The organism is Flavobacterium sp. WC2416 (assembly GCF_041200095.1).
Taxonomy (GTDB): Bacteria; Bacteroidota; Bacteroidia; order Flavobacteriales; family Flavobacteriaceae; genus Flavobacterium.
Genome location: NZ_CP165626.1, coordinates 2,652,887 through 2,768,229, shown reverse-complemented (window position 1 = coordinate 2,768,229; position 115,343 = coordinate 2,652,887). Strand labels below are relative to the sequence as shown.

The 115,343-nt window shown below is 31.7% G+C and carries 94 protein-coding genes (1 of these 94 cut by a window edge); 28 read left to right on the top strand and 66 right to left on the bottom strand.

Going from position 1 to position 115,343, the window contains the following annotated elements:
• Positions 1-142 precede the first annotated feature (142 nt).
• From AB3G39_RS11740 to tsaD, 4 genes are all read right to left on the bottom strand, one after another.
• The gene (locus AB3G39_RS11740; protein ID WP_369769388.1) at positions 143-1,093 is read right to left on the bottom strand and encodes a zinc metalloprotease; all 951 of its coding nucleotides are present in this window, start codon (positions 1,091-1,093) and stop codon (positions 143-145) included.
• A 525-nt stretch (positions 1,094-1,618) separates the two neighbouring features.
• On the bottom strand, positions 1,619-2,257 hold the full coding sequence (locus AB3G39_RS11735) for a DUF4159 domain-containing protein (protein WP_369769386.1): 639 nt from the start codon (positions 2,255-2,257) through the stop codon (positions 1,619-1,621).
• 15 nt (positions 2,258-2,272) lie between these two features.
• Positions 2,273-2,980, bottom strand: coding sequence for a 16S rRNA (uracil(1498)-N(3))-methyltransferase (locus AB3G39_RS11730; protein ID WP_369769385.1), 708 nt, complete (start codon positions 2,978-2,980; stop codon positions 2,273-2,275).
• Between the two features lie 3 nt (positions 2,981-2,983).
• Positions 2,984-4,006, bottom strand: a complete 1,023-nt coding sequence (gene tsaD, locus AB3G39_RS11725; RefSeq protein ID WP_369769384.1) for a tRNA (adenosine(37)-N6)-threonylcarbamoyltransferase complex transferase subunit TsaD — start codon at positions 4,004-4,006, stop codon at positions 2,984-2,986.
• A 185-nt stretch (positions 4,007-4,191) separates the two neighbouring features.
• Between tsaD and AB3G39_RS11720 the strand changes: the two genes are divergently transcribed.
• The 5 genes from AB3G39_RS11720 (at position 4,192) to AB3G39_RS11700 (ending at position 12,484) form a co-directional block, all read left to right on the top strand.
• Complete coding sequence (locus tag AB3G39_RS11720) at positions 4,192-8,643, top strand: translocation/assembly module TamB domain-containing protein (RefSeq protein ID WP_369769383.1); 4,452 nt, start codon at positions 4,192-4,194, stop codon at positions 8,641-8,643.
• Between the two features lie 402 nt (positions 8,644-9,045).
• The gene (gene pfkA, locus AB3G39_RS11715) at positions 9,046-10,032 is read left to right on the top strand and encodes a 6-phosphofructokinase (protein ID WP_367752579.1); all 987 of its coding nucleotides are present in this window, start codon (positions 9,046-9,048) and stop codon (positions 10,030-10,032) included.
• 74 nt (positions 10,033-10,106) lie between these two features.
• The gene (gap, locus tag AB3G39_RS11710) at positions 10,107-11,111 is read left to right on the top strand and encodes a type I glyceraldehyde-3-phosphate dehydrogenase (protein WP_367769269.1); all 1,005 of its coding nucleotides are present in this window, start codon (positions 10,107-10,109) and stop codon (positions 11,109-11,111) included.
• Between the two features lie 134 nt (positions 11,112-11,245).
• Positions 11,246-12,097, top strand: coding sequence for an N-acetylglucosamine kinase (locus AB3G39_RS11705; RefSeq protein WP_369765244.1), 852 nt, complete (start codon positions 11,246-11,248; stop codon positions 12,095-12,097).
• Between the two features lie 12 nt (positions 12,098-12,109).
• Positions 12,110-12,484 (top strand): methylglyoxal synthase, encoded by a 375-nt coding sequence (locus tag AB3G39_RS11700; protein ID WP_369765243.1) that lies wholly within the window; start codon positions 12,110-12,112, stop codon positions 12,482-12,484.
• Between the two features lie 151 nt (positions 12,485-12,635).
• Here AB3G39_RS11700 and AB3G39_RS11695 read toward each other — a convergent pair whose 3' ends face one another.
• Together AB3G39_RS11695 and AB3G39_RS11690 are read right to left on the bottom strand one after the other, a co-directional pair.
• Complete coding sequence (locus AB3G39_RS11695) at positions 12,636-13,016, bottom strand: RidA family protein (protein ID WP_369765242.1); 381 nt, start codon at positions 13,014-13,016, stop codon at positions 12,636-12,638.
• A 116-nt stretch (positions 13,017-13,132) separates the two neighbouring features.
• Complete coding sequence (locus AB3G39_RS11690) at positions 13,133-15,883, bottom strand: putative LPS assembly protein LptD (protein ID WP_369765241.1); 2,751 nt, start codon at positions 15,881-15,883, stop codon at positions 13,133-13,135.
• 100 nt (positions 15,884-15,983) lie between these two features.
• Between AB3G39_RS11690 and AB3G39_RS11685 the strand changes: the two genes are divergently transcribed.
• From AB3G39_RS11685 to AB3G39_RS11650, 8 genes are all read left to right on the top strand, one after another.
• The gene (locus AB3G39_RS11685) at positions 15,984-17,129 is read left to right on the top strand and encodes an N-acetylmuramoyl-L-alanine amidase (protein ID WP_369765240.1); all 1,146 of its coding nucleotides are present in this window, start codon (positions 15,984-15,986) and stop codon (positions 17,127-17,129) included.
• A gap of 48 nt (positions 17,130-17,177) precedes the next feature.
• Positions 17,178-18,137, top strand: a complete 960-nt coding sequence (locus AB3G39_RS11680) for an MlaD family protein (RefSeq protein ID WP_369753611.1) — start codon at positions 17,178-17,180, stop codon at positions 18,135-18,137.
• Between the two features lie 11 nt (positions 18,138-18,148).
• Complete coding sequence (locus AB3G39_RS11675; protein ID WP_369765239.1) at positions 18,149-19,486, top strand: 4Fe-4S dicluster domain-containing protein; 1,338 nt, start codon at positions 18,149-18,151, stop codon at positions 19,484-19,486.
• An 87-nt stretch (positions 19,487-19,573) separates the two neighbouring features.
• Positions 19,574-20,365, top strand: coding sequence for a (Fe-S)-binding protein (locus AB3G39_RS11670; protein WP_367752597.1), 792 nt, complete (start codon positions 19,574-19,576; stop codon positions 20,363-20,365).
• Positions 20,366-20,538: 173 nt separating this feature from the next.
• On the top strand, positions 20,539-21,021 hold the full coding sequence (locus tag AB3G39_RS11665) for an ABC transporter ATPase (protein ID WP_367769291.1): 483 nt from the start codon (positions 20,539-20,541) through the stop codon (positions 21,019-21,021).
• A gap of 15 nt (positions 21,022-21,036) precedes the next feature.
• Complete coding sequence (locus AB3G39_RS11660; RefSeq protein ID WP_369765238.1) at positions 21,037-24,030, top strand: glycoside hydrolase family 3 N-terminal domain-containing protein; 2,994 nt, start codon at positions 21,037-21,039, stop codon at positions 24,028-24,030.
• A 111-nt stretch (positions 24,031-24,141) separates the two neighbouring features.
• Entirely contained in the window at positions 24,142-25,311 is a 1,170-nt protein-coding gene (bshA, locus tag AB3G39_RS11655; protein WP_369753612.1) for an N-acetyl-alpha-D-glucosaminyl L-malate synthase BshA, read from the top strand.
• A 23-nt stretch (positions 25,312-25,334) separates the two neighbouring features.
• Positions 25,335-25,763 carry a protease complex subunit PrcB family protein gene (locus tag AB3G39_RS11650; protein ID WP_367752605.1) on the top strand — a complete coding sequence of 143 codons (429 nt, stop codon included), beginning with the start codon at positions 25,335-25,337 and terminating at the stop codon, positions 25,761-25,763.
• 50 nt (positions 25,764-25,813) lie between these two features.
• On the opposite strand, the gene AB3G39_RS11645 is transcribed toward AB3G39_RS11650, so the two are convergent.
• A complete protein-coding gene (locus tag AB3G39_RS11645) occupies positions 25,814-26,317 on the bottom strand; it encodes a hypothetical protein (protein WP_367752607.1) in 504 nt (167 codons plus the stop codon).
• A 187-nt stretch (positions 26,318-26,504) separates the two neighbouring features.
• A complete protein-coding gene (locus tag AB3G39_RS11640; RefSeq protein WP_367769301.1) occupies positions 26,505-27,329 on the bottom strand; it encodes a UDP-2,3-diacylglucosamine diphosphatase in 825 nt (274 codons plus the stop codon).
• Between the two features lie 183 nt (positions 27,330-27,512).
• Between AB3G39_RS11640 and aroC the strand changes: the two genes are divergently transcribed.
• From aroC to AB3G39_RS11625, 3 genes are all read left to right on the top strand, one after another.
• On the top strand, positions 27,513-28,571 hold the full coding sequence (gene aroC, locus AB3G39_RS11635) for a chorismate synthase (protein ID WP_367752611.1): 1,059 nt from the start codon (positions 27,513-27,515) through the stop codon (positions 28,569-28,571).
• A gap of 104 nt (positions 28,572-28,675) precedes the next feature.
• Positions 28,676-29,962, top strand: a complete 1,287-nt coding sequence (locus tag AB3G39_RS11630; RefSeq protein ID WP_367752613.1) for a dicarboxylate/amino acid:cation symporter — start codon at positions 28,676-28,678, stop codon at positions 29,960-29,962.
• A 205-nt stretch (positions 29,963-30,167) separates the two neighbouring features.
• A complete protein-coding gene (locus tag AB3G39_RS11625) occupies positions 30,168-32,381 on the top strand; it encodes a response regulator (RefSeq protein ID WP_369765237.1) in 2,214 nt (737 codons plus the stop codon).
• Between the two features lie 70 nt (positions 32,382-32,451).
• On the opposite strand, the gene AB3G39_RS11620 is transcribed toward AB3G39_RS11625, so the two are convergent.
• The 3 genes from AB3G39_RS11620 to AB3G39_RS11610 form a co-directional block, all read right to left on the bottom strand.
• Complete coding sequence (locus AB3G39_RS11620) at positions 32,452-32,928, bottom strand: Hsp20/alpha crystallin family protein (protein WP_369765236.1); 477 nt, start codon at positions 32,926-32,928, stop codon at positions 32,452-32,454.
• A 170-nt stretch (positions 32,929-33,098) separates the two neighbouring features.
• Positions 33,099-34,358 (bottom strand): DEAD/DEAH box helicase, encoded by a 1,260-nt coding sequence (locus AB3G39_RS11615; RefSeq protein ID WP_367769313.1) that lies wholly within the window; start codon positions 34,356-34,358, stop codon positions 33,099-33,101.
• A gap of 121 nt (positions 34,359-34,479) precedes the next feature.
• Positions 34,480-35,508, bottom strand: a complete 1,029-nt coding sequence (locus AB3G39_RS11610; RefSeq protein ID WP_367769316.1) for a formimidoylglutamase — start codon at positions 35,506-35,508, stop codon at positions 34,480-34,482.
• Between the two features lie 93 nt (positions 35,509-35,601).
• Here AB3G39_RS11610 and AB3G39_RS11605 point away from each other — a divergent pair, with 93 nt between their 5' ends.
• Complete coding sequence (locus AB3G39_RS11605) at positions 35,602-36,486, top strand: hypothetical protein (protein WP_367752623.1); 885 nt, start codon at positions 35,602-35,604, stop codon at positions 36,484-36,486.
• A 299-nt stretch (positions 36,487-36,785) separates the two neighbouring features.
• On the opposite strand, the gene AB3G39_RS11600 is transcribed toward AB3G39_RS11605, so the two are convergent.
• From AB3G39_RS11600 to AB3G39_RS11575, 6 genes are all read right to left on the bottom strand, one after another.
• Positions 36,786-38,090 carry an ammonium transporter gene (locus tag AB3G39_RS11600; RefSeq protein ID WP_367769319.1) on the bottom strand — a complete coding sequence of 435 codons (1,305 nt, stop codon included), beginning with the start codon at positions 38,088-38,090 and terminating at the stop codon, positions 36,786-36,788.
• 309 nt (positions 38,091-38,399) lie between these two features.
• The gene (locus tag AB3G39_RS11595; RefSeq protein WP_369769382.1) at positions 38,400-39,473 is read right to left on the bottom strand and encodes an alanine/ornithine racemase family PLP-dependent enzyme; all 1,074 of its coding nucleotides are present in this window, start codon (positions 39,471-39,473) and stop codon (positions 38,400-38,402) included.
• Positions 39,473-40,591: an alanine racemase gene (gene alr, locus AB3G39_RS11590; RefSeq protein WP_369769381.1), complete on the bottom strand. Its 1,119-nt coding sequence runs from the start codon at positions 40,589-40,591 to the stop codon at positions 39,473-39,475. Before alr ends, AB3G39_RS11595 begins: the two co-directional genes overlap by 1 nt.
• Positions 40,581-41,732 (bottom strand): amidohydrolase, encoded by a 1,152-nt coding sequence (locus AB3G39_RS11585; protein ID WP_369765233.1) that lies wholly within the window; start codon positions 41,730-41,732, stop codon positions 40,581-40,583. Before AB3G39_RS11585 ends, alr begins: the two co-directional genes overlap by 11 nt.
• A gap of 6 nt (positions 41,733-41,738) precedes the next feature.
• Complete coding sequence (locus AB3G39_RS11580; protein ID WP_367769331.1) at positions 41,739-42,173, bottom strand: GNAT family N-acetyltransferase; 435 nt, start codon at positions 42,171-42,173, stop codon at positions 41,739-41,741.
• Positions 42,154-43,623, bottom strand: coding sequence for a sodium:solute symporter (locus tag AB3G39_RS11575; RefSeq protein ID WP_367769334.1), 1,470 nt, complete (start codon positions 43,621-43,623; stop codon positions 42,154-42,156). Before AB3G39_RS11575 ends, AB3G39_RS11580 begins: the two co-directional genes overlap by 20 nt.
• Positions 43,624-44,061: 438 nt before the next feature.
• Here AB3G39_RS11575 and AB3G39_RS11570 point away from each other — a divergent pair, with 438 nt between their 5' ends.
• The 3 genes from AB3G39_RS11570 (at position 44,062) to AB3G39_RS11560 (ending at position 48,040) form a co-directional block, all read left to right on the top strand.
• Entirely contained in the window at positions 44,062-45,597 is a 1,536-nt protein-coding gene (locus AB3G39_RS11570) for a YifB family Mg chelatase-like AAA ATPase (protein WP_369765232.1), read from the top strand.
• A gap of 224 nt (positions 45,598-45,821) precedes the next feature.
• Positions 45,822-46,520 (top strand): pseudouridine synthase, encoded by a 699-nt coding sequence (locus tag AB3G39_RS11565; protein WP_369765231.1) that lies wholly within the window; start codon positions 45,822-45,824, stop codon positions 46,518-46,520.
• Between the two features lie 518 nt (positions 46,521-47,038).
• Positions 47,039-48,040 carry an IS110 family transposase gene (locus tag AB3G39_RS11560; RefSeq protein WP_369765230.1) on the top strand — a complete coding sequence of 334 codons (1,002 nt, stop codon included), beginning with the start codon at positions 47,039-47,041 and terminating at the stop codon, positions 48,038-48,040.
• A gap of 334 nt (positions 48,041-48,374) precedes the next feature.
• Here the strand turns inward: AB3G39_RS11560 and AB3G39_RS11555 are convergent, their stop codons facing one another.
• The 12 genes from AB3G39_RS11555 to AB3G39_RS11500 all read right to left on the bottom strand — a co-directional run bounded on the left by AB3G39_RS11555 (position 48,375) and on the right by AB3G39_RS11500 (position 64,852).
• Positions 48,375-49,664 (bottom strand): DEAD/DEAH box helicase, encoded by a 1,290-nt coding sequence (locus AB3G39_RS11555; RefSeq protein WP_369769379.1) that lies wholly within the window; start codon positions 49,662-49,664, stop codon positions 48,375-48,377.
• Positions 49,665-49,878: 214 nt separating this feature from the next.
• A complete protein-coding gene (locus AB3G39_RS11550; protein ID WP_367769344.1) occupies positions 49,879-50,244 on the bottom strand; it encodes a hypothetical protein in 366 nt (121 codons plus the stop codon).
• 204 nt (positions 50,245-50,448) lie between these two features.
• Positions 50,449-51,309, bottom strand: a complete 861-nt coding sequence (locus AB3G39_RS11545; protein ID WP_367769347.1) for a neutral zinc metallopeptidase — start codon at positions 51,307-51,309, stop codon at positions 50,449-50,451.
• 43 nt (positions 51,310-51,352) lie between these two features.
• The gene (locus tag AB3G39_RS11540) at positions 51,353-54,832 is read right to left on the bottom strand and encodes a PAS domain S-box protein (RefSeq protein WP_369766282.1); all 3,480 of its coding nucleotides are present in this window, start codon (positions 54,830-54,832) and stop codon (positions 51,353-51,355) included.
• A 691-nt stretch (positions 54,833-55,523) separates the two neighbouring features.
• Positions 55,524-56,306 (bottom strand): hypothetical protein, encoded by a 783-nt coding sequence (locus AB3G39_RS11535; protein ID WP_369769378.1) that lies wholly within the window; start codon positions 56,304-56,306, stop codon positions 55,524-55,526.
• Between the two features lie 37 nt (positions 56,307-56,343).
• Complete coding sequence (locus tag AB3G39_RS11530; protein WP_369769377.1) at positions 56,344-57,081, bottom strand: nitroreductase family protein; 738 nt, start codon at positions 57,079-57,081, stop codon at positions 56,344-56,346.
• The gene (locus AB3G39_RS11525) at positions 57,072-58,400 is read right to left on the bottom strand and encodes an aldehyde dehydrogenase (protein WP_369769376.1); all 1,329 of its coding nucleotides are present in this window, start codon (positions 58,398-58,400) and stop codon (positions 57,072-57,074) included. Before AB3G39_RS11525 ends, AB3G39_RS11530 begins: the two co-directional genes overlap by 10 nt.
• A 72-nt stretch (positions 58,401-58,472) precedes the next feature.
• Positions 58,473-59,162 (bottom strand): RluA family pseudouridine synthase, encoded by a 690-nt coding sequence (locus AB3G39_RS11520; RefSeq protein WP_369769375.1) that lies wholly within the window; start codon positions 59,160-59,162, stop codon positions 58,473-58,475.
• 17 nt (positions 59,163-59,179) lie between these two features.
• Positions 59,180-60,598, bottom strand: a complete 1,419-nt coding sequence (locus AB3G39_RS11515) for an ArnT family glycosyltransferase (RefSeq protein ID WP_369769374.1) — start codon at positions 60,596-60,598, stop codon at positions 59,180-59,182.
• A gap of 16 nt (positions 60,599-60,614) precedes the next feature.
• Positions 60,615-61,373: a glycosyltransferase gene (locus AB3G39_RS11510; RefSeq protein WP_369753627.1), complete on the bottom strand. Its 759-nt coding sequence runs from the start codon at positions 61,371-61,373 to the stop codon at positions 60,615-60,617.
• 60 nt (positions 61,374-61,433) lie between these two features.
• On the bottom strand, positions 61,434-62,252 hold the full coding sequence (panB, locus tag AB3G39_RS11505) for a 3-methyl-2-oxobutanoate hydroxymethyltransferase (protein WP_367752660.1): 819 nt from the start codon (positions 62,250-62,252) through the stop codon (positions 61,434-61,436).
• A gap of 134 nt (positions 62,253-62,386) precedes the next feature.
• Positions 62,387-64,852, bottom strand: a complete 2,466-nt coding sequence (locus AB3G39_RS11500; protein ID WP_369769372.1) for a glycoside hydrolase family 3 N-terminal domain-containing protein — start codon at positions 64,850-64,852, stop codon at positions 62,387-62,389.
• A 157-nt stretch (positions 64,853-65,009) separates the two neighbouring features.
• Here AB3G39_RS11500 and AB3G39_RS11495 point away from each other — a divergent pair, with 157 nt between their 5' ends.
• Positions 65,010-65,756 carry an NUDIX domain-containing protein gene (locus tag AB3G39_RS11495; RefSeq protein WP_369769371.1) on the top strand — a complete coding sequence of 249 codons (747 nt, stop codon included), beginning with the start codon at positions 65,010-65,012 and terminating at the stop codon, positions 65,754-65,756.
• A gap of 101 nt (positions 65,757-65,857) precedes the next feature.
• Here AB3G39_RS11495 and AB3G39_RS11490 read toward each other — a convergent pair whose 3' ends face one another.
• The 7 genes from AB3G39_RS11490 to AB3G39_RS11460 form a co-directional block, all read right to left on the bottom strand.
• Positions 65,858-66,325 carry a hypothetical protein gene (locus AB3G39_RS11490; protein ID WP_367769376.1) on the bottom strand — a complete coding sequence of 156 codons (468 nt, stop codon included), beginning with the start codon at positions 66,323-66,325 and terminating at the stop codon, positions 65,858-65,860.
• Between the two features lie 214 nt (positions 66,326-66,539).
• Complete coding sequence (locus AB3G39_RS11485; RefSeq protein WP_367769379.1) at positions 66,540-66,896, bottom strand: type II toxin-antitoxin system HigA family antitoxin; 357 nt, start codon at positions 66,894-66,896, stop codon at positions 66,540-66,542.
• Positions 66,897-66,901: 5 nt separating this feature from the next.
• Complete coding sequence (locus tag AB3G39_RS11480) at positions 66,902-67,195, bottom strand: type II toxin-antitoxin system HigB family toxin (protein ID WP_369753629.1); 294 nt, start codon at positions 67,193-67,195, stop codon at positions 66,902-66,904.
• A 289-nt stretch (positions 67,196-67,484) separates the two neighbouring features.
• Positions 67,485-68,360, bottom strand: a complete 876-nt coding sequence (locus AB3G39_RS11475) for a hypothetical protein (protein ID WP_369769370.1) — start codon at positions 68,358-68,360, stop codon at positions 67,485-67,487.
• Between the two features lie 381 nt (positions 68,361-68,741).
• Complete coding sequence (locus AB3G39_RS11470) at positions 68,742-68,924, bottom strand: hypothetical protein (RefSeq protein ID WP_369769369.1); 183 nt, start codon at positions 68,922-68,924, stop codon at positions 68,742-68,744.
• 184 nt (positions 68,925-69,108) lie between these two features.
• The gene (locus tag AB3G39_RS11465; protein WP_369769368.1) at positions 69,109-69,642 is read right to left on the bottom strand and encodes a hypothetical protein; all 534 of its coding nucleotides are present in this window, start codon (positions 69,640-69,642) and stop codon (positions 69,109-69,111) included.
• A 2-nt stretch (positions 69,643-69,644) separates the two neighbouring features.
• Positions 69,645-70,502 carry a hypothetical protein gene (locus tag AB3G39_RS11460; protein WP_369769367.1) on the bottom strand — a complete coding sequence of 286 codons (858 nt, stop codon included), beginning with the start codon at positions 70,500-70,502 and terminating at the stop codon, positions 69,645-69,647.
• Positions 70,503-71,241: 739 nt separating this feature from the next.
• Here AB3G39_RS11460 and AB3G39_RS11455 point away from each other — a divergent pair.
• Positions 71,242-71,466, top strand: a complete 225-nt coding sequence (locus AB3G39_RS11455; protein WP_369769366.1) for a hypothetical protein — start codon at positions 71,242-71,244, stop codon at positions 71,464-71,466.
• A 252-nt stretch (positions 71,467-71,718) separates the two neighbouring features.
• Here AB3G39_RS11455 and AB3G39_RS11450 read toward each other — a convergent pair whose 3' ends face one another.
• The 7 genes from AB3G39_RS11450 to AB3G39_RS11420 all read right to left on the bottom strand — a co-directional run bounded on the left by AB3G39_RS11450 (position 71,719) and on the right by AB3G39_RS11420 (position 77,936).
• A complete protein-coding gene (locus AB3G39_RS11450) occupies positions 71,719-72,243 on the bottom strand; it encodes a hypothetical protein (RefSeq protein ID WP_369769365.1) in 525 nt (174 codons plus the stop codon).
• Entirely contained in the window at positions 72,224-73,114 is an 891-nt protein-coding gene (locus AB3G39_RS11445; RefSeq protein ID WP_369769364.1) for a hypothetical protein, read from the bottom strand. The genes AB3G39_RS11450 and AB3G39_RS11445 overlap by 20 nt, the downstream gene beginning before the upstream one ends.
• Positions 73,115-73,280: 166 nt before the next feature.
• Positions 73,281-74,189, bottom strand: coding sequence for a signal peptidase I (gene lepB, locus AB3G39_RS11440; RefSeq protein WP_369769363.1), 909 nt, complete (start codon positions 74,187-74,189; stop codon positions 73,281-73,283).
• Positions 74,190-74,374: 185 nt separating this feature from the next.
• Positions 74,375-74,986 carry a hypothetical protein gene (locus AB3G39_RS11435; protein WP_369769362.1) on the bottom strand — a complete coding sequence of 204 codons (612 nt, stop codon included), beginning with the start codon at positions 74,984-74,986 and terminating at the stop codon, positions 74,375-74,377.
• A 155-nt stretch (positions 74,987-75,141) separates the two neighbouring features.
• Positions 75,142-75,534, bottom strand: a complete 393-nt coding sequence (locus tag AB3G39_RS11430; protein ID WP_369769360.1) for a hypothetical protein — start codon at positions 75,532-75,534, stop codon at positions 75,142-75,144.
• Between the two features lie 750 nt (positions 75,535-76,284).
• Positions 76,285-77,214: a hypothetical protein gene (locus AB3G39_RS11425; RefSeq protein WP_369769359.1), complete on the bottom strand. Its 930-nt coding sequence runs from the start codon at positions 77,212-77,214 to the stop codon at positions 76,285-76,287.
• Between the two features lie 185 nt (positions 77,215-77,399).
• Positions 77,400-77,936 carry a hypothetical protein gene (locus AB3G39_RS11420; protein WP_369769358.1) on the bottom strand — a complete coding sequence of 179 codons (537 nt, stop codon included), beginning with the start codon at positions 77,934-77,936 and terminating at the stop codon, positions 77,400-77,402.
• Between the two features lie 222 nt (positions 77,937-78,158).
• Here AB3G39_RS11420 and AB3G39_RS11415 point away from each other — a divergent pair, with 222 nt between their 5' ends.
• Positions 78,159-78,551, top strand: a complete 393-nt coding sequence (locus AB3G39_RS11415) for a DUF1541 domain-containing protein (protein ID WP_369769357.1) — start codon at positions 78,159-78,161, stop codon at positions 78,549-78,551.
• A 210-nt stretch (positions 78,552-78,761) separates the two neighbouring features.
• Here AB3G39_RS11415 and AB3G39_RS11410 read toward each other — a convergent pair whose 3' ends face one another.
• From AB3G39_RS11410 to AB3G39_RS11300, 23 genes are all read right to left on the bottom strand, one after another.
• On the bottom strand, positions 78,762-80,516 hold the full coding sequence (locus AB3G39_RS11410) for a tyrosine-type recombinase/integrase (RefSeq protein ID WP_369753649.1): 1,755 nt from the start codon (positions 80,514-80,516) through the stop codon (positions 78,762-78,764).
• A gap of 547 nt (positions 80,517-81,063) precedes the next feature.
• Positions 81,064-82,491, bottom strand: a complete 1,428-nt coding sequence (locus AB3G39_RS11405; RefSeq protein ID WP_369765196.1) for an L-serine ammonia-lyase — start codon at positions 82,489-82,491, stop codon at positions 81,064-81,066.
• Positions 82,492-82,666: 175 nt separating this feature from the next.
• Positions 82,667-84,982: a BamA/TamA family outer membrane protein gene (locus tag AB3G39_RS11400; RefSeq protein WP_369765195.1), complete on the bottom strand. Its 2,316-nt coding sequence runs from the start codon at positions 84,980-84,982 to the stop codon at positions 82,667-82,669.
• Positions 84,982-89,946, bottom strand: coding sequence for a translocation/assembly module TamB domain-containing protein (locus AB3G39_RS11395; RefSeq protein ID WP_369765194.1), 4,965 nt, complete (start codon positions 89,944-89,946; stop codon positions 84,982-84,984). The genes AB3G39_RS11400 and AB3G39_RS11395 overlap by 1 nt, the downstream gene beginning before the upstream one ends.
• A gap of 166 nt (positions 89,947-90,112) precedes the next feature.
• On the bottom strand, positions 90,113-91,795 hold the full coding sequence (locus AB3G39_RS11390; protein WP_369765193.1) for a Na/Pi cotransporter family protein: 1,683 nt from the start codon (positions 91,793-91,795) through the stop codon (positions 90,113-90,115).
• 102 nt (positions 91,796-91,897) lie between these two features.
• Positions 91,898-92,272, bottom strand: a complete 375-nt coding sequence (locus tag AB3G39_RS11385; RefSeq protein ID WP_369753655.1) for a group 1 truncated hemoglobin — start codon at positions 92,270-92,272, stop codon at positions 91,898-91,900.
• A gap of 301 nt (positions 92,273-92,573) precedes the next feature.
• A complete protein-coding gene (locus AB3G39_RS11380; protein ID WP_369765192.1) occupies positions 92,574-92,873 on the bottom strand; it encodes an HPF/RaiA family ribosome-associated protein in 300 nt (99 codons plus the stop codon).
• Between the two features lie 273 nt (positions 92,874-93,146).
• Entirely contained in the window at positions 93,147-93,941 is a 795-nt protein-coding gene (locus tag AB3G39_RS11375) for an NIPSNAP family protein (RefSeq protein ID WP_369765191.1), read from the bottom strand.
• A 64-nt stretch (positions 93,942-94,005) separates the two neighbouring features.
• Positions 94,006-94,695: an aspartate/glutamate racemase family protein gene (locus AB3G39_RS11370; protein WP_367769451.1), complete on the bottom strand. Its 690-nt coding sequence runs from the start codon at positions 94,693-94,695 to the stop codon at positions 94,006-94,008.
• Positions 94,696-94,815: 120 nt separating this feature from the next.
• Positions 94,816-95,373: a hypothetical protein gene (locus AB3G39_RS11365; RefSeq protein ID WP_369765190.1), complete on the bottom strand. Its 558-nt coding sequence runs from the start codon at positions 95,371-95,373 to the stop codon at positions 94,816-94,818.
• Between the two features lie 81 nt (positions 95,374-95,454).
• The gene (locus tag AB3G39_RS11360) at positions 95,455-96,375 is read right to left on the bottom strand and encodes a helix-turn-helix domain-containing protein (protein ID WP_369765189.1); all 921 of its coding nucleotides are present in this window, start codon (positions 96,373-96,375) and stop codon (positions 95,455-95,457) included.
• 68 nt (positions 96,376-96,443) lie between these two features.
• Positions 96,444-97,463: an aldo/keto reductase gene (locus tag AB3G39_RS11355; RefSeq protein WP_369765188.1), complete on the bottom strand. Its 1,020-nt coding sequence runs from the start codon at positions 97,461-97,463 to the stop codon at positions 96,444-96,446.
• A gap of 126 nt (positions 97,464-97,589) precedes the next feature.
• Entirely contained in the window at positions 97,590-98,027 is a 438-nt protein-coding gene (locus tag AB3G39_RS11350) for an acyl-CoA thioesterase (RefSeq protein ID WP_369765187.1), read from the bottom strand.
• A gap of 88 nt (positions 98,028-98,115) precedes the next feature.
• A complete protein-coding gene (locus AB3G39_RS11345) occupies positions 98,116-98,487 on the bottom strand; it encodes a glyoxalase (RefSeq protein ID WP_369766281.1) in 372 nt (123 codons plus the stop codon).
• Between the two features lie 28 nt (positions 98,488-98,515).
• Positions 98,516-99,985, bottom strand: coding sequence for a serine hydrolase (locus tag AB3G39_RS11340; protein ID WP_369765186.1), 1,470 nt, complete (start codon positions 99,983-99,985; stop codon positions 98,516-98,518).
• A gap of 62 nt (positions 99,986-100,047) precedes the next feature.
• Complete coding sequence (locus tag AB3G39_RS11335; RefSeq protein WP_367769464.1) at positions 100,048-100,437, bottom strand: DUF1398 domain-containing protein; 390 nt, start codon at positions 100,435-100,437, stop codon at positions 100,048-100,050.
• 216 nt (positions 100,438-100,653) lie between these two features.
• Positions 100,654-101,154 (bottom strand): hypothetical protein, encoded by a 501-nt coding sequence (locus AB3G39_RS11330; RefSeq protein WP_367769467.1) that lies wholly within the window; start codon positions 101,152-101,154, stop codon positions 100,654-100,656.
• A gap of 233 nt (positions 101,155-101,387) precedes the next feature.
• Positions 101,388-102,986, bottom strand: a complete 1,599-nt coding sequence (locus AB3G39_RS11325) for a hypothetical protein (RefSeq protein WP_367769470.1) — start codon at positions 102,984-102,986, stop codon at positions 101,388-101,390.
• Positions 102,987-103,585: 599 nt separating this feature from the next.
• Positions 103,586-104,323: a hypothetical protein gene (locus AB3G39_RS11320; RefSeq protein ID WP_369753664.1), complete on the bottom strand. Its 738-nt coding sequence runs from the start codon at positions 104,321-104,323 to the stop codon at positions 103,586-103,588.
• A gap of 278 nt (positions 104,324-104,601) precedes the next feature.
• Complete coding sequence (locus AB3G39_RS11315; protein ID WP_369765185.1) at positions 104,602-105,504, bottom strand: GyrI-like domain-containing protein; 903 nt, start codon at positions 105,502-105,504, stop codon at positions 104,602-104,604.
• A complete protein-coding gene (locus AB3G39_RS11310) occupies positions 105,501-106,190 on the bottom strand; it encodes a DUF2461 domain-containing protein (protein WP_369765184.1) in 690 nt (229 codons plus the stop codon). Before AB3G39_RS11310 ends, AB3G39_RS11315 begins: the two co-directional genes overlap by 4 nt.
• 7 nt (positions 106,191-106,197) lie before the next feature.
• Positions 106,198-107,154 carry a hypothetical protein gene (locus AB3G39_RS11305; RefSeq protein ID WP_369753668.1) on the bottom strand — a complete coding sequence of 319 codons (957 nt, stop codon included), beginning with the start codon at positions 107,152-107,154 and terminating at the stop codon, positions 106,198-106,200.
• Positions 107,155-107,334: 180 nt separating this feature from the next.
• Positions 107,335-107,841, bottom strand: coding sequence for a hypothetical protein (locus AB3G39_RS11300; protein ID WP_369765183.1), 507 nt, complete (start codon positions 107,839-107,841; stop codon positions 107,335-107,337).
• 433 nt (positions 107,842-108,274) lie between these two features.
• Between AB3G39_RS11300 and dnaK the strand changes: the two genes are divergently transcribed.
• The 5 genes from dnaK to AB3G39_RS11275 all read left to right on the top strand — a co-directional run.
• Positions 108,275-110,158: a molecular chaperone DnaK gene (gene dnaK / locus AB3G39_RS11295; protein WP_369765182.1), complete on the top strand. Its 1,884-nt coding sequence runs from the start codon at positions 108,275-108,277 to the stop codon at positions 110,156-110,158.
• Positions 110,159-110,397: 239 nt separating this feature from the next.
• Positions 110,398-111,468: a magnesium/cobalt transporter CorA gene (corA, locus tag AB3G39_RS11290; protein WP_367769488.1), complete on the top strand. Its 1,071-nt coding sequence runs from the start codon at positions 110,398-110,400 to the stop codon at positions 111,466-111,468.
• 163 nt (positions 111,469-111,631) lie between these two features.
• Positions 111,632-113,725 carry a phosphate acetyltransferase gene (pta, locus tag AB3G39_RS11285; RefSeq protein WP_367769491.1) on the top strand — a complete coding sequence of 698 codons (2,094 nt, stop codon included), beginning with the start codon at positions 111,632-111,634 and terminating at the stop codon, positions 113,723-113,725.
• A gap of 84 nt (positions 113,726-113,809) precedes the next feature.
• The gene (locus AB3G39_RS11280; RefSeq protein WP_369753674.1) at positions 113,810-114,994 is read left to right on the top strand and encodes an acetate/propionate family kinase; all 1,185 of its coding nucleotides are present in this window, start codon (positions 113,810-113,812) and stop codon (positions 114,992-114,994) included.
• Between the two features lie 101 nt (positions 114,995-115,095).
• Positions 115,096-115,343, top strand: partial view of a LuxR C-terminal-related transcriptional regulator gene (locus AB3G39_RS11275; protein WP_369769356.1) — the 5' portion only. The gene runs 2,497 nt beyond the window's last position; only the first 248 of its 2,745 coding nucleotides appear in the window; the start codon lies at positions 115,096-115,098; its stop codon lies off the right edge, out of view.

Sequence of the window (115,343 nt, the reverse complement as noted above, 5' to 3'; positions counted from 1 at the left end):
TTTAATGAACTTCTGATTTTCTCTAAAGTTACTTTCTTATACATTTTTAATTTAGTAATAGTATTCTTAAATCTTTTATTTTAAATTTTCCCAAAAAAAACTCGCTAACAAGTAGCGAGTTTAATTTGGGAATGGTTAAAATCTAGATTCCAAAACCAGCTCTTGCTCCTCCAGAAACAAATAAAGCTGTCATTCTTGATTTTTGACCGTTTGTAAACATGTACATACCTCTATCATCAGTGTAATCCATGTAATTCATTGTCATTTCATTGTGAGCAGGTAAACAAGTACTTACGTAAGGGTATGTTGGTACGCCAAAGTTTGAAGTTTTGTGAACAGGTGTATCAGCAACTAAGTCATTACCACAAGATGCATCACCCCAAATATGTCTTAAGTTCATCCAGTGACCAACTTCATGACTAGCTGTTCTTCCTAAGTTATAAGGATAACTAGCAGCGCTTGATAATCCAAAATAATTAGAATCAATAACAACTCCATCAGTAGCACTTGATCCACCTGGGAATTGTGCATATCCTAGAATGCCTCCACCAATAGTACAAGCCCACATATTAAGTGTATTTGCTGGTGATGTAGGGTCTAATCCTCCTTTTTTTGTGCTTTTCATTGCATCTCTTGTACCCCAAGAGGTTTTCGTAGTTGATTTTCTTTTGATTTGAACTAATTCAAATGTAATACCAACATTTGCCGCAACTCCTGCAAACTCAGCTGGAGTACTACTGAAGTCAGCATTAGTTGCTGTATAATCTTCATTTAAGACATCAATTTGTGATTGTATTTGTGCATCTGAAATATTCTCAGCAGCTGTTCTGTATAATACATTTACAACAACTGGAATTACAATTTTGCCATTAACTAGACGGTTGGTTAACATCGTTTTTTGAGTAAAAGCCTCAATTTGATTCATTCTTAAAACTAATGTAGGGTCAGCTTTTAATTGTTCAGCAAGTACATCTTGAGAAGCACATGCTCTTTTTGTCATTGCATTTGTTGCCGCAACAGTTGATTCTGTTTGGTCATTTTGGCAAGAAAATAGCATTAAGAATGCCATTGCGGATAAAATTACTTTTTTCATAATAATAATAGGTTTTGTTATAAAAAATTGATTTAGGTTAATAATACCGCAATTCTATAACAAAATTATTAAATAAAAAAATTTTTTTTTAAAAAAAATTAACAAGAAATTAAGAGTGCTTATTTGACGGGCTTTTTTGAATAAAATACTATAAATATAAAATATATTTATAAGTTTAATCTTACTAATTACAAAGTAAAAATGCCCTTAGTCGGTTTTATTGAACACTTTGTCTGTTATGAATCTTTATTTTAAGGTAAGTACTCAAACATATTAATCAACAATTCCTTTTATTTTTATGAAAAGCATCTATTTATTTTCGTTTTAATAATGTAACTTTTTAAGGAATTCAGTTAATTTTTATCTAAAAAAGAAACTTTAATAATGAGTACTTATTTTTAAATATCAAAAGAATTGTTTCATTAGATATTTAAAATAATTTTAGAAAAAAATATTTTCTATTGTAAAAGTGTTCTAGTTTTAAATGTAATTCTCTTTTTTAGAGATTTATGCAGTATGTAATTATCAATTATTGAAAATATAATTGATAATGTTGGCCCCCATTTTTAATGCTTTTTCTCGTACAGAAATCGGATCATTGTGGACTTCTGGATCTTCCCATCCATCTCCTAAATCACATTCATAAGTATAAAGTAAAACAAGTTTATTATCTATGAAAATGCCAAAAGCTTGAGGGCGTTTGCCATCATGTTCATGAATTTTAGGTAATCCAGTGGTAAACAAAAATGGTTTTTGAAAAATGGCATGAGTAGAGGGAATTTCAATTAATTCGTTATTTGGAAATATTTTTTTTATTTCTTTTCTGATATATCGATCCATTCCATAATTATCATCAATATGGAGAAACCCTCCTGCGCTTAAATATTTTTTAAGATTACTAACTTCAGCATCATTAAAAACGACATTTCCATGGCCAGTCATATGAAGGAAAGGATAGGAGAAAATAGTAGGACTTCCAGGCTCAACTGTTGCAGGTTTTGGATTTATTTTTGTGTTGATATTAGCATTACAATATTTAATTAAATTAGGTAGAGATGTGGGATTTGCATACCAATCACCACCGCCATTGTATTTAACTAATGCGATTTCTTGAGAAAATGACGAAATAGAGATTAACAGTAAAACTGAATATATTTTTTTCATAGATTCTTTGAAAATTTAATCTTCATTAAAGAATGCAACACTATGACAAGCCACAATAGCAGCTGTTTCGGTTCTTAATCGAGTAGTTCCTAAGGTAACGGGAATAAACTCACTGGCTATTGCTAATGCAATTTCTTTTTCGGAAAAATCACCTTCAGGTCCTATTAGTATAGTAAGGTTTTCATTTGGCTTTAATACCGATTTCAATGATTTTTTATCTGTTTCTTCACAGTGCGCTATCAATTGTAATCCTTTATTTTTTTGTTTAACAAATTCTTTAAAAGTGATGGCGTTATTTAATTTTGGGAGATGTAGTTCATTTGATTGTTTCATCGCTGCCAAAATAATTTTCTCAAATCGTTCTTGATTAATTACTTTTCGTTCCGAGTGATCACAAATAATTGGAGTTATTTCTTGAACACCAATTTCAGTTGCTTTTTCTAGAAACCATTCATAACGATCGTTCATTTTTGTAGGAGCTACAGCTAAATGTAAATACACTTTTGAAGGTGCTTTTTTTGTAGCTGATATTATTTTAACAGTACATTTGTTATCAGAAGCTAATGTGATTTCTGTTTCAAATAAATCCCCTAAACCATTTGTAACATACAAAATATCAGTGTCTTTTTTTCGTAAAACTTTTATGATATGTTTGCTTTCTTCCTTATCAAAAGAGAAGTTTTCAGTAGTTGCGTCAATATTTGGATTGTAAAATAATTGCATAATTTAAAATTGTATTCGTGCTTTTGAAACTACAGATGAAGTTTCGAATTTTTGTGATAAAAACTTTTGATAACCTACAATTCCAATCATTGCAGCATTATCGGTTGTGTATTCAAATTTAGGAATAAAGGTTTTCCAACCGTATTTTTGTTCGGCTTCTTTCAAAGTATTTCTAATTCCAGAATTGGCCGAAACGCCACCACCAATTGCAATTTGTTTTATTCCGGTTTCTTTTACGGCTAATTTTAGTTTATCCATCAAAATTTCAATGATGGTATATTGTATGGAGGCACAAATATCATTCAGATTTTCGGATATAAAATCAGGGTTTTCTAATTTTCTCTTTTGAATAAAATATAAAATTGCTGTTTTCAATCCAGAAAAGCTAAAATCGAGTCCTGGGACTTTTGGTTTTGTAAAAGCAAATGCTTTAGGATTTCCTAATTGAGCATATTTATCAACTAATGGACCTCCTGGATATGGAAGGCCTAGTATTTTTGCACTCTTATCAAAAGCTTCTCCAACAGCATCGTCAGTTGTTTCACCAATAATTTCCATATCAAAGAAATCATTGACTTTTACGATTTGTGTATGTCCGCCACTAATTGTTAAGGCTAAAAAAGGGAAACTTGGTTTATCGTAGTTTTCTTCTGCTATAAAATGTGCCAAAATATGAGCATGCATATGGTTTACTGCAACTAAAGGAATGTTTAATGCCAATGCCATAGATTTGGCAAATGAGCTACCCACAAGCAGCGATCCCATTAACCCAGGACCCTGAGTGAATGCAATTGCTGAAAGTTGTTCTTTTTTAATATTTGCTTTTTGCAGTGCGGCATCAATTACAGGCACTATATTTTGTTGATGAGCACGTGAAGCCAATTCAGGAACTACACCACCATATTGGGTATGAATCAACTGATTTGCTACAACATTTGACAGTACTTTGTCGTTATGTAATACGGCAGCTGCTGTGTCGTCACAGGAGCTTTCGATAGCAAGAATAAAAACCTCGGAATTTTGCATAAAAAGGCACAAATTTTGGATTATATTTGACAAACCGATTTTATTTTTTTTATTTTTACGGCGCAGCCAAAATTAAAGAATTTTTATTAAAGGTGCCGCTCTTTCCTAGGGCAAAATAATTATTTAGAAAAAATATAATAACAAAAGGTATCAAAAAATTCATTAAAATAATTTTCCGCATAATTTTGGGACTAATCCTATTGCTATTAGTGCTTGGTATTGCTCTTTCTTTACCTTTTGTCCAAACTAAAATAGCACAACATTTTACCAATTCGATAAATAAGGATTATGGAACCCATATTGCTATTGATGAAGTTAGAATTTCTGTATTTGGAGGTGTAAAATTCAAAAACGTTATTATTCTTGACCATCATAAAGATACTTTGATTTTTTCGAAAATTGTTAACACAAATATTCTTGAAGGTAAAAAAATATTAGATGGAGATTTAATTTTTGATGATATCCGTTTGGATGGATTGTTATTTAATCTAAAAACGTATAAAAACGAAAAAGAAAGTAATATTGATAAATTCATCAATGCTTTTAATACAGGAAAACCTTCCGGTAAACATTTTTTGCTAAAAGCAAATAGTGCCTATATTACAGATGGGCACTTTATCTTAACAGATGAAAATAAAAATACGCCCAAACAACTTAATTTTACTAGACTAAACACAACTTTAAGTGATTTTTTATTATATGGTCCAGCTGTTAAAACAATAATTAATAAAATGTCATTTTTAGATCATCGAGGTCTATATGTCGCCAACTTAAGTTCTAAGTTTAGTTATACCAAAAAAAATATAAAATTAGAACAGCTAAAAATTGAAACAAAAGAGTCAAAAATTGATGCTGATGTTTATCTAAATTATAAAATTGAAGATTTTGCAAGTTTTACAGATAAAGTTCAGTTTGATGTAAAAATTAATTCATCTAAGTTAGGAACCAATGATCTTAGAATTTTTTATGATGAGCTGGGTAAAAACCAATTTTTTAATATTAAAGCCAATATAAAAGGTCCTTTAAATAATTTAAAGATTACTAGTTTGAATCTTATTGATTCTAACAAAACAAAAATGCTTGGATCAATTAACTTTAAAAATATTTTTGGAGCAGAAGATCAGAAGTTTTTAATGGATGCAAATTTTACTTCTTTTTCAAGTAGTTATGATAACTTAGTCACTATACTTCCTAATTTTTTAGGAAAGAAACTTCCAGTTGAAGTTAAGAAATTAGGTAGATTTTCTCTTGTTGGAACGACTCAATTAACTAGTACAGAGATTGATGCCGATTTTTCATTGGATTCTGATTTAGGGAAATTGGAATCTGTCTTGAGTATGACTCGAATTGATTTTATTGATAAAGCTTCCTATGCTGGTAAAGTGATCTTAGACGATTTTAATGTTGGGGAGTTACTCGAACGTAAAGATCTTGGTAAAATAAGCATGAATATTGATGTTGATGGAGTAGGTTTTACTGAAAAATATTTAAATACTTCCCTCAAAGGTGATATAACAAAAATTGATTTTAATAATTATACCTATACGAATGTTGTAGTAAATGGTAATTTTAAAGCTCCAAATTACAAAGGCCAAATTTCTGTAAATGACCCCAATTTAAGCATGAATTTTGATGGTTTATTGGATTTAAGTAAAAAAGACAATAAGTATGATTTTCATATAAATGTTGAAAATGCGGACTTACATAAATTAAAACTGGTAAAGGATTCAGTTTCTGTTTTTAAAGGGGATGTCATTGTTCAAGTAACAGGAAATACAATTGAAAACCTTCAAGGGAATGTATATATAAAAAAAACATCGTATCAGAATGTCAAAGACACTTATGTTTTTAATGACTTTAATATTTATTCTAGTTTTGATAATGAAAGAATTCGTACCATAACGGTTAATTCACCAGATATTGTAGAAGGACAAATTATTGGTAAATTTCAATTTAGTCAATTAGGGAATTTAGTTAAGAATTCTTTAGGAAGTTTGTATACAAATTTTAAACCCAATAAGGTAAATAAAGGACAATTTCTAAAGTTCAATTTTACTATATATAATAAAATCATAGAAATATTTTATCCTGAAATTGCAATCGCTGCGAATACAATTGTAAAAGGGAATATTAAGTCGGATATTCAAGAGTTCAAGCTCAACTTTAACTCACCACAAATTGTAGCATCTAATAATATTTTTGATAACATCAGAGTTGCAATAGATAATAAAAACCCATTATATAATGCTTATATAGAATTAGATAGTATTAAAACGAAATATTATAAAATTCGTGATTTTAGTTTGATCAATGTTACTATGAAGGACACGTTGTACTTTCGTTCTGAATTCAAAGGAGGTAGTAAAGGAGAGGATTATTTCAATCTGAATTTATATCATACAATTAATGAGAATAATGATAATGTTGTTGGTATTAGTAAATCAGAGATGAAATTTAAAGATTATCTATGGTATTTAAATGAAAAAGATGCTCCTAACAATCAGATCGTTTTTGACAAATCCTTTAAGAATTTTAATATTGATGATATTATATTATCTCATGAAAATCAGGCCATTTCCCTCAAAGGTAAAATTAAGGACAATACAAATAAGGATTTAAAACTTAGTTTTAAGGATGTTGATTTGTTTAAAATTACACCTGAAAATGATAAATTTATTTTTAACGGAAATATAAATGGAGAAGTTGATTTTAAGCAAAATAATGCTATTTATAAACCTACTGCTTCATTGGTAATTGATCATTTAAATATAAATAAAACGGATTTAGGTGTTTTTAATTTTGACATTGAGGGAGATCAGAATTTAGAAAAATTTTCTATCAATTCCTTTTTAGAAAATGAAAATTTAGAGTCTTTTAATGCTTATGGAAATTTTGAAATAATAAATAAGGAAACAGTTCTTGATTTAAAATTAAAATTTGACCAATTCAATTTGGGCGTTTTAAGTTCGATAGGTGGGGAGGTAATGACAAATATTAGAGGGTTAATATCAGGAAATGTTTCTATTGGAGGAAACTTGACTAAGCCTAAGATAAACGGTCGTCTTTATGCCGATAATACAGGAATGACAATTCCTTATTTGAATGTGGATTATGTATTGGATGATAGGTCAATAATTGATTTGGTAGATGAGAAATTCTTGTTTAGAAATAATACTATTACGGATTCCAAATTTGATACAAAAGGGACTTTGAATGGTAGTATTGAACACAATAATTTTGCTGATTGGAAACTGGATTTGGCAGTTAATACAAAGAGATTACTAGTTTTAGATACAAAAGATAGGGAAGACGCAGCTTATTATGGTACTGCATTTATTGACGGTGATGCTACTATAAAAGGGCCAACGAATGGATTATTTATAAAAGTAAATGCAAAATCGGAAAAAGGGACTGCGGTTAAAATACCCATTAATGATGCAGAAAGCGTAAGTGATAATAATTTTGTTCATTTTTTGACTGCCAAAGAGAAATATAATATTGAAAGAGGTATTGTCGATTATGGTAGAAAATACAAAGGGTTAGAGTTAGAGTTTGATTTGGATATTACGCCCGATGCGGAAGTTGAAGTGATATTAGATAGGAATTCTGGTCATGGAATGAAAGGGAAAGGATATGGATCGTTATTGTTTAAGATAAATACTTTGGGGAAATTTAATATGTGGGGAGATTTCCAGCCCTATGAAGGAAGTTATAATTTTAAATACGGAGGATTAATTGATAAGAAATTTGATGTCAAAAAAGGAGGCTCTATTTCGTGGGAAGGAAATCCAATGAAAGCACAATTAAATTTAGAAGCTGTCTATAAAACAATTGCAAATCCTGCTGTGTTATTAGAAAATTCCTCTTTTAACAGGAAAGTACCTGTAGAGGTTATCATTGGTATTAGAGGAGATTTAGCTAGTCCTGAACCTGATTTTAATATCGAATTCCCTACGGTTAGTAATGTATTAAAATCCGAGATACAATATAAATTGAATGATAAAGATGTGAGGCAAACGCAGGCATTATACCTATTATCTTCTGGTGGATTTTTAAGTCCTGAAGGAGTTAATCAATCTGATTTTTCAGGAAGTTTATTTGAAACAGCATCCAGTTTGTTAGGTGGAATTATAAAATCTGAGAATGAAAAATTTAAAGTTGGACTTAATTACATTTCTGCTGACAAAAGAATTGGTAGAGAGACTGACGGTCGTTTTGTAGCGACAATTTCCTCAAAAATTAATGAAAGAATTACTATAAACGGAAAAGTAGGGGTACCATTTGGAGGAATTAACGAATCTGCTATTGTTGGGGATTTAGAAGTTCAATATAGAGTAAATGAAGATGGAACGCTTAATTTACGCCTCTTTAATAGAGAGAATGATATTAATTACATAGGACAGGGGATTGGCTATACTCAAGGTTTAGGGGTTTCTTATGAAGTAGATTTTGATACTTTTAAAGAGTTAGTGAACAAGATATTTAAGAATCATAAATTAGGAACTACAAATTCTTCAAATGATGTTTATCAAGACTCAAACTTGGCGCCAGAATATATTAATTTTTCTAAGCCGAAGGAATCTAAAAAAGAAGAGCTAAATAAAAATCAAGACGCAATCATTCCAGAGGAAGATTAATTTTTTTAGTTTGTAAACAGTAGTTGATTTTTATAAAAGTCTCTTTGTGATGTCTTTTTCCTTTTTATTAATTTTGAAAATTAATAACACTTCCTTTTAAATATTTTTAAGATTGTATAGCCACAATTGAATTTTATAAAAATTTGGTAAAATTCTAACTAATTTTAATAATTCAGATGTTTGCTTTTATATTCTTTAAAATAGCGAGAAGTGCTTTTTTATGGTTAATTATCAAATAATAATTGAAAAATTTAACTTTTGTTGAAAAAAAACGGTTTTTTTTTGTTTTTTTGAAAACTTATTAACGAAAACGTTTGAATTTAGAGCACTTAACTAATTTAATATAAACATAACGCTTTAAGTGCTTTATGTTTGCTAATTTTACACTTTAATACTTAAATAATGCCAAAAACAATAAAAAAAATAGGGGTTTTAACTTCGGGTGGTGATTCACCTGGAATGAATGCTGCTATTCGATCAGTAGTTCGAACTTGCGCTTATCATAACATTGAATGTATAGGGATTTATAGAGGATATCAAGGAATGATTGAAGGAGACTTCAAAGAAATGGGTCCTCGTTCTGTAAATAATATCGTAAATAAAGGAGGGACGGTATTGAAATCAGCTCGTTCTCTTGAATTTAGAACACCAGAAGGAAGAAAAAAAGCACACGATCATCTTGTAAAAGCAGGGATTGATGCTTTAGTAGTAATTGGGGGAGATGGAACTTTTACAGGTGGCTTACTATTCAACACTGAATTTGATTTTCCAGTAATGGGAATTCCAGGAACCATTGATAATGACATATTTGGAACAAGTCATACCTTAGGTTACGATACTGCCTTAAACACTGTTGTAGATGTAATTGATAAAATTAGAGATACAGCTAGCTCACATAACAGATTATTTTTCGTAGAAGTTATGGGTAGAGATGCAGGTCATATTGCATTGAATGCTGGAATTGGTGCTGGTGCCGAAGAAATTCTTATTCCTGAAGAAGATTTAGGTTTGGATCGATTATTAGATTCTCTACAAAAAAGTAAAGCTTCTGGAAAATCATCGAGTATCGTTGTGATTGCCGAAGGGGATAAAATTGGTAAAAACGTTTTTGAATTAAAGGACTACGTTGAAGCAAATTTACCTGAGTATGATGTTAGAGTTTCTGTTTTAGGACATATGCAACGTGGTGGTTCACCATCTTGTTTTGACAGAGTTTTAGCAAGTAGATTAGGAGTGAAAGCTGTAGAATCATTGTTAGAAGGAAAATCGAATTATATGGTAGGGTTGCAAAATGACAAAGTAAATCTTACTCCATTAGAGCAAGCTATAAAAGGAAAATCAGAAATTGATAGAGAGTTATTAAGAGTTTCTGATATCATGTCAACTTAGAGTTATAAAATGGAACTGTGTAACTACAGCATCTGTTTTTTTTAAATGAATAATAAACAATAAATAATAAAGAAATGTCAAAAGTAAAATTAGGAATAAACGGTTTTGGTAGAATTGGAAGAATTGTTTTTAGAGAATCTTTCAATAGAGACAATGTAGAAGTAGTAGCAATAAATGATTTATTAGATGTAGATCACTTAGCTTACTTATTAAAATACGATTCAGTTCACGGACGTTTTAATGGAACAGTTGAAGTAAAAGAAGGAAAACTTTTTGTAAACGGAAAAAACATTCGTATTACTGCTGAAAGAAATCCTGCTGACTTGAAATGGAATGAAGTTGATGTTGATGTAGTTGCTGAATGTACTGGTTTCTTTACTACTGTTGAAACTGCAAATGAGCACATTAAAGGTGGAGCAAAAAAAGTAATTATTTCAGCTCCTTCGGCTGATGCACCTATGTTTGTAATGGGAGTTAATCATACTGAAGCTAAAGCTTCTGATTTGATTGTTTCTAATGCATCTTGTACTACTAACTGTTTAGCTCCATTAGCTAAAGTTATTAATGATAATTTTGGAATTGTTGAAGCTTTAATGACTACAGTTCATGCTACAACTTCAACTCAAATGACAACTGATGGTCCTTCTAGAAAAGACTGGAGAGGTGGACGTGCTGCATCATGTAACATCATTCCTTCTTCTACAGGAGCTGCTAAAGCAGTAGGTAAAGTTATTCCTGAATTGAATGGAAAATTAACTGGTATGGCTTTCCGTGTTCCTACTACAGATGTTTCTGCAGTAGATTTAACAGTAAAAGTGGCTAAAGAGACTTCTTACGAAGAAATCATGGCTGTGTTGAAAAATGCTTCTGAAACTACTATGAAAGGTGTTTTAGGATTTACTGAAGACTTAGTTGTTTCACAAGATTTCGTTGGTGATTCTAGAACTTCTATCATTGATGCTAATGCTGGAATTGGATTAAACTCTACTTTCTTCAAAATCATTTCTTGGTATGATAACGAATATGGTTATTCAAGTAAATTGATTGATTTATCTGTACATATTTCTGGATTGAAATAATCTTTTACATATTTATAAATCCCGTTATTGTATTTTAACGGGATTTTTATTTTTTATTCTTATATTGTATCGGTTTATAGTAAATCAATTTTATATTAAACCAAGAGCAAAACCAAAACCCAAAAACTAAAAAAATGAGATTAATTGTTGATAGTGGATCTACGAAAGCCGATTGGATTGCGATAGATGATGATGGAAAAATATTATTTACTACACAAACTTTAGGATTAAATCCTGAAATACTTGAAAATGATGAAATTATTGAGCGATTAAACGATCGTTTTGATATTTTGCAAAACAAAAAAAACGCAACTCATTTATTCTTTTATGGAGCTGGTTGTGGAACTGATAGAATGAAATTGACTTTGTCTCAAGCTTTTCAAAGTTATTTTCCAAATGCTATTATTACAGTTGAAGAAGATACTTATGCCGCTGTATATGCCACTACTCCAAAAAATCAAAAAGCAATTGTTGCTATTCTAGGTACTGGATCAAACTGTAGTTATTTTGATGGTAAAGAATTGCATCAAAAGGTACAGTCATTGGGTTATATTGTCATGGATGATTGTAGTGGAAATGTTTTTGGTAAAGAATTAATCAGAAAATATTACTTTAATAAAATGCCAAAGGAATTAGCAGAAGCATTTGAAAAAGAATACAATGTAGATCCTGACTTTATCAAAAGTAAATTATATAAAGAAGCAAATCCAAATGCCTATTTAGCCACTTTTGCTAAGTTTTTAATTCAGCATAAAGACAACGAATTATGTAAAAAAATTATCATGAAAGGGATGAAATCTTTTGTGAAAAATTACATAAAACAATATGAAAATTGTAAAGAGGTTCCTGTTCATTTTGTTGGGTCAATTGCTTTTTATTTAAAAGAAGAATTGCAACAAACATTTGAGAAATATGAATTACAACTAGGTAATGTACTTAGAAGACCAATCGATGGACTGATTGCTTATCATATTGCAAATAAATAAAGAAGGCTATCAATGGAAATTGCAGTTATTGCCCATGATGGAAAAAAAGTGGATATGGTTCAGTTTTTGAATAAAAATATCAACATTTTAAAAAATGAAAAAATTAAGCTTATAGCGACTGGAACAACTGGTGGCAAAGCGGAGAATGCAGGATTTAAAGTAAAAAAGATGCTTTCAGGACCTATGGGAGGTGATGCTCAAATTGCAGCAAGAGTTGCTGAAGGTAAAACTAAATTAGTTTTATTTTTTAAAGATCCATTAGCAAGCCATGCTCATGAAGTTGATATCAATATGTTGCTTCGTGTTTGTGATGTGCACAATGTACCAATTGCAACAAATGAAGCATCTGCACAGTTGTTGTTAAATGCAATTACAATGAAATTATAGAATTGTTCTTAATAAAATAGATATGCTTATTAAACCGTTTCTTCTGAAATGGTTTTTTTATTTATAAGAATTTATGTTTTGAATAGAAATAAAAATGTCCCGACTTAAAATAGGCGGGACATTTTTATAGTTATCACTAATATTTTCTAAACTATAGAATAGCTATCATTGAAATTTCAACATTTACATTTTTAGGTAAACAAGCCACTTGAACCGTTTCACGAGCTGGCGCAGTTTTTTCATTAAAATAAGTTCCATAGACTGAATTTATTTTAGCAAAATCATTCATATCCATAATAAATATAGTCGTTTTTACTACATTTTCAAATGTCATTCCTGCTTCGTCAAGAACCGCTTTCATATTTTCCATGACTTGCTGTGTTTCTATTTGGATATTCTCTGTATTTAACTCACCCGTTTTTGAATCAATAGCTATTTGTCCAGAAGTATATAGTGTGTTTCCTTTTAATACGGCTTGATTGTATGGTCCAATTGGAGCCGGAGCTTTATCTGTAAAAATTATTTTTTTCATAATATATTGTTCTTAATGATTATTTTTTTGAATTAAAGCTTCGGTTGGAAGATAATTATTATTCGTATTTAATAGGAATATTAATTCTCAAGCGTTCATTTGCCTTCTTTCTTAATCTAACGGTTGATAGTGCTTCGTTTATTCCATTTAATATCACTTAAAACACCAGATTTTATACCTATAAAAAATCCCCAGTTCGCATTAGTCCCAAAAGGAGTCCAGTTGAAATCCATTCTCCAGCTTAGTAAATCTCGTTCAAATCTTAGTTGTGTAAAGGTAACTCCATTTTGAACAAAATCATATCCAGTTGATATTCCCGCTTTCCATTTTGGTGTCAAGTCGGCATTTGCTGAAATCATAATAGAGTTTCCAATGATTTGCTTTTCTCTATTGTTATTTCCATAGGTTAAGGAGTAGGCAAAAGTCATGTCCCAAGGTAATTTGGATCTAAAAAATTCAGATATTTTATCATCGCCTTCTTCTTCACTGCCGTCAAATTGACTTTTAGTATTGTCATTTACAATGGTGTTTTTTCCAAAAAGATCATCTTCTCGGCCACCATTTCTTTCGCTTTGGGTATTTTTATCTTTCTTAGTTTTGTCTTTTTCTTTACTTGAAATCGAATAATTTAATGTCATATTGGCACTAGTCATTCTAAATAAACTTCCTCCATTGTTAATGTTAAAAGTGTTTATTCTTGTTCCTGAATTATTAATGGCATAGGGGTCTAAAGTGGTACCAAAATTAACATTCATTTTATTATTTAAAAGCTGGGTTCCACCACTTAATCTAAAAGGAGCTAATGCTAGTGTATTGACTCCGTCAGCATCAAGATTGTAACTTGTTGAGATGTTTAAATTGTTAAGTAGCATCACTTTCTTTGCTTCTACCTTGGTACTGTCTTTATCGGTCACTTTTGCTTCAAAAGTATTGCTCAAATCAAAACCTAGTATATTTGAATTACTTAAACCTGGAGACCCAAAAATACCTCCTTCAAATCGAGTGTACTGTTTTGTAATTGTTCCAGTAGCATCAGAGGCATAGGTATCATAATATTTTTCAAAACTAGGGGTATATGCATAAGAAACTGAGGGTCTCATGACATGTCTAATCGATTGTATCTTTTTATCTTTACCAAAGTTAAAAGTTCCATAAATTGTAGTTCCTACGCTGGATGAAAAAGAATAGGTTCTATACGCATCAAAGCCATTCACAATTTTATCAACCACTTTACTTTGGTCTGAATCATAGCTGCGGCTAATTGTTTTTGCATACCATACTTCTTCGTAGTTTAATGAAGTGGAAGCGCTAAAATATTTAAACAGTTTAAAATTGGTGCTTAAAGGAATGCTGTGTTGTACTCCCATTTTTGCATCTTTAAACATTTGAGGTTTAAAAAACAGTGAATCTGTTGTTGTAATACTATTTCGACCATTCAAGTTATATTGCAAATTGATGTTCTTAAAAAAACCTTTTTTTACTCCATCTTTCCCCACAAAAGGATAAATACGATCTACACTAAGTTGAAGTGTAGGTAGTGTCATGTTTATAACTTCAGTCTGTGTATTTTGAGAATGAGTTGCTGATAGTGACATTCTTACCTGTGGGACAGAATTAAATGTTTTAGAATACGAAACAGATGAACTTAAAGTGTTGTTAAGATTAGATCCAATATTAGCTTGATTAATAGATTGTTGAAAATATTTGCTGCTTCCAAGATTGACAGAAGCTGAAAAACTGGAGTTAGGATTTGCTTTTGAATCTCTTGAATGTGACCATTGTATATTATAGATCTTTTGTTTAGCATAATCTGGATAGCCTCTTTCGCTAGAGATTAAGTTTTCATACCTAAAATTTAGATTTCCTCGGTAACTATATCGTTTTGCATAGGAGGACTCAAATCGCAAACCGTAACTTCCATTGGTGTAATAATCACCCAATACTGTTAAATCATAATTATCACTTAGTGCAAAATAATAGCCTCCATTTTGTAATGAAAAACCTCTAGTATTGGAGTCATTGTAACTGGGTAATATCAATCCAGAAATATTCGTTTCTTTGCTCATTGGAAAATAAGCAAATGGTAATGCGATGGGAGTAGGTACATTAGCGATTACCATATTAGTTAAACCAGTTATTACTTTTTTTCCAGGGATAAATTTTACTTTATTTGTTTGAAAATAATATTCAGGATTATCTACATCTTTTGAAGTGGTAAACCGAGCGCCTTTTAAAAAATAGACAGAATCATTTTCTTTTTTAGTTATCGAGGCTTTTATTTTAAACTCACCTTGGTCGGATCTGGAGTTCCATATTAAGGCTTTTTTAGTTTTGAAATTAAAACGAATAGAATCAGGCTCTACCTCATTAGCCCCTTGTTTAAAATGAGGGTATTGCGTGTACTTTCCCGTTGAATCTTTAATTCTTCCGGCATAGACTTCATTTTTTTCATAATCCATAATAATTATACCCGAGGTTAATTCGACATCTTGATAGTATAATTCGGCTTTATCATATAAAGTTATTAGTTTTTTCTTTTGGTCAATTTTGGCATATTTTTCAGCCTTATATTTTACTTTTCCGTCAAGAAATGCTTTTTTTGGTTTTAAAGTGTCAATTCTAATTAAAGTGTCAGTCTCTTTTTTTTGTTCTAAAAGAGTTTGATTCGATTTTGTACTAACAGAAGAGGACGTATCTACTTGCTTCTTAGCAGGTATAGCGCTCGTTTTTTTTGAAATATCTTGCGAATACAGATGATTGCATCCGATTGTAAGGAAAAATGATAATAAAACGATATTAAATAAGTTTGTCTGCAAAGGTTTTAATGCTATTTTTGTAAAATTATGGCCTGTTTTTTGAAGTGTCAAACTTACAGATTATTTTTTGTCAAAAATAATCAAATAAAAAAAATTATAACCGTAGTCTTTCATATAAATTAACTTTAGATTTATGCATATATTTTATAAGATGAAAATCATTATTCCTTTTTTACTATTTATAGTCACTTTTACAGGCTATGGCCAATCAAACATTTTTAAAGTAACCCTAGATGCCGGACATGGAGATCATGATTTTGGTGCCGTTTATAATGGGCATGTTGAAAAAAATATTGCTTTAGCGGTAGTACTGAAAGTTGGGAAGTTATTAGAAGCTAATTCAAAGGTGGATGTAACGTACACTAGAAAGACTGATGTTTTTATAGATTTGGTTGAAAGAGCCAATATCGCTAATAGAGCTGATGCTAATATTTTTGTTTCTATTCATTGTAATGCCAATAGAAATACTGCAGCAGATGGTACAGAGACCTATGTAATGGGTATGAATAAAATCGCATCTAATTTAGAGGCGGCTAAGAAGGAAAACTCGGTTATTACTTTAGAGAAGGATTATAAACGAAAATATGAAGGATTTGATCCAAATTCTCCCGAAACAATGATTGGAATGACCTTAATGCAAGAAGAGTATTTAGATAATAGTATTACTCTTGCAAGTAAAATTGAAGAAGCATTTGGTGGTTTAGGAAAAAGAATTAGAGGTGGTGGTGTAAAGCAAGCTCCTTTTATGGTTCTTCATAAAGCGTATATGCCAAGAGTGTTAATAGAGATGGGATTTATCTCTAATTTTACTGAAGGAAATTTATTAGATTCAGAGGATGGTCAAAATGAAATTGCCAAAGCTATTGCAAGTGCAATTATGAGTTATAAAAATGAGTATTATGGCAATGGTTCAACTGAAACCTATGAAGCAAGACCATCACAAAGGAGCATCGATAAGCCAGCTAAGGACACTGCTACTCCCGTTAAAACTAAAGTTGTTTTAGAATCTGTGGAGTTAAAAAAAACTGCCTCCAGCCGAAATAATGAAATTCTTTTTAAAGTTCAAATTTCAGCAAGTAGTAGAAAATTAGATTTGGAACCTAGAAATTTTAGAGGATTAAAAAATATATCTTTAGACTATGAAAATAGAGTTTATAAATACATGTACGGTGAAACGTCTGATTATAATGAATCTAAAAGTTTATTAGAAGAAGCTAAAGCAAAGGGTTATGAATCGGCTTTTTTAATAGCATTTAAAAATGGTGAAAAAATCAGCATTCAAGAAGCTATTAAATAACTATAAGTTCGAATTTTTTATATTAAATTTGTACAAAATACTTACATTTTGAAATTAACAAGAGAAATCAAGACAGCAATTTTAGTAATTGCTTCAATATTATTATTTATTTGGGGTTATAGTTTCTTAAAAGGGAGAGATCTTTTTACGAGTTATAAAACATTATATGTCGAATACCAATCAGTAGAAGGGTTAGCTAAATCAGCTCCAGTCACCTTAAATGGTTTAGTAATTGGTAAAGTGAACAGCATTACGATAAATGAAAATACAGGAAACTTATTAGTAGAATTACAAATCAAATCGGATTTTCCTATTTCTAAATCCAGTGTTGCTTCTATCTATGAACCAGGGTTAATTGCGGGCAAACAAATAGCAATTGAACCTAATTTTAAGGATAAGACCATTGCTCTTTCTGGTGAAAAGTTAACAGGGAATATTAAACTTGGACTTACTGATAAAGTAAGTGACCAGCTGGTCCCTCTCCAGGATAAATTAGAAAAAATAATGGATAATGCTGATAAGCTAATCAGTGGTGTCAATAACGTTTTAGATAAAAAAGCCCAAGATGATTTAAAGATTAGTTTAGCTGAATTAAGCAAAACAATGGAGCAATTTCATAAAGCATCTATCAGCATGAATGCCATCTTAGATGATAATAAAACTCAAATAAAAGGAGTTGTTACCAATTTCAATAAAATTTCGGGAGATTTTTCTAAAATATCAGATTCATTGAATAAAGCTGATTTAGGAAAAACGGTTAAAAACCTTAATGCGACATTAGCAAAAGTGGATGGTATTATGGACGGAATAAAATCTGGAAAAGGGACAATGGGTAAATTAGTAACCGATGATGCTTTGTATTCTAATTTAGCAAAAACATCTAAAGAGTTAGAGCTATTGCTACAAGATGTTAGACTTTATCCTACTAGGTATGTAAATGTTTCTCTTTTTGGGAAGAAGAACAAGCCTTATAAGGCTCCAGTTGCAGATACAATTTCAAAAAAATAAAACAACTATTTATGAGTTATTTAGACAATATATTATTTGCTATTGTTTTGATTATCGGTTTTGGTTATTTTTTTAATAATATTAAAAAAATAATTAGGAACATTAATCTTGGTATTGATGTAGATAGAAAAGATAATCCTAGCTCTCGTTGGAAAAACATGGCAATGATAGCTCTTGGTCAATCTAAAATGGTCAAAAGACCCATTGCTGGTGCGCTTCATATTGTTGTTTATTTGGGATTCATAATAATCAATATTGAGCTTGTAGAAATAATTATTGACGGTTTATTTGGTACTCATAGAATATTTGCCTTTTTAGGAACTGCTTATAATGTTTTAATTGGTTCTTTTGAAATATTGGCATTTTTGGTTTTGGTTGCAGTTACTGTTTTTTGGATCAGAAGAAACATTGTGAGATTAAAACGATTCATGAATCCTGAAATGAAAGGATTTCCAAAAAGTGATGCAAATTACATCCTCTATTTCGAAATGGTATTGATGACCTTATTCCTTTTGATGAATGCTTCTGATCTGCATTTGCAAAATGTACCAGGAGGTTTCTCTCATTTTATTCAAGCGGGTTCGTTTCCAATAAGTCAATTCATTGAGCCTTTGTTTAATGGTGTGTCAAATGAATTTGTGATGTTGTTGACTGAAATATTCTGGTGGCTACATATAGTAGGTATTTTAGTATTTATGAACTATTTGTATTTTTCAAAACACTTACACATACTATTAGCTTTCCCAAACACCTATTTTGCAAATTTAAAACCATTGGGACAATTTGATAATTTAGAAGCAGTTACTACAGAAGTAAAAATGATGATGGATCCTAATGCTGATCCATTTGCAGCAGCGCCAGCTCCAGTAGAAGGAGAATTGCCAGCTAAATTTGGAGCAAGCGATATTCAGGATTTAAACTGGGTACAATTGTTAAACGCCTATACCTGTACAGAATGTGGCCGTTGTACATCATCTTGTCCAGCAAATCAAACAGGGAAGAAATTATCTCCTCGTAAGATCATGATGGATACTAGAGATAGAATGGAAGAAGTAGGTAAAAATATTGATGCAAACAAAGGTGTTTTTATTCCGGATAATAAAACATTATTAAACGATTATATTACACCTGAGGAATTGTGGGCTTGTACATCTTGTAATGCATGTGTTGAAGAATGTCCAGTTAATATAAGTCCTCTTTCGATTATTATGGATATGCGTCGTTATTTAGTTATGGAGCAAAGTGCAGCACCAATGCCACTAAATGCAATGATGACAAATATTGAAAATAATGGGGCACCATGGCAGTTTAATCAACAAGATAGATTGAATTGGAAAAATGAAGATTAATATTTTAAGGTACTTTGTTAATAGCTTTTACTACTTTAAAATTATAAGATAACCGGTTAGTTTGAAAACTGAATAAAATAACACAAAATGTCAGAAAATTTAATAGTGCCAACTATGGCAGAGATGCTTGCTCAAGGAAAACAGCCAGAAGTGTTGTTTTGGGTAGGTTGCGCAGGAAGTTTTGATGATAGAGCAAAAAAAATTACTAAAGCATTTGTTCGAATTTTAAATCGTGCTAATGTACCTTTTGCTGTACTTGGTACAGAAGAAAGTTGCACAGGAGATCCTGCAAAAAGAGCAGGAAATGAATTTTTGTTTCAAATGCAGGCCATGATGAACATTGAAGTTTTGAATGGATATGAGGCAAAGAAAATAGTGACCGCCTGTCCGCATTGTTTTAATACTTTGAAAAATGAATACCCTGAATTAGGAGGTAAATACGAAGTAATTCACCATACTGAGTTTTTAAAATCATTATTAGATACTGGTAGACTGACTATTGAAGGAGGACAGTTTAAAGGAAAGAAAATTACTTTTCATGACCCGTGTTATTTAGGAAGAGCAAATAATGTGTATGAAGCTCCAAGAGATTTAATTTCAAAATTGGATGCTGAATTAGTTGAAATGAAACGTTCAAAAGTAAATGGACTTTGTTGTGGTGCTGGTGGTGCTCAAATGTTTAAAGATGCTGAACCTGGTAATAAGGAAGTAAATGTTTTAAGAACTGAAGATGCATTGGAAGTGCAACCAAACATTATTGCTACTGGATGTCCTTTTTGTAATACAATGATGACTGATGGTATTAAAAACAAAGAAAAAGAAGCTGATGTTAAAGTAATGGACATAGCGGAATTAATTGCAAATGCGCAAGATCTATAAGAGAGCGTCATCATTATTAGTTTGTAGTTTTATTTTATTCTAGTTTAATACTATGAATTCCAAACTAGATTAGCTGTTTGCAAAAATGCTTTTTAATAATATTAATTATACTATAAAACGAGATTAGTTTTCATTCAGAAATCTAAAATCGTTTTTCTAAAATCATAAATCATATGTACGTACCATTTGAAAATTTACCCGAAGAATCCAGAATTTGGATTTACCAATCGAATAGAAAATTTTCGGATGCCGAGTTTTCCGAAATCGAAGTTGCTTTAAATACTTTTCTTGAAGGTTGGGCAGCTCATGGAACTAGTTTAGAATCTTCGTACCAATTAAAATACAATAGATTTATTATTATTGCTGTGAATCAGGATGTTCAGGCGGCAACAGGATGTTCAATCGATTCATCAGTTGAATTTATTCAAAGTTTGGAGCAAAAATATTCAGTAGATTTATTGGATAAAATGAATGTTACTTTTAAACTAGGAGAACATATTGCTCATAAGCCATTAATAGATTTCAAAAAAATGGTTAAAGATAAAGCTGTTACTGAAAACACTATTGTTTTTAATAATTTAGTGAACAATATCGAGGAATATAATGAATCATGGGAGGTTCCAGCTTTAGACAGTTGGCACAGTCGATTTTTCTAAAATAAAAATACTTTAATGAAAAATATAGGCATCAGAAATTCTTTTCTTTATGTCTTATTTTTTTTTGTAGCCAGTTGTATTGGTACAAAAAATAATAAGCCGAAAGTCGTTTTTTCTCATATTCCAACAGAGGTTAGTGATTTTAAAATTGATAAATCCAAAGAAGAGACTTCCCTTTTTAAGTTGTCTCGTGATGGGAATAAATGGGTTGACAGTATATATAGCGGACTCTCATTTGATGAAAAATTAGGGCAGTTATTTATGGTAGCGGCATATTCAAATAAAGATGCTGCTCATGAAAATGCGATTGATAAACTAATTACAGAAAACAAAATTGGAGGATTAATATTCTTTCAAGGCGGTCCTGTTCGTCAAGCAAAATTGACCAATCGGTATCAGTCTAAATCCAAAACACCTTTATTTATAGGAAATGATGCGGAGTGGGGTTTAAGTATGCGACTGGATTCTACCTATAGTTATCCTTATAATATGACTTTGGGTGCTGTTCAGGATATTAAGTTGATTGAAAAAATGGGTGAACAAATTGGGGATCAAAGTAAAAGATTGGGACTTCAGTTCAACTTTGCTCCAGTACTTGACATCAATACCAATCCCAATAATCCTATTATTGGATTTCGTTCTTTTGGAGAAGATAAATACAATGTCACCGAAAGAGCTATTGCACTCATGAAAGGGTTTCAAAGTAAAGGAATATTTGCAACAGGAAAACATTTTCCAGGTCATGGTGATACGGAAACAGATTCTCATAAAGGGTTACCTACTGTGAATTTTTCAAAAGAAAGACTCGAAATCATGGAGTTTTGGCCTTATAAAAAAGCTTTTGAAGAAGGATTGTCTTCTGTTATGGTGGCACATCTAAATGTTCCAAGTTTAGAATCAAGACCCAATTATCCATCTTCGATTTCCTATAATGTTGTAACTAATGTTCTTCAAAAAGAATTAGGATTTAAAGGTCTAATTTTTACTGATGCACTGAATATGAAAGCAGTGAGCAATTATAAAAAGCCAGGTGAAGTGGATTTAGATGCTTTTTTGGCTGGAAATGATATTTTATTATTTCCTGAAGATGGTCCAGTGGCTTTAGAAACATTAAAAAAAGCGTATCAGGATTCTTTGTTTACCGCAGAAAGATTGGATTTCTCGGTTAAGAAAATTTTAAAATTTAAATATTTGGCAGGCTTGAATTCATATAAGCCTATTGAGATTTCAAATTTGTACCAAGATCTTAATTCGTCAAAAAATGATGCATTGCAATATGAATTGTATGAAAATGCAATTACAGTTTTAAAAAATGAAACATCTATTTTGCCTATTAAGAATTTAGAAAATCAAAAGATTGCGTATGTAAAAATGGGTGATGCTACAAACAGTACTTTTGTTTCAACATTAAAAAAATATACAGAGGTTACTGAGATTACGGATACCAACATAGATAGTTTGCAATCTAAATTAAAACAGTTTAATACCGTAATTATAGGATATCATAAATCGGATGCTGCTTTTAAGAACCATGATTTTAAACCATCGGAATTAGTAAAATTGGCTTCATTGGCCAAAAATAATAATGTAATTCTGGATGTTTTTGCATCTCCATATTCATTAATTCCTGTGACCGATTTTAATGATTTTAAAGGGATTATAGTTTCCTATCAAAACAGTGCAATTGCACAAGAAGTTTCGGCTGAATTGATTTTTGGTGCCATAAGCGCTAAAGGAAAATTGCCAGTTTCAATTTCTAATAGTTTTAATGCCAATTTTGGTTTAACTACTGAAAAATTAAATGTATTAGGTTTCACTGCTCCTGAAAACGTGGGAATGAACCCTTTAGTTTTAGCAAAAATTGACAACCTAGCACGCAAAGCAATAAATGGTAAAATGACGCCTGGATTACAGATTTTGGTGGCTAGAAAAGGGAAAGTAATTTATCAAAAATCATTTGGAAGTCCAACCTATGATTCTGCTGTAAAAGTTACTAATTCAGATGTTTACGATGTGGCTTCATTGACCAAAATACTATCTACATTGCCCAATGTGATGGTACAATACGATCAGCAGAAGATAAACATGGAAACTAGATTGGATTCGATGTTGCCTATTTTTAAAAACTCAAATAAAGCTGATATTCATTTTAAAGAGTTATTATCCCATTATGCTAGATTGCAACCTTGGATTCCTTTTTATAAGGCTACAATTGATAAAAATGGAAATCCATTGGATAAATATTACAAGAAAGTTCAGGAACCTAATTTTGCTGTAAAAATTGCTGACAGCCTGTTTTTAAGATCGGATTATAATGATACGATTATGAAATTGATTGTTGACAGTAAATTATTACCCCAAAAAAAATACAAATACAGTGATTTTACGTTTATGATTTTGAAGGAATATTTGGAAAAAGCAACAGGAAAAAAATTAGATGTTCTAAGTACGGAGAATTTTTATAAACCACTGGGTACTAATAATACGATGTACAATCCGCTTGGAAAAATCAATAAAAATAGAATAATACCAACAGAAATTGATACGTATTTCCGTCATCAAATAATCCAAGGTTATGTTCATGATATGGGAGCAGCTATGGAAGGTGGCGTTGGAGGCCATGCTGGTATTTTTTCAAATAGTATGGATGTTGCCAAAATAATGCAGTTGTACCTTCAAAAAGGGAATTATGGCAATCATCAATATTTTTCTGAAAAGACATTTAATGACTTTAACACCTGCTATTTTTGTTCTGAAGGGAATAGGAGGGGAGTAGGGTTTGATAAACCACAACTAGGAACTAGCGGTCCAACTTGTGGTTGTGCTTCGATGACTAGTTTTGGACATACAGGATTTACGGGAACAATGGCTTGGGCTGATCCCGAAACTGATATTGTTTATATCTTTTTATCGAATAGGACATTTCCAGCTGAATCAGCCAATAAATTATCAAAAGAAAATATACGCGAAGACATTCAAGAATTAATATATCAGGCTATTGAAAATTGATTATTATAATTAAATTATTTTTTATTAATTAGGAATCATTAGTAGCATTTTTTGATTAAAAACAGAATGGCATCGCAATTTTCCTTAAATTCGTTTTATTAAAATATACCCATGAAAATTGCAATAGTTTGTTATCCTACATTTGGAGGAAGTGGCGTTGTAGCTACAGAGTTAGGCCTTGAATTAGCTAGACTAGGACATGAAATCCATTTTATTACTTATAGTCAACCAGTACGTTTGGCATTATTGAATCCCAATGTTCATTATCACGAAGTGAATGTACCGGAATATCCTTTATTTCATTATCAACCCTATGAATTGGCTTTATCTAGTAAGCTAGTTGACATGGTGAAACTACATAAAATTGAAATATTGCACGTGCATTATGCCATTCCACATGCTTATGCAGGATATATGGCTAAACAAATGCTTAAGGACGAAGGTATTGAGATCCCTATGGTGACTACGCTTCATGGAACTGATATTACTTTAGTAGGGAATCACCCATTTTATAAACCAGCAGTTAGTTTTAGCATCAATAAATCGGATGTGGTAACTTCTGTCTCCCAAAGTTTAAAGGATGATACTTATAAATTATTCAATATTAAAAGAGACATACATGTTATACCCAATTTTATTGAATTAGATAAAAATAATACTGATCCTAGTATTGCTTGTCACCGTTCCGTAATGGCAAAACCAACGGAGCGTATTATTACACACATCAGTAATTTTAGAAAAGTAAAAAGGATTCCAGATGTAATTAAAATATTTTATAAAATTCAAAAAGAAATTCCTGCTAAATTAATGATGGTGGGAGATGGTCCTGAAAAGGAAAAGGCAGAATATTTATGCCAAGAATTAGGGATTTTGGATAAAGTAATCTTTTTTGGTAATAGTAATGAGATCGATAAAATATTAAGCTATACCGATTTGTTCTTATTACCCTCTGAAACAGAGAGTTTTGGACTTGCAGCACTTGAAGCCATGGCTTGGAGTGTTCCTGTAATTTCAAGTAATTCGGGTGGTTTATCTGAAGTTAATTTTGACGGAATTTCAGGGTATCTAAGTGATGTAGGAAATACTGATGAAATGGCTGAGAATGCATTGAAAATTTTAAGTGATGAAGAAATACTTTTAAAATTTAAAGAAAATGCGTTATCAGTTGCAAAAAAATTCGATATCAAAAACATTTTGCCACTCTATGTTGAATTGTACCAAAAGGCAATAAAGAAATATTCGAAAAAAAATAAATTTCTGAGAGAAGCCAAAAAAGAATAATTCTTTAGAATTAAGATAAAAAAATGAAAAAAACAGCAATAGCATTATTTACTTTGACTTTGTTTTCCTGTGGGACTACTGTAACAAAGAGTACAGGAAAAAAAGCTTTATATGAGGTCTTAACTCAGCAGTCAGATGGTGGTGGAAACATTCATTTCTTTGAAATTCTTACGGAACCAAATGAAATTAGGATGTTGCAGAATGATAAAATGCTGAAAAATAAAATTAGCCCAACTGATGTTCAAAAATCAAATTTTGTCATTTTAAATATGGGAGAGAAAACTACAGGTGGATTTAAAATAACAGTTGAAAATGTAGTTGAAACGGATAAAAATGTAATTGTTACTGTAAAAGAAACTGAACCTGAAGCTGGGACAATAGTCACTCAAGGTTTTACTTATCCTTTTTGTGTAGTAAAAATAAATTCTAAAAAAGAAATTATAATTAAATAAAAAAATGCCACTATTTCTAGTGGCATTTTTTATATAATAAAACTAAGTTTTTAGAATTGGTATCTAACACTTAATGCGATGTCTGAACCATAATTGTTTTTGTAATATCCGTTTCCACCAAATTCTGGTCTAAAATCCAAAGATACTAACAAAGGAATGTCAAAGTTGTATTCTAATCCTACATCCCCTGCAGCAAAAGCAAAAGTATCATTGTAGTGATTTCCACCGTTGTCATAACTATAACTACCTAATCCACCACCTACACCAGCATACCAGTTGAAACCACCATCAATGTTCCAAACCCATTGGTACAAACCAGCTAATTTTATAGCATTGTCATCATAACCATTGTGATTAAAATCACTTCTGTTTCTCCAACCTAAATCTAATTCTAATCTATTGTTGCTTGATAAAGCTCTTTGGTAAGAAAGTTCTCCTCCAAATCCACCATTGTCACCAAAACGAAGTCCTAATGCATTTTTAGAGATATCTTGTGCCTGTGCGCTAAATGCTAAACCGATTAGCATAAAAGCAGATAAAATAATTTTTTTCATAAGTCAATTTTTGTTTTTACAAATGTACATAGCAATACAAACGATTCTTTTATACTATAATTCTTAATTGTTATATAATTTACATGTTTGTGAAAAGATTAGCACTGACCAAGTTCATTATACTAATAATTATCGCTATCAATTATGAGCTTAGTGCATTTTAATAAATGAAATACTAAACTGGAAGTTATTTCGATAAAAGGATTGAATTGACCAGTTCATTACTCAAAAGATCTTCCATTTCAAATAAATTTTCTTCTTCTGTATAATTAGTATCCTTATAATAATGTAGCTTCCATCGTTTTTTATTGTATTCCAAAGCGGTTAAGTTCTCCACCCAATCACCAGAATTTAAGTATAATGTCTTACCATTTTTATTTTCTTTTTTTATTATTTTTGGCTCATGTATATGTCCGCAAATTACATAATCGTATTTTTTTTCTATTGCAATATCAGTAGCCGTTTCTTCAAAATCCGATATGTGCTTTACTGCTTTCTTGACGCTTGCTTTGATTTTTTTAGAAAAAGAATAGGGTTCTTTTCCAAATCGTTTTAAACACCAATTAACAAAACGGTTTATTAGAATCAGATAGTCATAACCTAATCCACCTAGTTTTGCAATCCATTTAGCATGATGTACAGAAGCATCAAATACATCGCCATGAAATATCCACGCTTTTTTGTCGTCTAGTTCCAATACTAATTTATCAACCAAGGCAAAATTACCCATGTTCATGTCACTGAATTTCCGTAGCATTTCATCGTGATTTCCAGTGATATAATACACTTTTGTTCCTTTTGAAGCAAAGCTTATTATTTTTTGAATGACTTTTAGATGTGTTTTTGGAAAATACGATTTTCTAAATTGCCAGATATCAATAATATCTCCATTTAAAACTAGAATTTTAGGCTTTATGGAAGATAAATATTTGTTGAGTTCAATGGCATGGCTTCCAAAAGTTCCAAGATGAACATCAGATATAACAACCAATTCCACTTTTCTTTTTTTCAATTGTATTTAATTTGAAGTTTAACAAATGAATTCAATTAATCGCAATTGTATTTAACGATAAGGTTAATAATTTAGCTTTAATATTAATTAAAAGTCAATAAATGCTATTTGATTCTTAAAAGTTTAAACTTTTAATTTTTAAACTTTAAACTAAAATGCTACTTTTGTTCAAAACATATAATAATGGCAGGAAATAGCTACGGAACACTATTTAGAATAACCACTTTTGGTGAATCACATGGAGAAGCATTAGGTGGAATTATAGATGGTTGCCCATCAGGAATACAATTAGATTTAGAGGCAATTCAACTTGAAATGTCTAGAAGAAAACCAGGCCAATCGGCAATTGTTACGCAACGAAAAGAACCAGATGATGTTCAATTTTTATCAGGAATCTTTGAAGGTAAAACAACTGGAACACCAATAGGTTTTATTATTCCAAATACAAACCAAAAATCGGATGATTACTCCCATATAAAAGATAATTATAGACCTAGTCATGCTGATTATGTTTATGATCAAAAATATGGTTTTAGAGACTATAGAGGTGGAGGTAGAAGTTCTGCTCGTGAAACAGCAAGCAGAGTTGTTGCAGGTGCAATTGCAAAACAAATGTTGCCCGAAATAAAAATCAATGCTTATGTTTCTTCAGTAGGCCCCATATTTTTAGAAAAACCGTATCAAGATTTAGATTTTTCAAAAATAGAAAGTAATCCAGTACGTTGCCCAGATGAAGAGATGGCAGTTGTAATGGAAGATTATATTCGTGAAATTCGTAAAGAAGGGAATACTGTAGGTGGTACTGTAACTTGTGTGATACAAAATGTTCCCGTAGGATTAGGGGAACCTGTTTTTGATAAACTTCATGCTGAACTAGGTAAAGCAATGCTTTCCATAAATGCGGTAAAAGGATTTGAATATGGAAGTGGTTTCTGTGGTGCAAAGATGAAAGGAAGTGAACACAATGATTTATACAATACGGACGGAACTACCAAAACAAATCTTTCTGGAGGAATTCAAGGAGGAATTAGTAATGGAATGGATATTTATTTCAGAGTAGCATTTAAACCAGTTGCTACTATTATGCAAAAACAAGAATCATTAGATAATAAAGGTAATATTACCGAAATGACTGGTAAAGGTCGCCATGATCCTTGTGTTGTTCCACGTGCTGTTCCTATTGTTGAAGCAATGGCTGCCATTGTATTAGCTGATTTTTACTTGATCAATAAGACGTATTAATATGCACTATTTTTTTTCCGTTTAAAAAGAATTTAAAATATTTCTTATAATAGATTAAACCTGGGTTCAAATCCCAAACTAACCATTAAATAAAAAACCACTAGATGAATTCTACAGAAACAAAAAAGCCGTCAATCTTATCAAATTTGACTACACAAATACTTATTGCAATGATTTTAGGAATTGCTTTAGGTATCGTAATTCATAATACAATTTCAGAAGAAGGCGCTTTGGAGTTTAGTGATAAAATAAAAATTCTTGCTACCGTTTTTATTAGATTGGTACAAATGATTATTTCTCCACTAGTATTTACAACACTGGTAGTTGGTATTGCAAAATTAGGTAATGTGAGTGCAGTTGGAAGAATTGGAGGAAAAGCTTTGGCTTGGTTTTTTACGGCTTCATTTATTTCATTACTATTGGGAATGTTTTTTGTAAACACACTTAAACCTGGAGAGGGGCTTAACTTGTCAAATATTGATTTAGGTTCAGCATCAGAAGTGGCGGAAAATTCTAAAAGTATATCTTTTGATAATTTTATTGCCCATATAGTTCCCAAGAGTATTTTTGAAGCAATGGCAACAAATGAGATCCTTCAAATTGTGGTTTTTTCTATTTTCTTTGGTTTGGCAGCTGCCGCAATAGGAGATTATGTAAAACCGGTTGTTAATGGTTTAGACAAAATGTCACATATTATTCTAAAAATGGTGAATTATGTTATGAACTTTGCACCAATTGGAGTTTTTGGAGCTATCGCAGGAGTTTTTGCTGTTAGAGATTTTCAAGAACTAGCTATCACTTATTTTAAATTTTTCGGATCTTTTTTAATAGGAATTTCATCCCTTTGGGTTGTATTAATAGCGGTTGGTTATATTTTTCTAAAAAGCAGAATGACCGTTTTGCTTAAAAGAATTGTTAGCCCATTGATTATAGCTTTTGGAACAACAAGTAGTGAAGCCGTTTTTCCTAAATTGACTGAAGAGCTAGAACGTTTTGGAGTAAAAGACAAAATTGTTTCCTTCATGTTACCTTTAGGATATTCATTTAATCTTGATGGAAGTATGATGTATATGACTTTTGCTAGTATTTTTATTGCTCAAGCTTATGGAGTTCATTTAGATTTAGGGACTCAAATGACGATGCTTTTAGTTTTAATGCTTACAAGCAAAGGAATTGCAGGTGTGCCTAGAGCAAGTTTAGTAGTTGTTGCTGCTACTTGTGGTATGTTTGATATTCCAATTGAAGGTATTGCATTAATATTACCAATTGATCATTTTTGTGATATGTTTAGAAGTGCTACTAATGTATTAGGAAATGCATTGGCAACATCAGTAGTAGGAAGCTGGGAAAACGATGATGATTTAGAAGCGGTTCCAGTTGATGTCAATTAATTAGTTATCATTTTATTTAAAATAAAAAAGCAGTTACAAGGTATTCTTGTAACTGCTTTTTTTATAGTTTTATTTTTTAAGAATATTCTTTCAGTAAAATTTATTTTTTTTTAAAATATTTTTACTTATCAAGTCTATTCTCTTTTTAAATTATTGATACTTAATGTTTAAATAAAAATGTATATTTGATAAAATTAAAATTTCTATGCTCCAATCAAGAATTATTTTTTTTATTTTCTTTTCATTAAATCTTTTTAGCAGCAATTCTGTTACCGATAAAATAAAACCATCAAGAAAGGAAATTGTTAATCTTACTAATAAGGCCTCACAATACTTGCAAGAGTTTAATTATGAAAAATCATTTGCTACTGCAAGAAAAGCATTAAAACACTCTATAGATGCTAAGGATGATATCTTAATTGCAAAATCCTATAATACAATTGCAGGTAATTATGATGAATTATCAGAGTATGATAAAGCTATATTTTTCTATAAAAAAGGGCTGTTTTATGCCAATAAAACAAGTAATGATACTGTTAAGAATAGTATAAATAATAATCTAGGGAACATTTATTGTTTTGAAGTTAATCAACTTGCAAAAGGGTTAAATTATTATAAAAAATCACTAGACTATAGTTTAAAAATAGCCGACTCAAGTCAAATTTACATAACTAAAATGAATATTGCTTGGGCCTATTTTTATATTGGTAATTTTAAAAATGGAAAGCCGTATTTAGATTTTATTACTAAATACAAAAATAGGTTGGGTGATAATACTACAATTGTTGCTTTAAACATGTTAAATGGAATGTATTATACGAGTACATCAGACTATGATAAAGCAAATTCCTTTTTTATTGATGCTATTAAGCTTGGTAATAGTGGAATTGAAAAATCGGATTTGTCTTATTCGCATGAAGAATATGCCAAATTATTATTAAAAACAGGTAAATATAAAGAAGCATACGAAAACTTGGCCTTGTTTAATAAAATAAGAAAAGAACTTGAGCAATCAGATAAATTGAAGAGGGCAGAAGTTATAGGAGTGAACTTAGAGCTAGATGAATATAAGAGAAAAGTTGATAAAATTGAAAATGAAAAAGATTTACAATATCAAAGTTTGAAAAAATCTAGAATTATAGTTTTTCTATTCATAATTGCTTTTAGTGTTGTATTGCTACTACTTTATACCGTTTATAAAAATTATAATTTTAAGAAAAAAAAGAATGCCGAACTTGTTATAGCCAATGAAGAGTTAAGTATTGCAAAAGAAAAAGCGGAAGTTGCTTCTCAACTTAAATCACAATTTGTTTCAACAATAAGTCATGAATTACGAACTCCATTATACGGTGTAGTTGGAATTACAAATATGTTATTGGATGAACACAAAGAACTAGCGGATAGTCCTCATTTAAGTTCTCTTAAATTTTCTGCTCGTTATCTATTATCACTCGTTAATGATGTATTGCAAATTAATAAAATTGAAGAAAATCGAATTGTTCTTGAAAGTTTAACTTTTAATATTACTGATGAGATAAATATGATTAAAAATTCTTTGTCTTTTATTGCGAAGAATCATAATAATGAAATTAATGTTACTATTGACCCTGCGATTCCGGAGTATTTAATTGGAGATAAACTTCGTTTTTCTCAAATAATAATAAATTTAGTCAGTAATGCATTGAAATTTACTGATAATGGAAAGGTTGACATTTCGGCTAACTTGATTAAAGTAGAAAATAAATTTAATTATATTGAATTTAAAATTCAAGATAATGGTGTTGGAATAGCTATCGAAGATCAGGAAAAAATATTTGAAAAATTTGTACAAGTTGGAAGGAAAGAGATTGATTATCAAGGTACAGGTTTAGGGCTATCTATCGTAAAACGATTGTTAGAACTGTTTAATAGCGCTATATCACTTCAAAGTGAAATAGGAAAAGGAACTACTTTTATCTTTGAAATTGCATTTGAATGTGATCCGGCGAAGACTGTTGAAATTATTAATAAAATTCATGTTGACTTGACATCAAGTGAAATTTTTTCAGTTCTTGTAGTAGATGATAACACAATTAATCAACTGATTACAAAAAAAATAATTGAAAAAAACAACTATAAATGCAGCGTTGTAAGCTCTGGTTTTTTGGCTTTAGAGATTCTCGAAAAAGAAACTTTTGATGTCATTTTAATGGATATTAATATGCCTTTAATGAATGGGTTTGAAACCACAAGGCACGTTCGTAATATGGGAATAAAAACACCTATTGTTGCATTGACAGCATTTGATAAAGATGAAATTATTGAAGAGTCATTATCAGCTGGATTTAATGATATAATTGTGAAACCCTTCGAGTCAGTTATATTATTTAAAACAATAAATAATCTTATTTACAAAGAAAAAGAATCTTGTTTAATATGATTTAACTAAAAAAAAACACCTAAAGTATAATTTTAGATGTTTTTTGAAAGAGATGAAATTTCCTTTTATCTTATTTTATAGCTATGTTTTTAGCCATTTTTTTCGTACTTCCTTCTTTTTTTGCAATTTCGACATGAAGTATGCCGTCTTTATAATTAGCATTAATGTTGTTTTCATCGGCATAATCAGGAAGGCTAAAGGTTCTACAGAAAGATTGATAGTTAAACTCTTTTCTGTAATAATTTCCTTTTTTTCTAGTTTCTTCTTTTTCTTCCTCTTTTTCTGAAGAAATGGAAAGAATGTTATTATCGATTTCAACTTTAAAGTCTTCTTTTTTTAAACCTGGAGCAGCTAGTTCAACTTCAATTTTTTTATCTGTTTCTTTTAAATTGACAGAGGGCAAACTACTACCTACAGTCGAAAAATTCTTATCGGTCCAATCCATAATATCTCTTGATAAAATATCATCAAAAAAGGGATTTAGAGTTGGTAACAAACTAGAAGTTACTAACGGCGAATAACTGTTTCTTTTTACAAGTGCTTCCATAATTTATTTAGTTTTAAATGATTATTAATTAATTCTAAAATTAAATAAAAATCAAATCTAAAACAAAACTATAACAGTTAATTAACTGTTTATCAAGTATTTACTCATAAAAAAACCATTTACAATTGTTGTAAATGGTTTTTTTATTATGCCTAAATATAGTATGGTTTTTAATACCATCGTTTTTTATTCTGTTTTGAAGCATCAGATTTCCTTGATTTGTGAGCACCGCCACTTCGATTTGAATTTTTTGGTTTGTTAGATGTTCCTGGAGCAGTTTCAGGACTACCTGAGTGCCATGGATAGGGATGATCACTAACCGTTTTTACATCTACTTTAATTAATTTTTGAATATCCTTCCAATACCCATGTTCGTCTTTACTGCAAAAAGAAATTGATATCCCACCATTTCCTGCGCGTCCTGTTCTACCAATACGGTGAACATAAGTTTCTGGTATATTGGGCAAGTCAAAATTAATAACATAGGGCAATTGATCAATATCAATACCGCGAGCAGCAATGTCAGTAGCTACAAGCACTCCAACTTCTTTATTTTTGAATGCTTCTAAAACGCGTTGTCTCGCATTTTGAGATTTATCACCATGTATGGCTTCAGCTGCAATATTATTTTTTCGTAATGCTTTTACAACATTATCTGCACCGTGTTTTGTCCTTGAAAAAACTAAAACATCTGACAAGTCTTGATTTTTAATCAAGTGATATAACAAGTTTCTTTTTTCCGTTTTTTCAACAAAGTAAACATGTTGTTCTACATTTTCAGCTGTTGATGACACTGGGGAAACTGTTACTGTTTCAGGATTTGTTAAAAACATTTCGGCCAATTCTCGAATAGCCATTGGCATAGTGGCAGAGAAAAATAAGGTTTGTCTATTTTTAGGTGTTAGTTTGACGATTTTTTTCACATCATTTACAAATCCCATGTCAAGCATTTGGTCTGCTTCATCAAGAACTAATGTATGTAAATGGTCTAAGTCAATAAAACCTTGTTTATGTAAATCAAGTAACCTTCCAGGTGTAGCAATTAAAATGTCAATACCATTTTTTAATGTATCGACTTGTGGGTTTTGCGAAACTCCTCCAAAAATGGTAAGCTGAGTTAAATTGGTATATTTAGCATAAGTATCAAAACTTTGCCCTATTTGAACTGCTAGCTCTCTTGTAGGTGTGACCACTAGCGCACGAATTTGTTTAGCTTTTTTAGAAGAGCCAACAATACGATGTAATTGATGTATAATGGGGATTGCAAATGCTGCTGTTTTTCCAGTTCCTGTTTGTGCACAGCCGATCATATCTTTTCCAGCCAAAACTAGCGGAATAGATTGCTCTTGAATAGGAGTGGGATTGATATAGCCTTGTTCAAATACGGCTTTTTGTATACTTTTTGAAAGTGATAAATCTTCGAATAACATATTTTTGAAATTAAATATCTTGTATTATGTACATAGATAGATTTGCAAAGATAGTGTTATTTATCGATTCGCTTAATTTGTTGTCTATTTTACAGATTGAAAACTCTTATAAAAGAGTTATTTATTGACTTGACTTGATAAAATCAGTAATTAAATAACCTATTAATTTACCAATTAAATGATTGTTTTTCTCTTCGCCTAAATCGGGAGCACCTTCACAAATATGTAAATAGGCAGCATTCTTGTGTTTTCCAAAAAAAGAAATGAATTGTCTTAATTCTTCAACGGAGAAACCACTTAAAGTCATTGCACTACTTGCTATATTTGGTATGGCATCTAAATCTATTTCAATTCCAAAAGTATCAGTCTTAATAAATTCTAATGCTATATTCATTTCTTCATTAAAATTTTTTTCTTGTCTAATTTTTAGGCTGTCATAAGTATTATACCGTACACGATCCTCCGTTTTTTTTATAATGTCCAAAACGCTTTTGGAGGTGTAATTTTCATGTAAGCCAAAAACAAAATATTTTTTCAAAAAACCTTCTTCGTATGCATATGAAAAACCATTCCCACTATGACGACCTTCAAGAATTCTAAAATCGGAATGTGCATCAAAATTGATGGCATTTATAGGTTTCCCTTTTGCTAAAGCAGTTCCTTTAATATTGCCGTATGAATTATTATGACCTCCACCAATAATTATAGGTGTTTTTCCAGCTTTTATAATATTAAAGATAATATGAGAAACGTCTTTGTCTATTTTTTCAACTAATTGACTCAATTTGGAACGATCATCAATATCATTAAAATCTAAATGTTCGACCTCCTTCATTTCTTCACAAACATTCATTTGACCAAGGATAATTATTTGATTTCCTTTGCAAAAGCGATTGTGTTGAATGTTAGCAATATTTTTTATAGCAATCTCCCATGCCGATGCAGCGCCTGGTCTTCCAAAATTGGCTCTAATACCAATATCTTCTGGGATTCCCAATAAAACATATTTAGCTTCTGATGTTTTTAAAAATGAAAGTGGGTCAGTTCCTTTTGGTACAGTAATCATCTTTTCTCCAAATTTTATTTCACCACTTCTATGGTTAGTAATTTTTGCAAGATCATTCGTAGTAAAAGGTAGAATTTTTTCCATAAAAAAATATTTTTTTCCAAAAATACTATAATTGTGTTAACTTACGTTATAACTTAAATATATATTATTAAATTTGGAAAAAAATATTTAAACATGGAAAATCAAAAAAGCAGTTCAAGTCTTAAGGCAGTTATTGCTGTATTAGCAGTTTTATTAGTAGGTAGTTTAGTGTATATTTTTAAAATGAGTTCTGATGTTGAAACAGTTCAAACAGAATTGAAAACTACTATGACTGAAAAAGAATCGGTTATGAAAGATTTGCAAGAATTAAAAGCTACTTATGACGCAGCTATTTCTGAAAATACCTCTATGTCGGATGAGTTAATTCAAGAAAGAGATAAAGTAGTTAATTTAATGGCTGATTTAAATAAGTCAAAAGGGGATGTAGCTTCATTAGCAAAATATAGAACTCAATTTATTGCTTTGCAAAACAATATGAAAGTTTTAATGACAGAAAATGAAGGATTGAAAAAAGCAAATACTACATTAACTACACAACGTGATAGTACAGTAGTAGTATTAGGTGAATCTAAAAAATATAATGAAGTTTTAGTTGGACAAAATGAAGAATTGTCTAAAGCTGTTGAGAAAGGTTCAAAATTAACAGTTTTGAACATGAAAACATCTGCTTACAAACTAAGAAGTTCAGGAAAACAAGTTGAAACGGATAAAGCAAGTAGAGCTGATGTTCTTAAAATTAGTTTTACAATTGCTGAAAACCAAATTGCTAAATCTGGAGATAAAACATATTATGTACAAGTAATTGATAGTAAAAACAATGTTTTAGGTGATAAAAAGACTGAAAATTTTGGAGATGCTTCGTTAGTATATAGTTTTATAACTAATGTAAAATATGAAAACAAAACTGTTCAAGTAACAGAAGATTTACCTGGTAAAGACTTTGCAAAAGGGACGTACTTCGTAAATGTTTTTGATAAAAATGAATTGGTTTCAAAAACGAGTTTTACTTTAAAATAAAATAAGATATTTCATAAAGAATAGCCGTCTCAAATTATTTTGAGACGGCTATTTTTTTGTATATAGTTTGGTGATTTTAAGTTGATTTTATTCCTATACAAGTTTGCATTGTTTGTGTGAAACTTAGCTTATCAATGGACAAAAGATGCTTTGATGTATAAAAAGAATACCAGAAATAGTTTTGATCTTTCTATAAATAGATTGCGAATAAAATGAAATTCAGTGTGTTTTATAGCCATAAAAAAAACTCCCTGAAAACTTAATTTCAGGGAGTTTTATTTTATTTATTAAAGCGTTTACTACAAAAACTCTCCGTGTTGAGAGATATCTAAACCTAACTCTTCTTTGTCTTCAGTTACTCTTAAAGGAGTGATTTTATTTACAATAAAGAAAAGGAAATAAGAAACAGAAAAAGCAAATACAGATACAATTACTAAAGCCGTTAATTGGTGTATAAATAAAGTTGTTTCACCAAAAATTAGTCCTTGGTCTGTAACTGCTGGATTTATTGCTTTTGATGCAAAAACACCAGTTAATAACATTCCAGTCATACCACCAACACCATGACAAGCAAATACATCTAATGCATCATCAATTTTACCTTTAGGAAATTTACTTACTACAATATTACTTACTAAACTACTAAATACACCTATGAAAATTGCATTGGGAATACTAACGAATCCTGCTGCAGGAGTAATAGCTACAAGTCCTACTACTGCACCAATACAAGCACCCATTGCAGATACTTTATGTCCAAGAATTTTATCAAAGAAAACCCAAGCCATACCAGCAGCAGCTGCAGCAACTGTTGTAGTTCCTAAAGCTTGCACTGCTAATCCGTTTGCAGCAAGAGCAGAACCAGCATTAAATCCGAACCAACCAAACCATAACAATCCTGTTCCTAATAATACATAAGTAATACGAGCAGGATTTGATTTTTGACCTTTTCTTTTTCCTAAAAACATTGCTCCAGCTAAAGCAGCCCATCCAGCACTCATGTGTACTACAGTTCCTCCAGCGAAATCCAATACTCCCATTTTATAGAAAAAACCATCTGCATGCCAAGTCATATGACATAATGGAGCATATACAAAAATGATAAATAAAACCATGAACAACATATAAGCCCAAAAACGAATTCTCTCAGCAAATGCACCAGTTATTAAGGCTGGAGTGATAATTGCAAATTTTGCTTGAAATAAAGCAAAAAGCATAAATGGAATGGTTCCCCAAGCTGTTGTAATCCCAACATTTTTAAACATGAAATAATCTGTAGGGTTACCTATGAAGCCTCCTATTGAAGTTCCAAAAGATAAACTGAATCCAACGATTACCCAAAGTACAGTAACAATTATCATTGCCATGAAGCTTTGTAACATGGTGCTAATGACATTCTTTTTTCCTACCATTCCTCCGTAGAAGAAACCTAGTCCAGGAGTCATTATTAATACAAGTGCTGTTGCAACAATCATCCAAGCTGTATCTCCAGTGTCAAATTTTACTGCATCTAATGGAATTGGATTTTCGGACAACATGAAATTGGTACAGAGTGATAAGACCAATAGAGCGATAAGAATTACGCTTAAAATAATTTTTCTCATTGTTTTTAGGTTTAGTTTTTACGGTAAAAATATAAAATGAATCAATATCCCTATTGAAATAGGGTGATATTATGCTATTTTTATTAAATTTCTAATTTAACCCCTATTATTTTAAGGGTTATCTGAGAATACACCTCTGTAATTTACAATTTGTTAATATGAGTATTTAAATTGGATAATAATTATTGCCTGAAATGTAATAGTAATTTACAAAAAAAAATCAGATAATAGTTTATCTGATTTTTTTTAGGAAAGTGGAATTTATTATTTTAAATGAATTTTATTAGTAATTAGTTTTTTAAGGCTAATTTATCCGATTCTCTTTTCAATATAATCTGAATTTAAAAGATAGAGTGCTCCCATATATTGTATTTTAAAGGAAACTAAATCTCCAATTTTATATTTCTTTTTTGAATTTGAAATATCTATTACAAGCATATCTGAACTTGCGTCGATAATTTTAATATCACTATCCTCGGCTTCAATATATTGTGGTTGCATGTCAAGTAAACCAATGTCTAAAATGGCTCTTAAAGAAGTTTCTCCTAAATCATCAGTATCACTTGGTACATAACTAGTTCCAACACCACTTTCGCCTAGTTCTCCAATGGGGGCATCAGGTTTCTCCGTAATTTCAATTATTTCTGAGTACAGCTTAAACACATCATTGTGCATCCCTGCGATGGTATCGCCTGTAAAAAGATCTTTTCCAAAAAACAATGCTTCTCCAACTCTAAAATGGTTTACCGCCATAGGACGTGCATTTTTTAGCATTAATGGAATAGCTACCGATGTTCCACCAGAAACCCATGGAATAGTGATGTTAAATTTGGCTTCAATGAGTTGTTTGTATAGACTTAACTGAATTAATTTATCTTGTGTTGGCATGATTCCACTTAAACAATTAAGATTGGTACCTATACCACGAATTTCAATATTGGGTAATTTTAAAATAGTACCATAAAATTCAACCAGTTCTTCACCCATTACACCTTCACGTAAATCACCCATTTCAATCATGATTATGATTTTATGAGTTTTGTTCTGTTTTTGTGCTTCTTTAGAAAGCAGTTGTATGGTATAAATTTCTGTGTTAAAACTTACATCAGCATAGCGAACGATATTTTCTATACTTTGTTTTGCAGGAGGTTTTATATAAACCGTTTGAATAGTAGGGTCTAAAGATTTTATTTTCTTTAGATTACTTACTCGGGAATCATGAATTTCTCGTACTCCAAGTGCAATTAATTCTTTAAGGTAAATTTTGTTGCCGCATAAAAGTTTAGATACAACACCCCATTGTATGTTTCTAGATTTGAAGATAGTATCAAGAAAGGTATAATTTTCTTCTAATTTCTTTCTATATAATTTTATAAAAGCCATTATTCTATTATTTTGCGTGGAATCGTTTTTGAAATTCGGGTTAGTAATTCATAATTTAGTTGATTACTGAAATCACTGAAAGAAGCTACAGATACGGTAAGATCTTCTTGTGTACCAATTAAAACGACCTCATCTTCTTTTTTTACAGTTTCGATGTCAGTTACATCAACTGTCATCATATTCATATTGACTGAGCCTACAACGATACAGCGTTGTCCATTAATTAAAACTCTTCCTTGATTACTCAAAGACCGGCTGTATCCATGAGAATAACCTATAGGAACAACAGCAATTTTCATTTTTCTTTCTGCCAGAAAACTAGTGCCATAACCTATAAAATCACCAATATTCACTTTTTTTACACTCATGATACTGCTTTTCCAAGTAATGACACGATGCAATGGATCAATTTTACTCTTTTTGCTATTTAAATAATTTACAAAAACTTCAGGGCTGGGCCACAAGCCATATTGCATGATACCAATTCGAACCATATCCATTCGTGTTTTTGGAAACATTATTGACGCTGCAGAACAAGCAGAATGTTTAATTTCTGGTTTTAGGTCATTATCCCAAAGGTATTGATAAATTTCGTCAAATCGTTTGATTTGTTTCTCCACTCTATAATAGTTTGCAATGCTTTCGGCTCCGGCATAATGAGTGCATAGCCCTTTAAATATAAGGTATTCCTTTTCTTTTTTTTCAAAACCAGTTCGGTTCATTCCTGTTTCTACCTCAATATGTAATATTGCCTTTTTATGCAGTTTTTTTGCAACTCTGGTGGCTTTTGTAAGTCGGCTTTTATCGAATACAAAAAACTCAACATGATTAGCAACAACCCATTCCATGTCTTCATCTTGAACCAATCCCATCACCATAATGATGGCTTTATCAGCAAGTGTGGCTTTTACAATTTTAGCTTCTTCAACATCAAATACAGAGAAATGTGTAACACCACATTCATAAGCCATTAAAACAAATTCTTTTATTCCATGACCGTAGGCATTTCCTTTTACAACAGAAGAAAGTAGTACTTTTTTTCCAAAAGTATTTTTTAGAAAGCTAATATTTTTTTGGTACGCTTTTTTGTTTAGTTCTATAATCGAATTAGTATGCATCCGTAATTTGTTTGCTTATTTGTAAAAAAGTGGCTACTCCAGTTGTTATGATTTCATCTGGGAAATCATAATCTGGATTGTGTAGGGCGGGAGTATTCATTCCTGATCCTAATCCAAACATTGCTCCTGGAAATTGCTGGGTAAGTAGACCAAAATCTTCTCCCCATGTAAATGGCATTTCTTTTTCTAACAGATCAAAATCATTGATTTTCACTGCATTTTTTATGTGATTTACTGCTTCTACATTGTTTTCATTGGCTTGAAAACTCTGCGTCCAAGATATCTTGCATTTCAATTGGAATTCTTCGGCTATTGATTTTGCTAGTTTTTCCAATTTACTTTCAATGGCTTGCATTTCCGAATTACTATCGCTTCTTACTGTAAAATGAATTTCTGCCGCACCCGCTGAAACACCATACGCCTTCTTACCCATTTTCGAATAAATAGGTGTAATCAAACAATATTTTGCTGCAGCAATATTGGCTTGTATGAGCTGGTTAAATTGGGTAGTTATTTTAGCTAATGCCAATGCTGGATTGATTCCTTTATGAGGTTCTCCTGCATGAGATGTGATTCCTTTTAGTTTGATAATTAAGCTGTTTACGGCACAACTAAAAGTATCGTTTTTAACAACAATTTGATTTTTTTTATACCCTGGAATATTGTGCAGTGCGAATACAAAGTCAGGTTTATAAATAAATTTAGGGTCATTAAAAACTTTTTCAGCACCAGTGCCATCTTCTTCCGCAGGCTGGAAGAGTAAAATAACAGTTCCTGTTTTAGGTCTTTTATAGTGCAATTCAATGGCTAGACCACACATAATTGCCATGTGTCCATCGTGTCCGCATTTATGGGAAACTCCGTTGGTTAAAGAACGATGTTCAAAAGTATTAATTTCGTCAATGGGTAATGCATCTAGTTCACAACGAAATAAAACCGTTTTTCCAACGGTTTTTCCTTTATAAATAGCTAGAATTCCAGTTGTCCCAACCTCGGTAACAATTTCATCAGGAGGATAATTTTCAAGAAATGAAAGAATCATTTTTGCAGTATGTACTTCTTTTCCTGAAACCTCTGGATTTTTATGTAATTCCTTTCGCAATAGCGTAAGAGTTGCTATACGTTGGTTTAAGTTTTGCATTTTGGATTATTTGATGAGACGCATTTCTAGGTATTTATTTGTAAATCCTAGTTTTTCGTATAATTTTTTGGCAGGATTATCAGGTTCCACATGAAGTGCAATATTTCCTTCGGCAATTGAGATGGCTTTTTGCATCAATTGTTTTCCATATCCCTTACCACGTTGGCTATTGTCTACTGCAATATAAACCAAAATATTTTCAGGGATAAAGTCTTTCATACCTGTGTTGTTTAAAATAACAACACCTACAATTTTATTTTCATCTAAACCTACAACTATATTTCCTCCTTTATCTGGATTCATTACGTAAGCGATGCATTTTAGAATATCGTCTACTTTATCGCCATATTCCTCTAAATGAGTGAAAAGAAATTGAGCAATTATTTGATTAGTATATGTGATGTCTTCTCCTGAAGTTGAATTAATTATTTTGAATTCCATTTTGTTTTTCTTTTTTATAATGATAAATTGATATTGTATAAAATAAAATAAGCGAAATACTGATACCATAAATGTTGGCATCAAGATGCTCGGGTAGTTTTATTCCTAAAGGTAATTTATTTTTAGTGATTATGAGTAAAATTGTTGCTCCTCCTCCAAAAAGCATGCTCCAAAAAGCGGCAATGGGATGGCTTTTCTTCCAAAATAAAGCGCCTAGTACTGGTATAAATAGTCCTGAAACCATAAAGGCATAGGAGTAGAGCATGAGTTCTAATACATTTTGCATTTGGGAAGCCAATAGAATGGCAAAAACACCAATTGCTAAGGTTACTATTTGTGAAAGTTGTAATTCTTGTTTGTGGGTTAATTCTTTTTTAGAAAATTTAGCGAGAATATCGGTTACTATATTACCAGAGGCCGCCATCAAGCAGCTATCTGCAGTGGAAAGGATAGCCGAAAAATAGGAGGAAAGCATCAATCCCATTAATCCAACAGGAAGAATGGTTGCTAATAAAATAGGTAATCCCATTTCACTATCCATCGATGCAGCATCAGTAATTCCTTTAAACATCCCATTAGTAGCAGCAACTTTAGCAAGCATTCCCAGAATTACTCCCATAAATGCCATGATAGGCCATTCAAAAACTCCAGCAATTAGCCATGCTTTTTTTGCTTCTTTTTCTCCTTTACTGGCATAAATTCTTTGGTACAATGTCATTCCTACAAACCAAATAGGAATAATAGTAATGGACCAGTTTAAAATTTGGTACCACTTCACATTAGTTAATGACAAATATTCAGGGGCTAATGTTGCTTTAATAACATCATATCCTCCAACAGCAGTATAGGCAATAGGAATTCCAATAAAAACCAATCCACCAATTAAGATTAGCCATTGAATCGTATCGGTATAAATTACCGCCTTTAGACCTCCAATTGCGGTATAAATAACAGCAATTGCACCCATAACAATAAGTGCGGTTTGAATGTTTAATCCTTCTATGGTTGCCGAAGCTAATTTGGCTCCAGCCAAAACTTGAGAACTTGTAAACCCAATGTATCCAATAGCTGAAATAATACCGGCTAATAAAGCTACTTTACTGTTATAAAAATGCTCAAATATTTGTGGGAAAGTAAAAAACTTATGTTTATGGCCCAAATGACTCACTTTTGGAATGAGATAAACAGCACTAAGCCACGCACCGAGTAAACCTGTAAATAACATCCAAGAACCTGATATTCCCATCGTAAAACCAAGCCCTCCTAAACCGATGGAGAATCCTCCACCCACATCAGTAGCCACTACAGATAAACCGATGTGCCAACTACTCATGTTTCGACCACTTACGTAAAAGTCTTCAGCTGTTTTGTTTTTATTAAAAAAATACACGCCAACACCAAGCATAGCGAGCATATAAACGACAAAGATTAGATAATCTATCCAGTGCATTTTTGATTAATTTTTGATTATTTATTAGCCTGTAAATGGAATTTTTCCAAAAGGCAAAAGATGTAGCGAACTACAAAAAAGAATGATTTTTAGATTGATTTCATGAAATAGAAATCATAGAATGGTTGTTGTTAAAAATGTATAAAAAAACGTTTTTCAACCCTAAAAATCAAATAAATCTCGGCAAATATAGGAAATTATATCCAAAAATGGAACAAATTGGGCGTAAGGTCTAATGCTTAAGTTTTGAAACTTCATTTTTTTGTAAGCAAATAATAAGTGACATAATAAATCAAATTTAGATTTCATGATTCTATAATCCATCTCTTTTTTAAAAATTAGAGTAGTAAAATAGTATTGCTAATGTGTTATTATTTAGTAAGATAAATCTATAGTTTGGTATGTTAAAATTCGTTATTTTTAAAAAAAATATACGCCATGTTAGTTAAAGTTTTTGGAAGTGCCGTTTTTGGTGTTGAAGCCACAACAATTACTGTTGAAGTAAATATTGATAAAGGAATTGGATATCATTTAGTAGGGTTGCCTGATAACGCAATTAAAGAAAGTAGTTATAGAATTGCTGCTGCTCTCAAAAACACAGGCTACCACATGCCGGGTAAAAAGATCACAATCAATATGGCACCTGCTGATTTGCGAAAAGAAGGTTCAGCCTATGATTTAACTTTAACCATAGGAATCTTGGTTGCTTCTCAGCAAATTGAAGCCAAAGAATTGGAGAAATATATAATTATGGGAGAACTTTCTCTCGATGGAAGTTTGCAACCTATTCGTGGTGCTTTGCCAATTGCTATAAAAGCAAAAGAAGAAGGATTTAAAGGTTTTTTTCTGCCAAAACAAAATGTAAAAGAAGCTGCAATAGTAGCTGGATTGGATGTTTATGGAGTTGAAAATGTACAGGAAGTCATTGATTTTCTAGAAGGGAAAGGCAATCTAGAACCCACAACAATTGATACGAGAGCCGAATTTTATAAAGATTTAGATTTTCCTGAATTTGATTTTAGCGATGTGAAAGGGCAGGAGTCTATAAAAAGATGTATGGAAATAGCGGCTGCTGGAGGACATAATATTATTTTGATTGGGCCGCCAGGTGCTGGAAAAACAATGCTTGCCAAACGTTTACCAAGTATTTTACCACCAATGACGTTACGAGAAGCCTTAGAAACAACTAAAATCCATAGCGTAGCAGGAAAGTTGAAAGAAGTAGGTTTGATGAATCAGCGGCCTTTCAGGAGCCCACACCATACTATATCTAACGTAGCACTCGTTGGTGGGGGGAGTTATCCCCAACCAGGAGAGATTTCGATGGCACACAATGGGGTTTTATTTCTGGATGAGTTACCCGAATTTAAACGTGATGTTCTCGAAGTGATGCGTCAACCACTAGAAGATAGGGAAGTAACCATTTCCAGAGCCAAGTTTACCGTTACTTATCCCTCTTCATTTATGCTGGTAGCAAGCATGAATCCGAGTCCAAGTGGTTTTTTTAACGATCCCGATTCACCACAAACGTCTTCACCACACGAAATGCAACGGTATTTAAGTAAAATATCAGGGCCTTTATTGGATCGAATTGACATCCATATCGAAGTAACTCCCGTTCCGTTTGAAAAATTATCGGAAGATCAAAAAGCAGAAAGTAGTGTTGATATTCGAAAAAGAGTTACTGCAGCCCGAGAATTACAATCAGCACGTTTTGAGCAAATGGAAAACATCCATTACAATGCGCAAATGAATACCAAACACATTAGGGAATATTGTGCTCTTGATGATATATCCAAATTACTTTTGAAAACAGCCATGGAGCGACTGAATCTTTCTGCTAGGGCCTACGATCGTATTTTGAAGGTAGCTAGAACTATCGCTGATCTTGATGCTGCTCCTACCGTAGTTTCGTCTCATATTGCCGAAGCAATTCAGTATAGAAGTTTGGATCGAGATGGTTGGTTGGGATAAATTAGATTTCAGATTTTTGATTGCAGATATTTAAACTATGCTAGGCAAACTCTTCAACTTTGAGGAAGTGACTTTATAAAAGAGCATTGGGATACAATTTAAATAACAGTTTTAGCAATTGTAATCTTCTATTTTGTTTTTCGAGCTAAAATGAAAAAAGAAAAGTATAGAAATAAATAAGTCAAAAAAGAGAGTTCTATCAAAATCTCTTTTATTTTTGCCAAATGTTAGAAATTCTTTACCAAGACGAATATATTATAGCAATTAATAAACCAAGTGGATTGTTAGTCCACAAATCATTTTACGCGCGCGATGCAAAAGTTTTTGCTATTCAAGAATTGAGAAATCAAATAGGAGGGCGACACGTTTATCCTATTCATCGGTTAGATCGCAAAACATCTGGTGTCTTGTTATTTGCATTGGATAAAGATGCTTTAAAAATTATGAATGATCGTTTTGCTACACGCGAAGTCGAAAAAAAATATTTAGCAATTTTACGTGGCTGGTCACCCGAAGAACTAACGATTGATTATGATTTAACCAATGATGATGGCATTGTACAAAATGCAATAACATACTTTCATCGATTGCAAAGTACCGAAATTGAGTTAGAATTTAACAATAAACCAACGTCACGATATTGTTTAGTAGAAGCGATTCCTGAAACTGGACGTATGCATCAATTACGAAAACATTTCAAACATATTTTTCATCCCATTTTAGGAAGTCGCCCTCATGGTTGTAACAAACAAAATAAATTATGGTTGGAGAATTTTGAACTGAAAGGAATGATGCTTCATGCACATCAGTTAATTTTTAATCATCCAATAACAAATGAACAACTTATCTTGAATGCAAAGATTAATGAAGAGTTTAGCAGAGTAGGTTCTATTCTTAATCTAGATTTGAAGACCTATGAATAGCATGCTAATTTGTAAATTTACGCTTTAAATTAGTGTAGTATTTGGAAATAATAGTTTTCAGTATAAAGAGGAACAGATTTTAGGACAAAACATTAAGGATAAATACACACTTTTTGTCATTCCGAAGAATGAGGAATCACATTATTTCCTCACGTAATGGGATTTATTATTGGAATGGGCACGCATTGAAAATCCGCGATATCGTCGTCGGCAAGAAATTATGGTAATGATGACCAGGCCGTTTTATAGATAGATATAAATTGATTTAGATTGTGTTCACGAGCGGGACGCTCGCGCCAGCCTTTAGATTTGTTCTTTGAAAAATCATTAAATTTAAATTAACAACCAAACTGACAAAGTGAACCATTCGCGCCGCAAAGTTTTAGACTTATCCCCCGATTAGGACTTTGTCAGTTTGTATTGAACAAGCATCAAATAGTAATTCAGGTTTTTAGGCCTATTATCAAGGTTATGAGTGTGTTCAATAAACTGGTTGCTAATCTTTAAAACATTTTCTTATGAACAAATTTAAACATTTTTTAGGCATTGACGTATCCAAAGAATATTTTGATGCTGTTGTGATTTTGAATGGAGATAAACAAAACACCATCCATAATCAATTTGTAAATGATTACAAAGGAATCCAAGCACTTCGCAAATGGCTGAAAGAGCAAAATGCTACTTTTGAAAACACATTGATTTGTTTAGAACACACTGGCATGTATGGAAAGTTACTTATCAAGTATTTGATGGTATTTAAGTTTGATCTTTGGGTAGAAATGTCGTTGAAAATTATTCGAAGTATTGGTGTTCAGAGAGGTAAAAACGACAAAATTGATGCTGAAAGAATAGCTTATTATGCCATGAAGAATGTTGACGAAGCAGTTCTGTACAAAGCTCCTAGAAAAGAAGTTGATAAAATCAGAAACTTATTGTCTTTAAGAGAAAAGCTAGTGATTACAAAAGCTTCGTTGTTACGTAATGTAAGAGAACTTAAGTCATTTGATTTAGAAGTGGCTAAACTCTCAGAAAAACTCCAAAAAAGTACAATTAAAGGAATTGAAACAGATTTGCAAAAAATAGAAAAACAATTAGACAAAATAATCAACGAAGATGAAAATCTTTCTAGAATATTTAAAATATCGACATCGGTTACAGGCGTTGGAAAAGTAACAACTTTATTCTTAATTTGTTTTACAAATGAATTTACAATGTATATCACTCCTCGCCAATTGGCTTGTTATGCAGGCGTTGTACCTTTTGAACACACTTCAGGAAAAAGTGTACGTTCAAAACCAAAAGTCCATTATATGGCAAATAAAAAATTAAAAAAACAGTTGCATATGTGTGCGTTATCTGCAATCACAAGTGATCCAGAGTTGAAAATTTATTATAGCCGAAAAGTACAAGAAGGAAAAAGCAAAATGCTCGTAATTAACAATGTAAGAAACAAACTCATACATCGTCTTTGCGCATGTATTAAGGAAAACAGAACCTTTGAAAAAAGACAAATAGCTTAAGATCAATTAAATAAATTTTTCTTTTGATAGGGAAGAAGTAGTAAAAACTTTTTCCCCTTCGCAAGACTTATTGTTTGTTTTCAACACAAAGTTATTGAATTATTCACAAAAAATAAATGAAAATTTTATGAATTATTATTTGCTTAAACCATAGTAATCGGTGGGATGAATTTGCAAAACAGTATTATGAAAATAAAAATGCCCTAAATAGCCCCGATAGAAACGAAAATCCCTGTGTGGGCTAGCGTTTAGCCCTCACAAGGATTGTAGTGTATAGCGGGAGATAACGTTTATAAAAACGAAATCGTTCTGCTCCTAAAAATTTAAAAATGTATTATCTATTTGGGCGTCTTTCATTATTTTGACTAGGACGTCTAGGACCAAAACTGTAATTACTACTACGGTTTGTAGTATCTGTTTTTGGTTTCCTTGGAGTTGAATTGCGTTGTTGTCGCCCTTGCCCTTGTTTGATAGGTTCGGTTGAAGCATTTGGATCTGGCTCAAACCCTTTAATATTTTCTTTAGGTAATTTCATACCAATCAATTTCTCGATATCACGTAAAAAAACGGTTTCATCTGGGCTAAATAAAGAAATCGCTTCTCCATTGGCACCAGCTCTCCCTGTTCTTCCGATGCGGTGAACGTAATCTTCGGGAATATTAGGTAATTCAAAATTGACAACATGAGGTAATAATGGGATGTCTAATCCTCTAGCCGCAATATCAGTAGCTACTAATGCCGTTAAGCTTCCGTTTTTAAAGCCCGCCAAAGCTTTGGTTCTGGCTCCTTGTCCTTTATTACCGTGAATGGCTGCTGCTTGAATTCCAGCACTAATCATACTTTCGGTTAATTTATTGGCACCTTGTTTGGTACGGGTAAATACCAAAATCTGTTTCCAATTTCCTTCGGTAATCAGTTTGATCACTAATTCGGTTTTTTTCTCTTTTGCAACTGGATATACTTTTTGAGTAATAGCATCGACAGTCGTATTTTCAGGTGTTGCCTCCACTTGAACGGGATGGTTTAAGATACCCATTGCTAATTTTTTAATGTCTTTTGAGAATGTAGCTGAAAACATTAGGTTTTGCCTTTTTGTTGGCAATACTTTCATGATGCGCTCAATATCTCTTAAAAACCCCATGTCTAACATGCGATCCGCTTCATCCAAAACTAAAATTTCTACTTTGTTTAGTGTGATTAATCCTTGATTTTGTAGGTCAATCAATCTACCTGGAGTTGCAACTAAAATATCTATACCTTGACGCAATTGTGCTACTTGTGGTTTTTGATTAACACCTCCAAAGATCACCGTACTGCGTAAATCTAAAAATTCACCGTATTCTTTTATATTGGCTAATATTTGTGCCGCTAATTCACGTGTTGGTGTTAAGATCAAAGCACGAATGGGTCTGTGACTTAAATGTTTTCCTTGTGATAAGATTTGTAATATAGGTAGTGTAAAACCAGCTGTTTTTCCTGTTCCTGTTTGTGCAGATGCCAATACATCTTTGCCTTCTAAGATTGGTGGAATTGATTTTTGTTGTATTGGAGAAGGAGTTGTATATCCTTTTTTGCTGATGGCTTTTAATAAAGCATCAGATAAGCCTAATGAGTTGAATGACATAAATTGTGTTTATGAAGTAAACACTATTATTTTGAGTACTTCTTTAATTTGGCGCGAAGGTACTGCTAAATTGTCCGATCTGCTTTTTAATGATTGATTTTGTTTGAATTTATCATTTCGTTGTACTTCAACTTATTAGAGTACAATGATTTAGTACTTTTGGTTATGCGAAGTCAAAAAGGGGATTTAATGGGTAGGACTATAAAATTTATTACTACGGAACGAAATATTCATTGATAAAAGCATGTTGTTGATTAACATTCATTGTATCTGTTTCTTTTATTTCTATTTTCATTTTTACAAAGCGTTCATCTTCGCTTAGGATGTCAAAAAAGTCAACCTTTGTATTTGAGGGACCAAAAAGGATTATTTTATCATAATTAATTATTGCTTCGGCAATTCTATTGTAATACCTATAAACGTTTTTAATAGATGTATTCTTTTCAAGTTTAGATGTCGCTTTATCTTCCAAGTGAAATTCATGTATAATCGTTTGAATTTCAAAAGGTTTTGTAGTAAATTCCATTAAATAGGCAAGAGAATGATCCATCCATATACCTAGTTGCTTCGTTTTTTTCATTTTGTTTACCCATTTATTTCGAGTAAAATTATCGATATAAAGGAGTGTAATTATTTATTTTAGTTAAGAGGTATTTGATATAAGATGAGTTGCAATAAAGTGTCGATGAATTGAATTTAGAATAAAAAAATAATGGCTTAATAAATGTTAGGGACAAAAAAAATCGGGCAATTAGCCCGATTTTAAATACTGTTTTTAATTTTTTTATTTTAATTCAGCAAAAGTATTTCCTTGCTTGATATCTCCCGTTTTATATCCTTTCATGAACCAGTATTTCCTTTGTTCGGATGTACCGTGAGTAAATGATTCAGGAACAATATGTCCTTGCATTTTTGATTGTATAGCATCATCACCAACTGCATGTGCAGCACTTAATGCTTCATCAAGATCTCCTTCTTCAAGAATGTTATTCATTTTTTGGTTGTAATGTGTCCATACACCAGCATAAAAATCAGCTTGTAACTCTAAGGCTACGGATAATTTATTAGCTTCTGCTTTACTTTTACCTTGTTGCATTTCGCGCATTTTTTCTGATGTGCCTAATAAGGTTTGAACATGATGCCCAATTTCGTGGGCAATAACATAAGCAGTGGCAAAATCACCTCCTTGCGCACCAAAACGGGTTTTTAGTTCTTCAAAGAACGTTAAGTCCATATAGACTTTTTGATCTCCAGGGCAATAAAATGGGCCGGAATCAGAAGTTGCATTTCCACACGCAGTTTCTACAGCTCCGCTAAACAAAACAATATTTGGCTTTTTATAATTGAGATTATTTTCATTGAATATTTTTGTCCAAACATCTTCATTATCTGCTAATAGTGTTTTTACAAAATCTTGTTCTTCAAGCTCTTTTGCTGTTAGATCTCTTTGTTCGGTGGGAGTACTTTGACCTTGATTCATTTGTTCTAGTATTGGCGTAAGCATTTGAGCATTTTCACCACCAAAAACATTTAAAAGTAAAATAATAATTCCTATTATTCCGCCACCTACAATTGTTTTACCACCGGAGGACATGCCTCTTCTGTCTTCGACATTGTCACTTTTTCGTCTACCTTGCCATTTCATATATTATTATTATTAGTTATTTCAAATACAAATTTAATTACTATTACAAGATCCACTTAACAATTGTTTCTTCTATAATTCGTTTAATTATTGGTTTCGATATATAATCATTCATTCCTGCTGAAAGACACTTTTCTTTTATTTCAATTTCTGTGCCAGCTGTAATTGCAATAATAGGAATTGTTTTGCCTAATTCTGACTTTCTAATTGCTTTTGTAGCCTCATAGCCATTCATTATAGGCATTTGGATATCCATGAATATAATATCTGGATTTATATTTTCAAATTGTATTAAAGCTTCGGCCCCATTAACAATTTCAAAAAATTCTGGTTCAAAAAGAACATTTTTAATAATTGTTTTAAGTAGTAGCATATTGATTTTATTATCTTCAACAAGCATGACTTTAAGGTTTCTTAATTTATCATTTGTTTTAAAAATATGCTCCATATTTGTAAAATCCTCTTCAACTGTTTTTGAAAATAGGTCTTCAATATAATCATTACTAGTTTTTAAATCCAGATCAAAATAAAAAACACTACCAAGCCCGATCTCGCTTTCAAGATTTAAACGACTTTTCATTAGTCCAAGTAGTTTATTTGAAATAGTAAGACCTAAACCTGTTCCTCCAAATTTTTTGGTTGTAGAACCATCCTCTTGAGAAAAAGCTTTGAATATTTTTTTCTTATTTTTTTCCAAAATTCCAATTCCAGAATCGACAACTGAAAAGCGTATTTTGGTTTTTGAGTCACTAATTTTTTTAATTATCGAAATATCTAGTTTTATAGTTCCTTTTTCAGTGAATTTTACAGCATTAGCCAAAAGGTTAATCAAAATTTGTTTTAATCGAACAATATCAATCCAGAAATAATTAGGAATATCTGGTGCTATGTTAAGTTCTAGATTTAATTTTTTTTGATTTGATTCATATAGAATTAAATCAATAATTTGACTCATAATTTCCTTAATATCATGTTTTTCTATGTGCAAGTCTAATTTTCCAGCTTCAATTTTTGAAAAGTCAAGAATATCATTTACGATACCCAATAAGGAATGTGCAGATTGGTTTACCGTGATCATATGTTTTTTTTGCACTTCGCCTAGCTCGGTTTTCATTAATAGATCCGTAAAACCAATGATACCATTTAAAGGGGTTCTAATTTCATGACTCATATTAGCTAAAAATTCCGATTTGGCTCTGTTTGCTGCTTCTGCGTATTCACGACCTTTTATCGCTTCCTCAGCCTCTTTTCTTTTTGTAATATCAAGCATGATGCCTTCGATATAAGTTATTTTTCCATTTTTTATAACGGCATCACCAAATTCTTCTACCCAAACAATTTCATTATTTTTTTTAATAATTCGATAGGTAAAATGAAACGGTTCAGATTTAGATAATTTATACGAAGATTCATCTAACACTTTTTTTACATCTTCAGGATGTATCAAATCAGTATAAAAAATTTTCTTATCTAAGAAATCAGATTTTTTAAAGCCAGTAAGTTTTTCTATTTCATCATTAAGATAAATTTTGGTAAACTTATTATCATTCTCTGATAAGTACACTGTTCCAGGTATATTGTTAGCTAAAAGTCTAAATTTTTCTTCGCTTTCATAAATTGCCGTTTCGGTTTCGATTCGGTCAATTGATGATGCTATATTTCTAGCCAAAGTTTGAAGGATATTTACTTCATCTTCGGACCAACTTCTTTCTTCGTTTGTATCATCAAAACCTAAAAAACCATGAAATCTATTCTTTATAAAAATGGGGAATAGTATTAATGAAATTACATCAACATTTAATAATTTATTTTTTAAAGATTCATTTTTAATTTGTGAAACAACAGCTTCATAGATTTTGTTATTTAATAATGGATCTATTAATTCTTCAAAATAGTCATAGGGAATATTTTGAAGTTTTGGATTGTTTTGTGTTAATGTATTGTTGCCCTTTATCCATCTGTATTTTTGGCTAATTAAATTAGTGTCATTATTTTTTTCATAATAATAGGCGCGATGTGATTTTGTCGCTTTCCCCATTATAATAAGGACATCAGCAAAAATATCATTTATGTTTTTACTGTTTAAAAACTTCTCAGTACACAACGTCATTGCTGCTAAAAGTTCACTTTTATATGTTAGTTTTTTTTCAATTTCGAATCTCATTTTTGATTCATAGGCTATAGCTATAATATCCGAAACTGATCTTGCAAAGTTAATATCTTCATTATCCCAATGTTTTATTTCTTCACTCGCTTCAAAACTAATGATTCCTTTTAAATCACCATCGATAAAAACGGGAGTATCGAGTATGGAGTAAATATTATTAGTATTGGTATAATCATTTTCTAATTCATATGTAGTATTGTTTTTAGAAACATCGGAAATAACTACTTGTAATTCATTTTCAATTATTGTAAAATAGTTTGGATATTGTTTTTTTGTTATTTCTTTTCCTGATGTAAATTCATTTTTATTTAACTGATATAATACAAGGCAATCTATTTTATCTGGATAATAATTCCAGTAACTAGCTCTGTTAACCCCAATTTTTTCTGCTGTTATTTTTAAAATCGTTTTTAATTTTGATTCTAAACTTTCATTGCTGGAGTAACTTTTTTCAGTAAATGCTTTTAAAGCGTTGCTGTATTTTTGAATTTTTAATTGTCTTTCTGTTTTTTCTTTTTCAATGTTTTTATAATATGTTACATCTCTTGCAATTACAGAATATCCTTTAATATTATTGTATTGGTCTCTAATAATTGATACTTTTTGTGAAACCCAGATTTCTTCGCCATTTTTCCTGACAATAGGAAATTCTAATATGGGAAAATTAGTCATTTCGGGTGTCGCAGCCGAATAGAAATCTAATACTTTTTGGATATAATCTTCTCTGATTAAAGAATTAAATTTTGAGTTAAACAGTTCTTTCAAACTAAAACCAGTAATCTTTTCTGTACTTTTATTTATAAAAAGGTAATCTCCTTTCCTGTTTAATTCATAAATAATATCATAAGCAGACTCTACAAGATTTTCATATCTTTTTTGAGTTTTAATTTCATTAGTTACATCTTGACCTATTCCAATAATTAAATCATCCGAAAATCGTTTGTCATTCCATTGAATGTATTTATAGTTTCCATTTTTACATTTTAATTTCCTTGTAAACGTTCTTTCAATGATTTCGTTATTATGAAATTCTTCCCCAATAAACTCGGGGTCTTCCGTTACTTTCCAAAATCCTAAGCCCATAACTTCCTCTGAAGTATAACCTAAAATTGACTTTATCGTTTCACTACAAAATTGCACTTCCCCTTTCTTATTAGTAGCCATAATAAGCGAGTTTCCGTTGTTTACAATCTCATTTGAAAACCGAAACTTATCTTTGATATTTAATGATGTTATAAAACTTATATAATTTATTATAAACACTAAAATGGAAAAATTTAATAATATTATAGCAGTTTTATCTGGGATAAGATTAAAAGCACTTGTAGCTGCAATATAAAAAAAGGCAAAAGACATAAAATACCAAAAAATCTTGATAGGCTTGAGTATTGTAAATGAAAAGAAAAAACTAATAATAAAAGTGATTATAGGAACTAATTCTAAGGGGAATAGAATAATACTTCTACAAATTAAAATAAAATAGACAATATAAATTGTAATAAAAATGTGTTTTATATATTGAAAAACTATTGCCTTTTTAGTGCTGATAAAGTAGATTAATAATAGGAAAACACCAATCATTAAGTTTTGATATAACAAGCTTTTTGGTCTTTCTGAAAAGAAATAAAGGTTGATTTCGGTTATAGGGCTTATGATCCCAAAAAATAACAAATAGGTTTGATATTCCTTATTTCTTATATATTCTTCATTATTTACTTTTATGAATGTATTAGTTAATCTAGATTTAATTTTAAAAAAATTAAAAAACAACATGCAATAACAAATAATTAAAATAGGTAGTAAAACCCATTTTAAATTTGGCGTGTTGTTAATATAATGATAGGGGGGGATTATTTCCATTGCAAATAGATTAATCTCATTTGAGCTAATTATATTTACGATAGTTGAAAATAAAAAGTTTAGGAACAAGATCATTTATTTTTTTAATTCTTAACGTGTTAAATATTCAACAATTTAATGAATATTTTGCAATATAAAGGATATCATTTTAAAAAATCTAAAAGTTGTTTTTATTATTATATTGAATTTAAAATGGATTGGATTCTGTTTTTTCTTCTGTTTCAAAACCTATGATTTCACTATATATGGCATAGTACATAGAATATAAGAAAGGAAGAGTAAAAAAGATTCCAATGTAAAATACTAAAAAGCCAATTACTGATACTATATAGCCAACTAAAATTAATCCTAAAAGGAGAAAAGGTTTTTTGAAAAAAATAATGACACTTGTTTTTATTGCATCTATGGCTTTTAAATCGCTAAAAATAATAAGTGGAATTGTAAGAAATGTCAAAAATAGTATGGCATATGAAACTAAATTCATGGCTATCTCAAGTTCAGGTTGATCTAACAACACGGGTAATCCAGTATTGACAATCGAAATTAACAAAGTTGCAATAACGAGTTCTTTAAAATAAGAACTATTGTAGTATTCAAAAATAGTTGAAACATGGAATTCTTTATCTCTTTCTGCACAATAAGCCATTTTAATAAAACCTGCCATAAATGGGCTCAATATTGTAGAAAAGATGATACTACCTACTATGAACGCTATTCTTGAATTTCCAGTTAGATGATCTGGGTTTAAATTTTCAGGTTTTAAAATTTCAGTAAGTTGATTAGCACCAAATTTATAAATTAGTATTGCAGAAACAAATACTGCCATTAAAACCGCAAACACAAAAAATAGAAGTCCTGCATATATGACGATTTTCTTATAGTTTTTGAAAGCCAAATTAAATACGCTTTCAAAACTTAATGTATACCCGTTTTTTTTTATTTCTTCAATTCTATTTTTTTTTGAAAACATGCTGATTTTTGTTTTTGGTAATTTTTAAAATTTGGATTTATAGTTTAAAATAAACCTCTTCAAACGGTATTCTGAATCGATCTCCATATACACCGGTTTCTTCGCGAATTCCACAACCAATAATCATATTAATTTCAGATGATGGTGAAAGGTTTATTATTTTTTTTACGCGCAAGGAATCAAAGCCTTCCATAGGACAAGTATCATAATTGATGGCAGCCATACTAATCATGAAGTTTTGTGCCGCTAATGCAGCACTTTTTTGAGCTACAATTCGCATATCACTTTTTCGCGTTTGTCTATAGGTAGGTTTGAATAAGCCTATGAGTTGGAAGATCAAAAATTTGAATGCACCTGCTATTCCAATAAAATCAAAATAAAGTGTGGGCACTATTTTTTGATAATAGTTTAGGGCGAATTTTTCTCTTTTTGTGTATTGCGATTCTGGTTTCTCTCCGTATTGTGACTTTAGATTGTCAACATTAGACTGGATTCTTTTTTTCCATAAGTCTTTTCGAGCAACTACAACAACCATCTGCTGGGCAGTTTTTGCAGCATTCTGTCCTAAACAGGCTTCAGTAAGTTGTTCTAAAATTTTAGGAGAAGTGATATGGTAGAATTCCCACAGTTGCATGTTACTACTTGTAGGAGCAAGAGAGGCTAAACGAATGCATTCTTTTACTTTGTCGTCTTCAATGTTTTCATTTTTAAAAACCCGAACGGAGCGCCTATATTGTATTGCTTCACTAACCGTTTTTTCCGTTATTAGACCCATTTTAGCAATTTCTTGATTGTAGTTAATTTATCTTTATAAGGGGCGTAACGCATTGGTAAATCTAACCAATAGGCTTTTTTGACAATTGCTTTTTTATGAGAAAAAGTATCAAAACTTAGTTTCCCATGATACGCTCCAATACCGCTATGACCTACGCCTCCAAAAGGCAGTCTTTTATTAGAAAAATGGATGACCGTATCGTTTATACATCCGCCACCAAAGGAATAATCCTGTATTATTTTTTCAGCAAATGCGTTGTTTTTGGTAAATACATATAGCGATAATGGCTTTTCATATCTAGAAATGATGGTATGCAAGTCGGCATCACTTTTATAAGAAAGAATAGGTAATAACGGACCAAAAATCTCCTCTTTCATAATAGGAGTATCGAGCTCTGTTTCCTCGATTAAGGTAGGAGCGATGTACTGTGTAGGTTCATTCGTTTGCCCTCCGAAAATCACTTTCTCTGGTTCAATCATCTGTACTAATCGAGCCCAATTTTTTGAATTAATAATTCGAGCAAAATCGGGAGAGGTTTCTGGTTTTGCACTATATGCTAAAGTAATTTCTTTTTTTAAAAATTCGACAAACTCCGTTTTTATATCATTATGGACTAATAAATAATCGGGTGCAATACAAGTTTGTCCAGCATTTATAAATTTTCCCCAAACGATTCTTTTAGCTGCCAGTTTTAAATTGGCAGTTTCATGAATTATACAAGGATTTTTCCCACCAAGTTCAAGTGTTACAGGAGTTAGGTTTGCGGCGGCTGCTTTGGCTACTATTTTTCCAACTGGAACACTACCCGTAAAAAATATATAATCCCAGCGTTTTGCTAATAAACGTTGAGAAACTTCAATACCACCTTCTATGACTTCTACATGATTCACTGCAAAAGTTTTAGTTATAATTTTGGTTATCACTGCCGATGTGTGAGGCGTTAACTCAGAGGGTTTAAGTACTACTTGATTTCCAGCAGCGATTGCCGAGACTAAAGGACAGAGAGCCAATTGAAAGGGATAGTTCCAAGGAGCTATTATCAACACTTTGCCATAAGGCTCTTTATAGACATAGTCTAAGGAGGGGAAATTCACGATTGATGGAAGCACCATTTTGGGTTTTCCCCATTTTTTTATATTCTTTATGGTGTCTTTTAATTCTGTAATTACATAATTTGTTTCTGTCAGAACCGCTTCAAAAGCAGGTTTTTTAAAATCATCATATAAAGCTTGAATTATTTCATTTTCATGAATTATAATAATATTGAGCAGTTTTTTTAAAACTTCTTTTCGGTATTTTATATTTGTTTTATAATTCATCTTAAAATTAAATATTTTAATGGCTATGCAAGATAATTTAAATTTTTAATTCTAATTTTTATCAAATTAAAATTATAGCGCATTCCAAATAACTTCATTTGGAACTGGTGCTATTATCTTGATTTCTTCTTTAGAGACTGGGTGAATAAAAACTAATTTTCGAGCATGTAAATGAATACCACCATCTGGATTAGAACGATCAAATCCATATTTCAAATCTCCTTTTATTGGTGAACCAATGGATGCCAATTGTGCTCGAATTTGATGATGTCTTCCAGTATGTAAATTAATTTCTAAAGCAAAATAATTGGTTAATTCTTTGAAAACAGTGTAATCTAAACTGGCTATTTTACTATCAGGAACCTCTTTTATATGTGCTTTCGAAGTATTGTTTTTTTCATTTCTTTTGATAAAATGAATTAATTTATCTTCTTTTTTTAGAGGTTTATTTTTTACAATCGCCCAATATGTTTTTTGAGTTTCTCTATTTTTAAATAATTCATTCAATCGTGTCAGTGCTTTGCTTGTTCTTGCAAATACAACTATTCCGGTTGTGGGCCTGTCAAGACGATGTACAACACCCAGAAATACTTCACCAGGTTTATTGTATTTGTTTTTAATGTATTCTTTTACCACCTCACTAAGTGGCTTGTCTCCCGTTTTATCACCTTGCACGATATCTCCTACACGTTTGTTTACCACTATGATATGGTTGTCTTCATGAAGTACTTGAAGGTTATTTTTATTGGATAGCTCTTTCATTACCAAATTTTAGTCTCTTATTTTGTTACAAAAATAGCTGTTTTATAATTGCTTTCGGTTAAAACCATTTGTTTCCTATATTTTTCTGGAATTTCATTTTCAGTTTTCTTAAGAGTTACTAAAAATATTTTTTTATGTAATTTAAAAACAGAATCAAATTGGGTAGCATTTTTTATTAATTGTGCTTTTCCATTGGTATAAAATTGACCAGAATAATTTTTCTCTTTCCAATAATATAGTGGTATATCTTTGTTCTCGTTTTTCTCCATAAGATGTTCCAAGATGTACTTATCAGTATTCATTTTGTCATCAAAAATTCCAGTTGCAAGAACGGTATACGCTATAACTGCAATTATTGGAAAAATTAAAGCAACTCGGATGAGTTTCTTTTTACTTTCAAAGTCATCCCACCAATACACCATCAAAAACATGATAGGAAGTGTTACAGGAAGCATATACGTATGGAGTATATTCTTAGATAAAGTAAAGAAAATAGGGGTCCAGAATAACCATAAAACCAAGAAGGAAATCCAGTCGTTTTTCCATATTGATTTTCTATTTTTCCATAATTTATAAAAAACAATTTGCACCCATGGAAGTCCAAAACCAAGCATAAAAAGCCAAATCATTCCTTTTGGTTGTGAGTGACCACTACCATATAAATCTCCTTGCCAGCCGGGTTCAATAAAACGCTTGAAGTGTTCTCCAATTATAAAGTAATCCAGAAAACCAGGTGATTGTTGTTCAGCAAAATAATACCAAGGTAGTCCAATTAGGGCTGTAATTAGAATCCCAATTATAACTGAAAACTTAGAAAACAATTCGCGAAATCTTCTTGTATCCAAGCAACACCATATAAATAATGGGGGAAAAGTAAGCACCATAATAAGTGGTCCTTTGGCCAATAGTCCCAATCCTAAAGCAACAAAAAACAGATAATTCCAATAGGTTTTTTTATCACTTTTCATGGTTTTCCAAAAAGAAATCATCATGATAGCTACACAAAATTCTAAAGCAGTATCAGTTGAAACTACGCCTGTATGTATTAAAAACTCAGGCATCGTTAATAAAATAAAACCGGGTAAATAGAACGAAGCTCCGCTTTTTTTAACCATTTTACCTGCTATAATTACTAATAATATGCTAAGTAAAAAAGATGGAAATCTTGAAGCAAACTCATTTACGCCAAAAATAACATAACTAAAAGCAGACAACCAAGTTGATAATGGGGGTTTTGCCCAAAAAGGAATACCGTAATCAATTTGAGGGACAACCCATTGATTGGTTTCTTGCATAATTCTTGCAATTTCAGCATATCTGGCTTCCGTTTTATCTAGTAAAGGAATTGCTGCAGTCAACAATAATCTAAATAAAGCGATAAGAATTACGGAGATAGATAGAACATAAGAGTTACTTTTAAATTTCTCTGCAATCATTTTTTTAGAGTTTAGGTTAGATTAATTTGGTAGAGTTGTTTTTGTATTTTTTTCTAATTTGGAATAAATCGATCCAAAGTTTAAAAAAGTAGCTTGGTTTAACTTTAGAATTTCCTTTTTCAATCCAAGATTTAAGCGGAACTTCATACATTTTTTGAATGGCTCTTTCTTTTCCAAAAAGGATAATCATTCTAAAGAAGAGCTCAACATCAAACAGCCATTTTGAAATAAATTCTTTTTTAAACAATCGAATCGAAATTTCTCTTGTAAAAACTTTGCAACCACATTGTGTATCGTAAACTTTAATGCCCAATACATGTGAAATAAAAGTCGCAATAACACGACCAATCAAAAAGCGACTATTTTGACGCTCAATTGTGGAACCTATTTTTCTAATTCGGGAACCAAAACAAAATACAATTTCATCCTTTATGTATTTTTGGATTTCCATGAATTCCTCTAGTGTTGTAGCAAGATCAGCATCTAAATACCCAATAAACTGGTGGTCAAAATTTTGATTACAATAGATGATTCCTTCTCTAACTGCTGCTGCTTTACCCGCATTTTTTAATAAAGAAACAATATACACTTGATTCGTATATTGTTTCTTTAAAATATTTAGTAAAGCAAGGGTACTATCAGTTGATCCATCATTTACAAAACAAATCTTTGCGTGATGATAATTATCTAGAAACCTTGAATATTCTTTAATTGTAATTCCTTTTTCCTCATTATAACAAGGAATTACAATAAATGTATTAGGTGGTTCAAGCATAGTAATATTTATTTAGGGTAAATATACAACCATGAATGTTAAAACACCTTTAATAAAAGATTAATACTGTTCTTTTTCATTTGGGAAGTCGCTAGATTTTACATCAGCAACATATTGACTAATGGCTTTAGTCATTCCGTCGTATAAATCCATATAACGACGTAAAAAGCGAGGACTAAATTCATTATTCATTCCTAACATGTCATGAATAACTAGTACTTGACCGTCAACACCACCTCCAGCACCAATTCCGATAACAGGAATAGAAATACTTTTAGCGACTTTTTCAGCTAGATGAGCAGGTATTTTTTCCAAAACTAAAGCGAAACATCCAAGCCTTTCTAATAATTTAGCATCTTCAACTAATTTATCAGCTTCATCTTCTTCTTTTGCCCTTACGGTATAAGTTCCAAATTTATAAATGGATTGTGGGGTCAAGCCCAAATGTCCCATAACTGGAATTCCAGCATTCAATATTTTTTTAATTGATTCTTTAATTTCTTTTCCTCCTTCTAATTTTACCGCATGTCCACCGCTTTCTTTCATGATTCTGATAGAAGAACGCAAGGCTTCTTTGGGATCCGATTGGTAACTTCCAAAAGGTAAATCAACAACAACTAGTGCTCTTTCGATAGCTCGTACCACAGAGGAGGCATGATAAATCATTTGGTCTAATGTAATAGGCAACGTAGTTTCATGTCCCGCCATTACGTTTGAAGCCGAATCTCCAACTAGAATAACATCAATACCGGCTGTATCAACAATCTTTGCCATAGAATAATCATAGGCAGTAAGCATGGAGATTTTTTCTCCATTGGCTTTCATTTCAATTAATGATTTTGTAGTTATTCTTTTATAATCTTTTTTTGCTACAGACATGGAATTGTTACTTTTTGTCCCGTTTTAAGGTGACAGGTTATAGGTTGTAAAAGTAGTAAAACAAATTCTTTAGAAACAAAAAAATGGGTTCGAAAAATCGAACCCATTTTAAAGAATTATTATAAATTAGTATACTAATGTTTTAAATCAGTAAATTTTAAGTCAGAAGCAAAGGAAGAATTTGTTTTTTCAACAATTGTTTCTTTTGCTAATGTGAATGTAGCCGTATGTTTTGTGTCCAATGAGGAAGTTGCAATTGCTACTTTATAAGTACCTGCTTCAGCAATCCATGCATTTTTGCTTGTAATAAATGAAGCTAAATCTTTAGGATTTAATGTTAGCGTTATTGTTTGACTTTCTCCAGGTTGTAATAAATTGGTTTTACCAAAAGCTTTTAACTCTGAAATTGGTTTGTCAATGCTTTTTGATGGAGCAGAAAGGTATAATTGTACTACTTCTTTACCTGCTACTTTACCTGTATTTTTTACAGTTACTGTAAAATCCATTTTGTTTGTAAATGCTTTTGAGCTCATTTTTAAATTTGAAATATCAAATGTAGTATATGATAATCCGTAACCAAACTCGTAAGATGGTTTTACATGAAAAGTGTTGAAATAACGATATCCAACATAGACTCCCTCTTCATAAGTTACATCAGTAGGGTTTTCTGGAGGTGTTCCAATCCAGTTTTTAGCCGATGGTGTATCTTCGTATTTTACAGGGAAAGTCATTGTTAATTTTCCAGAAGGAGTTACTTTTCCAGAGAAAACATCTGCAACAGAATTTCCTCCTTCTTGACCCGGTTGCCAAGGTAAAAGAATAGCATCCACTTTGTCTTTCCAGCTAGCCGTTTCGATTACACCACCGATGTTTAAAACAACCACTACCTTTTTGCCTTGAGCATGAAAAGCTGCCGAAACGGTATTGATTAAATTGATTTCATCTTGTGCTAAGTTAAAATCTTCTTCAACTTTACGATCATCCCCTTCACCTGCATTTCTACCAATTGTGATTAATGCCAGTTCAGAAGTTTTAGCTTTATTTTGAACGATTTCTGCATTTAATTCTAATTCTGGAAGTCTTTTTGGTGTTGCCAATAAACCTTCTTTTTCACGTCTTTTAGCTTCAATTTCTTTTTGAGCAACCATAAATGGTTTGTATAGTCCTTCTAATTCGGTATCAATTGAAAAACCAGTATTTGTTAAACCTTCAATTAAGGAAATAGAATAGGCTTCATTTACATCACCACTTCCAGTTCCACCAGAAATAAAATCATAAGAAGTAACACCAAAAACAGCTAGTGGAGCTGATTTTGAAGTAAATGGCAATACATTACCTTCGTTTTTCAATAAAACTACCCCTTCTGCAGCAGCATCTCTAGTTACTTGTGCATTTTCTTTTAAGTTTGGTTTATTTGAATAATGGTAATTGTTCATTGCAGGCGATCTCATTACTAGTTCTAAGACTCTTCTTAAATTAATGTTGATGTCTTCTTGAGATAATTTACCATTTTTTATATTTTCAATAATTGCATTTTTTTGAGCAGGTAGACCTGGCATCAATAAATCATTTCCAGCAGTTAGTTGTTTGGTAACATCACTAACAACATCTTTATTCATTATAGCCCCAAATCCGTTGTAACCACCAAACCAGTCAGTCATTACTAACCCTTTAAAACCCCATTCATTACGAAGTACAGTGGTTAATAAATCTTTACGTGCCGATGTATAGGTACCATTCAAAAAGTTATATGAAGACATTACAGTCCACGGTTGTGCCTCTTTTACTGCAATTTCAAAACCTCTTAGGTATATTTCACGTAAAGCTCTTTCGCTAACATGTGCATTAACACCCATTCGGTTTCTTTCCTGGTTATTTGCAGCAAAGTGTTTTATCGAAGTTCCTACACCATTAGATTGTATACCATTTACCATTGCTGCTGCAATTTTTCCAGCGATTAATGGATCCTCTGAATAGTATTCAAAGTTTCTTCCACACAATGGATTTCTGTGAATATTCATTCCAGGACCTAATAGTACATCTATACCATATTCTTTTACTTCATTTCCCATTGCTTTACCAACTGAATTGATAAGTGCTTCATTCCAAGTAGAGGCTAATGCTGTTCCTACTGGAAAAGCTGTAGCATAATAAGTGTTCGCATCGTCTTCTCTAATTGGTTTAATACGCACACCTGCAGGACCATCAGATACAATTACCGATGGAATTCCTAATCTGGAAATTTCAGTTGTACCACCTGCTGAACCAGGAACTTTTGCTGTTTCTTTCCCTGTTGTGAATTGCATTTTTTCCCAATCAAAACCAGGCATTCCGATTCCAATAAGCATACTTGCTTTTTCTTCGTCGGTCATTTGATTAATTAGATCTTGAATTCGGTCTTGGGTAGAAAGACGGTAGTCTTCGTATTTATCTAATTTTCCGTTTTTATTTAAATCTGAAAAAGTAAAACCATTTATAGTAATGATTGGACTATTTTTCGGGTCATTTATTTCTGGTTTTTTTGTCCAAGAAATCCCAGAAACAACTAACGCTGATAGCAGCGAAGTTTTTACGATTTGTGAAATTGTGTTGTTTTTCATGTGGTTTATTTAATAAATAGTTTTTATTGCTTCAATATGAAGCAATATTAATTATTTTTTTTTAATATTTGTAAAAAAAAAGAGTTTATTTTTTGATTATCAGTTTTTAAAGTAAAAATTATAATCTATTTCGTATTTTCGCAACCAACTTGAAAAAATGGAATTTAATAAAATAATAGAAGAGAAGTCAAATGAAGCTTGGGATATTTATATTCCAAATTTATCTGTTGATTGTGTCGTTTTTGGATTTCATGATGGCATCTTAAAAGTATTGCTTACAAGATTGAAAGAAAAAGATCTTTGGGCGCTTCCTGGGGGATATGTTTTAAAAACAGAAAATTTGAAACAAGCAGCCAATAGAATCCTGTTTAGTAGAACAGGTGCTGAAAATATTTACTTACAGGAATTTAAAGTTTTTAGTGATCTAAATCGGTCAGCTGGTATTTTTGACGAATTTCCAGATACACTATGGAATAAACAGCGATTTCTTTCGGTAGGATTTTATGCTTTAGTCGATTTTCACCAAGTCAATTTGGTTATGGACGATATTTCCGATGCTTGTGAATGGAAAGCAATTGAGGAATTACCCCCTTTTATGATGGATCACAGGAGTATTTTTGATAAAGCATTGGAAACACTTCGCCGACAATTAAATCATAAACCTATTGGTCATAGTTTACTGCCTGAAAAATTTACCATGCCTGAACTTCAAAAGTTGTATGAGATTATTTTGGGTAAAAAATTAAATCGCGGTAATTTTTATCGAAAAATGCTGCGTTATGATATCCTTGAAAAACTAGACGAAAGTAGAAAAGGAGGGGCCCACAAAGCACCCGATTTGTATAAATTTGATTTAGATAAATACCAGTTGGCACTAAAAAATGGATTTAATGAAGGCTGGTAACTTAAACCGCATCTATCTTAACTTGTATTCAATTTCAGTGTGATTTAAATAGGTAATTCCACTAAATTCCAGCTCGCTCAAATGGCGGTTATAGACAGTGGTTATTTTTCCGTATATCTTTGTAAAACATTCCGTTTCGAATTGACTTCTTTCCACATTTCAATTTTATAGTAATCGCTTGGATTTTCATCAAAAGCTGTTTCCAAATTTAACGAATAAACACGTATTCTGTATGCGCCATTTTCAATTTCTACTTCAATTTCAATTTCGGAATTTGGGCAGTCCAATACTTGTAAAATTCCAGAATGAATATTTATACTAGCTTCTACTACGTGGTCAAATTCGGCAAAATCTTTAATTAAACTTTCAGAATCTAAAATTTCAAATTCACAATTTACTATTCCTTCATCATTCGCAATTCCAACGCCAATTATTCCATCTTCTATTGCAAGTCTGTCGGTGAATGCTTCGTCAGTCCAAAACTTTTCGGAACCAGTATTTCCTTTCGCATTTTTGTCAGCAATATAGAACTGTCCGTAATCAGTTATAAATTTTAGTTCAAATTTCATTTCAATCTATTTCAGGATTCTGCATTTTTTTCGCATTGGCTATAACGTCAGTTCGTCTAAGAACCTAAATAAACGCTCTAAGAATTCCATATTTTATATTTTTCAAAGATAGGAATCCGAGAACAAAAACTCAAAACTGAGGTTTTTAGACAGTTTGAAGTTATGCCACTTCTCGTCAGTTGCGAGAAACAGCTGTTAGCCGACGTGCTTTATTTCAATATGTTTGAATTAGCACATCTGTTGGAATATTCAATCTCTCATGAAGTTGACGAATCATTTCTAATGAAAGTTTTCTTTTTCGGTTTAAGATTTCGCTTGCTCGACTTTTCAATCCAACAATCTTTGCCAAATCATTTTGATTATAACCCATTTGTTCCATTCTGAATTTTATCGCTTCGATTGGATCTGGTAAACCAATTGGAAAACGTTCATTTTCATATTGATTGATAAGAATTCCCAATACTTCAAGTTCATCGCCTTCTGCTGAACCGAATTTTGCATCAAAGATTGTTTCCAATCTTTCCAAAGCTTGATTATAATCTTTTTCTGTTTTTATAGGTTTAATTTCCATAGCTTTTAAATTTCGTTAGCGTTAATCTTATCATACTCTGCATGCGTTCCAATAAATCGAATCCAAATCATTTGGTAATTATAATTTATCCTTACAATCAATCTGTAATTATTTCCTTTGATATTGAAAACAAAGCGATTATCATTTAAAATACTCGCGCTTGGATATTCTTTTTTTACTTCGTTTGGATTTTTCCATTCAGCGTTGCTGGTTTCCTGAAACCAGGATTTGAGTTGCTGTTCTGAATCTGCATGAACTTCCCAAAAATCTCGCAATATCTTTTTCGAAATTATTCTCAATGTTTAATTTTTTTTCAAAGATAAACAAAAGTTCCCAATACGGGAAATGCTTATAAGATTTTTGTTATGCACAAAATGCTTCACTTTAATTAAACCAAAGTATTTTCCGCTTTGCTATTTCGCTATATTCTTTTTCGACGCAAACGATTGCAAAATCATTTACTGCAACGTTTTGCCTTTAGTTTGCGAACTTCGTAAACGCTCAATTTTCGGCTTAACGAAAATATGATTGCGGAACGATAATTCCACTAAATTCCAGCTATATCAAAACAGCTGTTATAGCCAGGTTTTATTTTTCTTCAATTATAGTTCTAATTCTTTTGTAAAGGTCATTTGATAAATTCCGGTAACCTTCATCATTCGGCAAATATTTCAATGCTCTGTGATGTCCTAAGTCTGAAGGAATATCATTGAATGATTGTGTTATTGGAATTACTATTTTTCCAAGTGTATGAGCAATTCCAGTTTCATACATAACGTTTGGATTTCTTTCGCTAAAATCTACGATAACTATTCTAGAGCAAAATATTAAGTCAAAAATATCTTGTATAATAGTTGAGTTTTCCCAAATGTCGTCAGCTCTTAAACACTCTAATTCCATATGGTCGGCAACTCGTTTAATTGCTTCATATGTCCCGCGATAAGCAGGGCTAAAAGGCATCATTACTGAAATTAATTTCGAATTTGTTGGTTTCTTAGGTATTTTGAATACAGATGGCGTAAAAGTAATTTGTTGTATTGCTTCAATTTCGCTAATACCCGTAGAAATAAATTGTCCAGTTAATGTTGTTAGCAAATATTGTCCGTCAGCTTTCTCTTTGAGTATTATTTTAGATGATTTTAAGGACTTATTTACATCTTCAACAGCTTTTTTATGGTCTAGTTTATCATCAAAAAGAAAATAATCTGGATTTACTAATGATATTATAACTTTAATTAAATCCCTATTTGGCAAATTATCTTCTTCAATTGATTGTTCATTAAGTTTATTTAAAACGTCTTGAACCCATAAATGTCTAGTAGAGCCATCGTGTACAAAGTCTAGGTCGTTATCTATGAAAAATTTTGTCAACTGAGATGAAGAACGATAAGGAAAATGATTGAATGCTTCGTTTCCACATATCATTTCGGATAATTTCATTATTGCAGGTCTGCTAATTTTCATTCAAGTGTTCTTTATTGTTGATGTTGTTCTAAACTTGGCTATAACGTTCCCACGCTTGTACTTGCTGTGGAGTTCGTAACCTTTCAATTTTCTGCTTTGCAGATTTATGATTGCGAAACGGTAATTCCAATAAACCCACAGTAAGTACAAACGTGTGTTAGCCCTTCGGTTTTTTATTTATTCCAATATTAATTTTTCGGTTTCGTTTTTCCACCGATATAAAGAGAAAAGCAAAAAATAAAATACAAGATTATGTTTTCAAAAACAACAAGGTTTCAGAATCAAGGAGAGACAAATCAGTTTCAAAAATCAGTAACTATTTACCGATTTCTTTGGCTTCCAATTTTTAAGTCAACCAAAGAAATGGTAGATAAGATTTAACTATTTAGTTAACTGATAAATAATACTAAAAGCCAAAGAAATTGGATTAGTAACAATATCGTATTTTTCAATATACCATCCTTCTGATAGGTGTTTATTTAATTCGGTTAATTCGAATTCAAAATTACGTTTTTCATTGTCGTTTACAATTGAAGAAACATTTGCTACTAATACTTTTGTCATTTTATTTATTATTAAGGTTAAAATTAAATTTTATGCCCTCAGTTTTGGTTTCTATGGTAAACTGAGGGCTAACGTTATGCCGCTTTGAGATGGCTGGAACTTCGTAAACGCTCAGTTTTCGGCTTAACGAAAACTTGATGCGAAACGTTAATTCCACTAAATTCCAGCTATATCAAAACGGCTGTTAGGCACTGGCTTTTTTTGTCGGTTTTATTAAAATTAGGTAGAAGTCGGTTAAGTTTCGCATTGTTAAAAGCATAATATGTAAAATTAAAAACACTAAAATTGAGAATCCCGCATATTTAATATTTGCATCTATTTTAATGTTGTCAATAATTAAAGGATAGATTAAACAGACAATTATAAGTGCTACTTCAATTATTACAGAATAAGTGAAATTTATAAGTAAAAGTCTAAATAATGTTATTGTATCATTGCTGATTTTTATTTTAGTTTTTGTCTTTTTAATTTCATCTAAATTTTGGCCTTGACCTGTTGTAAGTATAGTAATAACTGTTATTGAAAAACCAACCAAAATCCCTAAAAGATTTATTGCGTTATCTTTAAAAATTACAGTTGCGGAAGTTGATGAGCCAAACAATAAAAGAAAAAAAATTCCAATCCCGATAATTAACGGAAATAACCATTCAAAGTAGAAAATTCTTCTTGAAACGGTTCTGAAATAATCAGCGATTAATAATAAAAATTCTAAATACATTTTTAGTTAAAGTTGCTTAAAACTGTTTCCATTTCTTCAAAAAGGTCGTCTGTACTAATTTCGCCTGTCACTTCATTTCTTCTCGGTTTTACATATTCTTGTCTTTCAATAAAATCAGTATTTATTTTAACCACGTTGTTGTCAGTATTTCGCCCTACAACTCTTAATCTTTGTATTTCATTATGTCCACCATTCAATTTAGCATATACATCTCGTGTAAAATCAAAGATATTATCTTTGTTTTTAGCTTTTACTGAAATTATTACTTCGTGCTTTACTGTATTTGTTCTTTCTGAAAAATCAAGTACTTCACTACCCAATAATTGTTTATCAACGTATACGTCAGCACTTATAATTCTTGACATACTTTCTATTTCTTCTAAAAAATTATCTTTGGCAATAGCTTCAAAATCAAATCTGACTGGAACATCAGAATCTACAGAAAAAGCAAAACTATTTAAATAATGTTTTACCTGTTGAATAGTTAAGCCTGCTTGGTGTTTTTCTAAAATTACTATAACATCTCCATTAATAGCTTTTGTAATCAAATGGGTTTTTTGAGTTTCTCCTTCTTCCATACTTTTTGGACTTTCACGTTCTATGATTGTATTTCGATGAATTAATGGAGGTCTAAAACTATGAGAAGCACTTTTAATAATAATTTTATGTATAGTACTTTGAGTGTTTGAATTTATGCTTTCTAAAAAACCAAATTTTGGATTTTTGATTGTTATATTCCTTTCAAGTTTAGGAAGACTATTAATATGATTTAATGTTTCGTTGAAGGCATTTTCTACATTGTTATCTCCTGACACTAATGTTAAGTAGTAAAATCCTATTCTTCGTGGTTTTGATGTCATTATATTTTGTTTTTCGTGCTGTTTTTTTTTTAAGCTTGTGCCTAACGGTCACGGCTTTGCTAGGTTGCGAACTTCGTAACCGATTATTTTCCGCTAATATAAATGTTCTTGCGAAAAATAGACGTGAATTTCCCACATATTTCGCAATCTTGCAAAACCGGTGTTGCAATATGTATTTATAACCACAAAGTTTTTTCGTTATTCTCTTTTTCGCCGCAATACATTTCGCCGCAAACTGCATCGCTTTCATTGAAGCAAATTACTTTCTGCTTAACAATTTCGTTCTAATCCATTTCGCTACAAACTGCATCGCTTTAATAGAAGCAAAATACTTTCTTCTTAACGATTTCGTTCTAATCCATTTCGCTGCAAACTGCATCGCTTTCATGGAAGTAAATTACTTTCTGCTTAACGATTTTATAGTAAATTTTTCAGCGCAAAATTCGGCAACAATATGTATTGCAACGGCATCGCATAACATTAGTTACGGACTGATGATCCTAAATTATCGCTTAAATCACAAATAAAACCAGAATAAAAACAATTTATAAATCAAGCCTTATACCGTAATTACTGTTATGCAGTGTTATATTCTCGGCTTTTTAAACGCAAACATTATGCAAACAAAAGAAAAATATTGCGAAAGATATGAATTATGTAGAGAGGATAATCCTTGTGAAAAACAATGTAATTTATGTAAAAATTGGGATAATAGGAGAATAGAAGGAGGCACTGAAGTATGAACAGAATCAAAAATCTTAAAGAAAATTACCGAAACATTTTAATAAATTGGATTGATGAAGATTATAACAGGGAATATGTAGCTTACGAAATAGTTTCTGAATCAGATAAGTTCGCTATTGATTTTGCGGAGTGGTATTTGGATTTATGGAATAGAAATGATTTATCTTTTGATAAAAATTCTCCAAAAGAACTTTTAGAAATATATAAAAAAGAAAAATAATTTTTAAAACAGAAACGCCTTATAATGCTAATCAAGGAGAGTGAACTCCCGAATAAACACAAGTGTTGAAATTGAGCTAATCAACAAGTTTCTGTTTTATTTTTAACCGTTCCAACCAAGCTGGAATATAACGTCCCGCTACTACAGCGGGTTTGGGACTAAATTAAGCCCTATTTTCGGATTTGCCAAATCATCCCAAATACAAAACCAACTTTCCATTAAGCCAATTGCCCAAATCCGTTGTAGTAGCTGTTACAGGCTGGCTTTCTCGTCCTTGTTTAGTTCAAGATTTATTTCTGATAGGTTAAAAAGCGTCTGCATAATGTCCCACATTGCAATAGTTGTCGTTATGAAAAGTGTCAAATTAGCAGTGTCTGGAAGTTTTAATTGTTCTACTTGCCAACCGAACGGATTTGGAATTTCTTTTGCAATTGCAAATCCAATGACAATCAATATTGAGTAAAATATTAGCCAAATATCTCCTTTGATTTCGCTAAAACCACTAACTAAATTTACATACATTGCTTTTTTTTGCTCTTCTGATAACTTCTTGTGTGTGTCGATTTTTGATTTTATGTCAGAAACCATTGAAAGTCCAAAAGTGTAAATTGTCAAAGCAAATCCAATTAAAACACCAAAATAAGTAAATAAATTTGATGTGTCAAAAATTGAAAATGACGAAATAGGAGTAGTCATTACTATGTAATTGGAAACGAAGCCAATTGCTGAAACTATCAGCAATGTCAATAGAATTCTTTTATTCGTTTTCGTTTTCATCTTCTTCTCTACTTTCAAGTGTATGAATTGTATTCAACTTCTCGCTAATAATTTGAATTTCTTCGTCGGAATATTTTTCTGTTTTTTTTCTTTCAATATAAATTTTAGCAGTATCTGTTTCACTGGATTTGGTTTCTCGAATTCCGTTTCTTTTGAATTTAAGTAGATATTTTCCGCCAACTTCTCTAACATAGTCAATGTAGCCACCAAGTGCTTCCCGTAATACTTTAAGTTGCCCTTCTTTATTTTTAAAGGATATATCAAATACTTCGTTGTTTGTTGTTTCTTTAATTTGTTGCAATACATTTCTTGTGTCTGAATTGCCAAATAGTGCCATATTTGGAGCATTCATTTCCAATGAAAGTTCGTAAATTTCTTCTGCCGAATCAACGTAATTCCAAAATTTCTTTTTTGAAACTAACGGATAAATATTAACTACATAGTCAAAATTCCTCATTTGGCTTCTAAAATAATCCGCAAGTGTATTTACAGAACTTTCTATATGTTGGAATACTGAAACATTTTTTTCTATAAGAACAATTTGATGTTTGGTGTCGACTATCAAATAAACATATTTAGCTTCTTTAATTCCTCTAATTTCAATATCATCATCTCCTTCAATATAAATATTCTCATTAGTCTCTCTTGCGAATTTTATAATATAAATATCATCTTTGTGCTGAAAACCATAAAAAAGAAACCGTTTATTACCTTTTGTCCATTCAGATTTAGTATTTAGAGCAAGGTCACTAATGATATCAGTCATTAGTTCTTCTTTGCTTTTATTCAACTCTTGAAAAATAGAAACCTGTTCACTTGTCGGAGTTACTAAATATCTATAAGCGAAAAATGGTGACCTTTTGTCTATCATTGTCTGTTTCGTTTGTTAAGCTTGCCTGTAACGTTATGCCACTTAGCTATGTTGCGAGCTTCGTGACCGATTATTTTCCGTTAAAGATAAATAATCTTGCGAAACGTAAACGTGAATTTACCACAAAATTCGCAATATTGCTAAATGGCTGTTATAGGGCGTTTTTTTATTTATTCCTAAAATCGATATTTATTCGGTCATTAGTTTTTCCCCAATAACTGAAAACTATTCGTCCTTTAATTTCGTCTTTTTTAATTATTCCAATATATCTGGAATCCATTGCATTATCTCTATTGTCACCGAGTAAATAATAACAATTTTCAGGAATTCTTCTTTCTGAAACCATACTTGTATTTTCTTCAAATGGTTTTTTAAAAGCAAAAATTTTGTGTTTATGTCCATTTGGAAGTTGTTCTTCATATTCATTAACATTAAATCCTTCACTTTTAGTTTTTCTAATAAATGATGTCTGGCACTTTTTTCCATTTATTATTAAAAAGTTATTTCGGATTTCAATTCTGTCGTATGGTAATGCAACAATTCTGTACATACCAGGATATAAACTGTCTTTTTGCTGAAAAACAACTAAATCACCATAATTTGGTTCTTTATGGTCGTAAGCATTTAAATCGGCTATTAATTTGTCTCCAAGTTTAATATTAGGTTCGCCTGAAGTAGTTGGAATACTATAGCTTTTTGTTCCTACAATTAAAGTGGAATCGGAAAACCAAAGTATAGTACTGATACCAATTATAATTGCAAGATGATAATACCAAGTATTGTAGGGTTTAAGTTTATAATTTTTTAAATTTTTAGCAGTTTTTGTTGCGTCAAAAATCACATACATTCTAAAAATAAATCCGATAATTAAAATTGAAATAAATCCAAAAAATGTAACCGCTAATCTTGTAAAACCAAAGATTAAAAGGAAGATAAATTCAATAAGAAAAAAAATAATCCCTTTTTTAATTTGTCCATTATATACTTGTCCAAATCCAAAAAAAAAGAAAGCAAGCAAAAAGGCAATTATTGGATTTCGGCTTTTAATTTTTTCATTTATTATTTGAGAATTCATTTTTTAATTGTCTGTTTTTCAGTTTTGTGAGGTAAAATGCCCTATAACGTTATGCCACTTAGCGATGTTGCGAACTTCGTGACCTATTATTTTCCGTTAAAGATATAATTTCTTACGAAACGTAAACGTGAATTTACCACAAAACTCGCAATATTGCTAAATGGCTGTTATGCAACGTTTTTATTTTAGTAAATTATGCAATCAGTAGTTTTAAAATAAAACCCATTGCTTTTTGTGTTTTCGATATTTCCATTGTTATTGATAGATAAAGTAAAACTCTCTTTTGATTCTGGACAATTGTTGTATTTCATCATTTTAAGTTTGTAACCATCTTTTTGCTTTACAAATCCATTTCCTTCTTCTGAATTTTGGTCAATGTCGTATTCATTTATTTTTCCGATCAAATAGGCTTCATACACATTATCAATTTTATCAATGAAAGTTTTCAATTCTTTTTCTGACTGTATGATTTTCCACTGGTCTTTTTCCAAATAAGTAATTCTGTAAGCACAAAGTGATGGATGACAACCTGAAAAAAATCCATTTAAATTAAATTCGTTTTTCGGAATGGATATATTTTCCGTATTCCCTTTTGAAAATAAAATTTCAAAATCCAACTCCTCAGTTTTATAATTTGGAAAGTGTTCAACTTGCCAATATTTAACGTTTTTATTTGGTATAATTTTTTTCAACAGAACTCCGTTTTCTGTATTTTTTGCTGATAACATTTCGAATTTTTGATTACATGAGCAAAAGAATAAAATATAAAAAATGGTTGTAATTATCTTAAATTTCATTTGTCAAGGCATGTTTTAAATGTTGCATAACGTTATGCCACTTTGAGATGGCCGGAAGTTCGTAACCGCTCAATTTTCGGCTTAACGAAAACTTGATGCGAAACGATAATTCCACTAAATTCCAGCTAGCTCAAAATGGCTGTTGTAAGCTGGTTTTATTCTTCTTTTTTGATAAACTTTCCAGTTCCACATTGAACATGTAAATCTATTCTGCAAACAAAGTAATAAACGCTTCCTTCAACTTTTATAATTTCAAAATAAGGTTTTTGTTTGGAGATTATCTTTTGAAATTCTGTGAGTTTAGATTCATCAACCTTTTCATTATTTTTTAATCTGAAACTACAATTACTCAGCGTTATAATTTCGTAGTCTTTTTTTCCGTCATCGTGGTCAGTATAATAGTGATTTCCGTTTATTTCAATTAAACTAGAATTTCTTTCTTTTGCGTCATATTGGATTTCGTATTTTCCGTTTTTCAGCATAGAGCAATTCTGCCCAAAAGAAGAGAAACTTAAACTTATAATAAATAGAATCAGATACTTTTCCATTTGCGGTTAATTTTTTGCAGTTTTGGTGCAAACTTGCTTACAACGTTTTGCCGCTTGGCGAGGTTGGGGAATAAAGATGCGTAATTTTTCGGTTAAACCCAAATTTTCCAAATACAAAACCATTTTTAAATTCAGCCTAAAACCCCAATCTCGCCAAACGGCTGTTAGGCGGGGGTTGTTTTGTCGGAATTACTATTAAACCTCTAATTTTTAACGCTTCTATTTTTCAAGTTTTTGCTTTTCAGATTCCAACTTTCACGCTTCCGCTTTTCAAGTTTCTACTTTTTAGACTCCAACTTTTACGCTTCCGCTTTTCAAGTTTTTGCTTTTCAGATTCCAACTTTCACGCTTCCGCTTTTCAAGTTTTTGCTTTTCAGATTCCAACTTTCACGCTTCCGCTTTTCAAGTTTCTATTTTTCAGATTCCAACTTTCACGTTTCCACTTTTCAAGTTTCTGTTTTTTAGATTCCAACTTTCAACTTTTAGCTTTTCAGATTTGCGCTTCTAAATTCCAACTTTCACACTTCTGCATTTTAAACTTCTTGAGGAAACCAATTCATTTTCTAATTGTTTTCATCTGCGTAATTTCGGCGCAACTCACGCCTAACGTTCCCGCGCTACAAGCAGTTTGGGACTAAATTAAGCCCATTATTCGGATTTTCCAAATCATCCCAAATACAAAACCAACTTTCAATTAAGCCTAAACCCCAAATTGCTTGTAGCGTGTGTTGGTGGCAGTAATTTTATTTATCAAGTTAGTTCGTTTAATAATTTTAGAAAATTATCTGGTGGAAATAATTGCAATTTTCCATCTTCCATTTTATATGGAATTTCAGTAAAAACTCTGTCATTATACCAAAAAACTTTATTGCTAAGTGAACCTGGACCTTCTACATTCATATTATAAATTGCAGGAAAAATTCCATTTATTGCTTTTACAACTTCTAAATTTTCAATTGGATATATTATTGCTGAATGTCTGTGCGGAATTCCAATTAACAAACCTTTACTTCCGGTTAGTTCTTTTCGATTTTCTAAATCATAAACTATATTTGGCGTAAAGAAATGGTCGGAATTTGCAAACCAAATGTCAAAAACATTAAAATTTTCTTTTGTTATTGTTAGTGGATATTTGTCTTTAATATTCTGCAATCCAATTTCAAAAAGTTCATCAATAGATTTCTCCCATTTTTTTATTTGTTCTGGTTTTATATTTGCTATGCTGTGCGGAAAATCAAATACAAGCATAGAATAAATATCTCCTTCAAACTCTTTTCCAATTGCGAACTCTTTTCCAACATAATCAATATATTCATCGTTGTATAATCTTACTCCGATATATTTTTTAACTTCCTCAAAGTTATCCACAATTTTTTCAAATTCTATTTCAAATTTGTTTGCTTCTATCAATAAATTGAAGTGATCCTTAATTATATCCTTATAATTTTTTGGTTTGTCTTGTTTACAATTTTGCGCAACATTGCTTAATCCTAAATTACTAAATCCTAATTCGTTTTCAGTTACAAGTATAATTCCATCGGAAATTTCAATTTCAATATTTAGCTTTCTAAAATAATTTTCAATTTCATATATGAATGTAGAATATTCAGAATTTTTAAAAAACGAAGCCCAATTTGGTATTTCTGTCTTGATGTTTTTCTTATTAAAAAATGAAAACATATTTTTTCTTTTTAGTTACGATTTTCGGGATTATTGCCACCAACGTCCCGTGGCTTCGCGACAGTTGCGAACTTCGGAACGATTTACTTTCCGCTAAGATAAAAATTATTGCGAAAAACTAACTTGAATTTACTACAAAACTCGCAATTGCGCGAAACCGCTGTTAGCGGCTGGATTTTTATGAGTTATTTGTATTCATTCAAAAATTCAGTATTTATTTCACCAACACAATTATCAGACGTTGTTTTATAATTTTTAAAATGAACCCAATATTTTGTTTTCTTAGTAAAATCTCTAAGCAACATTAAGTTGATTATTTCATTTCCGTTTTTCATTTTTACATTAATTTCTAATGAGCCAGTATTTCTTCCGCTTGATGTTTTTTTTATGTTTTTTAGCGCAACAATTAAACTATCATTCTTTTTAATTGAGTCATTTATTATTAAAATATAATTTTTGTCTGTTAGTTTTTCTATTTTCTCTTTTATTTCTGTTCGGCTTAATTTGCTTACATAAGAGTTTAAACTAAAAATAGAAATAAAAGATATTATTGTCAAAATTGCTGAAACTCTAAAATATATGTTTTCTTCCAAAAAGTTTAATAGGTTAGATTCCCCTAAATTATTTAGTTTATATCCAGCACCAAGTATGAAAAACACAATGAAAGATACAATTGCAATAATAAATAAGATAGGGAGTATGTTGTCAATTATTTCAATCATAGATTTAAGATAAATGTTCTTTTGAAGTTTTGGCGTAATCTTGCCGCTAACGGTTCTCGGCTTTGCTTTGTTGCGGAAAAGTAAGCCAAAATTATCGATTAAAAAACAATAATAACAAATACAAACCGAACATCGAGTTAAGCCCGATACCGCAATAGAGCAAAACCGATGTTAGCAGATAGTGCATTTAATCTTAAATATTAACAATTAAATTTTATAAAAATGGCAAAAGAAACCAGCAAACAAAAACTTGCAAACTTAATTCAAAGCTACCAACAAGTAGTGAAATGCGCACAATCTCTTTATGACGATACCGATTTTAAAGATTGGGCTGTTAATTTATCTCTTAAAGCTCAAGACGACATTAAAGAAGTTAAGAAAAAATTAAAAGATAAATTTTCTATTGATTATGATACTGATACTGCAAAATCAAAGGTAATTAAAGAAGGTAGTTCAGTTGAAGTTTTAGTTGACCATATGGACGGAATGAAAGGTTCAACTGCAATCATTAAAAGTTATTCGTTACCTGCAAATCTTTCAGATATTACAATGAAAGACGGAATGAAAATGAACAATCACAAGTGGTTAACAAATGACGAAGTTAAATTGAAATAGGAGAATCAAAACGCCTTTAAATTTTTGAATAACAATTAAATTAGTAAAGTTATGGGAAAACCAATGACAATGCCAATGAAACCAAAACCGAAGCCAAAACCTAAAAAGTAACTTCTGTTTTAAAATGTAACCAGTTCTATTCGGTTCTGGTTGCATTTCTGCTAACTTGTATATAACATCAAATATATACATCTTTTTGGATGTTTTTGATTAATCTTTCAGTTTTTTCTTGTTATTTTCATCTACCAAGCGATCTAATGGACTGAGTATCTTATCAGCAGCCATTTTTGAAACATGCGTGTATATTGTAGTCGTTTTAATACTAGCATGACCTAGGAATTTTTGAATGTATCTAATATCAGTTCCATTTTCTAGTAAATGGGTAGCAAAACTATGGCGTAAGGTATGTACAGTAGCACTTTTGGATAATCCGGATTTTTTTAGTGCTTGTCGCATTACTGATTGCGCACTACCAATGCTGTAGGGTTCCCCTGCATATTGCCCTTCAAAAACATATTTATTGGGTTCGTATAATGTCTTATAAAGCTCCAGTGAACTTACAATAGAGTAGGGCAACATCACCAGGCGGTCTTTCTTGCCCTTGGCATTTTTAATATGAATTTTATGCTCGGCAAATAATATATCGCGCCACTCTAGAGTTACAATCTCACTTACACGTAGGCCTGCACCATAGCCTATTAACAATAATAATTTGTGTTTTGGGTTGTCTACAGCTCTAAAAATTTGTAGACATTCTTCCATGGTTAATACTGCCGGTAATTTTTTTTCACTTTTTGGTCGAGGAATTTTTAGTTCAAAGCCTTTTTGATGTTCAATTTGCTGATAATAAAATAATAAAGCATTTACCATATTGTGTCCGGAGGAGGCTGATAAACCGCGCTCCATAATGGAAGCCAAGTATTTTATGATTTCTTTTTGTGTAATGGTGTGAGGATCTCTAAACTGGTGATCCCGCAGGAATTTTAAAAAGGAACTGGTATACGTTCGCATCGTGGAACTACTGTAATTAAGCGCCAATATAGTGTCTACCATTAACGTAATATAGTCATGTGCTGCATCAGGAACTTGGTTGAATAGTTGAGCTTTGGTTTTACTTAAATCGAGTTGTTTCCTGTTAGGTAAGTTTTGTTTCAATAAATACCCTTTAGGAAGCCGGTTGTTAATTAGTACTTTATGAGGCTCAAATTGCATTCCCATGGCCTCATATACACTAGGTGCTGCAGGAAGTAAATAACAGTCTTTGATGGTACTAAAACGAGCCATAGAGAACCGTTTTATTTTTTCTCGTAATACAAGAAATGGTGGTACATACACTTCCATCCATTTCGGGTCTTCTGGATGTGGTTTTACTATAATCGATTCAGATGTAAAGACCGTTTCGCTTTTGTAAGAATCATTTTCAGGAAAAAAAGAGGATGCGCCAAGTATTTTTTCAACTTGCAATTTTACATTAGTGTTCCTTAGCACCATGTAAACCTTATAATTGGCATTCCAATAGACTCCTTTTGTGGCCAATAATTGCCTGCTTATTGCCTGATAATACTGCATCTTGAAAACCCAATACTTACCTAAATTAGGCAATAATTCTAAACGCATGTTGGGTGCTAACGAATTTGTTTTCGCTATATGTTCAGGGTTATTCAGCATTAGTGCCGAATCTAACTGAAGGTTGCCTGTGGCTATGGCTGGAAGGTCACGGCCTATGGTAAGGCCGGCCAGCGGTTGCGTTTTAGTCTTTTTTGGGTTGTCAATAACCAAATCATCAAAGGTTTGACTTATGAGCTTGTAATTTACAGCATTGTAATCAAAATACCAACAACGGAGCGACTGGCTATAGATTCCTCCCAATTTTTTTAATTGAGAAATAGTCCCACTATCATAGGTAAAAAAAAGTCCGATTCGATCTGCATCGCGATGCCATATCTTTTTTACAATTATTTGCATAAGGCGTATATGAAGTAACTAAAATACTACTTTATTTTAAATAATATCATATAATTTATTGATTTTGAATGGTCTATGATGAATTTTATTTCGAATAGTTAAAAATGCCTGTTTTCGCTGTCGCAAAAGGGGATCTTGCGTGAAGGATCAAAGTGGAAATCCTCCCGATTTTTTTCGGGAGATTGTAGCGTAGAGCCTGACGCTGCTGCAACGGAGTGGAAGCTGGGGCACGCCCAAAAATAGGAGATTGTGAAAATCATTTACCGTCTATCGTTTACCGTCTATCGTTTTCCGTTGATCGTTTTCTGTTTAACGAATAACGAAAATCGGTCAACGAAAACCGTCCACCGTTTACCGTCCATCGCAGGACAAATTACGATTATTGATTAGCTAAAATGAATATAGGTCAACGGGCATCGAACAACGAAAACCGTCCACCGTTTACCGTCCATCGCAAGATAGATCATCTACTAACGAACAACGAACAACGAACAACGTGCATCGAACAACGAATAACGGTCAACGAACATCGGTCAACGAACAACGATTAACAATCAGCCATATTAACGGCAATCGCTAGTCCGCCCTCCGAAGTTTCTTTGTACTTATTGTTCATATCCTTAGCGGTTTGCCACATAGTATCGACTACTTTGTCCAATGGTACTTTGGCGTTTTTTGGGTCGGTTTCAAGGGCGAGTTCGGCGGCATTGATGGCTTTTATAGCACCCATCGTATTGCGTTCGATACATGGAATTTGGACTAAACCACCTATAGGGTCACAGGTCAATCCTAAATGGTGCTCCATGGCAATTTCGGCGGCCATCAATACTTGTTCGGGTGTTCCACCCATCAGTTCACAAAGTGCCGCTGCAGCCATAGCCGATGATACGCCTATTTCGGCTTGGCAACCACCCATAGCGGCTGATATAGTGGAGCCTTTTTTGAAAATACTGCCTATTTCTCCAGCCACCAGTAAAAATTGTTTGATTTCTTTTGGGCCCGCATTGTGGTTTTCAATTACCAAATAATACATTAAAACGGATGGAATTACTCCAGCACTACCATTTGTAGGTGCGGTTACAATGCGGCCTAGTGCTGCATTGACTTCGTTTACGGCCAAGGCAAAACAGCTTACCCATTTTAGGATTTGGCGAAACTTCACTTCGGTCAAGCGTATTTGTTCTAACCAAGTTTGTGGATTACTATAATTAGACAATCCTATTAAATTTTGATGCATATCAAACGCTCTTCGGCGTACATTTAATCCACCCGGAAGGATTCCTGAAGTATGACATCCTATGTACATACATTCGAGCATGGTGTTCCAAATGCGCATCAATTCATGATCGATTACTTCCTCCGTGCGCATGGATTTTTCGTTTTCATAAACAATCTCCGAAATGCTTTTATTTTCGCTTTTGCAAAAGGCTAATAGCTCAGCCGCATTATTGATCATGTAAGGGAAAGCACATTTAATTTTGATTTTTTCCTTGGCGTTAATGCGTTCTTCTTTTACTACAAATCCACCACCGATGGAGTAGTAGGTAGCCTCATATGCAATCTCGTTTCCAATAAAAGCAGTAAATGTCATCCCATTAGAATGAAAAGGAAGAAACTCTTTATTGAACGTAATATCATCAGCGAACTGATAGGGTATTGGATATTGATTTCCTAAATTGATTAGGTGGGTATCTTTAATGATTTTTATAATTCCATCGATGTTTTCCACCGGAATATATTCTGGGTCTTGACCGCTAAGTCCTAGCATCACTGCCAAGTCAGTCGCATGCCCTTTGCCTGTTAACGACAAGGAGCCATATAAGTCAGTTTTAATTCGCGTAACAGTAGGTAAAAGGTTTTCCTCTTTCAATTCTTGCAAGAAGCGTTCAGCGGCACGCCATGGGCCTAAAGTATGAGAACTTGATGGTCCAATACCAATTTTAAGCATGTCAAAAACTGAAATACACTCTTCCATATGTTGCGAATTTTTTTAAACAAATATAATTGAAATTAGCAATGAATTGCCTTTAACAGCAACAAAGATGTAATAATTATTGTGTTTTAAGGTTTTATTATGATTATTCTTTAATAGATCAAATAAAAAAAAGGCATTGTAGATTTTGAAGCTATTGGTAATTAAAGTAATAGGTCTAAAATGGATATCCAATAGCCAGATTAAATACTAAATTGTCATTTCGCCAAGATCCACTTCCAAAATTTACTTTGTCCAATACCCAGCGTTGACCATCGGGCAAGTACGGTTTACGTATAGGAAAAGCAAGATCCGTTCTCAGGACCAGAAACGAGAAATCAAATCGCAATCCAGCACCTACACCCACAGCGAGTTCGTTTAAAAAGTCTTTAGAGAATTTGGCACCCGGTTTGTCTATGTTGTCTTTTAAAAGCCATATATTTCCGGCATCCATGAACAAAGCTCCTTTAACCAATCCGTAAATTTTTGCTCTATACTCTGTATTGAATTCAAGTTTTAAATCTCCTGATTGATCCGGTAAAAAGGTATTGGCATTCGTTGATCCATCAAAGGTTCCAGGGCCAATAGAGCGTGCTCTAAAGGCTCTAATACTATTCGTACCACCATTAAAAAATTGTTTGATGAATGGCATTTCATTTGAGTTGCCATAAGCAAAACCTGCTCCCACGATAATTCTACTAGCGAGTTGTGATTCGGCACCTAATTTTAGGTAATGCCTGAATTCATTTTCTACTTTTATAAATTGACTAAATGGTACCTTAAATACTTTAACGGTATCTCCTGATTTTATATTAGCACCGGATAGTAATCCTGTTATATTCCCAGCGAGGTCAATACTTCCCTTGTAATAAAAGGTATTCTTTTTTCTTTTCTCCATGGTATTTGTATACGTATAGGAGTAAGTAGGACCAAAAATCAATTGTTTTTCGATTACTTTTCCAAGTGATGCATTGGCAGCAATTTGTTCGCGATACAAAGCCGTAACATTTTGTGGACTGGCAAAGGTGATCTCAGTGACATTCAACAAGTGTTCTTTGCGTTCATTCTCTTTCCATAAATATCCAAAAGAACCTTTGAGGGTTTGCAAGGAATATAATTTGGTTCTGTTTTGAAACTCATATCCTAGTGTTGCTTTTGTTTTTGGAACAAAACCACTGGAAGATTGAAATTTAAAAGGAGCAATAAGGCGCGGCCAAATTAAATTAGCCTCTGTTCCAAAACGGTATACATTAAACCCATTATTTTGTCCAGATACCTGTACTTCAACTCCACCAAAAGCTGAAATTGTAAGCTGTTCCGCTCCTTTCCATAAATTACGATTGCTCCAGTTTACATTGAGTTCTGTTCCAGTATAATTAGCTGAATTGGTTTTGGCCAACACTTCTACACGAATGGATTTCTTAGGCAAAGGAGTCAAATAATAATAGGCATCGAGATAATTACTTATCGTATCTGCTACTTTAAACTGGTTTTTTACAAACTTGAAAGTGCCTAAATTGACTAATCGATTTAAAGATAAATTGTGGTTGGTGCGGTTGTAATAATCCCCTTTTTTAAAATAAAGCGTTCGGTCAAAAATGCTGGGATTAAATAAATGTTCGTTATCTATAATCGTAAAATCCTTGTAATGAACAATTGAATCACTGTTGCTGGAGGCATTATCTGTATTAATGGAATAATTAGGATACACGACCACTTTATTGATCTTGTATTGCTCTTTGGACAGTTGGGGCGCATCTGTTTTTATCTTCACGATCAAATCTACTTGATGATCGGCTACTGTACTGTCTACCTGTACGAGCAAATAATCAGGATTGAAATAATAGAATCCTTTTTCTTTGAGTCGGGTATCAATTCGTTCTCTTTCGGTTTTAATAACTTCTAAACTGTATCCTTCTCCTTTTTTTAATAAAGAGCGTCTTTGTGTTTTACGCACTGCTGCAGCCACAGCCGATGATCCTTCGGGAAATTTTACGTCTCTAATAAAGTAACGTTTGTTTGGTGTAACAGTATACGTCGCTTTTGCTTTTTTTCCCGTTCTCGTGGAATCAGCAGTGGATTTTACATTGAAATACCCTTTGTTTTCACTATAGTTTTGTAAAACACTTTTGTTGTATTCTAGATCTACTTTACTGTATAAAACGGGTGCTTCGCCCAGTTTTGTTTTGATCCAATAGCGAATTCCTTTTTCTTTTTTTGGCTGTCCCGCCAAATTATAAAAGAACAGTTTGGGCCTCATCCCTAGAAAGGAAGAATTGGGTTTTGGCCTTACCAAAAGCTCTAATTCTGATTTTAGTGCTTTGCGTTCCTTTTTAGCAGGTTCATTTCCTTCTATTTTAATTTTTGCACCTGTATAAAGCAGTTCTCCTTCGGGTAAATATTTAGTACCACTGCATCCAGATAGGAACAAGATGACAAAAAGGAAATAGAGTAGTGGCGCTTTGTTTTTCATAATGCTATAGGTAGGATTCATTATTTCTTTTTGTTTTTCTCTTTTTGAGTTTTACTTTTTTGAAATAATTCTTTAAAATGATTGTAATCTAAAGTGATAATAAAAGCAATTCCTGTTTCTATTACTTGTCCTTGCAGTGCCACTTGGTATTTGTTTAAACGGTAGGCTTTTAACTTGTATCGTCCATCTTTAGACAATTGATATTCAACAGATACGTCACCCGCAATGTTATTGTTAGTTTCATTGGTTTGTTGTGGCCCTTCCAGCCCAAAACTGCTCCCAACGGTTACTTTCAATCGATCGTTCAGTAATTTTTTAGAAATCCCTACATTCAAATCGGTTTTATTTTCAAGTTGTCCCGTGGTATAATCTTCGGTTGAATTTAAATCAAAATTCAATTCGACACCGCTAATTAAGTTTCCGGCCAAATTGTTCAGTTGTTGCGATAGGATTTTACTGGCACTTTGTCGCGCTATGGATGTCAAAGAACTACCACCAGCTTCACTAGCAAAAGGATTTTCACCTATAAAACGATTCAATAGCAGTAACGCAAATACTTGCTTGTTGAGTTCGTCTGGTTGCTGACGCAATTGCGTTAATTTAGCTTGAGTTGTATTGATAATTTCGGTGGATACACTATTGTTTCCATCGGGCAAAATAATATCAAAACTGATGACGGGTTTCATTAACTCCCCAGTCATTTTTAATTCGGTTTCAAAAGGGATTTTTTGTTTGTAGGTATTTCTTACTTCTGCCGAAACATTAGCTAATTGGTCATCAATAAGATCAATAGGAGCAGCCTGATTTTTGTAAACAGCAGTTATATTAATATCTGCCGATGTTGGTTCGCCTGTCCATAGAATATAACTACCGCTCTTAATATCGAATTTTCGTTTGATAAAATTAAAATTCATTTCATAAGCTCCTTCTTTTAGCTCATATCTTCCTGTTAAGGTCGTTTTTCCTGAAGGATCAATTCCACCATTTAACTGCGCTTCTCCTTTTAATTTTAAAAAGTCACCATTAGATTTGTCAATTACAATAGATAATTCGGCCTCTTTATCGACTTCTATATTGACCGATGCATTGATTCCTTTTATTTCTGTTTTACTTAAATTTTCATCTACAGCAATGGTTTCAATCATCGAAGGATTGTCTTGGTCAATAAATTCCACAATTCCTTCTCGATCCGCGATGGATGGATCCGATTGTGGCATTACAATAGTCAGTTTGGTGTCTTTATTTACTTTTATATCTCCATCTACAATAGGATTATTGAAATCTCCTTTTATTCTTAAATGGTTGTCTAAATATACTTCTCCATAATACAAAGGATTGTCTTTCTCTTTGGAATTTAAGGCTTTGAAATTTGTGGCATCTAATGTTAGATCAAAACCGAAATTATTGAAATTTGCACTGTTGATTTTTCCGTTAATAACTAAATCATTGTCTTTCTCATCTTTAATGGTAAAATGATCAAATAGAATGGCATCATTGGTAAACGAAACGGCATCATTCATGGACTTAAATGTGGCGTTGAGTGGCGTTACTTTGAATCCGATATCATTCAATTTTAAGTCACCAATCATTTTAGGTTGATCTGTAGTTCCTGTTATTTTAAATTTACCATTAAAAAAACCAGTACTTTCTTTTAGGTTATCCAATGTAAATCCTTGAATGCTTTTCAGATTTAGTTTTACAATATCCAGGTTGAAGTCCATTGCACCATTTCCTGTTTTGTAAGTTCCATCTAAATTCACTTGATTGTCCTGACCTGTTATAGCTACTTTTGCATTATAGCTGTTGGCAACGATATTATCCACTTGAATATTGATTGTCCCAACGGTGTCTTTTTTAAATGCAAAATCAGAAATGGTAAGATTAGAAGTAAAAACAGGCGTTTGACTTAAATTTTTTAGTAGAACCGCACCATTTGTAGTTCCACTAATGGTTAAGTCACTTTTTTCGGCAATGCTAGTCAGCGTCTCTAGTTTAAAATCTTTGAAATTAATAGCCAGTGGCGCATTTGTTTTTTGAGATTCAGATTGCAATTCAATGCTACTCCCGTCTTTGCTTAGTTTAAGCTGGTTAGCATACAATCCTTTAGGACCAAAACGGATTACATTAGCAGGATCTATATTCCAGGATTCGTAATTAAGCAATAGGTTTTTTGGATCAAAATGAAGGTCATTATTTCCATTTTTAGCCTCAACTGTACCAGCAATCAAATACCTTTCTTTGTCTTTTAAGTCTTTTAATTGTAAAACATAATTGGCAGTATTGTTTTGTATTTTACCAGTTAGGGAAGTGTACGGCAGTTGAAATTGAGTGTTTTGTAAATCATCAACCATTAAGTTGTATACCAAAGAATTGTCTTTAGTATCTATTTTAAAAACGGCATTTGTCACGGTGTTTCCTCCATAAATAACTTTTGGAATGGCGGCATTCAAAACAATAGAATCATTTATGGTATTGTATCTTCCAGAAATAGCTATAGGTTCCAGGCTCTTTAAATCAGGAATTAATTTCACTAAAAGCGGACTGTCAGCAATTCCAATTTTGAATTCCAATTGCTGTTTTTCAACTGCTTTAGTTTTCGAATATGAATCTGTTGAATAATATTTTGAAATAGACTGAGACAAGGCAGCACCAATTTTAGATAGTTTGTATTTTCCGTTTACGCTAGCAGTCATAAATGGAGATTTTAAATCCAAAGTATTTTTATCAGCAGTAGAAGTGGCAATTAAAGTAATGGAATCGGTGACATATTGCGTTGCCTCATCAGCAACGGTTAAGTTTAAAACAGTAAATTTACCATTGAGGTAATCCAGATCAGCTGATTGAATATCAGCTTGTACAGTTCCTCTTATTTTTAGTGGACCAGCGTGCAGGTTTAACTTTTCAAGGTCAGCAATATCAATATTAAGGTTAATGGTACCAGCGGGATATTTATCTTTAAAACTACCGCTGCTCACTAAGTCAAAAGTAAGATTGGGATCAGGGCTGCTTGCATTTATTTTAAATAAACCATTATGAATGGCGCCTTTTAAATCCAAGTTTTGATAGGTATATTTATTGTAATATAGTTTTTGAATGGTCCCGCTTATGGATGTATTTGCTGTTTTGGGATCAAAACCTGTTCCTTTAATAGTAGCATTTAAACTGATTTTACCAATATCACTATTTTTTATCAATTTGCCTAAATCAAAATTAGTCAGTTCTGTATCTAGATTGTACTTTTCTTTGTTTTTAATTTGTTGGTTGTACTGCCCCTTAATGGTAGCATTTCCATAACTACTCCCTAAAACGAGATCGGTATAGAAATCATTTAGCGTTCCTTTAAATTTTCCTGCGGCATTAAATACGGCCGGAAGTGCAATGGTATTAGGAATCGTTCCTTTTGGAATAAATTCGTTTATATCTTTAGAAGTGGTTTTGAATTCATTGATGACCAAATCAAAATGCGCTTTATTGACATCAGGTAAACCCGTTATTGTACCACTGGCATTTACTTTAGTCGTTCCCAAGCCACTTACTTCTAGTTTTGGTATTTTGATGTTATTGAGCTTCCCACTGACTTTACTGTCAATAAGAAGGATGGCGTTAGGATTACTATCAAACGGTTTTGTAGTGGATAATGTAGGAACAAAAATTAAAATGTCTTTAAAACCAATACTGCTTTTTTTCAAATTGGCAATCAGACTTAGATCACCTAAATTTTTTGAAATATTTGCTATGGATTCATACCCAATTTGGATTTCGTTTTGTAATTGGGTTTGGGGAGTTTTGAGATATAAATTTTTAAAGAAAGCATTCTTTCTTCCGTAGAAAACATCCGATTTTAAAGCGAGTATATTTAACCCACTTTTTTCCTTCCCTTTGAATGAGTCAATATTTGCAGAAATACTGATGGGGCTATAACGGAAGTTTTTGGCTTCGGTACTTAAGGATGAAAATTTCAGATGGTTGTAATCAATCCTTTTTTCTAGGACAGTAGCATTATAATTGTCATAAATAAAACCCACTCTTTTTAAACTAAGTTCCCTTATTTTTACTTCCCAATTATTAGAATCAGTAGCTGTTGTACTAGTAGCAACTATTTCTTTTAGCTTTCCAAATGCTAAATTTCCTTCGGCATCGGCTAGCGAAACTTTATCAATTAATAAAAATTGGTTGTTGATATCTGTTTTATCAAATTTTACCAATAGTTTTTTTAAGGAAAGGGTAGTGGTTAATTTACTTTTTTCATCTTGGTAGTCAATGGCAATTTTAGACAAATCTACTTCTCCTAGTCCAATGTTGAAATTCGATTTAGATGCTGTACTATTTGCTACACTGGTAATTTCTTTTGGAATTCCTTGTTTTAGCTTTAGCTTCAATCCTTTGATTTTGATTTTTGGAACTTCAAAATTCATTTGCTCCAAATCAAAAGTTTTGATTCTCGTTTCTAAATGCCTTAGTTTTAGTGTTAAATCATTTTTAGAAAATGCATCAGTATATTTTAGGTTTATGGTGTCTAGATTGACTTCATCCAATGAAAAAATCATTGGTGTACTGTCTTTGGGTTGTTTATCTGGGGACGCAAAAGCTTTGATTATATAATCGAAATTAAAATCTCCTGTTGCATTTCGGTTTATATTTGCCGTGATTCCATTTAAATCAATAGAATTAATAGCAACCGTATTATTTATTAGTTGCCACATACTAATATCAACTGCTATTTTTTTACCAGCCAAAAGCGTATCTTTTTTTTGACCTTCAAAATAAATGCCTTCCAGGATGATTTTTTTGGGAAACTCAATTTTTAAATGGTTTATGGAAACTTTAGTTTGAATTTTTTCTTGGATATAGGATACCACTTTTTGTTTCGCAACGTTTTGTACCGAAGGAATTTGTATGAGGATTAGAAGTATTAAAAACAAGCTAACGATTGTTCCTACTATCCAAATAAATAACCTTAAACTCTTTTGTAAGTATTTTTTCAACTGTTGTTGTTTTAGATTTAAAATTGTCAGAATAAACTGAAAACCTCTTTTTAAATTTAAAATTGAATTTTACACAAAGATGAAAATTAATATTCATATTGGCTTATAAAATTTAGAGTAAATCTTATAAAATTTTTTGAATTTAATTTTCTATATACTAGTAGTTTTAAGTTTTATACACGGGAATTTCATTAAAGTCTTCAGCTAGTTTTTCTTTCAGTAGAAAATCTTTTATAGCCATAAACATAGCTTTATTTGAAGTGAAAAGTTCTCTGTTGAAATTGATAACTGTGGTAATATCTATATCTTCAATTGGCGCATTTTGTACCTCTGAATAAAAAGTGTTTAGTGCCGATGTATAATTGATTTGTATGGAATTAAATAAGCTTTGTAATTTTTCAAATGTAATTTGATTTTTTTCCGTTAAATAGGAGTTCAACTCCATATAAAGGATTTTAGTTTCTTCTTTATGATGGATAAAAAATTGGTACTTGATATCTTTAGAAGAATGACTTAGATTCGAAATATTAGTTCCAATATCCTTAACGCTTTTTACAGCATGCATTGCAGATCGCACTGCTGATATTAATTGGTTGATTTCGGAATATTCTTCTGTCTGTAATTTGGGTCTTAATTTCAAATAAAAAATTTGTAGTTCCCCTTGCAATTGTTTTAAGAAATTATATTGATCTTCTTTAGTTTTAGAGAAAAATTTATGTTTATCATTGATGCTTTTAAATACAGCATTTTCCCGAAAATCGTGAGTGTCAATTTTGAACAATTCCATATTGAATAGCATGGAATTATGTATAAAATAGTTGGTTTCTCTTCTAAATAAATCCAATGCTGTTATGGGCTCAACGATCGAGGCATGAGTAATAAAAGCAGCCGTATTTCCATTAAGATCTTTGAAAAACCGTTCTAAAAATTGCGCAAAATTATCAAGGAAAGGAAGGAAAAAAAGGATAGAAAATAAGTTGATTAGACTTGAAAAAGTGACTAAACCAATCAGTGGATTTTTAATGTTGAAAACATCCGTAATAAGACTCAAAATAGGTTTTAACAAGATAAAAGCAAACACAGTAACAAAAACATTGAATAGAAAATTACCCAAAACAACTCGCTTTTTAGAAGCATTACCGCCAATAGCTCCTAACACAATTTTTATGGTTGTCCCTGTTTCTGATCCCAATACAATAGCGGCAGCAATTGGAAAACTGACTGCTCCAACATGAAGTGCACTAAGAGTCAATGCCATAGTGACAGAGCTAGATTGAACTAGCATGGTTATAATAAATCCAATAACTAAGAAAATGATTAATGGCATTTCGGCATATTTTGAGAAATCAAAAATCTTAACTTGCGCTTCCATTGCCGTTTTCATGAAGGAAAGACCAATGAATAATAATCCAAAACCAAAAAGGAAAAAAGAAATGTATTTAATGGTTTTACGACTTCCAAAAAGAATTAATAGTAAACCACCCACACAAACGGCGGGATAAGCTACTACTTCAATATCAGTTTTAAAACCTAATGTAGCTACTAACCAGCTATCGAGCGTCGTTCCAAGATTAGCACCCAAAATTATAGCCATCGCATTTTTCATCGTAAATACACCTGCACCTACGAAGGCCAAAACCATAAAGGAAACCATAGAACTACTTTGAAGAATGGCTGTTACTATTGCTCCACCAGTTACAGCTCCAATCTTATTTTTTGTAATGCTTTGTAGAAATAGTTTAAAACTACGACCCGACAAATTTTTGAGAGATTCTTCTAGCAAGTACATGGCAAAAAGGAATAATCCTACACCAGCAGCAAGTTTAAAGAAATGGTTGAGCGTATCCATAAGACATAAATAGACTTAAAGATAAGAATAAAATTATTGAAAACTGTTCTTAAGGTTGGATTTAAGCGGACTTGAAATGCTTTATTATGCAAGCGGGAATTACTATTTAGAAATAATCATTCCCTTTAATGACCAAAGAATTGCTAACACCTCTTTTTTTGAATCTTCATCAATATTATGTTTATCTAAAACACGAAAGATATCCTCCATGACATGCATGTACTCTCCTCGATTTACATTCATGCCAGTGTGGGCTGTACTCATATCTTTGCCACTATAAGTTGCGGGACCTCCGCTACCTGCGCTAAAAAATTCAATAGTGTGCTTTTTAATGTTTGCCAATTCTTCTGGTTGGTCCCTAAAGGGTATAAATCGAGCATTTATTGCAGGATTATTCATGTGTTCTTCAACCACATCATTGACAATTTGTGTAATTCCAGAATTTCCTCCTAAGCGATCGTAAAGTAAAGTCGTCATAATAGTATTTTTTATGATTAAACAATAGAACAATAGTAGTTTTGATATTTGAAATAAGATAGTAGTATTCTTGGGGAGAAGTTAAAGCGCTATTTTAGCTTTAGTAAGTTACTCATTTTTTTAAGTAATAGAGTATTTTAAATAAAAATATAATTATAGAATTCTGATAATTAATTATTTAACTGTTGTAGTGCTATTTTTATTTCTGTTGTAGGCCTATGGCATACTTTATCTTTACAAATATAAATAGTGGTCTGTTTTGGGGTTAATTTCTCCTCTAATAATGCTAATTGAAATAGAACTAATGCAATTGTCTTTCACTCTTGCGTTTGTTTAATTGTACAGTTAAATCTTTTATGGTTTCTGCTACTGCAGCTTCTAAAGTTTCCTCGTTAGAAGAGGCAAAAATTGGAGGTCCAGGACAGCTAATAGTAACATCGCACAATTTCCCTTTTCCATTTGTGTCTTTTTCCTCTTTAAAAAACACTTTTGCTCGAATAATCCAGTCAAAGTGTTTGTATAATTGGTCCAGTTTTTCGAATACAAGATTTTCTGCAATTTTGTTTTTTTCTGTATTAACAAATTGAATCGTAGTTTCCATACTATTTATTTTTAGGATTAAACAATAAAATTAATAGGTATTGAGGCAAAACAAACGGAATAATTACAGATGTGTTTTTAGTTGTATTTGAAAAAAGGTTTTGCCTTTAAATGTAGTATTCAAATTTACGATTTTAATTTGCAGAAATAAAGGATATAACACTTTAATACGCTAATAATAAGTGGATTTTCATGTTTTTGGTAATGATCAAAAAAAGAACCACAACATTTATAGTTGTGGTTTCTTACTATTGATTTATCTATAGGCTTATCCTTAATAATCAGAATAGTCTGTTGGGTACAAAAAAGTAATATCCATATGGGATATATTATTTTTGTACTTTTCCATAGCTATCAATTCTTTCCATTCTGGTGATGCTGAAAAAGCTTTCCAGTGGGCATCACGACTTTCTTGATCTGCAAAAGTGGTCATGTACATCAAGTTGGGCATCTTGGCTCCTGAAAGTACTTGGCCATAAAAAACAGCATTAAATTGAAGGCGGTTAAAAAGTTTAACTTCACCACCAGCATTAAACATGTCCACTTTATTGGCATGAATAGCTTCAGTAGGAGATTCGTAACTTCTTAATTCATACACTCGTTTGTCTCTAGGACTGTCAAGTGCTGGAGTAATTAAAAAAGGGTGATCTGTAAAAGCTTTTAATAAAACTGATTCAATGCGTAGGTAAGGGGTCTGCTTATAATTGGCATTTAAATAGGCTGCTCCCGCCGATAAATAGATTTTGTCTTTGGATAATTTCTCATCAAGATTTAGAAATTGATCCATTGATTTAAAAGGAATTACGACAATTATTTTTTTTAGGGTATCTGTATCAGTAGCATTTGCTTTCGGTTTAAAAACGCCAATATTCTTAATTCCCAGTCTTTTTAAACCAGGCAAATAGGCTTCTTTCAAGAATTTATCGGTAGCTTGAACTTGCTCATCTGAATGTAAGATATACGTTTTGAGCTGGTAGAATTCTCGTGATTGGTTTGTTTTGTTAATTGATTTAAAACTTGTTATTGCAAAAGCAAGAACCACAAGAAATAGTATTTTGGTTGTTTTCATAATAAATTTGATTAATTTTTAAACGGTATTATTTTTTAGTAATACAATAGTATGAGGATTCTTTTTAGCTTAAAGCAAATTTTACAGCAGCAGCCGAATGTATTATTGCGGTGTCAAAAACAGGAACAGTGACATCTTCTTGTTGAATTAACAATGGAATTTCAGTACACCCTAGAATAATTCCTTCAGCACCATTTTCTATTAATTTATTGATAATAGCAATGTAGCGCTTTTTAGAATTGGGGTTAATGATACCTTTTCCCAATTCATTGTAAATGATATCCTGAATAAAATCTCGATCTTCCGCATCTGGGATAATAGCTTCAATATTTTGGTCGTTGAGTTTTGAACTAAAAAAATTAAGTTCCATGGTGAACTTAGTACCTAGAAGTCCCACTTTGGATAAATGGTGTTTTTTTATTTTTTTTGCCGTTTCAGTAGCAATATGGATAACGGGAATGTTTATTTTTTGCTCAATTCGGTCCGCAAGGAGGTGCATTGTATTTGCACATAAAAGAATCGCTTCCGCACCGCTTTGTTGTAAGTTTTCACATGCTTCGGATAGCATTATAAAAGTTGATTCCCAATCGTTATTATTGTTGTTTCTTACAATATCGGCATAGTTAAAGGAATGGATGATGCATTTGGCAAAATTGATACCACCCAGTTCTTTGTTAATGCCTTCATTTATAAGTTTATAATAATCAGCAGTTGAAACCCAGCTAATTCCACCGATAAGACCTAATGTTTTCATCTCTTTTAGTTATATTTTATTATCCCTTTTCATAAATCAGGACTTGAGTTGTTTTTTTATAAAAGTATAAAAAAAACTATAACTTTTTGGGTTATAGTTTTTGGGTAATTTTTTATGGTTTTATTCTAAAATTTTTCTAACAGTTAGGTGGTTTTCTTCCCCCATTTTCCATAATTCCCCAAATAAATTAACCGTTTCTCCAATTTTAAATAAGCGATATTTTTCGGGACTTCCTAGATTTGGAATACTGATTGTAGCAAAATAAAGCAGTCCATTTGTTGTTTTTATTTTGGCTGTATAGCCATCTTTTCCTCTTTCGATACTTTGAATTATACCAGTGATTTTTGCTTCGGCGCTATCTTTCTTTTTTAGTTCAAGTATTTCTTCAACTTTAATGTGTTTTTCTGTTCCCATTTTCCAAACTTCCCCTTTTACAACTATAGTATCCCCAACGGATGCTTGTTTGAATAAATGTGGATTACTCAAATTGGGAATGCTAATTGTTCCCAGATACATTTTGTTTCTTTCGTTTTTAATTGTCGCTGTGTATCCGTCTTTTCCAGATTGAATAGCTGTAATTTTACCACTAACAGTCGCTGTTTTTACTGTTGAGCATGACCCCAAACTTACTAGGATAATAAGGCTTAAAATTCGTTTTTTTATTGAGAATATTTTCATGTTTCTATTTTTAATAACTATGTAATAAACGATAAAGATATGATTTGTTATTAGAAATAGGATCTACTAATAGAAATGTATTTAATTGAATGAACTTCGATACTCCAAAGGGGAAACATTGGTTCTGTTTTTGAATAATTTACTAAAAGACTGTGGATATTCATAACCCAATAGGTATGCAATTTCACTAACGGATAAAGAGGTTGTAGTCAAGATTTCTTTGGCTTTTTCAATTAACTTATCTTGGATGTGTTGTTGCGTACTTTGTCCTGTAAGAGAACGAAGCATATCACTTAAATAATTGGGAGAAACATGCAATTGCTCTGAGATGTATTGAACAGTTGGAAGGCCTAATTCGGCTACTTTATTAGTGTTAAAATAATCGGTAAGTAGTTTTTCCATTGCAGTCAATAGGTCATTACTAGCATTTTTACGGGTGATAAACTGACGGTTATAAAATCTGTTGGAATAATTAAGCAATAATTCAATTTGTGAGATTATCACATCCTGACTAAAACCATCAATTACAGAACAATATTCAATATAAATACTTTGCATAATATCAGTAATCATTATTTCTTCTTCATCCGAAAGATGTAACGCTTCATGTGTGGCATAAGAGAAAAAACCAAAGTCTTTAATGTTTTTTGCCAAAGAATAATTTTGAATAAAATCGGGATGTATAACTAACCATCTGCCGGATAAAACAATATCTTCTTTAACAGCGGTAGATATTACCTGACCTGGAGAAAAAAAAGTCATTATACCTTCGTCAAAATCGTAATAATTTTGTCCGTATTTCAATTTACCTTTAAAATCATTTTTGGTACAAACTGAATAAAAATTGTAAATAAAATTATTTATTTTATCATCAAAATCACATTTAATTTCATTCAAATTAATAACGGATACTAAAGGGTGCTTTGGTTTAGGTAATTCTAATAAACGATGCAACTCAGAAATGGAATTGATCACATGCGGAGCATTAGTTTCTTTTTTCATGGTACGAATTATAAATACAATAGGAAAAACCAATGGTCAAGATAGTTTTTCCTACTGTATAATTTGTTTTATTGATCGATGGCTTGCATGTTTGCAGCGTCATAACGAGCGCCGGTTATGGTTCCTAAAGGGATGGTAGTTTCTAAACGGTTTATTTCTTCAGTGCTTAATTTAATTTCTGCTGCGGCATTATTTTCTTCAATATATTTCACTCGTTTTGTTCCTGGTATGGGTATTATCCCTTTTGAAACAATCCAAGCAATAGCTAATTGTGAAGGTGTAATTTCTTTTTCATTGGCCAATGTTTTTATTTCATTTACCAACGTAATGTTTTTGTAAAATTGTTCGCCTTGAAAACGAGGTAAACTTTTTCTAAAATCATTTTCAGGAAAATCATCAATGCTTTTAATATCCCCAGATAAAAAACCCCTACCTAACGGAGAGTAAGCTACAAACCCAATTCCAAGGTCTCGAATTGTTTTTAGAATCCCAGCTTCTTCAATGCCACGCTCAAACAAAGAATATTCAGTTTGTACTGCGGTTAAAGGATGAACATTATGTGCTTTTTTGATGGTTTCTGATGAAACTTCTGAAAGACCAATATGACCAATATGACCAATTTTCCCTTCTTTTACTAACTCAGCCATTGCCTGAACCGTTTCTTCAATTGGCGTATTCGGATCTAAACGGTGCAAGTAATACAAATCAATATAATCAGTTCCTAAGTTTTTAAGGGAACGTTCTACTGCTTTTTTTACATAATCCTTTTTACCATTGAATTGCCAAGTCAGTTGCTCATTGTCGTCGATTTCATAGCCAAATTTAGTAGCAATAGTATATTGGTTTCTATTTCCTTTGATCGCTTTGGCGACAAGCCTTTCATTTAATAAGGGACCATATAAATCAGCAGTATCTAAAAAGTTATATCCTAGTTCTAGTGAGCGGTGAATGGTAGCTATAGATTCAGCTTCATCCGCTTTTCCATAGATATCCATTCCTGCAATTTGGGTCATTCCCATACAACCTAATCCTACTTTTGAAACATAAAGTCCTTGACTTCCCAGTTCGATTTTTTTATTGGTATTCATACTTTTTATTTAATTGTTTAATTAACAATACAAATGTCAGTCGAATACTAAATTTATAATTAGCCCAATCTCTAATAATTGTATCCAAAATGAGAATCAAGGATAATTATTTGTTTCAAATCTCTTTTAAAGGCTTACAAAATCATCACTTTTAGGAAAACTACTTAACGCTTTCACAGCCATTTCTGGAGTTGGGTTGGCAATTTTTCTAAGTTTAGTATCCATCCATGCTCCATCAACTGTAATTGTAGCACATATTTGGCTTTCTTCATTCATGAATTCATGAACAATGGACCAGCGAGAAGCATCTGTTTTCATTTTGGATACTTTAGTTTGCATAAAGATGATATCAGAAAGTTTGATTTCTTTTCTAAAAACGCATTCTTCTCTAAAAAGAATTGGTCCAAAATGATTGGTTTGTAATACTTTCATGGTCAAGCCAAGGTTTTCCAAAATCTCAATACGATGTTGTGCTCCAAAATCATAATATGCACTATGACGAACATGAAAATTAGGATCTAAATCAGACCAACGAAAGGATAATTGTTTTCTAAAAGATGTCATAAATTATTTTACTATTATTATTATTATTATTATTATTTGGTTTAAAAAGAGGATACTCCAAAACAATTAAAGCATTTTATAGTCTTATTTATTTTTCAGCTTTAAATGCGCCAAAATGCCATAGTATACCCGATGGATCATGTAGGTAACATTCACTTCCCCATAGCTGCTCACGTATTGGGATTAATTTTACACCAATGTATTTAGCAGGAAGATCAAGTGCTAATAGGTTATTGTAAAATTGCGGAACATCTTCTACCTCCATAAAAATCATGGTGTTGTCAACCCAATCTTTGACATAAGCATCCTGTAAATAGAACCCTAAATTATCCAATTTGAAATAGGACATATTTGTAGCTAAAATAATCTCTTGAAATCCGAGGTCTTGATAGAATTGACGCGATATGGCATAGTTTTTTGCTCCTATGAATGGACGAATAGATTTGCCTTTGTGTTCCATATTGATGGTATTATTACTTTGCACTTTCTTATTTTGTGATTTCTTCCAGCACTTTTTTTCCATTTTGATTATTAGGATCCAATTCTACTGATTTTTTATAATTTAAAATGGCACCTTTTTTATCACCGTCTTTTAAATAGGCTTCTCCTAAACTATCATATGTATTTCCTGATTTTGGAAATGATTCAACATTGAGTTTAAAAATAGCGATGGCTTCTTTTACTTTTCCCGTTTGTAAAAATTGGTATCCTTCATTATTCATTTCACTTTCATTTAGGGCATAGGTATCTGATTTTTTATTTTCGTTAAAAAAAGTAAGTCCAGATGCAATTCCCCTTTCTAAAATAATAGCTACGAGCTCGCTCGCCAATGATTTTTTAGGTAAACTATATGGCGTATTGTAAAGTATGTTTCTAATGGCTGTACTCATTTCGTTTAACTTTGCACCGCCCGTATTGTTTAGTAAAACAACTAAATTTTTATCAGATGGAATTCGAGAAACTATAGTGTTAAATCCATTTATTCCACCGCTATGCTCCACCACCGTTAAGCTGTCTTTACTTTCGCCATTAGGCACCTTATTGATAAACCAACCATAACCATAAAATCCTGGTCCTGCGGGGATATAAGAATTAAATAATAGCTCTCGGTTTTTTGTTGAAAGTAACTGTTCTGTATATAATGCTTGATCCCATAAATAGAGATCCTCAACTGTTGAATATAAGGAACCCGCAGCGTAAGGGATAGACATATCTAGATAATTGGCATTACTATAGTCTTTCCCTTTTTTCTCATAACCAGATGCTCTGTTTTTTAGAATAGTTTCTAGGTGATCATATCCTGTATTATTGATTTTAAGTGGTGTGAGAATATTATCTTGTAAACACTGTTCATAGCTTTTTCCAGAAACTTTTTCAATGATATAACCTAATAAAAAATAACCCGAATTACTGTATGCAAATTTTTCACCTGGAGTAAATTCCAATGGCAAATTAGCGAATGTTTTTACAAATGCTTCTGGACTGTACAGGTTGATGCTTACTTCTTTTACGAAATTTGGGAACGACGTATAATTTGGAATTCCAGAGGTGTGGGTGAGTAATTGATGAATAGTGATTTGATCTCCTGATTTTTTAGGATAATCAGGTAGGTACGTAGTAATAGGAGAGTCCAACTTTATCTTTCCTTGTTCCACTAATTGCAGAATTAGCATGGAAGTAAATTGTTTAGTAACGGAACCTAATCTATGCTTTGTGTCCGTTTGATTGGGAATATTCCATTCCATATTTGCCATTCCAAATCCTTTTTTATAAATCACTTTGCCTCCATCGGCCACTAGCACGGAACCATTAAACTGCCCGTAACCCGAATATAAACTCATTAATTGATCGATTTTTTCGGCTTTAGTTTGTCCATTGGAAACTGTTACGGTTGCCAGTTGAACGAAGAGAACAATAAGGAGTGTCTTGCATACAAAGTACTTGGAATGTTGATTCATGAATGGATAGTTTAAATGATTAATTCTTTGATTGATAATTTAATTTGATGATTTAGATTGTATTAAGTAGGAATTTTTTCGATGATAAGTGCATCCCCTGCAGTTGTTAAATAGGTACATGTCATTTCAATAATATCAATACGCCACTTAGCAATTCCGCATTGAGCAGCCTGTTGGCAAAAGGTAAAATAATCTGTTTGACCACTTTCATGCTTCACAAGACATTCAATAAAACGCTCTTTATTACCAGTGGGTGTGATGTATAATGGTTCGTATTTTTTATCGGTACTTACTTCGTAATCGGTATCGCTGTAATAAACAACTCTACTATCGCTTACGATAGTATCATATCCTTTAATCCCTAAATGAATTAATTCTTGAATGTAAATTGCAAAATCAGATTCTGTTTGGACTTTATCGTACGCTTGTTTGATTTGTTCTAGAGTAAACATATATTTATTATTATTATTATTATTATTATTATTATTATTTAAGTTTTTCTTATTGATGAGATCCTTTTTTATTTTTTTTCTCCTCGCTTTACAATTGATTTATTTCCATGGATAAAGTTAGTCAACTATTTTTAGTACGCAAACAGAAAATGTAAGGCAAAAAAAAAGAGAGTTTCATATTGAAACTCTCTTTTGCATTTAAATAAATGTAATGAATTAACGTCTGTTATTGTTTTCGTATTTATCACGCCCGTTTTGGTTGCGATCATTTGAAGCATATCTATTGTCTTTCCAGTCTTTAGACTTGTTTTTATTATACTCTTTACGATTGTCTTTACGATTCTCTACAAATCTATGATTCTCTCCTCTGTATCCTTCATAATATCTAGTTCTGTCATTATTGAAGTTGTTGTACGGTTGGTTTCCATGATAGTCATTCAATGCTACTTTATAACCATTTCTGGTATCATAGTTTCTATATTGATTAGGTAAGTATCTTGAACGTTCCCAGTTCCCTCTTTCCAAATAAATATATTGATTAGCGCGAACATCGTAATAGGATTGAATGTCTGGCAAATAATAATATCCTACAGCTACATTTGCTGAATTTTGATATACAGGGGCAGTCCCTATGTTTAGACTAATTGAAATTTGTGCATTTGATGTGCTTGATACAAGTAGAATTATTCCAACGGCAATTAATTTTAAGGTTTTCATATTTTCTATATTTTAGAATTATATTTAATTTTTTTTTATTCGTTTCGTATATACATTTTCTGTAAATTCAACAACTGTGCCACAGTATTTTTTTAACATTATATTGGGCTGAAGCAGCTGAGTTGTATTACGAATTTTAGTATAATAAAATGCTGAATATAAATAAGTTGCGACTTATTTATATTCAGCATTTTAATTTATAGAAAATATTTTTTTTAATGCCTAACGGGTCATTAAACTTGAGTAAGTAATTTATTTTTATGATTTTTTTTCCGAATGTAGCTAATCTTAGGAGACGCTACACCTCTAATTTGTAATTGATGTTGTTCCGTTTGGTATTTATTAAAGTTGTCCCATTTTGGAGGGAAATCTGTTTTTTGTCCGCACATCGCGTCGACACATACATTGTTGTCTTTGTACTTCGTGTGTAGCACTGCTACAATTTTAAAGAAAAATTCATCAAGCAGTACGATGGTATCAAATTCTGCCTTAAGCGTATTACAATTTGCATCTGAAGGATTGATTAGCTGTAATAAATCCAATACTTCTTCCTTTTCTTCGGGGTTAATTTCTGTTAAATAACCATATTTTAAGGTTTTAAAAACCAAATTATTCCAAGCTTCACTATCGTGTCCCCATTTAACATCGGGAAGGTTTAAAGCATGTTCACAGATTAAGATAATAGAAAAAAGAACATCATTTAAGTAGGTTGCTGGGAATTCGTCAAGGCTTCTAAATTCAAAACCACTTTGGTACATTTTTTCCTGATTAAAATCAAGACCTACTTCAGGAAGTAATTCATATTCCATTTCCTTTTCGATTTGATCTCTCCACCAAATGTTGTCTTCTTTTTTAAATTGTAAAAGGGCTCTAAAATCATCAACTTTGTAGGTTAAGATTTTTCCTTTTGGCATTGATTTATTATAAGTACCAACTCCAATATAACGAGACATGGCATTTCGCATAGAACCTAAAGTGTAGTTTTTGTCTAAATCATGAGTATTACTAATCACTCCCATAATATCTGGGCTTCCTAGTGTGGCAATAAAAAAAGGCTCAAACCATTGCAGTAAGTAAATTGCGTTAGCATGTGTTTTATCAAAAGCAGGGTAATCAACAATTCTACTGTTTTCTGTTAGAGTAGGTAATGTGATATGGAAATGGTAGGTTCCATTATTAAACAAAACAAGATTTTCTTGATTAGTCATAAACATATTAAGACCAGTATTATAATCTGGAAAACTCAACTTTTCTTTTAGTACCGATGATTCGTTGATTTTGTCAAGGAATAACTTTTTGGTTGCTTTCAATTCATTGCAAGAATCAACGATAGTTCTATTTTCAAAATATTTAGTTACAAATTCGATAGAATCACCATCAAAATGTACAGATCCCATCGTTTTTTCTCTTTGAGTAATCATACTTTGAATATTGTACGGTTGCTTCTCTAGAAAACGTTCCATAATAGACTGCCCAATATATTCGGGATTGTCTATGGATTGCGGTTTTCCATCAGCAGCTTGATCACTATTCGTTACTGCATTTATTGCTGGTATTGTTTTGTGTTGGAAATTGATGTCAAGCTTTTCTAAGGAATGACTATTCATCATTCGGCTCACTTTATAATTTTTGTCTGAGCTAAAAGCAGTTACTAATAAAGGCGCTATGCTTTCTGGTTTATAACATTTTCTATAATCAATACTGTATTTCTCAAAACCAATTTTTTCTTGTATAAAATCACCAGATACTATTAAGGGGTCTTCAAATTGCATGTAGGTTTCGTTTTCTAATCCAATTCCCCAATAATATTTTGTTGTCTGATTTTCTTTCATTTATACGAGTTCTTTTTTTTATGGTTAATGATTATATAATTTTTTTATAGGTGTACAAAATCGTATTAGTTGTCAATCATTTTAATGCCGTTTTGCTGCATTAGAAATAAGTATTTACAACCATTTAATCGCTTTTTACTTTTAAATTACAGGAATTTAATTTCAGTCTCAGAAAGTTTGTGTTTGTATCGACTGAATGATTGATAAGAATCCAAATTTTATAATGTTATTGTAAAATTTGAACTGCTTTTAATTTATTTTATATCAATGATTTATGTAGATAAATAGCTAAATTTTAATTTTGCCATTTTTGTGATTTTCCAAGTTGCAAAAGTACTTTATTATTATGTCATTTCCAACTAGATATTGGAATGAAAATTATGAAAAAAGAAGGAAGTTTAATTTTAAAAAAGGAAGAGTAATTTATTTAAAAAAGAAAGGCTTTAATGTGTTGATTGTGAATATTTTAATATTAAATTAAATAAAATTTTAATTATGCCAATTAGTATAGTTGAAAACTCTTTTTTTTAATTGAAAGTATTGGTCTATTTTAAGATGCCTATAAGTGTTCCTTTAATGGTATTATGTAGAACTTAAATTTAGTCATGATAGTAAAATACAAAGGAAGAATATAACGGATCATTCCACCAATCTTTTTTAACTTCAGAGAAGTAATTGTAGTTCAGTTTTCCAGCTTGTGATTGCAATGGATATAGAACTACGCCATTTTCTCGGTATGCTTTATTTGTGTCTGTTTCGGGTACAACGGGAACGATGTGTCCTGAGAGTCCTTTTTGTTTTCTTTTGGCACAAATAATGGCAACACCTCCATTGGTATTTACTTTATTTTGCATTTCTTCGACGCTAAATATTCTTTTCCAGCCAAAACTGCTTCCCCATTTCAAAAACCAATCATGGATCGCACTAGAATAAATTGTTTTTACAGTTTCATTATAAATAGCTTCTACTTCTTGTCCATCCAATATTTTTTGGATTGCTTCATCTGTCCACCAAACAGTAGGGATATAAACATTAGAAAAATAACAATAATCATAAGAATAAACATTGCAATAGGTGTCTTCTACTGTCCTTTTATAGCGAATGTTTTTAGTAACATCTAGTTTTTCGATCAGGCGAGCAATGCTCTCTCGTTTTGTTGTGGGGTTTGTTAAGTCTCTAAACGGGATGCTGGAGTCACAAATGGGTTTGTACTTCATCACTGTGGAATCTAAACGGGATTGAGGATCGGGTAAAAAACCAGCAATTTTTATTCTGGGATCCGGAATTGCATCTTCAACTATTGATTTATTTGGATTGGTAGTGGTATCATTCTTCATTTTGACTAATTTGATGTACTCTAAACTTGATTTTTAGGAGTTACAGTTAAACCTAGTTTTCTATTAAAGTAACTTTTCTAAGTTTAGAATTCTTATAGTTTTCAAAAACTCCTTAGCATATATTTCTCTAAAATTTAAATGTAATAAAAAAAACTAAAAAAGGAAATGAAATTAAGTTATAAATATAAAACGGAGTTGAAAAAGAATAGGGGTCATTTGATTTTACTATCATTAGAAAAAAAAACAAACAATATAATCTACCGTTTAGAATGTTTTTTTTATTCTATTGGAATACACAAATCAACAATGCTTAATTTTTCAGGGTGTTCATTAAAATTATTATAATAGATTTCATAAGGATTTCGGTCTGCTTTTTTATATCCATTTTCATTCATCCAAATAAATAAACTACTCCATGATTTTTCGAATTCGTGTAATGCAATTTCAAAATGTCCAACGATACATTTTCCTTTTTCAATTGTTGTTAGTCCAATTTCGCCACTAACTTCAACTTTTTGGTTCAATGAAATGCAAGCACTCATTCTTACTTTCTCAGGCTCTGTTATTTTAAAGCTATCGTGATAAATCGTAACTATTTTTAAATTTTCATTTTGTAATAGTCCTTTTGGTGTCGCCCATTTAATTAATTTGTCGTAGGTCTTTTCCATTCCAATGTGGCCAATTTGTGTAATAAAGGCTAGATGCAGTTGAGGCATTTCTTTAATTTCAGTTTTTGCTTTCATTTTAATCCAATTTTGATGATTATTAATGTTGCAAATATATTGTTCAAATGTTTCCTTTTCTTGTCCATTCTTGCTTTCAATTGTACTAATCTTGCTATATTTATTAGGATTTGACTTTCTGAATGCGGTAGGACTTAATCCGTAAAATTTTTTAAAAGTTCTGGTAAATGAAGAATTGCTATTGAACCCATACTGTAAAGAAAGCGTAGTAACTGTAGTTTCTGGTTTATGTAAAAGAATTGAGGCCGTTTTTTCAATTCTTTTACGAGTAATATATTCGTTTAAAGTCTCATTGGTTATTGCTTTGAAAATTCGGTGCAGATGAAATGGAGAATAAAACCCAACTTTTGCTAAAGTTTCCAAATTTAATTCTCGGTCTAAATTTTCGTCGATAAACAAGAATATGTTATTGATTCTTTTTACATAATCGTCTTTCATATTTTAATTTCTCCATTTAAATCAGTCGTAAGAACTAAACTCAGATGATCAAAAAACGGGCGTACGGTTTTGAAGATGTCGTTTACTTTGTTAGCAAATGCGGAGTCAAGTATTTCTTCATCTGTAAAATTATGTCGCAGTATAAATTGTTTGTGTCTGATTAAATCTATGGCTTCATGGTCTTTAGGGAATCCTTTTGGGAAAGTAGGAACTTTATTTCCGGCCAATGCAACAAAATTATCTTTGATTGGTTTTGCATTTAAAATTTTATACCAAACTGCTGGGTTCAACTCAATATCTTTTCGGATTCTTTTTAAGTCCTCTGGGTTAGGAGAGAAAAAACCACAGGCTAAGAAATTATTACCGGGTTGAATATTCATATAATAACCGCCTCTTTTTAGTTTAGTAGCTCGTTGTAAGCTAAAAGCAAATCGAGGTTTATAAGGTGCTTTGTCTTTACTAAAACGGACATCGTTATAAATGCGATATAAACTTTTTTTAGCTGAAGTATTTTCAATAGCGTCGTGGCTATTCATAAGCACGATGAGCTCATCTACAAAAGCGATCATATTACTTTGCGCTTCAATGTAGGTTTCCTTGTTATCGTTAAACCAATCTCTATTGTTGTTTATTGCTAAGTTATTCAAAAAAGAAATGCTGCTTGGGAGGATAGATGAATCTTTCATTTTTAATTTACTTTTGTTCGGAATTCTTTTTAATATGAGTTAATACTCTATCGTGAATTTTATGAATTATAAAATCGCTCCATACTTGCCAATAAAACATAGGTTTTATATTGTGATAATACCAAGTAGTTCCTTCAAGCAAAGTTTTACCATTTTCTAATTTAGTTAATTTAAATTGCCCTTTTTTTGATACAAAATAATCGTGTAAATGTGGCGCATCAATATTCCAAAAACTCAATTCTTTCATTGGTGCTGGCTGTTCAAGTACGTCAAATTTTAATAGTTTTCCCTCATTCCAAACCGTTACAGGCTCAACGAAGCTTCCAGTTGTAAAATTACAATGTCTAATTGCGCCAACTCCCTTTCCTATAATCTTTGCGTTAATTGGGTAAGCAATTCCTGTTTTAAATATAAATTCAGTAGGTTCGTTTAATTGAGGAAATTCAATTACATTTTTCCAAACCTCCATGGGTTTTGCATTTATAATAATTGAAGTTGTTACCGAAGTCAATTCGGGTTTAATTTTATTTTCAATAAATGAAGTTAGCGGAATTATTGCAATAAGGATTAATAAAATTGATGGAGTAGAAGTTGTTAATTTTTTTGATAAAGAGTATCCGATAAGGCTTCCTATCCAAGTTAATATTATTCCTATTGGTGCTGCCATTGCAATGCATATTAAGCCTTCAATTGCAAACACAATTAGAGCTAATGTACAAATTGCGAGAGTTATATGCCCAATCCAAATTGCTTCACTTTTAGTTATTATATTTTTGTAACCATAAAGTATTGTTGAGCAAAATCCAATTAGAAAAGGTGTTAGGATAAAAAGTGCAATTCCGTATTCTCCAATTCCATAGATACCGAAAAGTGATAAAAGTCCTGCAATTATTACAGTGATTGTTATTGAAAACCATTTTCGTTTGGTCTCATTTAAAAGAATTAAATTATCCAATAATTTCATATGTTATTAGTCTTTTATTCGTTTATAAAACTTTAAGCTATAACGTTCCCTTGCTACAAGAGGTTTGGGATTAAATTAAGCCTTATTTTCGGATTTGCCAAATCATCCCAAATACAAAACCATTTTCCCATTAAGCCCAATTGCCCAAATCTCTTGTAGCAAGTGTTAGTGGCTGGCTTTTTATTCGGTTAGTCGTTTTAGTTTTAAAATATAATCCATTTTCCCTTTTTCATATTCAGATTCTTTTTTTTCAAGTGATAAGATTTTAAACTTATCAATTAACTTATTTTGGTTAAAAAGTTCAATTATCAAATAGTTTTCTTCTTTTTCAACATTTAATTTAATCCAATCATTTTCGGTTGTAACTTTTTGGCTGGGTGGTTCGTTGCAATAATCAGCATTTCCAATACAAAAAGCATCTTTTTTGTAGAAGTTCCAATTTATTATTTTACAATAATCTCGCTTATAACTTTTAGCATTTTTTAAAGTTATAGTGTCTTTTTTAAAATAGTTTTCGTTTGTATTGTCGGTAAACCAAGGATTTGAATTAGTATTAATAATTCCTTTTTCTTTCTGAACAATTGTTTCATTAAATGCTTTAAGTAATTCAGCTTTCGAAATTTTAGTTTCTTGAGAGTAAGAAAATTGGATTAGTAATATTAAAACCAAAAGTGCTGTTTTCTTCATTTTCTTAGGATTTTCTGTAAGCTTGCCACTAACTTGTATATATCATCAAATGTATGCAATTTTTGTAATCTATAAATTTAATTATCTAAACTGTTTCTTGTTGTATTCAGTTTGTAATGTTACTCCATTAAACTACATTCAAAACCTAAATGCCCTAGCCCCGATAGGAGCGGCATCCTTTATGTTCTTTCTTTAAGAACATAAAGATACAGCGGATAGCGGGAAGTTGCTCCTTATCATTATTAAAACTGTCACCCTGATTATAGCGTTTTCTCAATGACAGTCTGCTTAAAATGTCATCTTGTCAGATTTATTTCCGCCAATTTTAACAAAAACTGACAATTTCCTATGACCATAAGCATTGGCACAAAGATTGACTTATGCACCTTGAGTTAATAAAATTAGTATACATTATAATTAAATATAAATAAAAATGGGTAAAATAATCGGAATTGATTTAGGTACGACAAACTCTTGTGTTTCTGTAATGGAAGGTAACGAGGCAGTTGTTATTCCTAACGCAGAAGGAAAAAGAACAACGCCATCTATCATCGCTTTTGTAGAAGGTGGAGAAATTAAAGTGGGAGATCCTGCAAAAAGACAAGCAGTAACAAATCCTACCAAAACAATTGCTTCTATTAAACGTTTTATGGGACATTCTTTTGCTGAAATTACAAACGAAGCAAAAAGAGTTTCTTACAAAGTAGTAAAAGGGGACAACAATACACCACGTGTGGATATTGATGGTCGTTTATACTCTGCTCAAGAATTGTCAGCAATGACTCTTCAAAAAATGAAAAAAACAGCTGAAGACTATTTAGGTCAAACAGTTACTGAAGCGGTTATTACTGTTCCTGCTTACTTTAATGATGCACAACGTCAAGCGACTAAAGAAGCTGGTGAAATTGCAGGTCTTAAAGTAATGCGTATCATCAATGAGCCAACTGCTGCGGCACTTGCTTACGGATTAGATAAAAAAGGAACAGATCAAAAAATTGCAGTTTACGATTTAGGTGGAGGTACTTTTGATATCTCTGTTCTTGAATTAGGAGACGGAGTTTTTGAAGTATTGTCTACAAATGGTGATACTCACTTAGGTGGAGATGATTTTGACCACGAAATTATTGACTGGTTAGCTGACGAATTTAAAACTGAAGAAGGTATTGACTTACGTCTTGACCCAATGTCATTGCAACGTTTAAAAGAAGCTGCTGAAAAAGCAAAAATTGAATTGTCATCTTCTGCTGAAACTGAAATCAACTTACCTTATGTAACTGCTACAGCTTCAGGACCAAAACACTTAGTTAAAAAATTAACTAGAGCTCAATTTGAAAAATTGACTGACTCTTTGGTAAAACGTTCTATGGCACCAGTTGCTAAAGCACTTAAAGATGCAGGTTTATCTGTTTCTGATATTGACGAAGTTATTCTTGTAGGAGGTTCTACTCGTATGCCAAGAATTGCTGACGAAGTGGAGAAATTCTTTGGTAAAAAAGCGTCTAAAGGAGTTAACCCTGATGAGGTTGTTGCAATTGGAGCAGCTATTCAAGGTGGAGTTCTTTCTGGAGATGTAAAAGATGTATTGTTACTTGACGTTACACCTTTATCTTTAGGTATCGAAACTATGGGTGGAGTTATGACTACATTAATTGAGTCTAACACAACTATCCCAACTAAAAAATCTCAAGTTTTCTCTACAGCTGCAGATTCTCAACCAACAGTTGAAATCCACGTTTTACAAGGAGCTAGAGCAATGGCTGCTGATAACAAAACTATCGGTCGTTTCCATTTAGATGGTATTCCACCAGCACCAAGAGGTGTTCCACAAATTGAAGTAACTTTTGATATTGATGCTAATGGTATCATCAAAGTTTCGGCAACTGATAAAGGAACTGGAAAATCTCATGATATTCGTATCGAAGCTTCTTCTGGATTAACAGCTGAAGAAATCGAAAGAATGAAAAAAGATGCTGAAGCAAATGCTGATGCTGACAAAATTGCAAGAGAAAGAGCTGAAAAATTGAATGAAGCAGATGGAATGATCTTCCAAACTGAAACTCAATTGAAAGACCTTGGAGCAAAATTATCTGATGAAAACAAAGTTGCTGTAGAATATGCATTGACTGAATTGAGAATGGCGCACCAATCTCAAGACATTCCAGCTATTCAAACTGCACTTGATAACATCAATGCTGCTTGGAAAACTGCTACTGAAGCAATGTACGCTCAAGGAGAACAAGGTCAAGCAGATGCACAGCCACAAGCTGAAGCTGAAGGAGACAATGTTCAAGATGTAGATTACGAAGAAGTAAAATAATTATTTCCTGTAGAGATGCACTGCTGTGCATCTCTTACATCATATAGAAACCGTTCACTACTAGTGAACGGTTTTTTTTGTTTTAAAACGAAACATGATTTTTCTCATAGAAAAAGATTAGGGTTGTCATTACTTTTGTTTGGTATTAAAATAAATACATAAAATAGTATTTCAAATATGTTAAGGGATAATAGATTCCTAAAAGTTTTTTGTAATATTACTGTATATACCATTTTTGCATGAGAAAAATTAAATTTAAAAAAATCCGTAAATCACAAACTAATCCTTTAGTGTATACTGGTAAGCATAAAAAGTTTGAGTCTGAAATGCAATTATTTGTATATGATGATTTAGAGGTTACGGAATATGATGATTTTGAAATTGAAGATTTAAAAAAATGTGTTTTTAAAGACAAAATTAATTGGCTCAATTTGCATGGTTTAAATGAAATTGTAATTATTGAAGCGATTGGTTCCTTTTTTAAAATTGATAATTTCCTTATTTCGGATATTTTAAATACAACTAGAAGAACAAAATTAGAAGAGTCTTCAGATAATCTTTTTTTTAATATAAAGTCTTTATTACCAACAGAAAACTCAGATAATATAAGTGCTGAACAGATTAGTTTTTTAATTCAAGACGGGGTGTTAATTTCTTTTCAGGAAAAGCGTTCTGATTTTTTTACTCATATAAGAGAGCGAATAAGAGACCATGCAGGTTTGGTACGATTAAAAAAAGCAGATTTTTTACTATATATGCTTCTGGATGCAATTATGGAAAATTTCTATGTAACCATAGAGAATGAGGAAGATAAAGTAGAAGAGTTAATCAATATATCAAAAAGCAGTGCAGATCCAGAAATATTAGTCCGAATCGAAAAACACCGTGATAATTTTAATTTTTTGAAGCGATCTATTATTCCACTTAGGGATTCATTATTTGCAATAAAAAGTTTAAAAGAGGATGAGGATTTTAAGATAATAGAGCAGGAAACCTTTCGTTATTTTTCTAGATTACATCAAAAAACGTTGGAGTTATTGGAACAAATAGATTCTGATATGGGAATGCTGGAAAGTGCTTCTAATTTCTTTTTTTCATCACAATCGCATAAGATGAATGAGATTATGAAAACGCTTACGATTGTATCGGCAATTTTTATTCCTTTGACCTTTATTGTTGGTGTTTATGGAATGAATTTTGAACATATGCCAGAATTAAAATACGAAAACGGATATTATGCTGTAATAGGAGTGATGGTCTTGATTGGGCTTATTATGATTTTCTATTTTAAAAGAAGGCGTTGGTTTTGAGTTTAGCGCATAGGGTCTAGAGGAGAAAGAAGAAAGAAGAAAGAAGAAAGAAGAAAGAAGAAAGAAGAAAGAAGAAAGACTAAAAGGGAAGAGAATTAGTAGTTTAGGAATGAGTTGGGATTTTTATAATTGGAATTCAAAATAATAATATAAAATAAATAGAATGAACAAGGCTGTATATATTGCAACTAGTGAACACAATAGCGGGAAGTCTATCGTAACTCTTGGTTTAATGAGTATGTTGATAGGTAAAACGGCCAAAGTGGGTTATTTTAGGCCTATAATTGAAGATTTTGAAGATGGAAAATTAGATAATCACATCGAGACTGTGATTTCGCATTTTGGATTGGATATCGATTTTGAGGATGCTTTTGCTATTACCAAAAGCAAATTAATCAAAAAAAAGAACAAAGGCAAGATAGGCGAGGTACTGGATTTGATTATTGAAAAATATAAAAAACTGGAAGAACAGTTTGATTTTGTTCTCGTAGAAGGAACTAGTTTTAGTGGTGAAGGAACCGTTATTGAACTCGATATGAACGTTCTTATTGCTAAAAACCTTGGAATACCCACAATTATTGTGGGTTCGGGTGTTGGTAAAACCTTAGAAGAATTAATTGATAGTTTGTATTTGGCTTACGATTCTTTCAAAGTAAAAGAGGTAGAAGTTTTGGCTGTTATCGCCAATAAAGTGCAACCAGAGAATGTCAAACTAGTTACTGATGGTTTGAAATCAAATTTACCAAAAGAAGTATTAGTAAATGCAATTCCGATTATTTCCAGTTTAAATAACCCAACTATTAAAGAGATTGTAGATGTTCTAGAAGCAAAAGTCCTTTTTGGAAAAGAGTTTTTAAATAATGAAATAGGAAACTTTAGTGTGGGTGCTATGCAATTGCATAATTATTTATTGCACTTGAAAGAAAATGCATTGGTTATTACTCCGGGAGATAGAGCAGATATTATTTTGGGTGCTTTGCAAGCTAATGAATCGGCTAATTATCCAGCTATTTCAGGAATAGTATTAACAGGAAACATTATCCCAGAAGATAGTATTTTAAAATTGATTGAAGGATTAACGAGTATAGTCCCTATAATATCTGTAGTAGGAGGAACGTATAGTATTACGAATAGGATAGGTAATATAAAATCTCAAATCTATGCTGATAATACACATAAGATAGAAACATCGATAAATACCTTTGAGAAATTTGTTGATGTGGATGATTTATCTGCTAAATTAAGTGCTTTTCATGCAGATGGAATGACTCCAAAAATGTTTCAATACAATCTAGTAAAGAGAGCTCAAAAACATAGAAAACACATTGTTTTACCAGAAGGGAATGATGAACGTATCATTATTGCGGCCTCTCGTTTATTGGCAATGGATGTAGTCGATATTTCCATTATTGGTAATAAAAAGCAAATTGAGCACAAAGTAGCAGAGTTGGGTATTGCTTTTGATTTTTCAAAAGTGGATATTATCAATCCAATTGAGTCTGAGAAATATGAAGATTATGTAAACACCTACTATGAGTTGCGTAAGAACAAAAATGTAACTATAACTATGGCCAAAGATTTAATGGAAGATGTATCCTATTTTGGTACCATGATGGTGTATAAAGGAGATGCTGACGGAATGGTTTCTGGTGCAGCACATACTACACAACATACCATTTTACCCGCTTTACAATTCATCAAGACAAAACCAAATACTTGTATTGTTTCCTCTATATTTTTTATGTGTTTAGAGGATCGAGTTTCGGTTTTTGGAGATTGTGCCATTAACCCAAATCCTACTGCAGAACAATTGGCTGAAATTGCGATTTCTTCAGCCGATTCAAGTGCGGCATTTGGTATCGAACCTAAAATCGCCATGTTATCTTATTCTTCAGGAGCTTCTGGAAAAGGAGATGAAGTAGATAAAGTAAGAAAAGCAACAGAAATTGTAAGAGAAAAACGCCCCGACTTAAAAATCGAAGGGCCTATACAATATGATGCTGCCGTAGATATGGAAATTGGTCAAAGTAAAATGCCAAATTCAGAAGTAGCAGGACAAGCCAGTGTGCTTATTTTTCCTGATTTGAACACAGGAAACAATACTTATAAAGCGGTTCAAAGAGAAACAGGAGCTTTGGCTATAGGACCAATGTTACAAGGTTTAAACAAGCCTGTAAATGATTTAAGCCGTGGTTGTACGGTAGATGATATTATAAATACAGTCGTGATTACAGCGATTCAAGCACAAGGTTTGTAAAATATTATTTAAAGATTGAAAATTTAATGATTTAAATAATAGTTGTTTCATCTTTCAATCTTTCAATTTTTAAATTTAAGTTTAATGAAAATAGTCATAATAAATTCAGGCAGTTCATCTATAAAATACCAACTAATTAACATGCCATCAAAGGAGGTAATTTGTAATGGTATGATTGATCGAATAGGATTGGAAACTTCTAATTTTACTTATAAAACAGATAAAGACAGTTTAGAAGAAATTTTGCCAATTGCCAATCATAAAATTGGATTAGAGAAAATTGCTCAGTTGTTGATGGATGACAAAGTAGGAGTGATAAGGAGTACAAAAGAAATTGATGCTGTTGGACATCGGGTAGTGCATGGAGGAGCTAGTTTTTCGGATACTGTAATTATCGATACTGATGTAAAAGAAAAAATAAAACAACTTTTTGATTTAGCACCGTTGCATAATCCAGCGAATTTAGAAGGGATTATAGTTGCTGAGGAGATTTTTGGAACGGCAAAACAAGTAGCTGTTTTTGATACTGCTTTTCATCAAACGATTCCTGTTTTGGCACATAAATTTGCGTTGCCAAATTATCTTTTGACAGAAAATAAGATTAGGGTCTATGGATTTCATGGAACCAGTCATAAATATGTTTCGGAAAAAGCGATTGATTATTTAGAGAAAAGCTCAAAAATAATTACAATTCATTTAGGTAATGGCTGCAGTATGACTGCCATTAAAGACGGAAAAAGTATCGATCATACGCTTGGTTTTGGACCTATGAACGGGCTAATTATGGGAACACGTTCTGGTGATGTTGATCAATCAGTAATTTTTTATCTGGTTAATTCATTAGGCTATTCATTGGATTCAGTGAATACAATGTTGCAAAAACAAAGTGGGATGTTAGGTCTTACTGGATATAGTGATTTACGGGATATTGAAGATAATGCTGAAAAAGGGAATTTAGATTGCCAGTTAGCATTAGCAATGAATGCCTATCGAATTAAAAAATACATTGGTTCTTATGCTGCTGTTTTGAACGGTCTGGATGCGATAATTTTTACCGCAGGAATTGGAGAAAATTCTTCTTATATCAGGAAATTAGTATGTACCGATATGGATTATTATGGTATTGAATTGGATCATGCTAAAAATGAAACCCGTTCCAAAGAAATTCGGGAAATCAACACTTTAGATTCAAAAACTAAAATTATGGTGATTCCAACTAACGAAGAAATAGAAATTGCAAATCAAGTTTATCATTTACTTTTGAGTTAAAACTAATCCTGTTTTGTAAAAAGCTTCTCGGTTGAGGAGCTTTTTTTATGCCTAAAAATCGAATAAATCTGATTATATTTGAAAATAAAAACTTCCCAAAATTGAAAGCTAAGACAATACCATTATTCTTTTTCTTTTTTCTATCTATTCAACTATGCGCTCAGGATTTACTGCCTTTTGTAGAAAATTACAGCAAATCCAATTACCAAGGCGACAACCAAATTTGGAATGTAGCTCAAGGAACTGATGATGCCATGTATTTTGCTAATAATTATAACTTGTTGCGTTATGATGGTGTAAAATGGGAAAAATATTCTTTGCCAAACAAAACAATTATTCGATCTATAAT

Coding starts and splice junctions, on each gene's coding strand:
- AB3G39_RS11740 (WP_369769388.1), bottom strand. CDS start 1,093: ATGAAAAAAGTAATTTTATCCGCAATGGCATTCTTAATGCTATTTTCT.
- AB3G39_RS11735 (WP_369769386.1), bottom strand. CDS start 2,257: ATGAAAAAAATATATTCAGTTTTACTGTTAATCTCTATTTCGTCATTT.
- AB3G39_RS11730 (WP_369769385.1), bottom strand. CDS start 2,980: ATGCAATTATTTTACAATCCAAATATTGACGCAACTACTGAAAACTTC.
- tsaD (WP_369769384.1), bottom strand. CDS start 4,006: ATGCAAAATTCCGAGGTTTTTATTCTTGCTATCGAAAGCTCCTGTGAC.
- pfkA (WP_367752579.1), top strand. CDS start 9,046: ATGCCAAAAACAATAAAAAAAATAGGGGTTTTAACTTCGGGTGGTGAT.
- gap (WP_367769269.1), top strand. CDS start 10,107: ATGTCAAAAGTAAAATTAGGAATAAACGGTTTTGGTAGAATTGGAAGA.
- AB3G39_RS11705 (WP_369765244.1), top strand. CDS start 11,246: ATGAGATTAATTGTTGATAGTGGATCTACGAAAGCCGATTGGATTGCG.
- AB3G39_RS11700 (WP_369765243.1), top strand. CDS start 12,110: ATGGAAATTGCAGTTATTGCCCATGATGGAAAAAAAGTGGATATGGTT.
- AB3G39_RS11695 (WP_369765242.1), bottom strand. CDS start 13,016: ATGAAAAAAATAATTTTTACAGATAAAGCTCCGGCTCCAATTGGACCA.
- AB3G39_RS11685 (WP_369765240.1), top strand. CDS start 15,984: ATGAAAATCATTATTCCTTTTTTACTATTTATAGTCACTTTTACAGGC.
- AB3G39_RS11675 (WP_369765239.1), top strand. CDS start 18,149: ATGAGTTATTTAGACAATATATTATTTGCTATTGTTTTGATTATCGGT.
- AB3G39_RS11670 (WP_367752597.1), top strand. CDS start 19,574: ATGTCAGAAAATTTAATAGTGCCAACTATGGCAGAGATGCTTGCTCAA.
- AB3G39_RS11665 (WP_367769291.1), top strand. CDS start 20,539: ATGTACGTACCATTTGAAAATTTACCCGAAGAATCCAGAATTTGGATT.
- AB3G39_RS11660 (WP_369765238.1), top strand. CDS start 21,037: ATGAAAAATATAGGCATCAGAAATTCTTTTCTTTATGTCTTATTTTTT.
- bshA (WP_369753612.1), top strand. CDS start 24,142: ATGAAAATTGCAATAGTTTGTTATCCTACATTTGGAGGAAGTGGCGTT.
- AB3G39_RS11650 (WP_367752605.1), top strand. CDS start 25,335: ATGAAAAAAACAGCAATAGCATTATTTACTTTGACTTTGTTTTCCTGT.
- AB3G39_RS11645 (WP_367752607.1), bottom strand. CDS start 26,317: ATGAAAAAAATTATTTTATCTGCTTTTATGCTAATCGGTTTAGCATTT.
- aroC (WP_367752611.1), top strand. CDS start 27,513: ATGGCAGGAAATAGCTACGGAACACTATTTAGAATAACCACTTTTGGT.
- AB3G39_RS11630 (WP_367752613.1), top strand. CDS start 28,676: ATGAATTCTACAGAAACAAAAAAGCCGTCAATCTTATCAAATTTGACT.
- AB3G39_RS11625 (WP_369765237.1), top strand. CDS start 30,168: ATGCTCCAATCAAGAATTATTTTTTTTATTTTCTTTTCATTAAATCTT.
- AB3G39_RS11620 (WP_369765236.1), bottom strand. CDS start 32,928: ATGGAAGCACTTGTAAAAAGAAACAGTTATTCGCCGTTAGTAACTTCT.
- AB3G39_RS11615 (WP_367769313.1), bottom strand. CDS start 34,358: ATGTTATTCGAAGATTTATCACTTTCAAAAAGTATACAAAAAGCCGTA.
- AB3G39_RS11610 (WP_367769316.1), bottom strand. CDS start 35,508: ATGGAAAAAATTCTACCTTTTACTACGAATGATCTTGCAAAAATTACT.
- AB3G39_RS11605 (WP_367752623.1), top strand. CDS start 35,602: ATGGAAAATCAAAAAAGCAGTTCAAGTCTTAAGGCAGTTATTGCTGTA.
- AB3G39_RS11600 (WP_367769319.1), bottom strand. CDS start 38,090: ATGAGAAAAATTATTTTAAGCGTAATTCTTATCGCTCTATTGGTCTTA.
- AB3G39_RS11595 (WP_369769382.1), bottom strand. CDS start 39,473: ATGGCTTTTATAAAATTATATAGAAAGAAATTAGAAGAAAATTATACC.
- alr (WP_369769381.1), bottom strand. CDS start 40,591: ATGCATACTAATTCGATTATAGAACTAAACAAAAAAGCGTACCAAAAA.
- AB3G39_RS11585 (WP_369765233.1), bottom strand. CDS start 41,732: ATGCAAAACTTAAACCAACGTATAGCAACTCTTACGCTATTGCGAAAG.
- AB3G39_RS11580 (WP_367769331.1), bottom strand. CDS start 42,173: ATGGAATTCAAAATAATTAATTCAACTTCAGGAGAAGACATCACATAT.
- AB3G39_RS11575 (WP_367769334.1), bottom strand. CDS start 43,623: ATGCACTGGATAGATTATCTAATCTTTGTCGTTTATATGCTCGCTATG.
- AB3G39_RS11570 (WP_369765232.1), top strand. CDS start 44,062: ATGTTAGTTAAAGTTTTTGGAAGTGCCGTTTTTGGTGTTGAAGCCACA.
- AB3G39_RS11565 (WP_369765231.1), top strand. CDS start 45,822: ATGTTAGAAATTCTTTACCAAGACGAATATATTATAGCAATTAATAAA.
- AB3G39_RS11560 (WP_369765230.1), top strand. CDS start 47,039: ATGAACAAATTTAAACATTTTTTAGGCATTGACGTATCCAAAGAATAT.
- AB3G39_RS11555 (WP_369769379.1), bottom strand. CDS start 49,664: ATGTCATTCAACTCATTAGGCTTATCTGATGCTTTATTAAAAGCCATC.
- AB3G39_RS11550 (WP_367769344.1), bottom strand. CDS start 50,244: ATGAAAAAAACGAAGCAACTAGGTATATGGATGGATCATTCTCTTGCC.
- AB3G39_RS11545 (WP_367769347.1), bottom strand. CDS start 51,309: ATGAAATGGCAAGGTAGACGAAAAAGTGACAATGTCGAAGACAGAAGA.
- AB3G39_RS11540 (WP_369766282.1), bottom strand. CDS start 54,832: ATGTCTTTTGCCTTTTTTTATATTGCAGCTACAAGTGCTTTTAATCTT.
- AB3G39_RS11535 (WP_369769378.1), bottom strand. CDS start 56,306: ATGTTTTCAAAAAAAAATAGAATTGAAGAAATAAAAAAAAACGGGTAT.
- AB3G39_RS11530 (WP_369769377.1), bottom strand. CDS start 57,081: ATGGGTCTAATAACGGAAAAAACGGTTAGTGAAGCAATACAATATAGG.
- AB3G39_RS11525 (WP_369769376.1), bottom strand. CDS start 58,400: ATGAATTATAAAACAAATATAAAATACCGAAAAGAAGTTTTAAAAAAA.
- AB3G39_RS11520 (WP_369769375.1), bottom strand. CDS start 59,162: ATGAAAGAGCTATCCAATAAAAATAACCTTCAAGTACTTCATGAAGAC.
- AB3G39_RS11515 (WP_369769374.1), bottom strand. CDS start 60,598: ATGATTGCAGAGAAATTTAAAAGTAACTCTTATGTTCTATCTATCTCC.
- AB3G39_RS11510 (WP_369753627.1), bottom strand. CDS start 61,373: ATGCTTGAACCACCTAATACATTTATTGTAATTCCTTGTTATAATGAG.
- panB (WP_367752660.1), bottom strand. CDS start 62,252: ATGTCTGTAGCAAAAAAAGATTATAAAAGAATAACTACAAAATCATTA.
- AB3G39_RS11500 (WP_369769372.1), bottom strand. CDS start 64,852: ATGAAAAACAACACAATTTCACAAATCGTAAAAACTTCGCTGCTATCA.
- AB3G39_RS11495 (WP_369769371.1), top strand. CDS start 65,010: ATGGAATTTAATAAAATAATAGAAGAGAAGTCAAATGAAGCTTGGGAT.
- AB3G39_RS11490 (WP_367769376.1), bottom strand. CDS start 66,325: ATGAAATTTGAACTAAAATTTATAACTGATTACGGACAGTTCTATATT.
- AB3G39_RS11485 (WP_367769379.1), bottom strand. CDS start 66,896: ATGGAAATTAAACCTATAAAAACAGAAAAAGATTATAATCAAGCTTTG.
- AB3G39_RS11475 (WP_369769370.1), bottom strand. CDS start 68,360: ATGAAAATTAGCAGACCTGCAATAATGAAATTATCCGAAATGATATGT.
- AB3G39_RS11470 (WP_369769369.1), bottom strand. CDS start 68,924: ATGACAAAAGTATTAGTAGCAAATGTTTCTTCAATTGTAAACGACAAT.
- AB3G39_RS11465 (WP_369769368.1), bottom strand. CDS start 69,642: ATGTATTTAGAATTTTTATTATTAATCGCTGATTATTTCAGAACCGTT.
- AB3G39_RS11460 (WP_369769367.1), bottom strand. CDS start 70,502: ATGACATCAAAACCACGAAGAATAGGATTTTACTACTTAACATTAGTG.
- AB3G39_RS11455 (WP_369769366.1), top strand. CDS start 71,242: ATGAACAGAATCAAAAATCTTAAAGAAAATTACCGAAACATTTTAATA.
- AB3G39_RS11450 (WP_369769365.1), bottom strand. CDS start 72,243: ATGAAAACGAAAACGAATAAAAGAATTCTATTGACATTGCTGATAGTT.
- AB3G39_RS11445 (WP_369769364.1), bottom strand. CDS start 73,114: ATGATAGACAAAAGGTCACCATTTTTCGCTTATAGATATTTAGTAACT.
- lepB (WP_369769363.1), bottom strand. CDS start 74,189: ATGAATTCTCAAATAATAAATGAAAAAATTAAAAGCCGAAATCCAATA.
- AB3G39_RS11435 (WP_369769362.1), bottom strand. CDS start 74,986: ATGAAATTTAAGATAATTACAACCATTTTTTATATTTTATTCTTTTGC.
- AB3G39_RS11430 (WP_369769360.1), bottom strand. CDS start 75,534: ATGGAAAAGTATCTGATTCTATTTATTATAAGTTTAAGTTTCTCTTCT.
- AB3G39_RS11425 (WP_369769359.1), bottom strand. CDS start 77,214: ATGTTTTCATTTTTTAATAAGAAAAACATCAAGACAGAAATACCAAAT.
- AB3G39_RS11420 (WP_369769358.1), bottom strand. CDS start 77,936: ATGATTGAAATAATTGACAACATACTCCCTATCTTATTTATTATTGCA.
- AB3G39_RS11415 (WP_369769357.1), top strand. CDS start 78,159: ATGGCAAAAGAAACCAGCAAACAAAAACTTGCAAACTTAATTCAAAGC.
- AB3G39_RS11410 (WP_369753649.1), bottom strand. CDS start 80,516: ATGCAAATAATTGTAAAAAAGATATGGCATCGCGATGCAGATCGAATC.
- AB3G39_RS11405 (WP_369765196.1), bottom strand. CDS start 82,491: ATGGAAGAGTGTATTTCAGTTTTTGACATGCTTAAAATTGGTATTGGA.
- AB3G39_RS11400 (WP_369765195.1), bottom strand. CDS start 84,982: ATGAATCCTACCTATAGCATTATGAAAAACAAAGCGCCACTACTCTAT.
- AB3G39_RS11390 (WP_369765193.1), bottom strand. CDS start 91,795: ATGGATACGCTCAACCATTTCTTTAAACTTGCTGCTGGTGTAGGATTA.
- AB3G39_RS11385 (WP_369753655.1), bottom strand. CDS start 92,272: ATGACGACTTTACTTTACGATCGCTTAGGAGGAAATTCTGGAATTACA.
- AB3G39_RS11380 (WP_369765192.1), bottom strand. CDS start 92,873: ATGGAAACTACGATTCAATTTGTTAATACAGAAAAAAACAAAATTGCA.
- AB3G39_RS11375 (WP_369765191.1), bottom strand. CDS start 93,941: ATGAAAACAACCAAAATACTATTTCTTGTGGTTCTTGCTTTTGCAATA.
- AB3G39_RS11370 (WP_367769451.1), bottom strand. CDS start 94,695: ATGAAAACATTAGGTCTTATCGGTGGAATTAGCTGGGTTTCAACTGCT.
- AB3G39_RS11365 (WP_369765190.1), bottom strand. CDS start 95,373: ATGAAAATATTCTCAATAAAAAAACGAATTTTAAGCCTTATTATCCTA.
- AB3G39_RS11360 (WP_369765189.1), bottom strand. CDS start 96,375: ATGAAAAAAGAAACTAATGCTCCGCATGTGATCAATTCCATTTCTGAG.
- AB3G39_RS11355 (WP_369765188.1), bottom strand. CDS start 97,463: ATGAATACCAATAAAAAAATCGAACTGGGAAGTCAAGGACTTTATGTT.
- AB3G39_RS11350 (WP_369765187.1), bottom strand. CDS start 98,027: ATGACATCTTTTAGAAAACAATTATCCTTTCGTTGGTCTGATTTAGAT.
- AB3G39_RS11345 (WP_369766281.1), bottom strand. CDS start 98,487: ATGGAACACAAAGGCAAATCTATTCGTCCATTCATAGGAGCAAAAAAC.
- AB3G39_RS11340 (WP_369765186.1), bottom strand. CDS start 99,985: ATGAATCAACATTCCAAGTACTTTGTATGCAAGACACTCCTTATTGTT.
- AB3G39_RS11335 (WP_367769464.1), bottom strand. CDS start 100,437: ATGTTTACTCTAGAACAAATCAAACAAGCGTACGATAAAGTCCAAACA.
- AB3G39_RS11330 (WP_367769467.1), bottom strand. CDS start 101,154: ATGAAAACCTTAAAATTAATTGCCGTTGGAATAATTCTACTTGTATCA.
- AB3G39_RS11325 (WP_367769470.1), bottom strand. CDS start 102,986: ATGAAAGAAAATCAGACAACAAAATATTATTGGGGAATTGGATTAGAA.
- AB3G39_RS11320 (WP_369753664.1), bottom strand. CDS start 104,323: ATGAAGAATGATACCACTACCAATCCAAATAAATCAATAGTTGAAGAT.
- AB3G39_RS11315 (WP_369765185.1), bottom strand. CDS start 105,504: ATGAAAGACGATTATGTAAAAAGAATCAATAACATATTCTTGTTTATC.
- AB3G39_RS11310 (WP_369765184.1), bottom strand. CDS start 106,190: ATGAAAGATTCATCTATCCTCCCAAGCAGCATTTCTTTTTTGAATAAC.
- AB3G39_RS11305 (WP_369753668.1), bottom strand. CDS start 107,154: ATGAAATTATTGGATAATTTAATTCTTTTAAATGAGACCAAACGAAAA.
- AB3G39_RS11300 (WP_369765183.1), bottom strand. CDS start 107,841: ATGAAGAAAACAGCACTTTTGGTTTTAATATTACTAATCCAATTTTCT.
- dnaK (WP_369765182.1), top strand. CDS start 108,275: ATGGGTAAAATAATCGGAATTGATTTAGGTACGACAAACTCTTGTGTT.
- corA (WP_367769488.1), top strand. CDS start 110,398: ATGAGAAAAATTAAATTTAAAAAAATCCGTAAATCACAAACTAATCCT.
- pta (WP_367769491.1), top strand. CDS start 111,632: ATGAACAAGGCTGTATATATTGCAACTAGTGAACACAATAGCGGGAAG.
- AB3G39_RS11280 (WP_369753674.1), top strand. CDS start 113,810: ATGAAAATAGTCATAATAAATTCAGGCAGTTCATCTATAAAATACCAA.